The 111,707-nt window shown below is 46.2% G+C and carries 127 protein-coding genes, 1 tRNA gene and 1 pseudogene (2 of these 129 cut by a window edge); 96 read left to right on the forward strand and 33 right to left on the reverse strand.

The window, feature by feature from the left end:
• The 29 genes from rplD to dsbD form a co-directional block, all read left to right on the forward strand.
• Positions 1-339, forward strand: the 3' portion of a protein-coding gene (rplD, locus tag ICU98_RS00300) for a 50S ribosomal protein L4 (protein WP_215336686.1). The gene continues 282 nt to the left of window position 1, outside the view; only the last 339 of its 621 coding nucleotides appear in the window; its start codon lies beyond the left edge, outside the window; it ends in the stop codon at positions 337-339.
• On the forward strand, positions 336-650 hold the full coding sequence (gene rplW, locus ICU98_RS00305) for a 50S ribosomal protein L23 (protein ID WP_068947693.1): 315 nt from the start codon (positions 336-338) through the stop codon (positions 648-650). Before rplD ends, rplW begins: the two co-directional genes overlap by 4 nt.
• A gap of 2 nt (positions 651-652) precedes the next feature.
• Positions 653-1,483 (forward strand): 50S ribosomal protein L2, encoded by an 831-nt coding sequence (gene rplB, locus ICU98_RS00310; RefSeq protein WP_112202594.1) that lies wholly within the window; start codon positions 653-655, stop codon positions 1,481-1,483.
• A 19-nt stretch (positions 1,484-1,502) separates the two neighbouring features.
• Positions 1,503-1,781 (forward strand): 30S ribosomal protein S19, encoded by a 279-nt coding sequence (gene rpsS / locus ICU98_RS00315; RefSeq protein ID WP_087908800.1) that lies wholly within the window; start codon positions 1,503-1,505, stop codon positions 1,779-1,781.
• Positions 1,782-1,791: 10 nt separating this feature from the next.
• On the forward strand, positions 1,792-2,121 hold the full coding sequence (gene rplV, locus ICU98_RS00320; protein ID WP_112202596.1) for a 50S ribosomal protein L22: 330 nt from the start codon (positions 1,792-1,794) through the stop codon (positions 2,119-2,121).
• A gap of 8 nt (positions 2,122-2,129) precedes the next feature.
• Complete coding sequence (gene rpsC / locus ICU98_RS00325; protein ID WP_215336688.1) at positions 2,130-2,954, forward strand: 30S ribosomal protein S3; 825 nt, start codon at positions 2,130-2,132, stop codon at positions 2,952-2,954.
• Between the two features lie 2 nt (positions 2,955-2,956).
• Positions 2,957-3,370, forward strand: a complete 414-nt coding sequence (gene rplP / locus ICU98_RS00330) for a 50S ribosomal protein L16 (protein WP_100379479.1) — start codon at positions 2,957-2,959, stop codon at positions 3,368-3,370.
• Between the two features lie 14 nt (positions 3,371-3,384).
• A complete protein-coding gene (rpmC, locus tag ICU98_RS00335; protein WP_215336690.1) occupies positions 3,385-3,579 on the forward strand; it encodes a 50S ribosomal protein L29 in 195 nt (64 codons plus the stop codon).
• Between the two features lie 12 nt (positions 3,580-3,591).
• Positions 3,592-3,861, forward strand: coding sequence for a 30S ribosomal protein S17 (gene rpsQ, locus ICU98_RS00340; protein WP_215336692.1), 270 nt, complete (start codon positions 3,592-3,594; stop codon positions 3,859-3,861).
• Between the two features lie 189 nt (positions 3,862-4,050).
• The gene (rplN, locus tag ICU98_RS00345; RefSeq protein ID WP_112202603.1) at positions 4,051-4,419 is read left to right on the forward strand and encodes a 50S ribosomal protein L14; all 369 of its coding nucleotides are present in this window, start codon (positions 4,051-4,053) and stop codon (positions 4,417-4,419) included.
• 9 nt (positions 4,420-4,428) lie between these two features.
• Entirely contained in the window at positions 4,429-4,737 is a 309-nt protein-coding gene (gene rplX / locus ICU98_RS00350; protein ID WP_215352213.1) for a 50S ribosomal protein L24, read from the forward strand.
• 16 nt (positions 4,738-4,753) lie between these two features.
• Entirely contained in the window at positions 4,754-5,296 is a 543-nt protein-coding gene (gene rplE / locus ICU98_RS00355; RefSeq protein WP_112202607.1) for a 50S ribosomal protein L5, read from the forward strand.
• A gap of 9 nt (positions 5,297-5,305) precedes the next feature.
• Positions 5,306-5,611 (forward strand): 30S ribosomal protein S14, encoded by a 306-nt coding sequence (rpsN, locus tag ICU98_RS00360; RefSeq protein WP_071464445.1) that lies wholly within the window; start codon positions 5,306-5,308, stop codon positions 5,609-5,611.
• Positions 5,612-5,636: 25 nt separating this feature from the next.
• Complete coding sequence (gene rpsH, locus ICU98_RS00365) at positions 5,637-6,032, forward strand: 30S ribosomal protein S8 (protein ID WP_215336694.1); 396 nt, start codon at positions 5,637-5,639, stop codon at positions 6,030-6,032.
• A 10-nt stretch (positions 6,033-6,042) separates the two neighbouring features.
• Positions 6,043-6,576, forward strand: coding sequence for a 50S ribosomal protein L6 (gene rplF / locus ICU98_RS00370; protein ID WP_215336696.1), 534 nt, complete (start codon positions 6,043-6,045; stop codon positions 6,574-6,576).
• A gap of 13 nt (positions 6,577-6,589) precedes the next feature.
• Entirely contained in the window at positions 6,590-6,943 is a 354-nt protein-coding gene (rplR, locus tag ICU98_RS00375) for a 50S ribosomal protein L18 (protein ID WP_112202613.1), read from the forward strand.
• Between the two features lie 22 nt (positions 6,944-6,965).
• Positions 6,966-7,484 carry a 30S ribosomal protein S5 gene (gene rpsE / locus ICU98_RS00380; protein WP_112202615.1) on the forward strand — a complete coding sequence of 173 codons (519 nt, stop codon included), beginning with the start codon at positions 6,966-6,968 and terminating at the stop codon, positions 7,482-7,484.
• 23 nt (positions 7,485-7,507) lie between these two features.
• Entirely contained in the window at positions 7,508-7,699 is a 192-nt protein-coding gene (rpmD, locus tag ICU98_RS00385; RefSeq protein ID WP_215336698.1) for a 50S ribosomal protein L30, read from the forward strand.
• A 24-nt stretch (positions 7,700-7,723) separates the two neighbouring features.
• Positions 7,724-8,164, forward strand: a complete 441-nt coding sequence (gene rplO / locus ICU98_RS00390) for a 50S ribosomal protein L15 (RefSeq protein ID WP_215336700.1) — start codon at positions 7,724-7,726, stop codon at positions 8,162-8,164.
• A 17-nt stretch (positions 8,165-8,181) separates the two neighbouring features.
• On the forward strand, positions 8,182-9,519 hold the full coding sequence (gene secY / locus ICU98_RS00395; protein ID WP_215336702.1) for a preprotein translocase subunit SecY: 1,338 nt from the start codon (positions 8,182-8,184) through the stop codon (positions 9,517-9,519).
• A 4-nt stretch (positions 9,520-9,523) separates the two neighbouring features.
• Complete coding sequence (gene infA / locus ICU98_RS00400) at positions 9,524-9,742, forward strand: translation initiation factor IF-1 (protein ID WP_112202623.1); 219 nt, start codon at positions 9,524-9,526, stop codon at positions 9,740-9,742.
• Between the two features lie 34 nt (positions 9,743-9,776).
• Positions 9,777-9,893 carry a 50S ribosomal protein L36 gene (rpmJ, locus tag ICU98_RS00405; protein WP_012357167.1) on the forward strand — a complete coding sequence of 39 codons (117 nt, stop codon included), beginning with the start codon at positions 9,777-9,779 and terminating at the stop codon, positions 9,891-9,893.
• Positions 9,894-9,917: 24 nt separating this feature from the next.
• Positions 9,918-10,283 (forward strand): 30S ribosomal protein S13, encoded by a 366-nt coding sequence (gene rpsM, locus ICU98_RS00410; protein ID WP_215336703.1) that lies wholly within the window; start codon positions 9,918-9,920, stop codon positions 10,281-10,283.
• Positions 10,284-10,301: 18 nt separating this feature from the next.
• Positions 10,302-10,709, forward strand: coding sequence for a 30S ribosomal protein S11 (gene rpsK, locus ICU98_RS00415; RefSeq protein WP_215336705.1), 408 nt, complete (start codon positions 10,302-10,304; stop codon positions 10,707-10,709).
• 113 nt (positions 10,710-10,822) lie between these two features.
• Positions 10,823-11,446, forward strand: coding sequence for a 30S ribosomal protein S4 (rpsD, locus tag ICU98_RS00420; protein WP_215336707.1), 624 nt, complete (start codon positions 10,823-10,825; stop codon positions 11,444-11,446).
• Between the two features lie 23 nt (positions 11,447-11,469).
• Positions 11,470-12,450: a DNA-directed RNA polymerase subunit alpha gene (rpoA, locus tag ICU98_RS00425; protein ID WP_112202631.1), complete on the forward strand. Its 981-nt coding sequence runs from the start codon at positions 11,470-11,472 to the stop codon at positions 12,448-12,450.
• Positions 12,451-12,466: 16 nt separating this feature from the next.
• Positions 12,467-12,859, forward strand: coding sequence for a 50S ribosomal protein L17 (gene rplQ, locus ICU98_RS00430; protein ID WP_215336709.1), 393 nt, complete (start codon positions 12,467-12,469; stop codon positions 12,857-12,859).
• A gap of 69 nt (positions 12,860-12,928) precedes the next feature.
• A complete protein-coding gene (gene cutA / locus ICU98_RS00435; protein ID WP_215352215.1) occupies positions 12,929-13,261 on the forward strand; it encodes a divalent-cation tolerance protein CutA in 333 nt (110 codons plus the stop codon).
• On the forward strand, positions 13,258-14,913 hold the full coding sequence (gene dsbD / locus ICU98_RS00440) for a protein-disulfide reductase DsbD (RefSeq protein WP_215352216.1): 1,656 nt from the start codon (positions 13,258-13,260) through the stop codon (positions 14,911-14,913). The genes cutA and dsbD overlap by 4 nt, the downstream gene beginning before the upstream one ends.
• Here dsbD and hemB read toward each other — a convergent pair whose 3' ends face one another.
• Positions 14,914-15,939 (reverse strand): porphobilinogen synthase, encoded by a 1,026-nt coding sequence (hemB, locus tag ICU98_RS00445; RefSeq protein WP_251365347.1) that lies wholly within the window; start codon positions 15,937-15,939, stop codon positions 14,914-14,916. It abuts the gene before it with no gap.
• Positions 15,917-16,582 carry a ribosome biogenesis GTP-binding protein YihA/YsxC gene (yihA, locus tag ICU98_RS00450; RefSeq protein WP_215336715.1) on the reverse strand — a complete coding sequence of 222 codons (666 nt, stop codon included), beginning with the start codon at positions 16,580-16,582 and terminating at the stop codon, positions 15,917-15,919. The genes hemB and yihA overlap by 23 nt, the downstream gene beginning before the upstream one ends.
• Positions 16,583-16,696: 114 nt before the next feature.
• On the opposite strand from yihA, the gene ICU98_RS00455 reads away from it, so the two are divergent.
• Positions 16,697-17,392 (forward strand): cytochrome c, encoded by a 696-nt coding sequence (locus ICU98_RS00455; RefSeq protein ID WP_215352217.1) that lies wholly within the window; start codon positions 16,697-16,699, stop codon positions 17,390-17,392.
• A gap of 69 nt (positions 17,393-17,461) precedes the next feature.
• Here ICU98_RS00455 and lysA read toward each other — a convergent pair whose 3' ends face one another.
• Together lysA and ICU98_RS08955 are read right to left on the reverse strand one after the other, a co-directional pair.
• Complete coding sequence (gene lysA / locus ICU98_RS00460; protein ID WP_215352218.1) at positions 17,462-18,757, reverse strand: diaminopimelate decarboxylase; 1,296 nt, start codon at positions 18,755-18,757, stop codon at positions 17,462-17,464.
• Positions 18,754-18,945, reverse strand: a complete 192-nt coding sequence (locus tag ICU98_RS08955; RefSeq protein WP_371818425.1) for a lipoprotein — start codon at positions 18,943-18,945, stop codon at positions 18,754-18,756. The genes lysA and ICU98_RS08955 overlap by 4 nt, the downstream gene beginning before the upstream one ends.
• 47 nt (positions 18,946-18,992) lie before the next feature.
• On the opposite strand from ICU98_RS08955, the gene cyaY reads away from it, so the two are divergent.
• Complete coding sequence (gene cyaY / locus ICU98_RS00465) at positions 18,993-19,373, forward strand: iron donor protein CyaY (protein ID WP_215352219.1); 381 nt, start codon at positions 18,993-18,995, stop codon at positions 19,371-19,373.
• Position 19,374: 1 nt separating this feature from the next.
• Here cyaY and aroB read toward each other — a convergent pair whose 3' ends face one another.
• Genes aroB through ICU98_RS00485 form a run of 4 tightly spaced genes read right to left on the reverse strand, consistent with a single transcriptional unit; the run spans position 19,375 to position 22,777 of the window.
• Entirely contained in the window at positions 19,375-20,457 is a 1,083-nt protein-coding gene (gene aroB / locus ICU98_RS00470; RefSeq protein WP_215352220.1) for a 3-dehydroquinate synthase, read from the reverse strand.
• A complete protein-coding gene (locus tag ICU98_RS00475; RefSeq protein ID WP_215337027.1) occupies positions 20,457-20,939 on the reverse strand; it encodes a shikimate kinase in 483 nt (160 codons plus the stop codon). Before ICU98_RS00475 ends, aroB begins: the two co-directional genes overlap by 1 nt.
• Before the next feature lie 51 nt (positions 20,940-20,990).
• The gene (locus ICU98_RS00480) at positions 20,991-22,088 is read right to left on the reverse strand and encodes a type II and III secretion system protein (RefSeq protein ID WP_215352221.1); all 1,098 of its coding nucleotides are present in this window, start codon (positions 22,086-22,088) and stop codon (positions 20,991-20,993) included.
• A complete protein-coding gene (locus ICU98_RS00485) occupies positions 22,085-22,777 on the reverse strand; it encodes a hypothetical protein (RefSeq protein WP_215352222.1) in 693 nt (230 codons plus the stop codon). The genes ICU98_RS00480 and ICU98_RS00485 overlap by 4 nt, the downstream gene beginning before the upstream one ends.
• Positions 22,778-22,880: 103 nt before the next feature.
• Between ICU98_RS00485 and ICU98_RS00490 the strand changes: the two genes are divergently transcribed.
• From ICU98_RS00490 to hisD, 16 genes and pseudogenes are all read left to right on the forward strand, one after another.
• Positions 22,881-25,217: a penicillin-binding protein 1A gene (locus tag ICU98_RS00490; protein WP_215352223.1), complete on the forward strand. Its 2,337-nt coding sequence runs from the start codon at positions 22,881-22,883 to the stop codon at positions 25,215-25,217.
• A gap of 11 nt (positions 25,218-25,228) precedes the next feature.
• Complete coding sequence (locus ICU98_RS00495; protein WP_215352225.1) at positions 25,229-25,945, forward strand: transposase; 717 nt, start codon at positions 25,229-25,231, stop codon at positions 25,943-25,945.
• Positions 25,946-26,101: 156 nt separating this feature from the next.
• The gene (locus ICU98_RS00500) at positions 26,102-30,847 is read left to right on the forward strand and encodes a glutamate synthase-related protein (RefSeq protein ID WP_215352227.1); all 4,746 of its coding nucleotides are present in this window, start codon (positions 26,102-26,104) and stop codon (positions 30,845-30,847) included.
• Between the two features lie 38 nt (positions 30,848-30,885).
• Positions 30,886-32,349: a glutamate synthase subunit beta gene (locus tag ICU98_RS00505; protein WP_215352229.1), complete on the forward strand. Its 1,464-nt coding sequence runs from the start codon at positions 30,886-30,888 to the stop codon at positions 32,347-32,349.
• 8 nt (positions 32,350-32,357) lie between these two features.
• Positions 32,358-33,224, forward strand: a complete 867-nt coding sequence (locus ICU98_RS00510) for an ABC transporter ATP-binding protein (protein WP_251365349.1) — start codon at positions 32,358-32,360, stop codon at positions 33,222-33,224.
• Positions 33,221-34,018 carry a lipid asymmetry maintenance ABC transporter permease subunit MlaE gene (gene mlaE / locus ICU98_RS00515; protein WP_251365350.1) on the forward strand — a complete coding sequence of 266 codons (798 nt, stop codon included), beginning with the start codon at positions 33,221-33,223 and terminating at the stop codon, positions 34,016-34,018. The genes ICU98_RS00510 and mlaE overlap by 4 nt, the downstream gene beginning before the upstream one ends.
• Positions 34,019-34,038: 20 nt before the next feature.
• A complete protein-coding gene (gene mlaD / locus ICU98_RS00520; RefSeq protein ID WP_215336729.1) occupies positions 34,039-34,521 on the forward strand; it encodes an outer membrane lipid asymmetry maintenance protein MlaD in 483 nt (160 codons plus the stop codon).
• Entirely contained in the window at positions 34,521-35,267 is a 747-nt protein-coding gene (locus ICU98_RS00525) for a VacJ family lipoprotein (protein ID WP_215336731.1), read from the forward strand. Before mlaD ends, ICU98_RS00525 begins: the two co-directional genes overlap by 1 nt.
• 63 nt (positions 35,268-35,330) lie before the next feature.
• Complete coding sequence (locus ICU98_RS00530; protein ID WP_215336733.1) at positions 35,331-35,978, forward strand: phospholipid-binding protein MlaC; 648 nt, start codon at positions 35,331-35,333, stop codon at positions 35,976-35,978.
• A 10-nt stretch (positions 35,979-35,988) separates the two neighbouring features.
• Positions 35,989-36,249, forward strand: a complete 261-nt coding sequence (locus tag ICU98_RS00535; RefSeq protein WP_215352231.1) for a lipid asymmetry maintenance protein MlaB — start codon at positions 35,989-35,991, stop codon at positions 36,247-36,249.
• Between the two features lies 1 nt (position 36,250).
• A pseudogene (locus ICU98_RS00540) lies at positions 36,251-36,934 on the forward strand (ABC transporter ATP-binding protein); the annotation flags it as partial.
• Positions 36,935-36,999: 65 nt separating this feature from the next.
• On the forward strand, positions 37,000-37,788 hold the full coding sequence (locus tag ICU98_RS00545; RefSeq protein WP_215272838.1) for an ABC transporter permease: 789 nt from the start codon (positions 37,000-37,002) through the stop codon (positions 37,786-37,788).
• Between the two features lie 19 nt (positions 37,789-37,807).
• On the forward strand, positions 37,808-38,053 hold the full coding sequence (locus tag ICU98_RS00550; RefSeq protein WP_215336739.1) for a BolA family protein: 246 nt from the start codon (positions 37,808-37,810) through the stop codon (positions 38,051-38,053).
• Complete coding sequence (gene murA / locus ICU98_RS00555) at positions 38,046-39,320, forward strand: UDP-N-acetylglucosamine 1-carboxyvinyltransferase (RefSeq protein ID WP_215352235.1); 1,275 nt, start codon at positions 38,046-38,048, stop codon at positions 39,318-39,320. Before ICU98_RS00550 ends, murA begins: the two co-directional genes overlap by 8 nt.
• A 20-nt stretch (positions 39,321-39,340) precedes the next feature.
• On the forward strand, positions 39,341-39,967 hold the full coding sequence (gene hisG / locus ICU98_RS00560) for an ATP phosphoribosyltransferase (protein WP_112202681.1): 627 nt from the start codon (positions 39,341-39,343) through the stop codon (positions 39,965-39,967).
• Positions 39,968-39,971: 4 nt separating this feature from the next.
• Positions 39,972-41,294 (forward strand): histidinol dehydrogenase, encoded by a 1,323-nt coding sequence (gene hisD / locus ICU98_RS00565; protein WP_215352237.1) that lies wholly within the window; start codon positions 39,972-39,974, stop codon positions 41,292-41,294.
• A gap of 8 nt (positions 41,295-41,302) precedes the next feature.
• Here the strand turns inward: hisD and hisC are convergent, their stop codons facing one another.
• Positions 41,303-42,370 (reverse strand): histidinol-phosphate transaminase, encoded by a 1,068-nt coding sequence (hisC, locus tag ICU98_RS00570; protein ID WP_215352239.1) that lies wholly within the window; start codon positions 42,368-42,370, stop codon positions 41,303-41,305.
• Positions 42,371-42,496: 126 nt separating this feature from the next.
• Between hisC and hisB the strand changes: the two genes are divergently transcribed.
• The 10 genes from hisB to tatC are packed head-to-tail and all read left to right on the forward strand — an operon-like array spanning position 42,497 to position 48,056.
• Positions 42,497-43,084: an imidazoleglycerol-phosphate dehydratase HisB gene (gene hisB / locus ICU98_RS00575; protein ID WP_215272844.1), complete on the forward strand. Its 588-nt coding sequence runs from the start codon at positions 42,497-42,499 to the stop codon at positions 43,082-43,084.
• A 45-nt stretch (positions 43,085-43,129) separates the two neighbouring features.
• On the forward strand, positions 43,130-43,786 hold the full coding sequence (gene hisH / locus ICU98_RS00580) for an imidazole glycerol phosphate synthase subunit HisH (RefSeq protein ID WP_215352241.1): 657 nt from the start codon (positions 43,130-43,132) through the stop codon (positions 43,784-43,786).
• A gap of 9 nt (positions 43,787-43,795) precedes the next feature.
• On the forward strand, positions 43,796-44,557 hold the full coding sequence (gene hisA / locus ICU98_RS00585; protein WP_215336752.1) for a 1-(5-phosphoribosyl)-5-[(5-phosphoribosylamino)methylideneamino]imidazole-4-carboxamide isomerase: 762 nt from the start codon (positions 43,796-43,798) through the stop codon (positions 44,555-44,557).
• A gap of 5 nt (positions 44,558-44,562) precedes the next feature.
• Positions 44,563-45,321, forward strand: coding sequence for an imidazole glycerol phosphate synthase subunit HisF (gene hisF / locus ICU98_RS00590; protein ID WP_215272847.1), 759 nt, complete (start codon positions 44,563-44,565; stop codon positions 45,319-45,321).
• A gap of 15 nt (positions 45,322-45,336) precedes the next feature.
• Entirely contained in the window at positions 45,337-45,738 is a 402-nt protein-coding gene (gene hisI / locus ICU98_RS00595) for a phosphoribosyl-AMP cyclohydrolase (RefSeq protein WP_215336754.1), read from the forward strand.
• A 33-nt stretch (positions 45,739-45,771) separates the two neighbouring features.
• Complete coding sequence (locus tag ICU98_RS00600) at positions 45,772-46,173, forward strand: phosphoribosyl-ATP diphosphatase (RefSeq protein WP_215336756.1); 402 nt, start codon at positions 45,772-45,774, stop codon at positions 46,171-46,173.
• 5 nt (positions 46,174-46,178) lie between these two features.
• Positions 46,179-46,535, forward strand: coding sequence for a histidine triad nucleotide-binding protein (locus tag ICU98_RS00605; RefSeq protein ID WP_215272013.1), 357 nt, complete (start codon positions 46,179-46,181; stop codon positions 46,533-46,535).
• Positions 46,536-46,550: 15 nt separating this feature from the next.
• Entirely contained in the window at positions 46,551-46,772 is a 222-nt protein-coding gene (gene tatA / locus ICU98_RS00610; RefSeq protein ID WP_215337033.1) for a Sec-independent protein translocase subunit TatA, read from the forward strand.
• Between the two features lie 24 nt (positions 46,773-46,796).
• Complete coding sequence (gene tatB / locus ICU98_RS00615; RefSeq protein ID WP_215288768.1) at positions 46,797-47,282, forward strand: Sec-independent protein translocase protein TatB; 486 nt, start codon at positions 46,797-46,799, stop codon at positions 47,280-47,282.
• A gap of 18 nt (positions 47,283-47,300) precedes the next feature.
• On the forward strand, positions 47,301-48,056 hold the full coding sequence (gene tatC / locus ICU98_RS00620; RefSeq protein ID WP_215336759.1) for a twin-arginine translocase subunit TatC: 756 nt from the start codon (positions 47,301-47,303) through the stop codon (positions 48,054-48,056).
• Here tatC and ICU98_RS00625 read toward each other — a convergent pair.
• A complete protein-coding gene (locus tag ICU98_RS00625; RefSeq protein WP_215352243.1) occupies positions 48,053-49,519 on the reverse strand; it encodes a sel1 repeat family protein in 1,467 nt (488 codons plus the stop codon). The genes tatC and ICU98_RS00625 overlap by 4 nt on opposite strands.
• 207 nt (positions 49,520-49,726) lie before the next feature.
• Between ICU98_RS00625 and ICU98_RS00630 the strand changes: the two genes are divergently transcribed.
• From ICU98_RS00630 to ICU98_RS00650, 5 genes are all read left to right on the forward strand, one after another.
• Complete coding sequence (locus ICU98_RS00630; RefSeq protein WP_215352245.1) at positions 49,727-51,004, forward strand: porin; 1,278 nt, start codon at positions 49,727-49,729, stop codon at positions 51,002-51,004.
• 292 nt (positions 51,005-51,296) lie between these two features.
• Positions 51,297-52,169, forward strand: a complete 873-nt coding sequence (locus tag ICU98_RS00635) for an amino acid ABC transporter substrate-binding protein (protein ID WP_215337035.1) — start codon at positions 51,297-51,299, stop codon at positions 52,167-52,169.
• Positions 52,170-52,200: 31 nt separating this feature from the next.
• Positions 52,201-52,992, forward strand: a complete 792-nt coding sequence (locus ICU98_RS00640; RefSeq protein WP_215352247.1) for an amino acid ABC transporter permease — start codon at positions 52,201-52,203, stop codon at positions 52,990-52,992.
• A gap of 10 nt (positions 52,993-53,002) precedes the next feature.
• Entirely contained in the window at positions 53,003-53,671 is a 669-nt protein-coding gene (locus tag ICU98_RS00645; RefSeq protein ID WP_215336766.1) for an amino acid ABC transporter permease, read from the forward strand.
• Positions 53,672-53,699: 28 nt separating this feature from the next.
• A complete protein-coding gene (locus tag ICU98_RS00650; RefSeq protein ID WP_215352249.1) occupies positions 53,700-54,434 on the forward strand; it encodes an amino acid ABC transporter ATP-binding protein in 735 nt (244 codons plus the stop codon).
• On the opposite strand, the gene ICU98_RS00655 is transcribed toward ICU98_RS00650, so the two are convergent.
• Both ICU98_RS00655 and mscL read right to left on the reverse strand, forming a co-directional pair.
• Positions 54,435-55,598: a trypsin-like peptidase domain-containing protein gene (locus ICU98_RS00655; RefSeq protein WP_215352251.1), complete on the reverse strand. Its 1,164-nt coding sequence runs from the start codon at positions 55,596-55,598 to the stop codon at positions 54,435-54,437.
• A gap of 20 nt (positions 55,599-55,618) precedes the next feature.
• Entirely contained in the window at positions 55,619-56,041 is a 423-nt protein-coding gene (gene mscL / locus ICU98_RS00660) for a large conductance mechanosensitive channel protein MscL (RefSeq protein ID WP_215336772.1), read from the reverse strand.
• A 138-nt stretch (positions 56,042-56,179) separates the two neighbouring features.
• Between mscL and petA the strand changes: the two genes are divergently transcribed.
• The 6 genes from petA (at position 56,180) to ICU98_RS00690 (ending at position 60,193) form a co-directional block, all read left to right on the forward strand.
• Positions 56,180-56,782, forward strand: a complete 603-nt coding sequence (petA, locus tag ICU98_RS00665) for a ubiquinol-cytochrome c reductase iron-sulfur subunit (RefSeq protein ID WP_215272860.1) — start codon at positions 56,180-56,182, stop codon at positions 56,780-56,782.
• Between the two features lie 10 nt (positions 56,783-56,792).
• Positions 56,793-58,193, forward strand: a complete 1,401-nt coding sequence (locus tag ICU98_RS00670) for a cytochrome bc complex cytochrome b subunit (RefSeq protein WP_215352252.1) — start codon at positions 56,793-56,795, stop codon at positions 58,191-58,193.
• A 31-nt stretch (positions 58,194-58,224) separates the two neighbouring features.
• On the forward strand, positions 58,225-58,998 hold the full coding sequence (locus tag ICU98_RS00675; protein WP_215352253.1) for a cytochrome c1: 774 nt from the start codon (positions 58,225-58,227) through the stop codon (positions 58,996-58,998).
• Between the two features lie 55 nt (positions 58,999-59,053).
• On the forward strand, positions 59,054-59,665 hold the full coding sequence (locus ICU98_RS00680) for a glutathione S-transferase N-terminal domain-containing protein (protein ID WP_215344472.1): 612 nt from the start codon (positions 59,054-59,056) through the stop codon (positions 59,663-59,665).
• 27 nt (positions 59,666-59,692) lie between these two features.
• On the forward strand, positions 59,693-60,100 hold the full coding sequence (locus tag ICU98_RS00685) for a ClpXP protease specificity-enhancing factor (protein WP_215352254.1): 408 nt from the start codon (positions 59,693-59,695) through the stop codon (positions 60,098-60,100).
• A 17-nt stretch (positions 60,101-60,117) separates the two neighbouring features.
• Positions 60,118-60,193: transfer RNA gene (locus ICU98_RS00690), tRNA-Thr, on the forward strand.
• Between the two features lie 17 nt (positions 60,194-60,210).
• Here the strand turns inward: ICU98_RS00690 and ICU98_RS00695 are convergent.
• Positions 60,211-61,551 carry an MFS transporter gene (locus ICU98_RS00695; RefSeq protein WP_215352255.1) on the reverse strand — a complete coding sequence of 447 codons (1,341 nt, stop codon included), beginning with the start codon at positions 61,549-61,551 and terminating at the stop codon, positions 60,211-60,213.
• A gap of 163 nt (positions 61,552-61,714) precedes the next feature.
• On the opposite strand from ICU98_RS00695, the gene ICU98_RS00700 reads away from it, so the two are divergent.
• Positions 61,715-62,296: a phasin family protein gene (locus ICU98_RS00700; protein WP_215352256.1), complete on the forward strand. Its 582-nt coding sequence runs from the start codon at positions 61,715-61,717 to the stop codon at positions 62,294-62,296.
• Positions 62,297-62,367: 71 nt separating this feature from the next.
• On the opposite strand, the gene rmuC is transcribed toward ICU98_RS00700, so the two are convergent.
• The 5 genes from rmuC to hemA form a co-directional block, all read right to left on the reverse strand.
• Positions 62,368-63,609 (reverse strand): DNA recombination protein RmuC, encoded by a 1,242-nt coding sequence (gene rmuC, locus ICU98_RS00705; RefSeq protein ID WP_215352257.1) that lies wholly within the window; start codon positions 63,607-63,609, stop codon positions 62,368-62,370.
• Complete coding sequence (gene grxD, locus ICU98_RS00710; RefSeq protein WP_215336788.1) at positions 63,610-63,918, reverse strand: Grx4 family monothiol glutaredoxin; 309 nt, start codon at positions 63,916-63,918, stop codon at positions 63,610-63,612.
• 83 nt (positions 63,919-64,001) lie between these two features.
• Positions 64,002-64,844 (reverse strand): peptide chain release factor N(5)-glutamine methyltransferase, encoded by an 843-nt coding sequence (gene prmC / locus ICU98_RS00715; protein WP_215352258.1) that lies wholly within the window; start codon positions 64,842-64,844, stop codon positions 64,002-64,004.
• Between the two features lie 6 nt (positions 64,845-64,850).
• Positions 64,851-65,930 (reverse strand): peptide chain release factor 1, encoded by a 1,080-nt coding sequence (gene prfA / locus ICU98_RS00720; RefSeq protein ID WP_215336791.1) that lies wholly within the window; start codon positions 65,928-65,930, stop codon positions 64,851-64,853.
• Positions 65,931-67,247, reverse strand: coding sequence for a glutamyl-tRNA reductase (gene hemA, locus ICU98_RS00725; protein ID WP_215352259.1), 1,317 nt, complete (start codon positions 67,245-67,247; stop codon positions 65,931-65,933).
• 118 nt (positions 67,248-67,365) lie between these two features.
• On the opposite strand from hemA, the gene ICU98_RS00730 reads away from it, so the two are divergent.
• Positions 67,366-67,548, forward strand: coding sequence for a hypothetical protein (locus tag ICU98_RS00730; RefSeq protein WP_251365351.1), 183 nt, complete (start codon positions 67,366-67,368; stop codon positions 67,546-67,548).
• Here ICU98_RS00730 and ICU98_RS00735 read toward each other — a convergent pair.
• Genes ICU98_RS00735 through ICU98_RS00750 form a run of 4 tightly spaced genes read right to left on the reverse strand, consistent with a single transcriptional unit; the run spans position 67,537 to position 72,098 of the window.
• A complete protein-coding gene (locus ICU98_RS00735) occupies positions 67,537-68,304 on the reverse strand; it encodes a uracil-DNA glycosylase (RefSeq protein WP_215352260.1) in 768 nt (255 codons plus the stop codon). The two genes, ICU98_RS00730 and ICU98_RS00735, sit on opposite strands and share 12 nt — an antisense overlap.
• 9 nt (positions 68,305-68,313) lie before the next feature.
• The gene (locus ICU98_RS00740) at positions 68,314-70,101 is read right to left on the reverse strand and encodes a M61 family metallopeptidase (protein WP_251365352.1); all 1,788 of its coding nucleotides are present in this window, start codon (positions 70,099-70,101) and stop codon (positions 68,314-68,316) included.
• 10 nt (positions 70,102-70,111) lie between these two features.
• Complete coding sequence (locus ICU98_RS00745; RefSeq protein ID WP_251365353.1) at positions 70,112-70,831, reverse strand: DsbC family protein; 720 nt, start codon at positions 70,829-70,831, stop codon at positions 70,112-70,114.
• On the reverse strand, positions 70,824-72,098 hold the full coding sequence (locus ICU98_RS00750) for an FAD-dependent monooxygenase (RefSeq protein WP_215352262.1): 1,275 nt from the start codon (positions 72,096-72,098) through the stop codon (positions 70,824-70,826). The genes ICU98_RS00745 and ICU98_RS00750 overlap by 8 nt, the downstream gene beginning before the upstream one ends.
• A 40-nt stretch (positions 72,099-72,138) precedes the next feature.
• Here ICU98_RS00750 and ychF point away from each other — a divergent pair, with 40 nt between their 5' ends.
• Positions 72,139-73,233, forward strand: coding sequence for a redox-regulated ATPase YchF (gene ychF, locus ICU98_RS00755; RefSeq protein WP_215352264.1), 1,095 nt, complete (start codon positions 72,139-72,141; stop codon positions 73,231-73,233).
• A 68-nt stretch (positions 73,234-73,301) separates the two neighbouring features.
• Here the strand turns inward: ychF and ICU98_RS00760 are convergent, their stop codons facing one another.
• The 6 genes from ICU98_RS00760 to rpe form a co-directional block, all read right to left on the reverse strand.
• Positions 73,302-73,655 carry a hypothetical protein gene (locus ICU98_RS00760; RefSeq protein WP_215352265.1) on the reverse strand — a complete coding sequence of 118 codons (354 nt, stop codon included), beginning with the start codon at positions 73,653-73,655 and terminating at the stop codon, positions 73,302-73,304.
• A gap of 78 nt (positions 73,656-73,733) precedes the next feature.
• Positions 73,734-74,546, reverse strand: a complete 813-nt coding sequence (gene trpC, locus ICU98_RS00765) for an indole-3-glycerol phosphate synthase TrpC (protein WP_215352266.1) — start codon at positions 74,544-74,546, stop codon at positions 73,734-73,736.
• Between the two features lie 13 nt (positions 74,547-74,559).
• Positions 74,560-75,591 (reverse strand): anthranilate phosphoribosyltransferase, encoded by a 1,032-nt coding sequence (trpD, locus tag ICU98_RS00770; protein ID WP_215353031.1) that lies wholly within the window; start codon positions 75,589-75,591, stop codon positions 74,560-74,562.
• Positions 75,592-75,596: 5 nt separating this feature from the next.
• Positions 75,597-76,166, reverse strand: coding sequence for an aminodeoxychorismate/anthranilate synthase component II (locus ICU98_RS00775; protein WP_215336804.1), 570 nt, complete (start codon positions 76,164-76,166; stop codon positions 75,597-75,599).
• Positions 76,150-77,655, reverse strand: a complete 1,506-nt coding sequence (gene trpE, locus ICU98_RS00780) for an anthranilate synthase component I (RefSeq protein WP_215352267.1) — start codon at positions 77,653-77,655, stop codon at positions 76,150-76,152. Before trpE ends, ICU98_RS00775 begins: the two co-directional genes overlap by 17 nt.
• Positions 77,655-78,380 (reverse strand): ribulose-phosphate 3-epimerase, encoded by a 726-nt coding sequence (gene rpe, locus ICU98_RS00785; RefSeq protein ID WP_215352268.1) that lies wholly within the window; start codon positions 78,378-78,380, stop codon positions 77,655-77,657. The genes trpE and rpe overlap by 1 nt, the downstream gene beginning before the upstream one ends.
• A gap of 49 nt (positions 78,381-78,429) precedes the next feature.
• Here rpe and apaG point away from each other — a divergent pair, with 49 nt between their 5' ends.
• The 3 genes from apaG to ICU98_RS00800 all read left to right on the forward strand — a co-directional run bounded on the left by apaG (position 78,430) and on the right by ICU98_RS00800 (position 80,881).
• Positions 78,430-78,804: a Co2+/Mg2+ efflux protein ApaG gene (gene apaG / locus ICU98_RS00790; RefSeq protein ID WP_215336809.1), complete on the forward strand. Its 375-nt coding sequence runs from the start codon at positions 78,430-78,432 to the stop codon at positions 78,802-78,804.
• Between the two features lie 119 nt (positions 78,805-78,923).
• The gene (locus ICU98_RS00795) at positions 78,924-80,078 is read left to right on the forward strand and encodes a murein transglycosylase A (RefSeq protein ID WP_215352269.1); all 1,155 of its coding nucleotides are present in this window, start codon (positions 78,924-78,926) and stop codon (positions 80,076-80,078) included.
• A gap of 26 nt (positions 80,079-80,104) precedes the next feature.
• On the forward strand, positions 80,105-80,881 hold the full coding sequence (locus ICU98_RS00800) for an enoyl-CoA hydratase (RefSeq protein ID WP_215352270.1): 777 nt from the start codon (positions 80,105-80,107) through the stop codon (positions 80,879-80,881).
• Here the strand turns inward: ICU98_RS00800 and ICU98_RS00805 are convergent.
• From ICU98_RS00805 to bioA, 4 genes are read right to left on the reverse strand one after another with little or no spacing between them, the layout of a single operon-like run.
• Complete coding sequence (locus ICU98_RS00805; protein WP_215352271.1) at positions 80,878-82,068, reverse strand: M20 aminoacylase family protein; 1,191 nt, start codon at positions 82,066-82,068, stop codon at positions 80,878-80,880. The two genes, ICU98_RS00800 and ICU98_RS00805, sit on opposite strands and share 4 nt — an antisense overlap.
• A gap of 34 nt (positions 82,069-82,102) precedes the next feature.
• Positions 82,103-82,834 (reverse strand): dethiobiotin synthase, encoded by a 732-nt coding sequence (bioD, locus tag ICU98_RS00810; protein ID WP_215352272.1) that lies wholly within the window; start codon positions 82,832-82,834, stop codon positions 82,103-82,105.
• On the reverse strand, positions 82,831-84,069 hold the full coding sequence (locus tag ICU98_RS00815; protein ID WP_215352273.1) for an 8-amino-7-oxononanoate synthase: 1,239 nt from the start codon (positions 84,067-84,069) through the stop codon (positions 82,831-82,833). The genes bioD and ICU98_RS00815 overlap by 4 nt, the downstream gene beginning before the upstream one ends.
• Positions 84,066-85,427 (reverse strand): adenosylmethionine--8-amino-7-oxononanoate transaminase, encoded by a 1,362-nt coding sequence (gene bioA, locus ICU98_RS00820; protein ID WP_215352274.1) that lies wholly within the window; start codon positions 85,425-85,427, stop codon positions 84,066-84,068. The genes ICU98_RS00815 and bioA overlap by 4 nt, the downstream gene beginning before the upstream one ends.
• An 88-nt stretch (positions 85,428-85,515) precedes the next feature.
• On the opposite strand from bioA, the gene bioB reads away from it, so the two are divergent.
• From bioB to lpxC, 19 genes are all read left to right on the forward strand, one after another.
• On the forward strand, positions 85,516-86,553 hold the full coding sequence (gene bioB, locus ICU98_RS00825; RefSeq protein WP_215352275.1) for a biotin synthase BioB: 1,038 nt from the start codon (positions 85,516-85,518) through the stop codon (positions 86,551-86,553).
• Positions 86,554-86,564: 11 nt separating this feature from the next.
• On the forward strand, positions 86,565-87,194 hold the full coding sequence (gene coq7 / locus ICU98_RS00830) for a 2-polyprenyl-3-methyl-6-methoxy-1,4-benzoquinone monooxygenase (RefSeq protein WP_215352276.1): 630 nt from the start codon (positions 86,565-86,567) through the stop codon (positions 87,192-87,194).
• A gap of 271 nt (positions 87,195-87,465) precedes the next feature.
• Positions 87,466-87,894 (forward strand): division/cell wall cluster transcriptional repressor MraZ, encoded by a 429-nt coding sequence (gene mraZ / locus ICU98_RS00835; protein WP_215336826.1) that lies wholly within the window; start codon positions 87,466-87,468, stop codon positions 87,892-87,894.
• A gap of 12 nt (positions 87,895-87,906) precedes the next feature.
• Positions 87,907-88,851 carry a 16S rRNA (cytosine(1402)-N(4))-methyltransferase RsmH gene (gene rsmH / locus ICU98_RS00840; RefSeq protein WP_215352277.1) on the forward strand — a complete coding sequence of 315 codons (945 nt, stop codon included), beginning with the start codon at positions 87,907-87,909 and terminating at the stop codon, positions 88,849-88,851.
• Positions 88,848-89,114 (forward strand): cell division protein FtsL, encoded by a 267-nt coding sequence (ftsL, locus tag ICU98_RS00845; protein WP_215336830.1) that lies wholly within the window; start codon positions 88,848-88,850, stop codon positions 89,112-89,114. The genes rsmH and ftsL overlap by 4 nt, the downstream gene beginning before the upstream one ends.
• Positions 89,111-90,886: a penicillin-binding protein 2 gene (locus ICU98_RS00850; RefSeq protein WP_215336832.1), complete on the forward strand. Its 1,776-nt coding sequence runs from the start codon at positions 89,111-89,113 to the stop codon at positions 90,884-90,886. The genes ftsL and ICU98_RS00850 overlap by 4 nt, the downstream gene beginning before the upstream one ends.
• A gap of 8 nt (positions 90,887-90,894) precedes the next feature.
• The gene (locus ICU98_RS00855; RefSeq protein ID WP_251365354.1) at positions 90,895-92,421 is read left to right on the forward strand and encodes a UDP-N-acetylmuramoyl-L-alanyl-D-glutamate--2,6-diaminopimelate ligase; all 1,527 of its coding nucleotides are present in this window, start codon (positions 90,895-90,897) and stop codon (positions 92,419-92,421) included.
• A complete protein-coding gene (gene murF, locus ICU98_RS00860; protein WP_215352280.1) occupies positions 92,421-93,854 on the forward strand; it encodes a UDP-N-acetylmuramoyl-tripeptide--D-alanyl-D-alanine ligase in 1,434 nt (477 codons plus the stop codon). The genes ICU98_RS00855 and murF overlap by 1 nt, the downstream gene beginning before the upstream one ends.
• Positions 93,845-95,014: a phospho-N-acetylmuramoyl-pentapeptide-transferase gene (mraY, locus tag ICU98_RS00865; RefSeq protein ID WP_215352281.1), complete on the forward strand. Its 1,170-nt coding sequence runs from the start codon at positions 93,845-93,847 to the stop codon at positions 95,012-95,014. The genes murF and mraY overlap by 10 nt, the downstream gene beginning before the upstream one ends.
• Before the next feature lie 12 nt (positions 95,015-95,026).
• Positions 95,027-96,649, forward strand: a complete 1,623-nt coding sequence (gene murD, locus ICU98_RS00870; protein WP_215352282.1) for a UDP-N-acetylmuramoyl-L-alanine--D-glutamate ligase — start codon at positions 95,027-95,029, stop codon at positions 96,647-96,649.
• Positions 96,646-97,917, forward strand: a complete 1,272-nt coding sequence (ftsW, locus tag ICU98_RS00875; protein ID WP_215336841.1) for a putative lipid II flippase FtsW — start codon at positions 96,646-96,648, stop codon at positions 97,915-97,917. The genes murD and ftsW overlap by 4 nt, the downstream gene beginning before the upstream one ends.
• 20 nt (positions 97,918-97,937) lie before the next feature.
• Positions 97,938-98,987: an undecaprenyldiphospho-muramoylpentapeptide beta-N-acetylglucosaminyltransferase gene (murG, locus tag ICU98_RS00880; RefSeq protein ID WP_215353033.1), complete on the forward strand. Its 1,050-nt coding sequence runs from the start codon at positions 97,938-97,940 to the stop codon at positions 98,985-98,987.
• A complete protein-coding gene (murC, locus tag ICU98_RS00885; RefSeq protein WP_215352283.1) occupies positions 98,984-100,420 on the forward strand; it encodes a UDP-N-acetylmuramate--L-alanine ligase in 1,437 nt (478 codons plus the stop codon). Before murG ends, murC begins: the two co-directional genes overlap by 4 nt.
• A complete protein-coding gene (locus ICU98_RS00890) occupies positions 100,413-101,402 on the forward strand; it encodes a D-alanine--D-alanine ligase (RefSeq protein WP_215352284.1) in 990 nt (329 codons plus the stop codon). The genes murC and ICU98_RS00890 overlap by 8 nt, the downstream gene beginning before the upstream one ends.
• Positions 101,403-101,404: 2 nt before the next feature.
• Positions 101,405-102,262 (forward strand): cell division protein FtsQ/DivIB, encoded by an 858-nt coding sequence (locus ICU98_RS00895; RefSeq protein ID WP_215352285.1) that lies wholly within the window; start codon positions 101,405-101,407, stop codon positions 102,260-102,262.
• A gap of 21 nt (positions 102,263-102,283) precedes the next feature.
• Complete coding sequence (ftsA, locus tag ICU98_RS00900) at positions 102,284-103,513, forward strand: cell division protein FtsA (protein WP_112202822.1); 1,230 nt, start codon at positions 102,284-102,286, stop codon at positions 103,511-103,513.
• Between the two features lie 50 nt (positions 103,514-103,563).
• Positions 103,564-104,892 (forward strand): cell division protein FtsZ, encoded by a 1,329-nt coding sequence (gene ftsZ / locus ICU98_RS00905; RefSeq protein WP_215352287.1) that lies wholly within the window; start codon positions 103,564-103,566, stop codon positions 104,890-104,892.
• Positions 104,893-105,010: 118 nt separating this feature from the next.
• Positions 105,011-105,511 (forward strand): peroxiredoxin, encoded by a 501-nt coding sequence (locus tag ICU98_RS00910; protein ID WP_215352288.1) that lies wholly within the window; start codon positions 105,011-105,013, stop codon positions 105,509-105,511.
• Between the two features lie 24 nt (positions 105,512-105,535).
• Positions 105,536-106,450 (forward strand): UDP-3-O-acyl-N-acetylglucosamine deacetylase, encoded by a 915-nt coding sequence (gene lpxC / locus ICU98_RS00915; RefSeq protein ID WP_215336852.1) that lies wholly within the window; start codon positions 105,536-105,538, stop codon positions 106,448-106,450.
• Between the two features lie 10 nt (positions 106,451-106,460).
• Here the strand turns inward: lpxC and ICU98_RS00920 are convergent, their stop codons facing one another.
• Positions 106,461-106,952, reverse strand: a complete 492-nt coding sequence (locus ICU98_RS00920) for a hypothetical protein (protein WP_215352289.1) — start codon at positions 106,950-106,952, stop codon at positions 106,461-106,463.
• Between the two features lie 54 nt (positions 106,953-107,006).
• On the opposite strand from ICU98_RS00920, the gene secA reads away from it, so the two are divergent.
• From secA to ICU98_RS00935, 3 genes are all read left to right on the forward strand, one after another.
• Complete coding sequence (gene secA, locus ICU98_RS00925; protein WP_215352290.1) at positions 107,007-109,772, forward strand: preprotein translocase subunit SecA; 2,766 nt, start codon at positions 107,007-107,009, stop codon at positions 109,770-109,772.
• Positions 109,773-109,927: 155 nt separating this feature from the next.
• Positions 109,928-110,386: a (2Fe-2S)-binding protein gene (locus tag ICU98_RS00930; protein WP_215336858.1), complete on the forward strand. Its 459-nt coding sequence runs from the start codon at positions 109,928-109,930 to the stop codon at positions 110,384-110,386.
• Positions 110,387-110,395: 9 nt separating this feature from the next.
• On the forward strand, positions 110,396-111,707 hold the 5' portion of the coding sequence (locus ICU98_RS00935; protein ID WP_215352291.1) for a molybdopterin cofactor-binding domain-containing protein. 809 nt of this gene lie beyond the right edge of the window; only the first 1,312 of its 2,121 coding nucleotides appear in the window; the start codon lies at positions 110,396-110,398; its stop codon lies beyond the right edge, outside the window.

The following is a 111,707-nucleotide window of genomic DNA, read 5'->3' on the forward strand; positions in this document are numbered from 1 at the left end:
GAGAATTTCAGCCAAAAAGTAAACAAGAAAATGTATCGCGCTGGTATGAGATCGATTTTGTCTCAGTTAGCCCGCGAAGGTCGTTTGAACGTGGTTGATCAATTTAGCCTTGACGCACCTAAGACCAAAGAGTTGGCTGACAAAGTCAAAGCAATGGGTTTGGACTCAGTGTTAATCATCGTTGATCAAGTTAGCGAGAATTTGTACTTGGCATCACGCAACTTGCATAAGGTTGCGATTGTCGAGCCACAGCACGCTGATCCATTAGCTTTAGTTCAGTACAAAAAAGTATTGGTGAGTAAAGCTGCGATCGCAAAAATTGAGGAGTTGCTGAAATGAGCCAAGTCCGTAAAAACGATCACAATTTAATGAAGGTGCTGCTTGGCCCCGTTATCTCTGAAAAAGCCACTATGGTTGCAGAGAAAAACGAGCAAGTAGTTTTCCAAGTAGCTCGCGACGCAAATAAGAGCGATGTAAAACAAGCGGTTGAATTGCTCTTCAAAGTGCAAGTTGACTCAGTTCAAATCGTGAATCAAAAAGGTAAGCCAAAGCGCTATGGCCGTTTTGAAGGTCGTCGTGACCATACTAAGAAGGCCTATGTGAATTTAAAACCAGGTCAAGAAATTAACTTTGAAGCGGAGGCGAACTAATCATGCCTTTGATGAAAACAAAACCGACCTCACCAGGTCGTCGCTCAATGGTCAAGGTGGTCAACCCTGATCTGCATAAAGGTAAACCTTTTGCAGCATTGGTGGAGCCACAGTTCCAAAAAGCAGGCCGTAACAATAATGGCCACATTACTACTCGCCATAAGGGTGGTGGTCATAAGCACCACTATCGTATGGTTGATTTCAAGCGCAATGACAAGGATGGGATTCCAGCAAAAGTTGAGCGTTTGGAATACGATCCAAACCGCAGTGCCAATATTGCTCTGATCGTGTTTGCTGACGGCGAGCGTCGTTATATTTTGGCCGCTAAGGGAATGACTGTTGGTCAACAGATCCAAAATGGTTCTGAAGCGCCGATTAAGTCAGGAAACAATTTACCAATTCGTAATATTCCTGTTGGTAGCACCATTCACTGTGTAGAAATGTTGCCAGGTAAAGGCGCGCAGATTGCTCGCTCTGCTGGTGGTTCTGCAGTTCTATTGGCTCGCGAAGGTGTTTACGCTCAGGTGCGCTTGCGCTCCGGTGAAGTCCGTCGTGTGTTGATTGAGTGCCGTGCCACTATCGGCGAAGTTGGCAATGAAGAGCACAGCTTGCGTCAAATTGGTAAAGCTGGTGCAAATCGCTGGCGTGGTATTCGTCCAACCGTTCGCGGTGTGGCAATGAACCCAGTAGATCACCCACATGGTGGTGGTGAAGGTAAAACTGGCGAAGGCCGTGTACCTGTCTCTCCATGGGGCACACCAACCAAAGGTTATCGCACACGTCGCAATAAGCGCACAACTTCGATGATCGTTCAACGTCGTCAAAAACGTTAAGCGACAAGGATAAATAGATATGACACGTTCAGCTAAAAAAGGCCCATTCTGCGACGCCAGCTTAGTAAAAAAAGTTGAAGTTGCACAGGCTAACAAAGACAAGAAGCCGATCAAGACTTGGTCGCGCCGTTCAACAATTCTGCCAGACTTTATTGGTCTGACAATTGCTGTACATAACGGTCGCCAACACGTTCCGGTTTATGTATCAGAAAACATGGTGGGTCATAAGTTAGGCGAATTTGCCTTGACCCGTACTTTCAAAGGTCACGCTGCTGACAAGAAAGTTGTGAAGAAGTAAGGGGATGATGATGGAAGTTAAAGCAATTCACCGCGGTGCCCGCATTTCTGCGCAAAAGACACGATTGGTCGCTGACCAGATTCGTGGTTTGCCAATTGCGCGCGCTATGAACATTTTGAATTTCAGCCCCAAAAAAGCTGCTTTCATTGTGAAAAAAGTAGTTGAGTCTGCACTCGCTAACGCTGAGCACAACAAAGGCGCTGATATTGATGAACTCAAAGTGTCAGCAGTCATTGTTGACAAGGGAACATCCTTGAAGCGTTTTACCGCTCGCGCTAAAGGCCGTGGCAATCAAATTGAAAAACAAACATGTCACATTAGCGTGACCCTGAGTAAGTAAGGAAAGATATGGGCCAAAAGATAAACCCCACCGGATTCCGCCTCTCGGTAACGAAGAATTGGACATCACGTTGGTACGCAAACAATACTGATTTTGCAAAGATGCTGAAAGAGGACGTCGATGTCCGTAGCTATTTGAAAAAGAAGTTGAAAAATGCATCAGTAAGCAAAGTAGTGATTGAGCGCCCTGCAAAGAATGCACGCATCACTATTTACAGCTCGCGTCCTGGTGTTGTGATTGGCAAGAAAGGCGAAGATATTGAAGTTCTCCGCCGTGAGTTACAAAAGCGTATGGGTGTTCCAGTCCACGTGAATATCGAAGAAATTCGCAAGCCTGAAGTAGATGCGCAGTTAATTGCTGATTCCATTACTCAGCAGCTCGAGAAACGCATTATGTTCCGTCGCGCAATGAAGCGTGCCATGCAAAGTGCAATGCGCTTGGGTGCTCAAGGTATCAAGATCATGTCCTCCGGACGTTTGAATGGTGCTGAGATTGCTCGCCGCGAATGGTACCGTGAAGGTCGCGTTCCACTTCATACATTGAAGGCTGATATTGATTACGCAACTTCAGAAGCAGAAACCACATACGGCATCATCGGTGTAAAAGTATGGGTTTACAAAGGCGATACATTAGGTCGTGGTGCTGATGTTCAAGTTGCCGCACCTGCAGCCGAGCCTGCAGCTGAAGAAAAGAAAACCCGTCGTGCACCAAGCAAAACTGCAGCTCGCAAGCCTGCTGGTGAAGACAAGCCATTAGTTGCTGCTAAGCCAGCGGTCAAGCGCGTTCGTAAAGCGGTTGAACCTGCTGCTGATGCACAGAAGTCAGGAGAGTAAGCATGCTGCAACCAAAGCGTCGCAAGTATCGTAAAGAACAAAAAGGTCGTAACACCGGCGTGGCAACACGCGGTAGCTCAGTTGCATTCGGTGACTTTGGCTTAAAGGCCGTTGGTCGTGGTCGTTTGACTGCTCGCCAAATCGAATCCGCACGTCGCGCTATGACCCGTCACATTAAACGTGGTGGTCGTATCTGGATTCGTATTTTCCCAGATAAGCCAATTTCACAAAAACCTGCTGAAGTTCGTATGGGTAACGGTAAGGGCAATCCAGAGTACTACGTTGCAGAAATTCAACCAGGCAAGATTCTCTATGAGATGGATGGTGTAGATGAAACCTTGGCGCGCGAAGCGTTCAAGCTTGCTGCAGCTAAATTACCTTTACAAACCACATTCGTGATTCGTCACCTTGGTTGAGCGGGATAGATATTATGAAAAATAAAGAATTAGCTACTAAAGATCTGAATTCCTTGAATGCAGAATTGACTGAGCTTTTGAAGACCAACTTCAAGCTCCGTATGCAAAAAGGAACTCAGCAACTCACCAATACCAGTCAATTGGGTAAGACTAAACGCGATATCGCTCGCGTAAAGACTTTTATTACCCAAAAAACTGCTCAGAAATAAGGAAAAAGGGATATGACAGAATTATCTAAACCCTTGCGCCGCACCCTTGTGGGCCGTGTCGTTAGCGACAAAATGCAAAAAACCGTGACCGTTCTTGTTGAGCGCCAGGTCAAGCATCCCATCATTGGTAAATATGTTGGCCAATCCAAGAAATACCATGCTCATGATGAGGCTGGCACATACAAAATGGGTGATACCGTTGAAATTAGCGAATCTAAGCCAATTTCACGTACCAAATCTTGGGTAGTAACCCGTTTGGTAGAGTCCTCAAAGGGTATTTAAGAGAAATTATTAGGGATTTTGGCGAAATTCATTGCCAAAATCCTATTTTACGTAGTATGATAGAAGGCTTTTCGCGGTAATGCGTTAAGAAAAGCAGTGTTTTTCATTAATTCCGGGTCTTAGCTTTCGCTAGAACCCATAACGGAACCAAGACTGTTTGCCCTTTGGCTAATAAGTTGGGGATTAGAAATGATACAAACTGAAAGTAGATTGCAGGTTGCCGATAACACAGGCGCCAGTGAAGTTTTGTGCATCAAGGTATTGGGCGGCTCTAAGCGTCGTTACGCCAGTATCGGTGATGTCATCAAAGTCAGCGTGAAATCCGCTGCTCCACGTGGCCGTGTAAAAAAAGGTGACATTTATAACGCTGTAGTGGTGAGAACCGCTAAGGGTGTTCGTCGTCCAGATGGTTCATTGATTAAGTTTGATGAAAATGCTGCTGTATTGCTCAACGCTAAGTTAGAGCCGATTGGTACACGTATCTTTGGACCTGTTACGCGCGAACTGCGTACAGAGAAGTTCATGAAGATCGTTTCTCTCGCGCCCGAAGTTATTTAAGAGGCTGATATGAAAAAGATTCGTAAAGGTGATTCCGTAGTTGTTTTGACTGGCCGCGATAAAGGCAAGCAAGGAACAGTTACCGATGTACTCGAGAACAAATTGGTTGTCGAGGGCGTCAATATTTATAAAAAAGCGGTTAAGCCTAATCCTGCTGCTGGTGTTACCGGCGGAATGATTGATAAGACTATGCCCATTCATGTTTCGAATGTGGCATTGGTAGACGGTAATGGCAAAGCATCACGCGTTGGCATCAAATTAGTTGATGGCAAGAAACAGCGTTTCCTGAAAACTACTGGCGCAAGCTTGAGCGCATAAGGGATACGGAGAAATTATGAGCACACGTTTTCAAGAGCATTATCAAAAGCAAGTTGTTGCTGATTTGATGACCAAGTTTGGTTACAAGTCGATCATGGAAGTTCCACGCATCACCAAGGTAACCCTCAATATGGGCTTGGGCGAAGCTGTAAACGACAAAAAAGTTATCGAGAACGCAGTTGGTGACTTAACTAAAGTTGCAGGCCAAAAGCCAGTGGTAACTAAGGCTAAAAAAGCGATTGCTGGTTTCAAAATTCGTCAAGGCTACCCAATTGGTGCGATGGTGACATTGCGCGGTCAGCGTATGTACGAGTTTTTAGATCGCTTCGTTACTGTTGCATTGCCACGAGTTCGTGACTTCCGGGGTATCTCAGGTAAGGCATTTGATGGTCGTGGTAACTACAACATCGGCGTTAAAGAGCAAATTATTTTCCCTGAAATTGAGTACGACAAAATTGACGCACTCCGTGGTCTCAATATCAGTATTACGACAACCGCTAAATCAGACGAAGAAGCAAAAGCTTTGTTGGCGGCGTTCAAATTCCCTTTCCGCAATTAAGAGGCTAACGTGGCAAAACTATCCCTAATTGAGCGCGAAAACAAGCGCGCCAAAACTGTAGAGAAGTACGCTGCAAAGCGTGCTGAGCTCAAAGCAATCATTGCTGATCAGTCAAGAAGTGATGAAGAGCGCTATGAGGCTCGCTTGAAGTTGCAAGCGCTTCCACGCAACGCTAGCCCGATTCGTCAAAGAAATCGTTGTTCATTAACCGGTCGTCCACGTGGCACATTCCGTAAGTTTGGTTTGGCCCGTAGCAAGATTCGTGAAATCGCCTTCCGTGGCGAGATCCCTGGTTTAACCAAGGCCAGCTGGTAAGCGGCGAAAGAATTTAGGAGAACTCATGAGTATTAGCGATCCAATCGCCGACATGTTGACCCGGATCCGCAATGCGCAAGCAGTGCAGAAGCCCGTTGTCTTGATGCCGTCGTCAAAAGTTAAAGTAGCCATTGCAAAGGTTTTGCAGGATGAAGGCTATATCGATAGTTTTGAAATCAAAGGTGAGGCAGCTAAGCCAGTACTTCACATTGACCTCAAATACTACGCAGGCCGTCCTGTTATTGAGCGTATTGACCGTGTTTCTACACCAAGTCTTCGCATCTACAAGGGCCGTCACGACATTCCAGAAGTAATGAATGGTTTGGGCATTGCAATTATTTCAACCCCTCAAGGCGTAATGACTGACCGCAAAGCACGTGCAACTGGCGTGGGCGGCGAAGTTATTTGCTACGTAGCTTAAGGAGCGAAATATGTCCCGCGTAGGTAAATCACCAATTACAGTTCCTAAGGGCGCTGAAATCAGCATCAATGGTGCAAACATTACTGTTAAAGGCCCATTAGGCACTTTGACTCATAACTTGCATCCTTCAGTTGGTTTGAAACAAGAAGACGGCGTATTGACAGTTGTTTTAAATAATGACACACCAGAAGCTGGTGCACAGTCAGGTACAGCCCGTGCTTTGGTTAACAACATGGTTGTTGGCGTTACTTCTGGCTTTGAGCGCAAGCTCAGCTTAGTAGGCGTTGGTTACCGTGCTGCTGCTCAAGGTGAAACATTGAAGTTGCAGTTGGGTTTCTCACACGACATCATTTACAACCTGCCAAAAGGTGTAAAGGCCGAGACCCCATCCCAAACTGAAATCATTATTAAAGGCGCCAGCAAGCAACAAGTTGGCCAGGTCGCAGCTGAAGTTCGTGCATATCGTTCGCCAGAGCCTTACAAAGGTAAGGGTGTTCGTTATGTTGATGAAGTTGTGCATCTCAAAGAAACCAAGAAGAAGTAAGCGAGATTAGAAAATGAATAAAGACGAATCCAGACAAAGACGTGCTCGGCAGACTCGTATTCGCATTGCCGAAGCATTGGCCAATCGCTTAACAGTTATTCGTAGCAATACGCATATTTCTGCACAGGTTTACAGCCCATGTGGAACTAAAGTGCTTGCTGCTGCTTCAACGATGGAAAAAGAGCTGCGCCAAGCAATTAAGAATGGTGGCAACGCAGCCGCTGCTCAGCAAATCGGCAAATTAATTGCTGAACGTGCTGTTAAGGCGGGTGTTGTAGATGTTGCATTTGATCGTTCTGGTCACCGTTATCACGGCCGTATTAAGGCCTTAGCTGAAGCTGCGCGTGAAGCCGGCCTGAAGTTCTAATAGATTGGTTTAGGAAAAAAACATGGCAAAAATGCAAACCAAAATGCAAAACGAAGAGCGTGATGATGGTCTTCGCGAGAAGATGATCGCTGTCAATCGCGTAACTAAAGTGGTTAAAGGTGGCCGTATTCTTGGCTTCGCCGCACTCACTGTAGTTGGCGATGGCGATGGTCGCATCGGCATGGGTAAAGGCAAGTCAAAAGAAGTTCCAGTGGCTGTTCAAAAAGCGATGGATGAAGCACGTCGCAAAATGATCAAGGTTCCATTGCGTAAGGGCACCTTACAGCACTCAGTGATTGGTCAGCATGGTGCTTCACGTGTTTTGATTTCTCCTGCAAAAGACGGTACTGGCGTTATTGCTGGCGGTCCAATGCGCGCGATTTTTGATGTAATGGGCGTAACTAACGTGGTTGCTAAGTCACTCGGCTCAACCAACCCTTACAACATGGTTCGTGCAACGATTGACGGTTTAAGCAAGATGAGCACTCCTGCTGAAATCGCTGCTAAGCGCGGCAAGTCAGTAGAAGACATTCTGAGCTAAGACTCAAAGATTAGGAACTCCAAATGACAACATCAAACTCTAAAGTCAAACTGCAATTAGTGCGCAGCTTGATCGGTACACGCGAAAGCCATCGTGCAACCGTTCGTGGTTTAGGCCTCGGACGTATCAATTCAGTTTCTGAATTGGAAGATACGCCTGCTGTTCGCGGAATGATTAATAAAGTTTCTTACCTGGTCAAAGTTCTCGGTAACTGATCAGCAAGTAAATAGGCAAAGAATATGGAACTCAATACACTCAAACCCGCAGCTGGCTCCAAGAAAAACCGTCGTCGCGTAGGACGCGGCATCGGTTCAGGTCTTGGTAAAACCGCTGGTCGAGGTCATAAAGGTCAAAAATCGCGTTCAGGCGGTTTCCACAAGGTGGGCTTCGAAGGCGGTCAAATGCCAATGTATCGTCGTTTGCCAAAGCGTGGATTCGTATCCTTGACACGTCGTCACGTTGGTCAAATTACTTTGAATGACTTAGCAAGTATCAATTTGCCTGAGGTAGACCTCTTGGTTCTCAAGCAACATGGTTTTGCTGGTGAGCAGATCAATGCAGTTAAGGTAATTAAGACAGGTGAATTGAAAATTGCAGTGACTCTCAAAGGCATTACTGCAACTGCTGGCGCTAAAGCAGCTATCGAAGCAGCTGGTGGCAAGTTGGTAGAGCAGGCTTAATCGGTATCTAGTTGAATATGGCGATCTCATCTAACAATAGCACTGACACTGCACAATCCGGAGGCAAGTTTGGCGACCTACGTCGTCGCTTGGTATTCCTGATTTTGGCTTTGGTCGTCTATCGTTTGGGCGCTCATATTCCTGTACCAGGCATTGACCCTGATCAGCTAGGCCAATTATTTGCTGGCCAAAAAGATGGCATTTTGGGAATGTTTAATTTGTTCTCAGGCGGGGCCCTATCTCGCTTCACAGTTTTTGCTCTGGGAATCATGCCCTACATTTCTGCATCGATCATCATGCAGTTAATGACAATCGTTGTTCCATCTTTAGAGTCTTTGAAAAAAGAAGGCCAAGCTGGACAAAGAAAGATTACCCAGTACACCCGCTATGGGACTGTATTTTTAGCTATATTCCAAGCGATGGGAATTTCGGTTGCGCTCCAGGCTCAGCCAGGTTTGGTGATTAATCCCGGCATGATGTTTGAATTCAATACTGTAGTGACTTTAACTACTGGAACGATTTTCTTAATGTGGCTAGGTGAGCAGATTACTGAACGCGGTTTAGGTAATGGTATTTCTATCATTATTTTTGGTGGTATTGTTTCTGGCTTGCCAAATGCGCTCGCAAGCTTACTCGAGTTAGTTCGCACCGGCTCAATGAATATTCTTTCTGCTTTGATGATCGTTGTGATCGTCGCAGCGGTGACCTATTTCGTTGTATTCGTAGAGCGTGGTCAGCGTCGTATTTTGGTGAACTATGCCAAGCGTCAAGTTGGCAACAAGATCTACGGCGGCCAATCTTCTTATTTCCCATTGAAGTTAAATATGGCAGGCGTTATCCCTCCAATTTTTGCTTCATCGATTATTTTGTTCCCCGCGACCATTGCTGGCTGGTTTACTTCAGGCGAGCCAAAGAATGTCTTCAGTCGCATCATTAAAGATTTGGCTGCAACCCTTGCCCCAGGCCAGCCTGTGTACACAATTTTGTATGCTGCTGCGATCATTTTCTTCTGCTTCTTCTATACAGCTTTGGTATTTAATAGCCGCGAGACTGCAGATAACCTGAAGAAGAGTGGCGCATTTGTTCCCGGCATTCGTCCTGGCGATCAGACTGGTCGTTACATCGATAAGATCTTGGTGCGCTTAACCTTGGGCGGTGCAATTTACATGGTTTTGGTTTGCTTGTTACCAGAATTCTTGGTGTTGAAGTACAACGTGCCATTCTATTTTGGTGGTACTTCATTGTTGATTATTGTCGTTGTTGCTATGGACTTTATGGCTCAAGTGCAGTCATTCATCATGCAGCAGCAGTATGGATCTTTAATGAAAAAAGCTAACTTTAAGATGGGCGCCTAACTGAATGTCTAAAGACGATGTAATTCAGATGGCGGGTGAGATTGTTGAGAATTTGCCGAACGCAATGTTTCGCGTAAAGCTAGAAAACGGACATGTAGTTTTAGGCCACATTTCCGGAAAAATGCGGATGCATTACATCCGAATTTTGCCGGGAGATAAGGTGACGGTGGAGATGACTCCATACGACCTGACTAGGGCCAGAATTATTTTCCGGGCGAAGTAAAGATTAAGTAGTACCTATTTTTAAGAGGTGAGTTATGAAAGTTTTAGCATCCGTTAAGTGTATTTGCAGAAATTGCAAGATCATTAAGCGCAAGCGTGTTGTGCGTGTGATCTGCTCTTCAGATGCACGTCATAAGCAGCGTCAAGGCTGATCTGGTTAATTAAGAGGAAATCTCATGGCACGTATCGCTGGGGTAAACATCCCAAATCATCAACACACTGTCATCGGTTTGACAGCAATTTTCGGCATCGGTATGACCCGTGCGCGCAAGATTTGCCAAACTACTGGCGTGGCTATTGATAAAAAAGTTAAAGATCTCACCGACGGTGACTTGGAAAAGTTGCGCGATGAGGTAGGTAAGTTCATCACTGAGGGTGACCTACGTCGTGAAGTAACGATGAGCATCAAGCGTTTGATGGATTTGGGCTGCTATCGTGGCGTTCGCCATCGTAAAGGCTTGCCTGTTCGTGGACAACGTACTAAGACAAATGCGCGTACCCGCAAGGGCCCACGTAAGTCTGGTATTGCACTGAAGAAATAATCAAGAAAGTTTATCGAAATGGCTAAACAACAATCCGCATCTGCTGCATCACAACGTGTACGCAAGAAGGTTAAGAAAAACGTTGCTGATGGTATTGCACACGTTCACGCATCCTTTAATAACACCATTATTACGATCACTGATCGTCAAGGTAATGCGCTTTCATGGGCAACTTCTGGCGGCCAAGGCTTTAAAGGCTCACGTAAATCCACCCCATTTGCTGCTCAGGTAGCGGCTGAAGTGGCTGGTAAAGCTGCAGTCGAGTGTGGCATTAAGAATCTAGAAGTGCAGATCAAGGGTCCAGGCCCAGGTCGTGAATCTGCTGTTCGCGCATTGAATTCACTCGGTATCAAGATTACTGAGATTCAAGACGTAACACCAGTTCCACACAATGGTTGCCGCCCTCCAAAGCGTCGCCGTATTTAATTTGTTTTAGGTAGTCCAGTTTTATTTATTTTTTAATCAAGCCCACCGTTCATCTGAATTAAAGGGTGAACTCACCGCCGGTCGTAAGACTGCGGCAAAGAAAGGAAAGCATCGTGGCACGTTATTTAGGGCCTAAGGCCAAATTAGCACGTCGGGAAGGTACCGACTTATTTTTAAAGAGCGCACGTCGCGCCCTGTCAGACAAGTGCAAGCTAGACAGCAAGCCTGGTCAACATGGCCGTACCTCTGGTTCAAGAACATCAGACTACGGTAATCAATTGCGTGAAAAGCAAAAGGTTAAGCGTATCTACGGAGTTTTAGAGCGTCAGTTCCGTCGTTATTTCGCTGAAGCTGAGCGTCGTAAAGGCAATACTGGTGCGACATTGCTTCAGTTATTAGAGTCACGTCTTGATAACGTGGTTTATCGCATGGGCTTTGGCTCAACACGTGCTGAAGCACGTCAATTGGTGTCCCATTGCGCAGTTTTGCTCAATGGTAGCCCAGTGAATATTCCGTCTATTCAGGTTAAGCCAGGTGATGTTGTTGCAATTCGTGAAAAAGCGAAGAAGCAGACACGTATTACCGAGTCATTGAATTTGGTTCAGCAAACGACTGCAATCAGCTGGGTATCAGTTGATGCGGCAAAGCTGGAAGGGACGTTTAAGCAAGTGCCAGACCGCGAAGAAATTAGCGGTGATATTAATGAAAGTTTGATCGTCGAATTGTATTCACGTTAATTAGGCACTCTCAAGGAAAAAATATGCAAACAAATTTGCTCAAGCCAAAAATTATTTCTGTTGAAGCGCTTTCTGCCAACCAAGCAAAGGTTGTTATGGAGCCATTTGAGCGCGGCTATGGCCACACTCTAGGTAATGCATTGCGTCGTGTATTGTTGTCTTCTATGGTTGGTTATGCTCCAACTGAAGTTGCAATCGCTGGTGTTGTTCATGAGTATTCCACCTTGGACGGTGTTCAAGAAGATGTTGTTAATCTTTTATTGAATCTGAAGGGCATCGTTTTCAAATTACAGTCCCGTGATGAAGTCACTATTAATTTGCGTAAAGAAGGCCCAGGCGTTGTTACTGCAAAAGATATCGACTTGCCACATGATGTAGAAATCATTAATCCTGATCACGTAATTGCTCACTTATCCGCTGGTGGTAAGTTGGATATGCAGATCAAGGTTGAAAAAGGTCGCGGTTATGTTCCTGGCAATATGCGTCAGTATCACGATGAGGCCACCAAGATTATCGGCCGTATCGTACTAGATGCCTCTTTCAGTCCAGTAAGCCGTGTGAGCTATGCAGTAGAGTCTGCTCGTGTTGAGCAACGTACTGACTTAGATCGTTTGGTAATGACTATTGAGACAAATGGTGTTTTGTCTCCTGAAGAGGCAATTCGTCAAGCTGCAAGTATTTTGGTTGATCAATTAGTCGTATTTGCTGCCCTTGAAAGCAGTGAAGTTTCTGGCGATCTCGCACCAAGCCGCTCATCCATGGTTGATCCAATGTTGATGCGCCCAGTAGATGACCTCGAACTCACAGTGCGCTCTGCAAACTGCTTGAAGGCCGAGAATATTTACTACATCGGTGATTTGATTCAGCGTACTGAAAATGAATTGTTGAAGACTCCTAACTTAGGTCGTAAATCTTTGAATGAAATCAAAGATGTTTTAGCGGCTCGTGGTTTAAGTCTGGGCATGAAGATCGAAACCTGGCCACCAGCCAGTCTCGAGAAATAATTAGAAAGGAAGTATCATGCGTCACGGAAACGGCTTACGCAAACTCAACAGAACTTCGTCGCACCGCTTAGCGATGCTACGTAATATGTCCAACTCACTTTTGGAGCATGAAGTCATTAAAACGACTCTGCCAAAAGCAAAAGAATTGCGCATGGTTGTTGAGCCTTTAATTACTTTGGGTAAAAAAGATAATTTGGCAAACCGTCGTTTGGCATTTAATCGTACCCGCGATCGCGATATCGTTGCCAAGCTCTTTACTGAACTTGGACCACGTTATGCAACTCGTCCAGGTGGCTACCTTCGTATTCTGAAGTTTGGCTTCCGCGTTGGCGACAATGCGCCAATGGCTTTGGTTGAGTTGGTTGATCGCCCTGAAGTTGAAGAAACTGTTGTAGCCGAAGAAGCTTAAGTCCTTCGGGTATATTGAAAAGCCAGGCTCCGGTCTGGCTTTTTTCATTTTGTTATCAGTGCCAAGGCTATGACTCCAAATATTTCACTGCTCGTTGTGACAACAAGCTTTCAAACACTTGAACAAGCGCAGACTATCGCTCGACAGTTAGTCGAGAATCGCCTAGCAGCCTGTGTTCAGATCCAGCAGGGGCTTTATTCAATATATCGCTGGGATGGCAAAATTTGCGAAGAGAATGAAGTGTTGTTATCAGCTAAAACAACCGCAGCAAATTGGGAGGAGATTCGCACCTTTATCCATAATAATCATCCCTATGACTTACCTGAAATAATGGCATTTACACCAATAGATTATGAGCAGCAATATGGAAAATGGATTGAAGCTGAGCTAGAGAGTAAATGACTAAATATTTGAAATCCTTGCTGAGTAGTATTTTTATCTTAGGCTTGTTTTTGAATCAAGCCCAAGCTGGCCCCGATTTTTTACCACCCGAGCAAGCATTTTTAGTTGAGGCTTCATGGCCAGTGAATAGCAATCAAATCAAGGTTCAGTTCGCGCCAGTTAAAGGATATTACCTTTACAAAGAGTCCCTACGCTTTCAGGCGGGAAGGGATCAGAAAAAACTTTCAGTAGTCACCCCCAATCTACCTGTTGGTATTGAAAAGTTTGATCCTACTTTTAATAAAAAATTACAGATTTATAAGCAAGCTTTTGAGGTCCTTATTCCGGTTGCTAACGCTAAAAACCAGCCTATCTATCTTGAGGTCGAGCTTCAGGGTTGTGCAGAGGCAGGTATTTGTTATCCGCCGATGACGATGCATTTCTTGCTGACTGCGCCTGGAGTCAGAGTAGGGCCTCTATTAGACAATGGCGCTCGTCCGGAAGAGATAAAAAAATCGACCAACTTGATTGATCTATGGAATGACAGAGAAGACGTTCACGCTATTAGTGACTTTTTAGAGCAGACTTCAGTTGGCTATCTCTTCTTGGCATTCTTTCTGCTGGGCTTAACTTTGGCTTTTACGCCGTGCGTATTGCCCATGTTGCCAATTATGTCGAGTGTCATTTTTGGGCGACAAGCAGGAAGGGTGGTTTCTAAATCGCGCGCAAGTGTTCTGGCGCTTGCCTATATATTGGGCATGGCCTTGCTCTATTCCCTAGCGGGTGTTGCTATGGCAGCTCTGGGCGGTAGCGCTCAAAGGGCTCTTCAAAGCCCGCTGGCACTGATTTTATTTGCATGTCTTCTCTTGGGTTTATCGGGAAGCCTATTTGGTTTTTATGAACTGCGACTACCGCATTCTTGGCATCAGTTAATCGATCGAATTGCTGGTAAACAGAAGGGCGGTAGTATTGTGGGTTCGTTCGCCTTGGGCGGAATTTCAACTTTGGTTGCAAGCCCCTGCATCACTGCGCCCTTAGCTGGAGTGCTTGGTTTTATCGCGCAGACAGGATCGATGACTCTAGGGGCTGGGCTTTTGTTTGTAATGGCGCTGGGCATGGGATTGCCATTATTTTTCATTGCCATAGAAGCGCGGATTTTGATTCCAGCTACTGGCATTTGGATGGTGTGGCTACAGCGTGCCTTAGGCATGTTGTTGGTACTCACGGCAATTTGGGTTGCAAGCCCCTTATTCCTTGACTCTAGTGCCAAACAAAATGGGCAAGTGATTCGACAGCTTGGCGAGCTTCATTTCAGAATGATTGACTCCGTATCAGAATTAGACCAGCAACTGGCTTTAGCAAAACAAGCTAAGCGCCCCGTGCTATTGGATTTTTATGCGGACTGGTGTATCAGCTGTAAGGAGATGGAGCTCAATACCTTTAGCAATCCTGAAGTTGGTAAAGAAATGCATAATTTTGTCTTGCTGCAGGCAGATGTGACTAGCAATACTCCCGAGAATAAAGAACTACTCAAACGTTTTGGCCTATTTGGCCCACCTGCCATTTTATTTTTTAACGCAGAAGCAAGTGAGCTCAAGCAAAACAGAATCGTTGGCTATATGTCCCCAGAGCCTTTTGCTAAGGCGCTTGCAGAGATTGCAGTTAAAAATTAATTATGCTTTGGCTTTAAGATAGCGCGCAGCCTCTAGGGCAAAGTAGGTCAAAACACCATCTGCGCCAGCACGCCTGAACGCCATGAGTGATTCAATCATGACTGCATCATGATCAAGCCAACCATTTTGGGCAGCAGCTTTGAGCATGGCGTATTCACCGCTCACTTGATAAGCGTAAGTGGGATATTCAAAAACATCTTTTACTCGACGCACAATATCTAAGTAGGGCATACCAGGCTTAACCATCACCATATCAGCGCCCTCATTGATGTCGAGAGCAATTTCTCGCAGAGCTTCATCACTATTGCTAGGATCCATCTGGTAAGTTTTTTTATCGGCCTTACCTAAATTTTTTGCTGAGCCAACTGCATCACGAAATGGTCCATAGAAGGCGGAAGCATACTTTGCAGAGTAAGCCATGATCAAAGTATGACTTAAACCTTTTTGTTCAAGCGCTTCACGAATTTTTCCAATGCGTCCATCCATCATGTCGGATGGCGCAACAATATCGACCCCCGCCTCAGCTTGTGTGAGCGCTTGCTGCACCAAGATTGCCGTGGTCTCATCATTGAGAATGTAAGCGTCAGAATCTAATACACCGTCTTGGCCATGACTGGTATAGGGATCCAAGGCGACATCAGTCATGATTCCTAAATTAGGAAATTGTTTTTTTAGCTCCCTTACTGCTCTTGGAATCAAACCATTGGGGTTCGTTGCCTCTTTACCATCGGGAGTTTTGAGGGACGCATCAATTACTGGAAAGAGTGCCAATACCGGAATGCCGAGATCAACACACTCTTGCGCAATGGGTAGAAGCAAATCAAGTGATAGTCGATTGACTCCTGGCATTGAAGCGACTGCCTCCGATTGATTTTTACCATCTAGTAAAAAAACCGGGTAGATTAAATTATCCGCACTGAGACTATTTTCTTGCATCAGGCGGCGAGACCAATCATTGCGTCTCATACGACGGGGACGATGCGCTGGAAAATGCAGCAAAGGATTAGTTGGTAGTTTCATCTTCATGAGTTTTTGCTTCAAATAGCCATTGAATAATCAGATTATCGGCTTCTTCAAGCCCAATCCGTTTGGTGCTGGAAAATAATTGTGCCGTAAGTTGCTCGGATTCTCCCGTACCCTCGGGAAGTTTTGGGTCGTATTGCTGCAATTGTTTTCTAACGGCCTCTAAAGTATGTTTGCATTCGCTGTTATTGAGCTTGTCGCATTTGCTAAGCAGAATATGAATCGGTTTTCCGGTAGGAACAAACCACTGAATCATCTGCTCATCAAGCTCAGTAATTCCTCGCCGAGCATCCACAATTAAAACCATCCCTACCAATTGCTCTCTTTCCTGGAGGTAGTCGCTCAAAAGCGTATTCCAGTGATATTTGGTTTCATGATTTACGGCAGCAAAGCCATATCCTGGCAGGTCCACCAAATAGGCCAAAAGATCATCTTTGGCAAATAAGCCAAAATAATTGATATGCTGGGTTCTACCGGGGGTTTTACTGGCAAAAGCGAGCCGTTTTTGGTTACAAAGAACATTAATTGCGCTGGATTTACCCGCATTTGACCGACCCGCAAAGGCTACTTCACGTAAGGGCGTGCTGGGTAGGCAATGGGTGTCATTGACTGTGGTCGAGAATCGGGCTTGAAAGAGTTTAGACATGTCGAGAAGCTATTGTAAAATCACGCAAAATCATGAAATATCTCATGGTGTTGGGTAAAAAGTTGTAAATGTAGGGCCCAAACACTTTTAGGAATTTTTGCCAAGGTAAACATAATGCGTCAAAGCTCTCAAATCTCCAAATTAACTGGGTTATTAGCTATTTCCCTCATTCTAGGCTTGAGCCTTTCGATTGGTGCTAAAGCTGAAGAACCTGCGCCCGCCGCCCAAGCTGCACCAAGCAAACCAGTCGTTGATCCAGCTGCAGGCGAGGCCCTTTATAACGGCGGTGATGCCACTCGTGGCGTAGTGGCCTGTATTACTTGCCATGGCCCAAAAGGTCAAAGTGCTGTTGGGACATGGCCTAAATTAGCTGGTCAGCATGCTGCTTATATTGCTAAACAGCTACATAACTTCAAAGAGGGTACTCGCGCCAATGCGATCATGATGGGCATGGCAATGCCTTTAACTGATCAAGATATGGCTAATATTGGCGCTTACCTCGCTAAGCAGACGCCTTCCCAGGGTGTTGCTCAAAATAAAGACACCATTGAGCTTGGTCAGAGCATCTACCGTGGTGGCATTGCATCCAAGGGTGTCCCAGCCTGTGCGGCTTGTCATAGCCCCAATGGCGCTGGAATTCCAGCTCAATATCCATTGTTATCCGGTCAGTGGTCTGATTACACCAGCGCTCAGTTAACCGCTTTCCATGATGGAATTCGTTTAAATGGACCGATGATGAACACCATTGCTGGCAAGCTCTCTGAAAAAGAAATGAAAGCAGTTGCAGATTACATCGCTGGCTTACATTAATTTACGGCGACCATAAAAAATAAACCCCGCAGAAGTTGCGGGGTTTTTTATTGTCCAGAAGTTCCTGAATTATTTTGGTGCAACTTGTTCGTTTGCAAAAAGGTCTTGAACTTTTTGACGTTCTCTAACCAGATGCACATTTTTTCCATCCACTAAGATTTCAGCAGGCATGGGACGTGTGTTGTAGTTTGAGGCCATGACAAAGCCATATGCGCCCGCAGAAAGAATCGCTAATACATCACCTTCCTCAACAGCTAGCGCACGATCTCTACCAAGCCAGTCACCAGATTCACAAACAGGCCCAACAACATCATAGACAACAGCCTTGGCTGACTTTGTCTCAATTGGCACAATGCCATGATGCGCTTCATATAGGGCGGGGCGCAACAACTCGGTCATTGCTGCATCGACAATACAGAAGTTTTTTTCGGTTCCAGGCTTGAGGTATTCCACTTGCGTGAGCAGAACTCCGGCGTTACCTACTAGGGATCGACCAGGCTCTAGGATGATGTCGAGGTGGCCAAAGCCCCGCTGGGCAACACGGTTCAATAAGGCATCAGTGAACTCAGTAATATCCGGTGGCGTTTCTGAGCTGTAAGCAATTCCGAGGCCACCACCTAAATCCAGATGATGAATGATGATGCCTTCTTTTTTGAGCTGCTCAACGAGATCTAGCACTTTATCGAGTGCATCTAAGTATGGCGCGGTCATCGTAATTTGAGAGCCGATATGGCAATCAATTCCGACAATATCAATTTGGGAAAGCTGAACTGCCTCACGATAGGTTTTTAAAACTTCGTAATAGGCAATGCCAAATTTATTTCCCTTAAGTCCAGTAGAGATATAAGGATGGGTTTGTGCATCGACATCTGGATTGACGCGCAATGAAATCGGGGCGCGGCAATGAAGTTCTTTTGCAACACGATTAATTTTGTGGAGTTCTGCAATAGATTCCACGTTAATGCACTTCACACCGACTTTAAGGGCCTGAGCAATTTCTGCGGCAGACTTGCCGACGCCTGCAAATACTAGACTGGTAGGTTCCGCACCAATCGCAAGAGCGCGAGCCAGTTCACCCCCGCTGACTAAATCAAAACCAGCGCCGAGATTTTTAAAGCAATCAATTACTGCTAAGTTGCTGTTGGCTTTCATGGCGTAATGAATCCGAGCGCGCCGCTCACCCTTTGCATCAATACAGGCGCGGTCATAGGCTTGATAGGCTTCAGTCAGTGCTTTTTTGCTGTAGACATAGAGTGGGGTGCCGAACTCTTTTGCCAGATCCGCCAATGGAATTTCCTCGGCAAACCAAGCACCGTTTCGCTCTGTAAATCCATTCAAGTGGGGCAGGGGGATTGCTTTAGTCATTGTGGCGCAGGAGGAGGGTTGGGGTTGCTTGTGGCAGGAGGAGGATACAGAATTCCTTGAGGCTCAGGCGCACTCGGCGGTATTGGTTCTGGTGGCACATTTGGCAAATAAAGTGGTCCCCTAACCCCGCATCCCACTAGGGACATTAGGAGGGTAATCAGTAAGGTTCTGATAAGAATCGCTATCATGAATATCTCTAAAACGAATGATTGAATATAGCATGCAGGACTCCACGATGACACCAAATCAGCTTAATGTAGAAAAGATTGATGACAAACAGTTTCACCTGCTCGGAGGACAAGTTTTGCAATCGATCGAACTTGCTTTGGAAGCTGCCGATGAAGAACTCGATCTAGATTTAGATATTGAGCGCCAAGGTGGCAATGTCATCAATATCCGCTTTCGGGATCGCAGCGTCATTGTTGTTAATACTCAGCCCCCATTGCATGAAATTTGGGTTGCTGCAAAGTCGGGTGGTTATCACTATCGCTGGTCAGGAACACTCAGTAAGCCCTTATGGCTTGACACTAAAACAGGTCGAGAGCTGATGGGTGATTTATCTGAATTTGCTAGTACTCAGGCTGGCATTCCGGTGAAGATTACTTTACAAGCCTAGATTAGGCAGCGCCAGTCGCTAGCAAAGTTTCAAGGACTGCCTCATGAGGGGCAGTCGACATATATGCTTTACCAATTTGCTCTAGCAGTACGTAACGAATTTGTCCGCCTTCTGCTTTTTTATCTACCTGCATTAACTCGATATAGCGCTCAGCGCCAAACTTTGGAGCTGTGATTGGAAGATGCATTGCATGAATAATGCGGGTCAAGCGATCGACATCAGCTTGGGTAATTTTTTGTAGAAGGCAGGAAAGTTTGGCGCCCATCACCATGCCACAGGCAACGGCTTCACCATGTAGCCATTCTCCATAGCCCATGCCGGCTTCAATTGCATGACCAAAGGTATGGCCAAAATTGAGCGTAGCGCGAACCCCACCTTCTCTCTCATCCGCAGACACGACGGCTGACTTAATTTCACAGGAGCGCAAAACGGCATGCGACATTGCTTCGATATCACAGGCTAGTAGCGCGTTTGTATTGGCTTCAATCCAGTCTAGGAAGCTAGCATCGGCAATAGCCCCATGCTTGATCACTTCAGCGAGGCCTGCTGAGAGTTCACGAGGGGGTAAAGTTTTTAAAGTATTTAGATCAGCGACTACCGCCACAGGCTGATAAAAGGCTCCAATCATATTTTTGCCCAGCGGATGATTAATGCCAGTTTTTCCGCCAACCGAAGAATCTACTTGAGACAGCAGCGTAGTCGGTACTTGAATAAAGCGGATGCCCCGCATAAAACTCGCTGCAGCAAATCCAGTCATATCGCCAATGACTCCACCACCTAGTGCAACAAGAACAGCCTGTCGATCTGCACCATGCTTGAGAAGTTCATCAAAGATGGTTTGAAGATTTTTCCAGTCCTTAAAAGACTCTCCATCAGGGAGCGTAATGGTTCTAACTGACTTTCCAAAAGTTGCTAGCGTTTTGCTAAGACGCTCTGCATAGAGTGGCGCCACCGTGGTATTGGTAACGATATAAATAGAGCTGGCTTTTGAGCAAGCTTCAAATAGTTCTGGGCGATCAATTAAGTCAGAGCCAATATAAATCGGATAGCTTCTTTGATCGAGATCAACTGTCAGTGTTTTCATTAGGAGAGTTCAAGTTGCATCATTAAAGTATGAACCAATTGATTCACGCTAGGTTTGCCAGTTTCAATAATATGATCGGCGATTTCACGATAGAGCGGATCCCGAAAGGTGTAGAGCTCTTCCAGAATCTTGCGAGGATCACCATTTTTCAGTAAAGGGCGGGCATCACTCCCTTTAGTGCGATGCCAGAGTTCAACGGGGTTTGCATGAAGGTAGACCACCGTACCTCGTTCGCGTAAAAGTTGACGATTTTCAGGAAGCAGAACTGCGCCACCACCAGTCGCCAAAACAATCCCGGTGCCCAAGCTTGCATGATCTAGTGCTTGCGCTTCACGTTTGCGAAATCCAGCTTCACCTTCCATTTCAAAAATGAGGGGAATCTTGACACCACAACGTTCTTCAATAACATGGTCGACGTCGATAAATTGCCTACCCAATTTTTTAGCTAACAGTTTTCCGACGGTTGACTTACCGGCACCCATAAGACCAATCAGAAAGATGTTATTGCTTGAAGAGTTCACTCTCTGATTTTATTAGGGTTTATCTAAGACGGTAGGAGTTAGAAAGACCAAGAGCTCGGTTTTGTCTTGCAGCTTCGACTTATGGCGAAATAAATGACCAAGTAAGGGGATATCCCCCAATACAGGAATTTTGACCTCATCCTCACGCTCGGTAGTTTGAAAGATGCCACCAATAATGGCTGTACCGCCATTTTCAACCGTAACCTCAGAACTGAGGTTTTTGGTGTCGATCGCGTAACCCTGCTCAGTTTTCATGCCTACAGTGTCTTTATTGATTCCTACGAGCATAGAAATCTTTCCGTCGGGATGAATTTTAGGCATCACCTCCAAGCGGAGATTCGCCTTTCTAAATTGCAACTTGCTCCCACTTTGACTGCTCACTTGATAGGGTAATTCAGTACCCTGCTCAATGGTTGCTTTCACCTGATCGCCAGTCATGATTCGCGGATTGGAGAGAATTTTCCCCTGCCCATCTGACTCTAATGCGGAGAGTTCTAGTTGCAATAGTCGGCTAGCATCAGGAGAAATTAGGGTTGCAGCAAGCGAGGCCGGGTTAAAGCCATTCAATCCTGCACCAGATAAATCGATATTTCCCGAAAAGGTTTTTGTATCCTGAGGCGAGGTATTTTTCGCCTCGTAGGCTAGCTTCATGCCCAGTTCCCTGGCAAATCGCTGGTCTGCCTCTACGATACGAGCCTCAATCAATATTTGCCTTGGGCTATTGACATGATCGCCCCCAAAAGGAAGGGCAGCATCTTCTCGGCGATATTTCTGAAATGCCTGAATTTCAGAATGAGGCCCAATCCAGTAAATATCGCCATGCCGCAAAAGCCGTAGACCTCTGCTAGCGAGTATTGAATGCAGGGCAGTGTGCCAAGGGGTATTTTTCAGGTCAATCGAAATATCCCCCTGAATGGATTCACTCAGTAAAAAGTTGGTGTTCCCGATGCGCGCCAAGGTCTGTAATAAATCCCGCAGCTCGATCTGAGGAAAATCCAAACTAATCAAGGTTTGAGAAAAACTCTCTTGATATGTATTCCCCCAGATGGGCTTATTCCAAAGCCATAGAAAACTAAGGCAAATCAACCCCTTTATAAGCGCCTTTTTCATCGACTGGTTTTAGCTTTCAGGGTCAATAATTTGCCTTCAGAGTTCATTAGCAAGGCCTCATCTTTTTTAATATCCTGGAGGCGCCAAGATCCCAAAATGAAATCACCCTTGTTGATGAAAAGATTGGTTTTGCCATTATTGAAAAGGGCTTGGTGAGTGCCGCCGATTTCAGCGCTGCCCAGAAAGCGCCAGGATTGAAGCAGCAGTTCATCTGAGGCGATTTTTGCCTTAGGTAGAGCTGAGACTGAGCCCTTTGATTTATTTAATGAGTGAACACTCACTTCCATTTCATCTATTGCCAAATAGAGATCATCAATTTCATTTTCCTGATCCTTCCGGATGCCTTCAATCTCTACAGCCAAGTTTTTTAAGTCCTTCTCAAGCTTTAAAAGGACCGGATTTTCTTCTGGACTTGATATTGGGCTCAGCCACCAATAGGTCAGAAATGCGCCTGAAATGCAAAGCAAAAGACCCCCTAATAAAAGCAGAACGATGCCTGAATGGGGTGGGAGCCTATCCTGAAAAAGTGGTTTTTTGGCGTGCGGAAATGATGTGGGCCGGCTGACTTGAGGATCAATTTGAGGGGCATGGGGTTTGCGAATGGCTTGAGGATCCGGGATGGCTGGATCGTCTCCAAGCTCACTCAAAATGTCATCAAAAGATTGGGAAGAAATATGGCGTGTAGGCATGCCATATTCTTGGGCAGGTAGCCAGAAAAAACCATCGGCCTAAGCTGAGATTGACGTCAGAAAACATGGTTAGCCGAGGTGGTGACGCCTATAATTTGTACTTATGGCTCTCCCCCCAAAAGACCGGCCACCGCAGAATCAGCGGTCCAATCCTCAGCCCAATCGGCGTCCACGTGATTTTCGAGCAAATCCCCCTGCATTTGCTAAATCAGGCAGCCCCTTAATTAAGGCTTTATTCGTGATGGGGATGGCAGTCGGGCTGATGTTCGTGCTGTTGCTGGGGTATGCTTTTTTGATTGCCAAGCCAAATTTGCCCAAGATTTCTGCCCTAGTAGATTACAACCCCAAAACCCCACTACGCGTGTATACCGCTGACAAGGTTCTCATTGGTGAGTTTGGAGAGGAGCGTCGCAAGGTGATCCCCTTGGCTGATATGCCTCTGGTGATGCGGAATGCTGTCATTGCTACCGAAGACGACCGTTTCTACTCACATGGCGGCGTGGACTATATCGGCGTTTTGCGGGCAGGGGTGGCAAATATGCGCGGCCATCTTGCGCAGGGCGCCTCCACAATTACGATGCAAGTTGCTCGAAACTTCTTTCTGAGTAATGAAAAAACCTTTAGTAGAAAAATTTATGAAATTTTGCTCGCATGGGAAATTGAGTCACAACTAAGTAAGGACAAGATTCTGGAGATATATATGAACCAGATCTTTTTGGGCCAACGCGCCTTTGGTTTTTCCAGTGCTGCGCAAATCTATTTTGGAAAAGACTTGAAGGACATCAGCACTGCAGAGGCAGCAATGTTGGCAGGTCTACCTAAGGCTCCATCAGCATACAACCCGGTGACCAATTTCCGTCGAGCCAAAATGCGTCAGACCTATATTTTGGGTCGTATGCGAGATTTGGGTTACATCACGCCTGAGGAGTATCAAAAGGCAATTGGTGAAGAGCTACATATTCGTGGACTGGGTAATGAATTTAGTACGCGGGCAGATTTTCCAGCAGAGATGGTCCGTCAATTACTCTATGCCCAATATGGTGAGGCCATTTATTCGCAGGGTATCGATGTCTACACCACCTTAATTAAGGCAGATCAGGATGCTGCATATAAAGCAGTGCGCCGTGGAATCTTTGAATACGATTTGCGTCATGCATATCGCGGGCCAGAGGGATTTGTTGACTTGCCAGATGATCCTGCAAAACGCCAGCGCACAATTGATGATGCATTATTAGCCTATCCCCAGTTAGATGATTTGCAATCCGGGATAGTCTTAGATGCAAAACCGAAGGAGATGCAAGTCATTATTTCAACGGGTGACGTCATTACCTTGAAGGGCGACGCATTGAGATTGGCAAGTGCCTCCTTGACTGACAATGCGCAGCCTAAGAAGAAGCTTCGTCCTGGATCTGTAGTGCGTTTATTACAAGCAGATGATGGCGTCTGGAAACTGGCGCAGCTACCTCAAGTAGAGGCAGCATTTGTTTCTATGAATGCCCAGAATGGTGCAATTTTATCTTTGGTTGGCGGCTTTGATTTTAGGCGCAACCAGTTTAATCACGTGACACAAGCATGGCGCCAACCAGGCTCATCATTTAAACCATTCATTTATGCCGCTGCTCTGGAAAAAGGCTTCTCACCTAGCACCATGGTGAACGATGCACCTTTGTCGATTGGTAGCCTAGAGACTGGAAGTCAATCTTGGGAGCCTAAAAACTATGATGGTAAATATGACGGCATGATGCGTTTACGCAATGCTTTAGCAAAGTCAAAGAATTTAGTATCGGTCAGAATCGTACGTGCTATTGGACCTTCGTATGCACAAGAATATATAAAGCGCTTTGGCTTTGATCCCGAGAAGCACCCACCGTATCTCACGATGGCATTAGGCGCGGGCTCAGTAACGCCATTGCAAATGGCGTCTGCTTACAGCGTATTTGCAAATGGCGGCTATCAAGTAGAGCCCTACTTGATTGATAGGATGATTGATACAAAAGGTAATGTGTTATTCGAAGCAAAGCCAACACGTGCCGGTGAAGATGCAACCCGAGTGCTCGATAAGCGCACAGCTTTTGTGATGGACAGTATGTTGCAAGAAGTCACCAAAACCGGAACAGCTGCTAGCGCACGCGCTAAGCTTGGCCGTAACGATATTGCAGGAAAAACGGGTACTACCAATGAATCTCATGATGCTTGGTTTGCAGGGTACAACCCAAAGATTGTTGCGATTGCTTGGATTGGTTTTGATAAGCCAGAAAGTTTGGGCGATAAAGAAACAGGCGGCGGACTTGCATTGCCAATGTGGATCTCCTATATGGGGGTTGCCTTAAAAGGAGTTCCGCAAGAATCTCGCGAGGTACCTGATGGCGTTACTCAGTTCGATGGAGATTGGTTTATCCCTGAGTTTTCGCCTAATGGCGGTGTGCGCGAACTTCAATAAAATTTGAGCAGATGGCGCGACAAGCACGCATGGTGATTCCTGGACAGGCGATGCATGTCATGGTCAGGGGCAACAATCGCGAAACACTTTTCTTTACGGCGGAAGATCGACGAATCTATCTAGACTGGTTAAAAGAAGCCGCAAAACAATTTTCTTGTTTAGTGCATGCTTTTGTCTTGATGCCCAATCATGTGCATATATTGCTGACGCCTACGAAAGCGGATTCATTAGCCAAGACCATGCAGTCGCTAGGTCGGCGCTATGCGCAGTATTTCAATCAACGGCATCATCGCTCTGGCACGATTTGGGAAGGGCGTTTTCGTTCGTCACTGATTGATCCGAGCTATTTCTTGCGTTGTCAGCGCTATATCGAATTGAATCCAGTACGTGCAGGTTTTGAATCTAGCCCTCAAGATTCGACTTGGACTAGCTACGGATCGCATGTTGGACAAAAAGTAGAACCCTGGCTAGTGGACCATGAATCTTTTTGGAAGCTAGGCAATACCCCCTTTGAGCGTCAAATGGCTTGGGCGGGGTTTATCAAGGAGGGCGCGCCACATTGGGAGGATAGACAAATTACCGAGACTCTATTGCGTTCCAAGCCCTGGTTGAGCGACACCCTGGCTCTAAAGTTGCTTAAGGAACGACCAGATCAGCTGGCAATTCGGCATCGGGGGCGCCCTAAAAAAGATAAAACGGTGACTGAAGCTGCTCAAAGCGTTTCCTAGTAAATTATTGACTCTGTCCCTGAATAAATGACTTTCAATCAGGGCTCGGCAATTTAAATGGGACAGAGTCATTTAATTTCTATTGCATCGAGAGGGGTATTCCCCTATATTTGATCCTCCAAAAGTAATAAAGCCATTAAGGCTCACGGAAGAATCATGAAAACATCATTCGGCACCCCAATTCGTCCAATCGCACAAGGTTTGTACGATCCTCAAAATGAACACGACGCCTGCGGCGTAGGATTTGTTGCTCACATTAAGGGCAAGAAATCACATGAGATCGTTGCTCAAGGATTAAAGATTCTTGAGAACTTAGATCATCGGGGTGCGGTTGGCGCTGATCCGTTGATGGGTGACGGTGCTGGAATCCTGATTCAGATTCCTGATGCCTTATATCGAGAAGAGATGGCAAAGCAGGGCATCACTTTGCCGCCCTTAGGTGAGTACGGTGTTGGCATGATTTTTCTGCCAAAAGAAAATGCATCACGTCTCGCATGCGAACAAGAATTAGAACGCACTGTTCGATTAGAAGGTCAGGTAGTACTCGGCTGGAGAGATGTACCCATCGATGTGCAATTGCCAATGTCACCTACCGTCCGAATGACCGAGCCTTTTATCCGTCAAATATTTATTGGACGTGGTCGCGACATCATGACAACTGACGCATTAGAACGAAAGTTATACGTCATTCGAAAAACGGCAAGTCACGCCATTCAGGATTTGCATTTGAAGCACGGAAAAGAATATTTTGTTGCTTCAATGTCCGCTCGTACTATTGTTTATAAAGGCTTGCTCCTGGCAAACCAAGTGGGAGCGTATTACGAAGATTTAAAGGATGCGCGCACTATCTCGGCCCTAGCCTTAGTGCACCAACGTTTCTCAACCAATACATTCCCTGCATGGGAATTGGCTCACCCTTACCGCATGATTGCGCACAACGGAGAAATTAATACCGTTAAGGGTAACGTCAATTGGGTTAATGCTCGTGAAGGTGCTATTAGCTCGCCTGTCTTGGGCGACGACCTGAAAAAACTATGGCCACTCATTTATCCAGGTCAATCAGATACCGCTTGCTTTGATAACTGCTTAGAGTTGTTGGTCATGGCTGGCTATCCGCTGGCGCAGGCCATGATGATGATGATTCCAGAGGCATGGGAACAACATACTTTGATGGACGATAACCGTCGTGCATTCTATGAATATCACGCGTCAATGATGGAGCCATGGGATGGTCCGGCAGCGATGGCTTTTACTGATGGCCGCCAAATTGGTGCCACACTCGACAGAAATGGATTGCGTCCAGCGCGTTACTACGTCACCGATGATGATTTGGTCGTCATGGGATCAGAGGCGGGCGTACTGCCAATTCCCGATAGCAAGATCGTCCAAAAGTGGCGCTTACAACCGGGCAAAATGTTCCTCATCGATATGGAGCAAGGACGCATCATTGATGACGTTGAACTCAAAAATGCCGTCTCGAAAGCCAAGCCCTATAAGAGCTGGATCGATGCAGTGCGTATTAAGCTTGATGAAGTAGATGCAAGCCAAGCAGACCTGATCGACGAAAAAACAACGATTCGTCCTGCAGCAAAACTGTTAGACCGTCAGCAAGCATTTGGATACACCCAAGAAGATATTAAATATCTGATGGCACCAATGGCGCAAAACGGAGAAGAGGCAATTGGATCCATGGGTAACGACAGCCCATTGGCTGTGCTCTCTAACAAGAACAAACCCCTCTATAACTACTTTAAACAATTGTTTGCACAGGTGACCAATCCTCCGATTGATCCGATTCGTGAAAACATGGTGATGTCTTTAGTGTCCTTTATTGGACCTAAGCCCAATTTATTAGACACCAACAACATCAATCCTCCAATGCGCTTAGAAGTCAGTCAGCCCATTTTGGATTTTGATGACATCACGAAGATTCGTCATATTGGCCATTACACCAACGGTAAGTTCCGCTCATACGAGTTGGATATCTGTTATCCAGCAGCTTGGGGCAAGGCCGGTATCGAAGCGCGACTTGCTTCACTTTGTGCGGAAGCTGCAGATGCAGTCCGTTCGGGCTATAACATTTTGATTGTGAGCGATCGTCAAGTGGATGAGCAACACGTTGCTATTCCTGCGTTATTGGCTACCTCAGCAATTCATCAGCATCTAGTAGAAAAAGGATTGCGCACCAGCGTCGGTTTGGTGGTTGAAACCGGAAGTGCTCGCGAGACACATCATTTTGCGCTGCTAGCTGGTTATGGCGCAGAAGCTATTCATCCCTACCTTGCGATGGAAACGCTTGCTGAAATGGCAAAAGGTCTGACAGGCGATTTATCGCCTGAGAAGGCCATCAAGAACTTTGTCAAGGCTGTCGGTAAGGGATTGCAAAAAGTGATGTCCAAGATGGGCATTTCAACTTATATGTCGTATACCGGATCACAGATTTTTGAAGCTATTGGCCTCAACCATGATGTGATTAATCAATATTTCAAGGGCACGCCTTCAAATGTCGGCGGTATTGGAGTATTTGATGTTGCTGAAGAAGCTTTAAGAATGCATCAAGCCGCTTTTGGCGACGACCCTGTATTAGAAGATATGCTCGATGCCGGTGGTGAATATGCTTTCCGCGTGCGTGGTGAAAACCATATGTGGACACCTGACACGATTGCGAAATTGCAGCACTCCACTCGCATTGGTGTTGAGAAGGGCTATCAGACTTATAAAGAGTACGCCAACATCATCAATGACCAAAGCAAGCGTCAAATGACTTTGCGTGGTTTATTTGAGTTCAAGATTGATCCCATTAAAGCAATCCCCCTGGATGAGGTGGAGCCAGCTAAAGAAATTGTGAAACGCTTTGCTACCGGCGCAATGTCTTTAGGTTCCATCTCGACTGAGGCGCATGCGACTTTGGCAATTGCAATGAACCGAATTGGTGGTAAGTCGAATACCGGCGAAGGCGGTGAAGATCCGAATCGTTACATTAAAGAATTAAAAGGTATTCCGATTAAGCGGGGTGAGACTTTAGCAAGCATCTTGGGTGACGATGTTGTTGAGGTGAATATTCCCCTGCAAGATGGCGACTCATTGCGCTCCAAAATCAAGCAAGTTGCTTCCGGGCGCTTTGGGGTAACAACAGAATATTTGCGTTCTGCTGATCAAATCCAGATCAAAATGGCGCAGGGCGCTAAGCCAGGTGAGGGTGGACAACTCCCAGGCGGGAAAGTCTCAGACTATATTGGTATGTTGCGTTTCTCGGTACCAGGCGTTGGCTTGATTTCTCCTCCTCCACACCATGACATTTATTCAATCGAGGATTTGGCACAGCTGATTCATGATTTGAAAAATGTGAATCCTGCAGCAGATATTTCAGTGAAATTGGTTTCTGAAGTTGGCGTTGGTACGATTGCTGCTGGAGTTGCCAAAGCAAAAGCAGATCATGTGGTGATTGCCGGACATGATGGTGGCACAGGCGCTTCACCACTTTCTTCTATTAAGCATGCTGGTTCCCCATGGGAGCTTGGCTTGGCTGAAACCCAACAAACCTTGGTATTGAATGGTTTGCGGAGTCGTATCCGTGTTCAGGCTGATGGTCAAATGAAGACCGGGCGTGATGTGGTCATTGGCGCTTTATTGGGTGCGGATGAATTTGGTTTCGCTACAGCACCATTAGTTGTTGAGGGTTGCATCATGATGCGCAAGTGTCATTTGAATACATGCCCAGTTGGCGTTGCTACTCAAGATCCTGAATTGCGTAAAAAGTTTTCAGGCAAGCCAGAGCATGTGGTGAATTTCTTCTTCTTCATTGCTGAAGAGGCGCGTGAGATCATGGCGCAATTAGGCATTCGTAAGTTTGATGATTTAATCGGTCGAGTAGATTTATTAGATACCCGCAAGGGCATCGAGAACTGGAAAGTCCATGGCTTGGATTTCAGTAAGATTTTTTCTCAGGTCGACGTTGCTGCTGATGTACCACGCTATCAAGTGCTCACACAAGAGCATGGCCTTGGCAGTGCGTTAGACAACATTTTGATTGAGAAGAGTGAGCCTGCTTTGGAGCGAGGCGAGAAAGTCTCTTTCATTGTTCCTGTGAAGAACGTTAATCGCACAGTGGGGGCGATGTTATCGGGTGAAGTCGCTCAACGCTATGGTCACGCTGGCTTACCAGATGACACGATTCATATTCAACTCAATGGAACTGCTGGACAAAGCTTTGCTGCATTCTTAGCAAAGGGCGTTACGCTCGATTTAGTCGGCGATGGTAACGACTATGTGGGCAAAGGATTATCCGGCGGTCGTGTCATCGTGCGCGCTCCCCATGAGTTCCGTGGTGATACTGCTCGCAATATTATTGTTGGTAACACCGTTCTGTATGGTGCTATCGGCGGAGAAGCTTTCTTCAATGGTGTTGCTGGAGAGCGTTTTGCAGTGCGTAACTCTGGTGCCACTGCAGTCGTTGAGGGCACCGGCGATCATGGCTGTGAATACATGACAGGCGGAACAGTTGTGGTCTTGGGTAATACTGGCCGTAATTTTGCTGCAGGGATGAGCGGTGGTATTGCTTATGTGTATGACGAAGATGGTTTATTTGAAAAGCGCTGCAACACGAGTATGGCGAGTCTTGAAAAAGTTCTGCCATCTGCTGAGCAGATTGCCAAAATGCCTAAGTCTCAATGGCACGCACCAATCGATGTAAAAGATGGCGGCGAACGTTTAACGGATGAGCAGATTCTGAAAGAGCTCATTGAGCGTCATTTCCGTCACACCGGATCAGAGCGTGCTAAGTCTCTATTGGCTGATTGGGATAAATCGCGCACACGATTTGTGAAAGTGCTTCCAACCGAATATAAGCGGGCCTTGGGCGAGCTTTGGGAAAAATCCCAAAATGCTCCTGTTGCTGCTTAACGAATGTGAATACAAAGAATCAATACTAAGGATTAGATATGGGTAAGATCACTGGATTTATGGAGTTTGAGCGGGTAGATGAAACCTACGAGGCTCCTGTAAAGCGCCTGCATCATTACAAAGAGTTTGTTCATGCGCTAACTGATGAGCAGGCAAAGGTGCAAGGTGCGCGCTGTATGGATTGCGGCATTCCATTTTGTAACAGTGGTTGCCCAGTAAACAACATCATTCCTGATTTCAATGATTTGGTATTCCACAATGATTGGAAAAATGCCTTAGAAGTTTTGCACTCTACCAATAATTTCCCAGAGTTCACGGGGCGGATTTGCCCCGCACCATGTGAAGCTGCTTGTACATTAGGAATTAATAAAGCGCCAGTTGGCATTAAATCCATTGAGCACGCCATTATTGATAAAGGCTGGGAAAACGGTTGGGTTAAACCGCAGCCATCGAAAATCAAGACTGGTAAAAAAGTAGCCATCGTTGGTGGCGGGCCTGCTGGTATGGCTGCAGCCCAACAGTTAGCGCGTGTTGGCCACGATGTCACCGTGTTTGAAAAAAATGATCGAGTTGGCGGATTGTTGCGCTATGGCATTCCTGATTTCAAAATGGAGAAGTGGCTGATTGATCGTCGTGTTGAGCAAATGCAAGCCGAGGGCGTGAAGTTTGAAACCAGTGTCTTTATTGGAAAAGAGGCCATTGGTGCTGAGGTAAAAAACTACGCCACCAAAACCGTCTCACCAGATCAACTGATGAAAGATTTTGATGCGGTAGTTATTACTGGTGGTGCAGAACAACCCCGTGACTTACCAGTGCCTGGACGTGACTTGGCTGGTGTGCATTACGCCTTAGAGTTTTTGATTCCTCAGAACAAAGAAAATGCTGGTGATTTAAAGAATGAGATTCGTGCGACCGATAAGCATGTTGTCGTGATTGGCGGTGGCGATACTGGTTCTGATTGTGTGGGTACCTCAAACCGCCATGGTGCAAGTAAGGTGACTCAGTTTGAGTTGTTGCCTCAGCCTCCAGAGGAAGAAAACAAGTCTTTGGTATGGCCCTACTGGCCAACGAAATTGCGCACATCCTCCTCGCATGAAGAAGGTTGTGAGCGCGATTGGTCTGTGGCAACAAAACGCTTTGAAGGTAAAAATGGCAAAGTGGAGAAACTGATTGGTGTTCGCCTGGAGTGGAGAGACGGCAAAATGTCAGAAATGCCAAACTCTGAGTTCGAGATTAAAGCCGATCTGGTACTGTTAGCTATGGGCTTTGTGTCTCCAGCGCAACAAGTATTGAGTGCTTTTGGTGTTGAAAAAGATGCGCGTGGCAATGCCAAAGCAACTGTAGACGGCCAAAAAGCTTATCAAACGAATGTTTCTAAGGTATTTGCTGCGGGTGATATGCGTCGTGGTCAGTCTTTAGTGGTTTGGGCAATTCGTGAAGGTCGCCAGTGCGCGCAAGCGGTTGATGAATATTTAATGGGATCATCAGTCTTACCGCGATAATATGCGGCATGACTGACGACAACTGCTCCACTTTGCAAAGCAGCCAAGGGAAACCCGAATCCATTGCGGGTGATGTTGTTGTCTCGGTTCGGGATGTGAACTTTGCTTATGCGCCTGAAGAGCGGCAGATTCTCTCTGGGCTCAATATGGAGTTCAAGCGCGGACAAGTAGTCGCCGTCATGGGTGGGTCTGGTTGCGGTAAGACTACTATTCTCAGACTCATTGGCGGACAATACGCCGCTCAATCAGGTCAGGTTTTATTTGAAGGCCAAGATATCGGCAGAATGAATTCTGCGCAGTTGATGAATGCACGCCGTCGCATGGGAATGCTTTTTCAGTTCGGCGCGCTCTTTACAGATTTAAGTGTTTATGAAAACGTCGCATTTCCTTTGCGTGAGCATACGGATTTAACTGAAGAGCTATTGCGTTCCTTAGTGTTGATGAAGCTCAATGCCGTTGGCTTGCGTGGAGCGCGTGATTTGATGCCCGCTCAAATTTCTGGTGGAATGGCTCGGCGCGTTGCACTAGCCCGTGCTATTGCTTTAGATCCGCCGCTGATCATGTATGACGAGCCCTTTGCAGGTCTCGATCCGATTTCCTTGGGCATTACAGCGCGATTGATCCGGGATTTAAATAATGCACTTGGCGCTACCAGTTTGCTGGTAACGCACGACGTTGAAGAAACTTTTGCAATTGCAGACTATGTTTACTTCATTGCCAATGGTCGTATTGGCGCAGAAGGTACACCCGAAGAGCTAAGCCGTTCAACGGATCCTTTTGTGCGTCAATTCCTAGATGCCTCACCAGATGGCCCAGTACCCTTTAATTATCCTGGCCCAAGTTTGGCTCAAGATTTTGGATTGAGAAACACATGATGATTTTGCATACCGTGCTCGATCTTTTTGGGAGTCTTGGTTTCTTTGTTCGTCGAAACCTGACCAGCTTAGGTTTGGCAGCAAGAATGTTTACTGCTGCAATCTATCGCTCTACCTTTCTGCTAAAAAGACCACGTTTAGTGATTGATCAAATTTTATTTGTAGGCAATCATTCATTTGTGATCATTGCAGTTTCAGGATTATTTGTTGGCTTTGTTCTCGGCTTACAGGGTTACTACACGCTGAATCGCTACGGTTCTGAACAGGCTTTAGGTTTACTAGTAGCACTCTCACTTACAAGAGAGCTGGGACCAGTAATTACTGCCTTATTGTTTGCGGGCCGCGCAGGCACTTCACTTACCGCTGAAATTGGGCTGATGAAAGCTGGAGAGCAATTAAGTGCTATGGAAATGATGGCTGTAGACCCATTGGCCAGGGTGATTGCTCCTCGTCTTTGGGCCGGTATTATTGCGATGCCGATCTTGGCAACGATCTTCACTGCGGTCGGCGTGATGGGCGGTTATTTTGTAGGCGTCCCGCTCATTGGCGTGGACTCGGGTGCTTTCTGGTCACAAATGCAGGGCGGGGTAGACCTATTCTCGGATATTGGCAATGGCCTGATCAAAAGTCTTGTTTTTGGTGTTGCAGTGACTTTCATAGCGCTTTATCAGGGTTATGAGGCAAAGCCTACCCCCGAGGGCGTATCGCAAGCAACCACTCGAACGGTAGTCGTTTCTTCCTTGTCAGTCCTGGCACTGGATTTTTTATTGACCGCCATGATGTTTTCAAATTAGAAAGATAAACTAGGGCTCATATGAGAAAAAGTGCAATTGATATTTGGGTGGGAATTTTTGTTGCCTTGGGTTTATTGGCAGCACTCTTTCTTGCTTTGAAAGTGGGCAATATGAATGCTGTGTCATTCCAGCCAACTTATAAAGTATCTGCACGTTTTGACAATATTGGTGGCTTGAAACCGCGTGCGCCAGTCAAAAGTGCCGGCGTGGTTGTTGGCCGAATTGCCAATATTTCTTTTGACGATAAAACCTACCAAGCAACAGTCGTGATGACGATTGATCAGACTTATCAATTTCCTAAAGACTCATCAGCCAAGATTTTGACTTCAGGCTTATTGGGCGAACAATATATCGGCCTTGAGGCTGGCGGTTCAGATGAGATGTTGGCAGATAATGGAAAAATTACTCAGACTCAATCAGCCATTGTTTTAGAAAACTTGATTAGTCAATTCCTTTACAACAAAGCTGCCGATAGCGGTCAAGATAAAGGTGCCGCTAAGTAATGAACGCATGGCTAAGTTTTAAACGTCTTGTTGTGCTTAGTCTATTGGCCTTGATGTTTGGCTGTGCTTCCATCCCGGCTGGTGTTCCGCCTTCCCCTGATGATCCATGGGAGCCATTTAATCGTTCTGTCTTTGAGTTCAACGAAGGCTTAGATGCATATGTTTTGAAGCCCGTCGTAGCTGGCTATCGTTTTGTCTTACCTGAATTTGTTCGCGAAGGTATTTATAACTTCTTCAGCAACTACAACGATATCTACACTGCACTGAATAATTTATTGCAAGGCAAGCCCGACTATGCATTTAACGATCTGATGCGAGTTGTCGTGAATACGACGATGGGTCTTGGCGGCCTGATTGACCTTGCTACTCCTGGCGGTTTAGAAAAACACAAAGAAGATTTTGGACAAACCTTCGGGGTTTGGGGGGTTCCTTCAGGCCCTTACGTAGTTCTGCCCTTCTTTGGACCCAGTTCTGTCCGCGATACCTTCGGTACGGTGGCTGATTTAGAAACGGACTACCTCTTTAAATATATTCCCAATGTGGGATTGCGTAATAGCTTAACGGGCTTGCGCGTGGTCAATGCCCGTAATACCTACTATGAGGCAGGTGATTTATTGGATGGCGCTGCAATTGATAAATACAGCTTTTTACGTGATGCTTATATTCAGCGACGCAAGTATCAAATTAATGAAGGTCGGGACGATGAGGAACCTCAGATGCCTGTCTACGAAAATCCCTACGAATAACGATATTCCCTATTCGAGAGCTAAAATAAGGGCCTACTCTGCTTTATTCAAATCTAGGAATCTATGAAATACCCTTTCACAATTCGACAGTGGTTTACGTTCCTGTTTTGTGCTCTCGTGCTGAGCGTGAATGCATATGCACAAGCCCCTGATCAGTCGACTCCAGATGGCTTAATCAAAAGCGTGGTGTCGGATGTGATGAGCTCTGTAAAGTCTGATCCAGAAATTCAAAAAGGAAATATCCCTAAGATTGTCGATCTAGTAGAAAAAAAGATTGTTCCCTATACCGATATGCGTCGCACTACCGAAATGGCAATGGGCCCTAACTGGAAAAAAGCGACTCCTGAACAACAGGCTCAATTGATTGCTGAATTCAAGAATTTGCTGATTCGTACTTATTCTGGCGCTTTAAGTCAGCTGAGAGATCAGACTGTGCAATTTAAGCAATTGAGAGCAGCACCCGATGATCAAGAGGTTACTGTGAAAACCGTTGTATTGGGTCACGGTGATCCAGTGCCATTGGATTACCGTTTGGAAAAAACGCCAAACGGCTGGAAAGTCTACGATATGAACATCATGGGTGTATGGCTGGTTGAGGCTTACCGTAACCAGTTCTCAAATCAAATTAGTCAAAATGGCATTGATGGCTTAGTGAAGTTTTTACAAGACCGCAATAAGCAATTGGCTTCCGCTAAACCTGCGAATTCATAAGTCGATTTCAATGCCATTTTCCTTGCCTAGCAAAGTTACACAAGCAAATGTAGTTGCTCTTGAAAATGAAGGCTTACTCAATATCGCAAGCCTTCAAGCGATCGACTGTTCACAATTAGTCGATTTTGATTCCACTGTATTGACGGTGCTATTGGCATGGCAAAAAAAATTACAGGAAAAAGATCAATCCATTGCCATTCATCATGCCCCTGAAAAACTAAAGGTGCTTGCTAATGTCTATGGCGTATCTGCCCTATTAGGTCTGAGCTAATATGAGCGCTGCAATTTCGATTCAAGCTATTTCAAAAAACTATGGTGCATTGCAGGCCTTGGATCAGGTTTCGCTCAAGATAGAACAGGGTGAGTTTTTTGGTTTATTGGGTCCAAACGGCGCAGGTAAAACAACCCTGATTTCAATCTTGGCTGGCTTGGTAAAAGCTGATCATGGTCATGCAGCCATTATGGGTGCGGATGTACAAAAAGATTTTCGTCAAGCGCGCCGTATGCTTGGAGTGGTTCCCCAAGAATTGGTGTTCGATCCCTTCTTTACGGTTAGAGAGACTTTGCAGTTCCAATCTGGATATTTTGGGATTCGTAATAATGGCGCATGGATAGATGAGATCATGGCCAATTTGGATCTTACCGGCAAAGCCGATAGCAATATGCGCTCTTTATCCGGCGGCATGAAGCGTCGTGTCTTAGTTGCACAGGCTTTAGTGCATAGACCCCCCGTGATTATTTTGGATGAACCAACCGCAGGTGTTGACGTTGAATTGCGTCAATCACTTTGGCAATTTATTAGTCGCTTAAATCAAGATGGACATACCATCGTCTTGACCACTCACTATCTTGAAGAGGCGGAGGCACTTTGCCAGCGCATCGCCATGCTCAAGCACGGCAATATTGTTGCCTTAGATACGACATCGAATTTATTGAGTCGGTATGGTTCAGTGAAAAAAGATGGTGAAGGTAAAACCGATTTAGAAGAAGTGTTTATGAACATCATGTCAGGACATGCTTCATGAGTAGCGTGATGGAGAAAAACACTTTGAAGTATGGGAGCGGCTTCCCAACCCTCTTGCGTAAAGAGATTAAACGCTTTTATAAGGTTGCCTTTCAGACAGTAGCTGCTCCCGTTTTAACTGCCATTTTGTACTTAATGATTTTTGGGCATGTCTTGGAGGGGAAAGAGGTCTATGGCCATATCAGTTATACGGCCTTCTTAATCCCCGGTTTAGTCATGATGAGCCTCTTACAAAATGCCTTTGCCAACACTTCCTCCTCTTTGATTCAATCAAAGCTTACTGGCAATCTGGTGTTTATCCTGCTTACCCCGCTAAGTCATTTTGAGTTCTTTTCAGCATATGTATTGGCTGCGGTTTTTCGTGGAGTCGTGGTGGGCTTCGGCGTATTTTTGATTACCGCCTGGTATGGCTTACCTGCGCTGGAATATCCTCTGTGGATTATTATTTTTGCCTTTCTCGGTGCAGCAGTGCTGGGAAGTCTTGGACTGATTGCTGGAATTTGGGCTGATAAATTTGATCAGCTTGCAGCCTTTCAGAACTTCTTCATCATGCCGGCGACGATGTTGTCTGGAGTCTTCTATTCAATTCACTCGCTTCCCCCAATTTGGCAGGCTATCTCACGCTTTAATCCATTCTTCTACATGATTGATGGATTTCGTTATGGATTCTTCGGGGTATCAGATGTGTCTCCTTGGACCAGTTTGACTATCATTGGCAGCTTCCTCATTTGCGTATCTGCGATTGCATTGCGAATGCTGCAAACAGGCTATAAGTTAAAGCATTAATCAGTATTAGGAGATTGTGATGTTGCCCACCCCCGAGCAAATTGAAAGCTATATTCAGCAAGGTATTGCCTGCACACATATTGAGGTTGAGGGCGATGGCCAACACTTTTTTGCTACTATCGTGAGCCCCGATTTTGTCGGCAAACGTCTGGTGCAGCGCCATCAATTGGTTTATGCCGCAATGGGCGATCGTATGAAGGCAGAGGTACACGCACTTTCGATCAAAGCATTTACCCCCGAAGAGTTTGAGCAGAATCATGGATAAATTGCGTATGGTGGGTGGCACGCCCCTCAAGGGAGAGGTTGTGATAGCGGGAGCAAAAAATGCAGCCCTCCCGATTTTGTGTGCTTGCCTTCTCACAGATCAAGCCATTACTTTACGTAATGTTCCAGAATTACAAGATGTCAGAACGATGCTTAAGCTTCTGCAAGAGATTGGGGTGACTGTTGAGTATCCAGACGCCAATGACCGCACCCACTTAATTCTCAATGCTGCCAAGATCAAAAGCTCCGAAGCAACTTACGAAATGGTGAAAACTATGCGCGCTTCAATCTTGGTGCTGGGGCCATTACTTGCCCGCATGCATAGCGCTAAAGTCTCTTTGCCTGGGGGCTGCGCGATTGGTGCGCGTCCAGTCGATCAGCACATCAAGGGTTTGAAGGCGATGGGCGCAAAGATCAAGATTGAGAGCGGCTACATTCAGGCAGAAACTCAGACGCCGTTGAATCGTTTGTTGGGCGCTTCGATTGTGACCGACATGATTACGGTTACTGGCACCGAAAATCTGTTGATGGCTGCCACTTTAGCCTCAGGCACTACCGTCTTAGAAAATGCTGCTCGCGAGCCAGAGGTGAGCGATCTTGCTGAGCTGCTCGTCAAAATGGGAGCAAAGATTTCCGGAATTGGAACTGATCGCCTGATCATTGAAGGTGTTGAAAGTCTGCATGGAGCGGAACATTCTGTAATTCCCGATCGGATTGAAGCGGGCACCTTTCTGTGTGCAGTAGCAGCAGCTGGTGGAGAAATTACTTTGAAGCACTGCCGTCCAGATACATTGGATGCGGTAATTGTCAAACTCAAAGAAGCGGGCCTCAAAATAGAAGTGGGTGCCGATTGGATCAAGGCTTCGATGCATTCTCGTCCAAAGGCAGTGAGCTTTAGAACTTCCGAATATCCAGCCTTTCCAACGGATATGCAGGCACAGCTGATGGCAGTCAATGCACTTGCTTCAGGAAGTGCCAGCATTACCGAAACCATTTTTGAGAATCGCTTTATGCACGTCCAAGAACTCAATCGCTTGGGGGCAGATATTGCGATTGAGGGTAACACTGCGATAGCGCAGGGCGTTGAACAGCTTTCAGGAGCCATCGTTATGGCCACGGATTTGCGGGCCTCAGCAAGTTTGGTGATTGCTGGCTTGGCTGCTCAAGGGGAAACTCAGGTTGACCGGATCTATCATCTGGATAGGGGTTATGACCGTATGGAGCAAAAGCTGACCCTCTTGGGGGCCAACATTCAGCGCGTTAAGTAAGGCTGATGGATAATTAGTCCATGAAGTTGACTCTAGCCCTCTCAAAGGGGCGCATTTTCGAAGAAACCGCAGAGATCTTGTCCAAGGTCGGCATTCGGCCGCTGGAAGATCCTGAGAAGTCACGCAAACTCATTATTGAAACCTCTAATCCTGACGTGCGCTTGATTATTGTGCGTGCCTCAGATGTGCCAACCTATGTGCAATTTGGTGGCGCTGACTTTGGAGTGGCTGGCCTCGATATTTTGATGGAAAAAGGAGTCGATGGACTATATGTGCCATTTGATCTCAATATTGCCAAGTGTCGAATGTCAGTAGCAGTGCGCGAAGGATTTGACTATGCAGCAGCAGTCAAGCAGGGCTCACGCTTACGAGTTGCGACAAAGTATGTGAATTGCGCACGCGAACACTTTGCGAATAAAGGTGTTCACATCGATACGATTCAACTATATGGTTCGATGGAGTTGGCGCCTTTAGTTGGTTTGGCCGATGCGATCGTAGACTTAGTTTCTACTGGCAACACTTTGCGTGCAAACGGTTTGGTAGAGGTCGAACCAATCGCCGATATTAGTGCACGTTTAATTGTCAATCAAGCCTCCTATAAACGGAAGCGCGATCAACTGCAGCCCTTTTTTGAGCAATTGAAGTAAAACAATGACTGTAGCAATTTCAATTCAGCGTCTGAATAGTCTAGATGCGAACTTTAAAGAGAAATTATTGGGCAGCCTGTCTTTACCGATGGCTGACGACGCAGCGATTGATGCGGCTGTAGTCAATATTCTCAATCAAGTGAAGTCTGACGGTGACACTGCTGTCTTGGGTTTTACCAAACAATTTGATCGCCTCAATGTCAACAGTGTTGCTGAACTAGAGATTCCTAAGAGCGATCTTGAGGCCGCCTATCTGCAATTGTCATCAGAGCAAAAAAATGCCTTAGATATTGCAGCGCAGAGAGTACGGGCTTATCACGAGCAACAGAGAAAAGAAGCGGGTTGCCATTCTTGGGAATACACCGAGAAAGACGGTACTCGCTTAGGGCAAAAAGTGACACCTCTGGATCGGGTGGGAATTTATGTGCCTGGTGGTAAAGCGGCATACCCTTCATCGGTATTAATGAATGCGATACCTGCAAAAGTTGCTGGTGTTCAAGAAGTCATGATGGTGGTGCCCACTCCTGATGGAGCCCGCAACTCTCTAGTATTGGCGGCTGCATGGATCTCTGGAGTTGATCGGGTCTTCACGATTGGTGGGGCGCAAGCCGTTGCAGCTTTGGCTTATGGCACTCAAACCATTCCTTCAGTCGATAAAATTGTTGGTCCCGGTAATGCGTATGTCGCTGCAGCTAAGCGCCGCGTATTTGGTACGGTTGGCATCGATATGATTGCAGGCCCATCGGAAATTTTGATTCTGTGTGATGGCTCGATTGATCCTAATTGGATTGCGATGGATTTGTTCTCGCAAGCTGAGCATGATGAATTGGCTCAGTCAATTTTGCTGTGTCCAGATGCAGCATTTATTGAAAAAGTACAGGCCAGTATTGATCGGTTATTGCCTGAGATGCCCAGAAAGCAAGTCATTGAGACTTCGTTGAAGAATCGCGCTTTACTTATTCAGGTGAAAGATATGCATGAGGCTTGCGAGATTGCCAATGCTATTGCGGCTGAGCACTTAGAGATTTGTGCAGCTGAGCCTCGCCTATGGGCTGAGAAGATTCGCCATGCTGGCGCTATCTTTATGGGTAACTATACGAGTGAATCGCTAGGCGATTATTGCGCCGGACCCAACCACGTATTACCAACCGCTCGTACAGCACGCTTTTCTTCCCCCTTGGGCGTTTACGATTTCATCAAGCGCTCAAGCATGATTGAGGTCAGCGAAGCAGGTGCACAGACTTTAGGTCAAGTAGCCAGTACCCTGGCTCATGGTGAGGGTCTGCAAGCGCATGCACGTGCAGCAGAGATGCGTCTCAAGAAGTAAAGCAAATACTAATTCAAGATTTCTTGCAGTGCTGAGAGTAATTCTTGGGTTTGCTCATCCGTACCAATGGTGATTCTCAAGAAATCCGCAATACGTGGAGTCTTAAAGTGGCGCACGATAATGCCGCGTTCACGAAGCGCTTGATAGAGTTTTTCGCCAGCATGTTTTGGATGCTTAGTTAGAATAAAGTTGGCGCTTGAAGGTAAAGTGTCAAAACCCAAAGCGCTAAGCGCTTCAACTAATTGCTCACGTGTCTGCATCACTTTTGAACAGGTGCGCTCAAGATAGGCTTGATCTTCGACCGCGGCAACTGCCCCAGCCTGCGCGAGCCTGCCCAATGGGTAGGAGTTAAAACTATCTTTGACTCTTTCTAGTCCGGCGATCAAATCGGGATGTCCTACTGCAAAGCCAACCCGAAGACCTGCTAAAGCCCGTGATTTGGATAGGGTGTGCACCACGAGTAAATTTTCTGGGCAGTTGGGTCCACGCAAAAGTGGAATGGAAGATTCAGTTCCGTAATCCACGTAGGCTTCATCGATGACTAAAACAGAGCCTGAATTTCTTTTTAGTAGGGCTGCAATCTCTGTACGCGGAATAGATCGACCAGTAGGTGCATTGGGATTGGGAAAAATAATTCCGCCATTAGGCACTTCATAGTCAGTGGCATTGATCTCGAATTCTGGGCCCAATGGCATCGTTTGATATTCAATCCCATAGAGTTTGCAATAAACGGGGTAAAAGCTATAGGTGATATCTGGAAATAAGATGGGTTGCTTTTGCTTGAATAGCGCTAAAAAAAGATGTGCTAGAACTTCATCGGAGCCGTTACCAACAAACACTTGATTTGCTTCTAGCCCATGTAGCTTTGCAATCGCAGCCTTGAGAGCTTTGCTCTCAGGATCAGGATACAGTCGAAGATCATCAGTAGTCTGACTTTGAATCGCGGTCAATGCTTTAGGAGAGGGACCATAGGGGCTCTCATTGGTATTGAGCTTAACCAAGCGCTGCATTTGCGGCTGCTCCCCCGGAACATAGGGCGTGAGTGTAGCTACAACGGGGCTCCAAAAACGGCTCATGGGGTACTCAAGTCAATGATTAAAATTATATTTAGGGTGAAACCAGTGAATTACGCTATTTCTATATCTAGTAGGAATGATATTATGAGGCTTCATTCAACACTTCGCCTCACGGCGCTATGAAGTATGCGGCAAGCTGACGTTACCCGAAACACTTCGGAAACCAAAATCGATATTTCCATTAATTTGGATGGAACTGGTAAGGCTGAATTAGCCTCAGGCGTCCCTTTTTTGGATCACATGCTTGATCAAATTGCACGCCATGGAATGATTGATCTTAAAGTGCTTGCAAAGGGTGATACCCATATTGATGACCACCATACCGTTGAGGATGTCGGCATTACTTTGGGCCAGGCTTTTGCAAAAGCGGTTGGCGATAAAGCGGGCATTACGCGTTATGGGCACTCTTATGTCCCACTAGATGAAACCTTGTCCAGAGTCGTGATTGATTTTTCTGGCCGTCCCGGCCTGGAATTTAATGTGCCCTTTACGCGTGCCCGAGTGGGTGATTTTGATGTGGATCTGAGTATTGAGTTTTTCCGTGGCTTCGTGAATCACGCCGGGGTCACTTTGCACATCGATAATATTCGGGGCATTAACGCCCATCACCAGATTGAGACAGTCTTCAAGGCCTTTGGTCGCGCATTAAGAATGGCTTTGGCGATCGACCCCCGTGCTTCGGGTGCTGTTCCCTCAACCAAAGGCAGCCTCTAATCCAGAACTTGCTGGACCAAGACTAAACGGAAAATAGGTTAAAAGTTGGCGCAAACCATTGCGATCGTAGATTACGGAATGGGCAATCTTCGTTCTGTGTATCAAGCTTTTCATCACGTTGCCCCTGATGCCAATATTGTGTTGACTCAGCGACCTGAGGAAATTGCTCAGGCCCAGAGGGTGGTTCTCCCTGGTCAGGGCGCCATGCCGGATTGCATGAAGCAACTAACAGACTCCGGCTTGTTGGAGGCGGTTTTGGAGGCCGCCAAAAATAAGCCTTTGCTAGGTGTTTGTGTTGGCGAACAAATGCTTTTTGATCAAAGCGCTGAGGTTCGCCCTGGTTCTCGGTTCACGACTTGCTTGGGTTTAATTCCAGGAGAGGTGCGTCGTTTTGAATTGCAAGGACAAAAACAAGCTGATGGCTCGGATTACAAAGTCCCCCACATGGGCTGGAATCAAGTCCGTCAGGATATCGCTCACCCGCTTTGGGCAGGCATTCCGGATTTGACGAGCTTCTATTTTGTACATAGCTACTATGTTGTGCCAAAAGAGGTAAAAAATATTGCCGGTTCAACTGAGTATGGGAATTGGTTTACTTCTGCAGTAACGCGAGATAATATTTTTGCTACGCAGTTTCATCCAGAAAAGAGTGCAGAATATGGGCTGCGACTATATAAAAACTTTGTTTCTTGGCAACCTTAAAATTTTGACATGCTGCTGATTCCTGCAATTGACTTAAAAGATGGCCACTGCGTTCGATTAGAGCAGGGTGACATGGATAAGGCTACGGTTTTTTCTGAAGATCCAGGTGCGATGGCTAAGCATTGGATTGCAAAAGGTGCGCGTCGTCTGCATTTGGTAGATCTGAATGGCGCCTTTGCTGGCAAGTTAAAAAATGAAGCAGCGATTAAGGCCATTCTCAAAGCAGTCGGTGATGAGATCCCGGTACAGCTCGGTGGCGGCATTCGTGATTTAGAAACCATTGAGCGTTTATTGGATGATGGCATCAGTACAGTCATTATCGGTACCGCTGCCGTAAAAAATCCTGGTTTCTTGCAAGATGCTTGCACCGCTTTTCCAGGACACATCATGGTGGGCTTGGACGCACGTGATGGGAAGGTGGCAACTGATGGCTGGAGCAAGATCACTGGCCACGAAGTCATTGATCTCGGTAAAAAATTTGAGGACTACGGCGCTGAAGCCATTATCTATACCGACATTGGTCGTGATGGCATGCTCAAGGGCGTGAACCTTGAGGCAACCGTGAAGCTGGCGCAGGCTGTTCGTATACCCGTGATTGCTAGCGGTGGTTTATCCAATAACAAAGATATTGAAGCGCTCTGTGCAGTAGAAGAAGAGGGCGTCATGGGTGTGATTGCAGGGCGCTCAATTTATGCTGGCGATCTTGATCTGACTCAAGCGCAAAAATACGCTGATGAGATGACGCTCAAATACGCTAAGAAAATTAGCTAGTAACAGTGCTCACTAAAAGAATTATTCCTTGCCTAGATGTTACTGCGGGCCGCGTGGTTAAGGGTGTGAACTTTGTAGGTCTGCGCGATGCGGGTGATCCGGTTGAGATTGCGCGACGTTACGACACACAAGGCGCAGATGAGCTCACTTTCTTGGACATCACTGCGACATCCGATGGGCGCGACCTGATTCTGCACATCATTGAAGATGTTGCTTCACAGGTTTTCATTCCGCTTACGGTTGGTGGTGGTGTGAGAGCGGTAGCTGATGTACGCCGCTTACTGAATGCTGGTGCAGATAAAGTGAGTATGAATTCCTCCGCAGTGGCCAATCCCGATTTAGTTTCAGATGCTGCTGCTCATTATGGTTCTCAATGCATTGTGGTGGCAATCGATGCTAAGCAAACAGCAGGCGGTACTTGGGAAGTATTTACCCATGGTGGCAGAACAGCAACGGGTATTGATGTTGTTGCTTGGGCCAAAGAAGTGACTGAGCGTGGTGCTGGGGAAATTTTATTAACCAGTATGAATCGCGATGGCAGTAAAGATGGTTTTGATCTTGAGCTAACTGCCGCAGTTAGCAAAGCCGTGAGTGTGCCCGTAATCGCTTCTGGCGGTGTTGGCAATCTTCAGCATTTGGTGGATGGCATCACCAAAGGCCACGCCGATGCAGTCCTCGCTGCAAGTATTTTTCATTATGGGGAATTCACAGTTGGGCAAGCAAAAGAATATATGGCCAGCCAAGGAATCCCAGTGCGCATTTAGCAGTAAAGTAAGACTATGAGCACATTTACCCCTAATCAATCCTTGCAGGCAGATGGCTGGCTGGATGCCATTTCCTGGAATGAACAAAGCCTCGTGCCAGTCATTGCCCAAGAAGTGGGTAGTAAAGACGTCTTAATGATGGCCTGGATGAATCGAGACGCCTTGCTTGAAACATTGCGTTTAGGTGAGGCTGTCTATTGGAGCCGCTCAAGGCAAAAACTGTGGCACAAAGGGGAGGAATCTGGCCATACTCAAAAAGTCAGAGAAATTCGTTTAGATTGTGACGGCGATACAATTTTGCTTCTAGTAGAGCAAAAAGACGGAATTGCTTGCCATACGGGCGAGCACAGCTGTTTCTTCCTCAAATGGAATAGTGCTAAATCGGCTTGGGTAGATGAATCAAAAGCTGGCAAGTAAGCCTTAGCCTGACAAAAGACATAAAATTGAGGCATGAATAATTCTGCAAAATCGGGATCAAGCTTGGATTCGGCCTTAGCCCATTTGGCTGATGTCGTGGATCAGCGTCGAGATGCATTCAAGGCTGGCCAGATCGACCCCAAGACTTCCTATACCGCTTTGCTCTTCTCAAAGGGCGATGATGGAATCCTGAAGAAAATCGGTGAAGAGGCAACCGAGGCAGTTATGGCTGCTAAAGATGCTCGTCAGTCTCAGCTTGCTCCAGAGCAGCAAAAACTCTTGGTTGGTGAGATGGCAGATCTCTGGTTTCATTGTTTGATTGCCTTATCCCAATTTCATTTGAGGCCAGAGGATGTGATTGCTGAGCTAGATCGTCGCTTGGGAACCTCAGGTATTGAAGAAAAGGCTGCTCGCAAAGCAACTGGCCAAGAGTAAAGCTGATGAGTCACGATCCTAATTGCCTATTTTGTAAGATTGCCCAAGGTCTGATTCCTTCGCAAAAGGTCTATGAAGACGAGGAAATCTTTGCCTTTAAGGACATTAATCCTGGTGCCCCAATCCATTTCTTAATGATTCCGAAGAAACATATTCCGATGTTGGAGGCTGCACAGACTCAAGATGCGCCTTTGCTCGGTAGAATGATGGAATTAGCACCTCGTCTTGCCAAAGAGCAGGGTTGTCGTCCTGGAAAAGAAGGCGGCTTTAGGGTGATGGTCAATAATGGCGCAGATGGTGGACAAGAGGTCTATCACCTGCATTTACATGTTTTGGGCGGTCCACGCCCCTGGAAAAAATAATCCAAGGAGAAAATGATGGGTTCATTCAGTATTTGGCATTGGTTAATTGTTTTGGTGATTGTGATGTTGGTTTTTGGTACCAAAAAATTACGCAATATTGGTCAAGATCTTGGCGGTGCAGTCAAAGGTTTCAAAGACGGCATGAATAGTGCCGATACAACTAAAGAGCAAATCCCCCAAAGTGGTGCAGCTACAGATAAAACGGTTGATGTGCAAGCCAAAGATCTGAATAAGTGATCTTGTCAGCATCAATGACTACACATGATTGATCTTGGGGTTTCCAAACTTGCGCTGATTGCGGTCGTCGCTTTAATTGTGGTCGGACCAGAGCGCTTACCTAAAGTGGCGCGTGTCGCAGGGAACTTATTTGGACGCGCTCAGCGTTACATGTCTGAGGTGAAATCAGAAGTCAACCGTCAAATGGAGATGGAAGAGTTCAGAAAATTGCGGGAAGACAGTGTGGCAGCCCTTAAAGAGGTTGAGAACAGTATTCATTCCACTGCACAAGAAGTGACGACGCATTTAAGTGATCAAGCCGATATTGGTTTGGCAAGCTCAACGAACTTCTCCGAGGCTATTCCTAGCGAGCAAGATGTGATTCGGAGAACGCAACGTCAAGGTAGAAATAGTTGGGCAAATAAAAGAGCAGCAAGACCTTTGTGGTTTAAACGGTCTGCTGGAATTCGGGCGCGCGTGCAATCTGGCGCAGCTAGAATGAAGCGCTTTCACCATAGCGCCATCAAGTAAACCCATTTTTAGCTCTACATGACAGAAAACCATTCCACTGAAGATTCTGGATTGCAAGAATCCTTCCTATCGCATTTATTTGAATTGCGAGATCGGATCATCAAGGCGGGTCTAGCCATTGTGATTGTGTTTGCTGGCTTGGTGTATTGGGCGCCAGATATCTTTCATCTTTTTGCGCAGCCCTTACTCAATGCATTGCCTGCTGGCGGCAAAATGATTGTGACTGATGTGACGGGTTCTTTCTTTGTGCCCATGAAGGTCACCATGTTGGCTGCTTTTATGATTGCATTACCAGTCGTGATGTATCAACTATGGGCCTTTATTGCGCCTGGTCTCTATTTGCACGAGCGTAAATTAATTGTGCCCCTGGTGATTAGTAGCTACACCCTATTTATTGTTGGGATGGCTTTTGCTTATTTCTTGGTCTTTCCAACAGTCTTTAAATTTATGGCGAGTTACAACGCTCCACTGGGTGCGGAAATGTCGACTGACATTGATAATTATCTGAGTTTTGCCATGACCAGCTTCTTGGCATTTGGTATTACATTTGAGGTGCCAGTGGTAGTCGTAGTCCTGGTCCGCATGGGAATGGTTACCTTGGCGAAGTTGAAAGAGATTCGCCCTTATGTCATTGTGGGCGCCTTCATTATTGCTGCGGTAGTCACGCCGCCAGATGTGCTGTCTCAGCTATTGCTTGCTTTACCCATGATCGTGCTTTACGAAATTGGTCTTTTGGCTGCGCGTCTGTATGTTCCAAAAGACAACGAGAATTAAGCGAGCTCTATATCTGATTCATCCGGCTGGCGTTTATTGATCCGAGTCTTCAGCCAGTCCGTCACGCGATCAAATCGGTAGCGTCTTTGTCTGAGGTTGCCTTCTTGATCACTAGGGATGCCTGCAAAGGCTTTCCCTGCGGCCAACAAACTGCGACGTTGACTTACCGTCTCAATCTGAATGAGCCGAGGTAATATTTTTGGCAATTCCCAACGAATATCCACCACTACACAATGCTCATGTTGCATCTGACTGACTTCACAGAGGAGTAACTCCGCCTTGCTCAATTGAAACTGATTGGCAATGACCAGGCGATGACACAGCAAGATCCATTCTTCATCTAACTTGTGTTCAGCATGGTGGTTCAGCGCATGCTCTGCCAAGGTGGCAAGTTCGTGCCAATCATTCTGTTTGGGAGTGGGAACGCTCTCCAGAATTTTCTGTATCAATTCGCTTGCTTCACTAACACCTTGCTGATGCGCTTGCCATACCCAATAGGATGCTTGCAAACCGCGAACCGGCTCTTCTAACTTTTCTCGCTTGCGCCACAAGTTGGCGCCTTTCCGAAACTGAGCTTCAGGGTGTCCCAGATCAGCGGCACGATCAAAGCAACGATCACTCTCTGCAGCGCTGTAACCAGAAAATTGAGGGCGCCGATAAATTTCACCTAAAGCAAACCAGGCATCTCGATCACTATCTTTAGCAGCCAGCTCTAGCCAATGCGCTGCTTTTTTTAATGAAGCATTTGATTTAGTAGCGGATGATTTTTCTAACTCTTCCTTCTGATCAATGCGCGCGAGTCGCAAACCCAGAGCAAGCTTGGCTTTAGTGAGGCCTAGCTCAGCGCAACGATAGAGCGCTTCTTCGCTGCCATCATTTACCCAAGCATCCCACAGAGATGACAGGGCCTGATTCTTGGGCTGAAGTTGCAGTAATAATTCTTTGGCTAAATATTGGTAGGCTGATTCAGCATCTCCAAGCTCATGAAGATATTGTTTGGCTAATTCCTGAAGGCTCTCAAAGTTGTACTTCGATAATGTTGCAACTGTTGATGAAGACTTTTCATTTTTAAACCACTGCTTGAGCTCTGCTTGTAGTTCTGCATGAGCGGGGTTCATTAGTAAATTGGCGAGTTGCCACTTTGCTGGTATTGAATTTTCTTCAGCGAGCTTCCAAAAAAGATCCCATGCAAAGCCAAACGAAGGAGATTTGAAGACCTCAATCAGGGGAATTTGGGCAATCAATTCATAAAGTGATGAAAGTTGACTGAAATTTGAGGAACTAATCTCAAGTGATTGATTTGTAATGGAAAAATAGGACTTTTCCAGCCAAATCAAGGCATTTGCAGGCTGAATGGGGGTTTTGAAAGAGCCCTTGAGATAGGCTGAAGCCAGATTTTGTTGCGCAGATACATCACCTAGTCGCGCAGAACTGAGGATTTTTAAGAATTCACGGCTTGCCATGTGACAATTTTGTCATTCAAAGCAGTAAAAAGATAGAAAACAGAGCCCTTGTTGCCGAGATACAACGAAGAAAGCCAAAAAACTCCCTTTTGACAAGCAAAAAGAGTCTGTAATTGCTCTAACCCCCAGTCTCGTAGTTCAAAACCAGCAAAATTCATAGGTCCCAGCTTTATTGGGCATTACTTTCAATTTATGGAGATTTAAAGAATGAAAAAATCGCTATTCGCACTCGCAGCTGTTGGTGCACTTGCTGGCACAGCTCAAGCTCAGTCAAGCGTAACCGTATACGGCATCATCGATATGGGTTTGATCGGTGGTAATAACTACGGCACTACTGGTGGTGCTGTTAACTCTTCAGCCGGTGTAGTTAAGACTACTGGCCTTGGAGTTGTTTCAAGTGGTGAATCTACTTCACGCATCGGCTTCAAAGGTATGGAAGATTTAGGCGGCGGTTTGTCTGCTCTCTTCACCTATGAAACTGCAGTTGATCCATCTGCTACAACTTTAATTACCACAACACGTCAGGCTTTTGTTGGTTTAAAGAAAAATGGCGTTGGTTCATTCTTGGCTGGTTCACAAAACACTGTTATCTATGACGCTGTTTTGGCATCCTCACCAAACGGTGTTAACAACATGGGTGGTGACTTGGTTACCCTCGGCGTTAAGGGCCTTCAAGGTCAAGTTGCTGCATCTAACTCTGCTTCCCTCGGCGGCAACCAGTTCGGTTTGAGCAATAATGCTGCTTACGACACCCGCACTGCAAACGCTTTGCAATTCAAATCTGATGTTTTCTCAGGTTTTGACGCACGCGCTATGATCATCGCTAACAATAAGAGCAGTACACAGACAACTGCTGGTGGCGCAGGTGCTGGTGTTGGCGGTAACGCAAGCAGCAATGGCTATGCACTTGGCCTCGACTACACCTGGACTAAATTAAACTTGACAGCCAACTGGCAGCAGTTGAATGCACTCAGCAATACTGCTGCTGCTTCCACAGCTCCAATTATGTTCGGTCAAGGTACTGACTCAAATACAAGTTCAACAGTCTCTGCTGGTTCCAACGTCCGTGATGCGGGTATTTACCTTGCTGCTAACTACGACTTCGGTGTCTTGAAGGCGTTCTATCAGTACGTTAACCGTAAAGCGACTTCCGCAAGTGCTCCTTTGTACTATCAAAAGTACACAGCTAACCAAATTGGTGTGAATTCTTACGTAACTCCTGCTATTCAAGTATTTGCTTTAGCAGCGATTGGTAAGTACCAGCCTGAGGCTGCATTTAATGCCTCTAGCGCTCTTTACACACCTGGTACAACCAATCTGAGCGGTTACCAGCTTGGTGCTAACTATTGGTTGAGCAAGCGTACTAACTTGTATGCGATCTACGGTCAGATGGAGCAGTCTAACCAATCCTTTGGATCTGCTACTGCCAATCCTAGTGCCTACAACATGAATAACTATGGTGTTGGCGTACGTCACACTTTCTAATTTGACACTAGCGTAAGCTAGTCAATAATTAGTTAGGCATTAAATCAACCCACTGTGGCAACACAGTGGGTTTTTTCTTTGCTCGACAACAAATCAATGAATAAACTGAATCCTTCCTGAAAAAAGATGGAATTAAAAAAAACAAGAAGCCGACAAATTCTTTGTCATAATGAGATCGTTAGGTCTTGTGCTCTGGTGTTTATTTGAGCTGTTATGGGAAAAAATGGAGATTATCAAAATGAAAAAAATATCGTTTCAAGGCAATATAAATGCAGTATTTTGGTTTGGCTTAATGCTAGCCATAAGCTCGGTGACATCAATGGCAGCAAGTCCTACGTTGGATAAAATCAAGTCCACTGGAGCAGTCACCATGGGCGTTAGAGAGTCATCTATTCCGATGTCTTACACCACCGGGGATAGCCGGTTTGATGGGTATCACGTCGAGATCTGCCGCATGATCCTAGGCGATATTAAAGATAAGCTCGGCATTAGTACCTTAAGAATTAACTATCAGCCAGTGACTTCTCAAAACCGGGTGCCATTAGTTCAAAACGGCACAGTGGATATCGAGTGCGGCACTACCACTAACAATACTGCGCGGGGTAAAGATGTTGCATTTGCAGATACTTTGTATGTGGAAGAGGTTCGCATTGCTGTTAAGGCAAATTCCAATATCAAATCAATTGAAGATTTGAATGGTAAAAGAGTCGCCAGTACCACTGGTACCACCTCTGTTCAGTTAATTCGTAAAAATCAAAAGGCTAAGGACATTAAGTTTGAAGAAGTCTATGGCAAAGATCATGCCGATAGCTTCCTGCTCCTAGAAACAGGTCGTGCAGATGCGTTCGTGATGGACGGCTCTATTCTGGCGGGTAATATTGCAAATGCGAAAAATCCAAAAGACTTTAAGATTGTAGGCGAGCCTTTAAGCGTTGAGCCAATCGCCATTATGCTTCCAAAAAATGATCCAGAGTTTAAGGCTGCTGTCGATGCCGCCATTGCTAAGATTGTAAAAAATGGCAATATGCCAAAGCTTTGGAACAAATGGTTTTTATCACCCATTCCTCCTAAAGGCATCGTCGTTGGTTTAGAGCTTTCTCCAGCAACTAAAAATGCTTGGGCTCACTTGAACGACAAGCCTGCTGAAGATTACATTGCTAAGTAAGCACTTGTCTACTTTGACGGTGGCCTAAAGTATGGCTTTAGATTTCGGTATCTTTTGTAAAAATACCCTAGACGGAGGAGTGGTTGATCACTGCTTCTCCTCAATCTTTGGCCTAGCTGGCAATAGCGATCCAAGCTATTTGGATTGGTTAATTAGTGCCTGGGGGTGGACTCTATTGGTATCTGGCTTAGGCCTAGCCATTGCCATTGTGCTTGGTATTTTGATGGGCGCCTTACGGACTCTGCCTGATACAAAAGTAGTCTATCAATGGCTGCTGTGGCTTTCAACTTGCTGGGTTGAATTATTTCGGAACATTCCGATCATTGTTCAGGTCTTCCTTTGGTATTACGTAATACCCGCATTTATCCCACCCCTGAAAGCGGTTCCTTCGTTTTGGCTGGTGAGCATGGCACTTGGGTTTTTCACTTCCGCTCGAATTGCAGAGCAGGTGAGGGCAGGCATTGGATCCATCCCAAGTGGACAGCGCGCTGCGGCAACAGCTTTGGGACTGACAACTTTGCAAACCTATCGTTATGTGATTTTACCGATCGCTTTAAGAATTGTGATTCCACCACTGACTTCGGAGAGTATGAATCTCATAAAAAACTCTTCCGTTGCGTTTGCGGTGTCGGTCCCCGAGTTAACGCTCTTTGCTATGCAGGCGCAGGAAGAGACATCCCATGGTATCGAAGTCTATTTAGCTGTCACTGCTCTGTATGCGCTATCTGCATTTTTTGTCAATTGGGTGATGACGGTAATCGAAAAAAGAAGTCGCATTCCTGGCGTGGTTAGCATGTCTCCAGATGCTAAATTAGCGCATTAATGGTGATGAAATGTTAAGTCTTGATCTAAGTTTTTATAACTGGGAGCTGGTTACTAATTACTTGCTAAAAGGTTTTATCTTTAGCGTTCAGCTCACCATAATTGCAACTGTAGGCGGGATTGCATTTGGAACCATTCTGGCACTGATGAAACTGTCGGGGAAAGCCCTGTTCCAATACCCCGCTACCTTCTATATCAATACGATGCGATCCATTCCTTTGGTGATGGTGATTCTGTGGTTCTTTTTAATCATCCCAATGTTGATCGGTAGACCTATTGGCGCTGATTTATCAGCAATCATTACGTTCATTGCTTTCCAGGCCGCATTTTTTGCAGAGATTGTCAGGGCCGGCATTCAATCAGTTCCTTTGGGTCAGACCTACGCTGCAGAAGCTTTGGGTATGACATATGGTCAGAATATGCGCTTGATTATTCTGCCACAAGCCTTTAGAAATATGATCCCAGTCTTTATGACCCAAGTCATTATTTTGTTTCAAGATACATCTTTGGTTTATGCCATTGGCGCCTATGATCTTCTCAAAGGCTTTGAGATCGCTGGTAAAAATTATGGCCGGCCAATCGAAACCTATGCATTGGCTGCAATTACTTATTTTGTAATTTGTTTTTCGCTTTCCAGACTGGCTCGCAGAATTCAAGCCAAAGTGGCCATTATTCGTTAATTATTTTGCATAAATTACTTAATCCATCATGATCGAACTTAAAAACGTTTCCAAATGGTATGGCTCCTTTCAGGTGCTGACAGATTGCAGCGTCTCCATTACCAAAGGTGAAGTGATGGTGATTTGCGGCCCTTCCGGATCCGGAAAATCCACCTTGATTAAAACCATCAATGCTTTAGAGCCATTTCAGGCGGGAGAGATTATCGTCGATGGCATCAACTTGCATGATCCCAAAACCGATTTGCCTAAGTTAAGAGCGCGAATTGGGATGGTCTTTCAGCAGTTTGAATTATTCCCCCATTTGAGCGTCACTGAAAACCTGACGCTTGCCCAGATGAAAGTCCTCGGTCGTTCACTTGATGAGGCTAAGACTCACGGACTAAAGTATCTTGATCGTGTTGGTTTAATTACACAGAAGGATAAATTTCCAGGACAACTTTCTGGCGGTCAACAACAGCGTGTTGCAATTGCCCGTGCATTGAGCATGGACCCGATTGTGATGTTGTTCGATGAGCCAACCTCTGCACTTGATCCAGAAATGGTCGGTGAAGTTCTCGATGTGATGGTGAGTCTAGCGAATGATGGCACAACGATGTGCTGCGTCACTCATGAAATGGGGTTTGCTCGTAAAGTTAGTGATCGCGTGATCTTTATGGATCAAGGGAAGATTATTGAAAACTGTAGCAAAGATGAGTTCTTTGGCGATCCAAGGGTACGCTCACACCGCGTACAAGATTTTTTATCGAAGATTCTTGCGCACTAATTACTTTTGAGGGCTTGGGCGTTTCCCGACGCGTATTTTCAGATCCAGATCTTTATTTTTACGAATCACTTTGAGATTGATCTCATCACCGGGTTTTTCTTGGGCAATGAGATTGAGTAGGCTGCGAACATCGTAAACTTTTTCACTATTGACAGTTAGCAAGACGTCCCCAGGTTTTAAGCCGCCGCGGTCACCAGGGCCTTGATCTAGAACGCCTGAGAGCAGGACTCCACGAGTATCTTTGCTAAGTCCAAGCGACTCTGCTAGCTCAGGAGAGACATTTTGTGGTTCAACGCCAATCCATCCTCGGGTAACACTACCGCTCTGAATAATCGATTCCATTACTTGTTTCACTAGGTTGATGGGGATTGCAAATCCAATGCCCATTGAGCCACCATTATTTGAGAAGATCGCAGTATTAATGCCAATCAGATTGCCGCGTGTGTCAATTAAAGCGCCACCAGAATTTCCGGGATTAATCGCAGCGTCAGTTTGAATAAAATTTTCAAAAGTATTAATGCCAACGTGGTCTCTACCCATTGCAGACACAATTCCAGAGGTTACTGTTTCTCCAACTCCGAATGGATTGCCAATCGCCATCACAACGTCACCAACATGGACCGAATCGATTTTTCCAAGCGTGATTGGGCTTGGTAGTTGTTTGGCATCTATCTTTAAAACGGCAATATCGGTTTCGGGATCACTGCCAACGACTTTTGCTTTAAATTTTCGGTTATCAGAAAGAGCGACTTCAATTTCATCTGCGTCGCTAATGACATGATGATTGGTGATGATCACACCCTCTGGACTCACCAAGACTCCGGAGCCTAGACTAGATATGGGATCGCTATCAGGGCTGTCACCAAAGAAAAATTGATTGAAGCGATCTGATTTTTTATTCTTGTCTTTTGAGCCAGCTGGTTTATTTGAGTTTTTGCTAGTAAAAATATTGACGACTGCGGGCATCGATTTTTTTACTGCCTCATGATATGAACCTGGGCTCAGGCTAGAGCTATCTTCATTTTCTTTGAGGGTAACGCTATCGACAATGGTGGTGATATTGGTTTGCGCCAACCAATCTGGTTTCAGTGTGATGAGAATGAACCATGCTGCCAGAAGTATGGTGACAGCCTGGGCAAAAAGAAGCCATAGTCGATTGAGCATCTGCTTTATGTTGCCCCGATTTATTTTTTGAGACTGTCTCTAATTTCTCTCAGCAAGACAACATCTTCTGGAGTGGGTGGAGGTGGAGGCGCATCATTGGCGCGAATCTTATTCACTACTTTGACCATTTGGAATATCACAAAAGCGAGTAGAACAAAGTTAATTGAGATGGTGATGAAGTTTCCATAGGCAAACATGGGAACCCCAGCCTTTTTTAAGGCATCGTAAGTATGGGGGACGCCTTCGGGGGCCGTCCCAAGCAGAATGAAGAGGTTAGTAAAGTCGATATGACCGCCAAGAAGGGTCGAAATGATGGGCATGACGATGTCATTCACCAAAGAATCCACGATTTTTCCAAAAGCCCCGCCAATAATGACGCCGACAGCCAAATCGACCACGCTGCCCTTGACGGCAAAGTCCTTAAATTCCTTTAAAACGCCCATAATTCCCTCACTTTTTCGTCTGATATTGCTTTGCTGAAGATTAACCCCAGATCTTTCTTCGTTACCCCACTTTTTACTTTAAAATCCTACCTTTAAGCAATTTTCACTATTAAACGCGTCTTTTGAGGATTTTTGTAAATGAGTGACAAGCCCAGTATGGATAAGGATCGCCGCAATTGGCTGATCGCTACTTCAGCAGTGGGAGGCGTTGGTGCCGCTGCAGCCCTTTACCCCTTTATTGACAGTTTTGAGCCCTCTGAGCGCGCTAAGGCCGCTGGCGCTGCGGTTGAAATTGACATTACTGGCATGAAACCAGATGAGATGAGAACCATTGAGTGGCGCGGAAAGCCAGTTTGGGTCATTCGCCGTACCGAGGCTCAGCTGGCTGAATTACCGCAAAATGATTCAAACCTGGCAGATCCTGAGTCTAAGCGGAATCAAGATGCCTTGACCCCGCCTTATGCGCGTAACGAATGGCGCTCGATTAAGCCTGAATACCTCGTTGTGGTGGGTATTTGTACCCATTTGGGCTGCTCACCTTCTGCAAAGTTTGACTCAGGTCCACAGCCATCCCTCCCAAATAATTGGCCAGGAGGCTTCCTTTGCCCATGTCATGGCTCCACCTTTGATATGGCAGGCCGTGTCTACAAAAATAAACCAGCCCCAGATAATCTTGAAGTGCCGCCACATATGTATTTGAGCGATACCAAGATTCTGATTGGCGATGATAAGAAGGCCTAAGGAGAGATAAATGGCATTCCACGAAAAAGAAGTTCCTGCTAACGCATCTGCTGGTGAAAAAGTACTAGCATGGGTTGACTCTCGGTTTCCGTTGACGGAGACCTTTAAGAAGCATATGAGCGAGTACTACGCTCCTAAGAATCTCAATTTCTTTTACATCTTTGGCGCACTCGCTATTGTTGTTTTAGCGATTCAGATTACTACCGGTATTTTCTTGGTGATGAACTACAAACCAGATGCTGCTAAAGCATTTGAGTCTGTTGAATACATCATGCGCGAAGTGCCATGGGGCTGGGTCATTCGTTACATGCACTCCACAGGCGCGTCGATGTTCTTCGTCGTGGTTTACATGCACATGTTCCGTGGCTTAATCTACGGCTCCTATCGTAAGCCCCGTGAATTGATTTGGATCTTTGGCTGCGCTATTTTCTTGTGCTTAATGGGCGAGGCCTTCTTTGGCTACTTGCTGCCATGGGGACAAATGTCTTATTGGGGCGCTCAAGTGATTGTGAACTTGTTCTCCGCTATTCCATTAATTGGCCCAGACCTGTCTTTGTGGCTTCGAGGTGATTACGTAGTGGGTGATGCCACTTTGAATCGCTTCTTTGCATTCCACGTAGTTGCGATTCCATTGGTACTTATTGGTTTGGTTGCGGCCCACATCATTGCTTTACATGAAGTTGGCTCTAACAATCCTGATGGCGTAGAAATTAAAAATACGCTCGATGCACAAGGCCATCCAGTTGATGGAATTCCTTTCCATCCCTTCTACTCAGTACATGATGTGATGTACTTGGGTGGTTTCTTGATGATCTTTGCCCTGATCGTATTCTTTGCTCCTGAGATGGGCGGCTACTTCTTAGAAGCCAATAACTTCATCCCTGCAAATCCATTGCAAACGCCTCCACACATTGCACCAGTTTGGTATTTCACGCCGTTCTACTCAATGTTGCGTGCAACTACCAGTAACTTCCTGTTGCCATTATGGATTTTCCTGGCAGTGATTTTGGTGATGTTTGCCAGAATGGCTAAGACATGGAAGACCAAAGGGATTTGTTTGTTAATCTTAGTTGTATTGGCGGTTGGCTTTAAATTCTTAGACGCAAAGTTCTGGGGTGTAGTGATCATGGGTGGTTCAGTAGTGATCATGTTCTTCTTGCCATGGCTTGATCACTCACCAGTGAAGTCAATTCGTTATCGCCCACAATTCCACAAATACATTTATGGAATCTTCGTAGTGAGCTTTGTGATTTTGGGCTATTTGGGTATTCAGCCACCATCACCAACATTTGAAAAGATTTCTCAGGTCTGCACGATTTACTATCTGGGCTTTTTCTTGGGAATGCCGTTCTGGAGCAAGCTTGGCAAATTTAAGCCGGTTCCATCACGCGTAACTTTTGAAGCGCATTAATTCAGATACCAGAGAGATATTAGGAACGAGTATGAAACAGATTCTGCAAACCTTGAAAAGCCTCTGCCAAGTTAGTCTGCTAGTTGCAGCTTTGGGAGTAAGTGTTAATGTAAACGCAAACGAAGGTGGCTTTCCATTAGATGCTGCTCCAAATCGCGTAAGTAATAACGCTTCCCTGCAAAATGGCGCAAAACTTTTTGTGAACTATTGCTTTGGTTGCCATTCTGCAACTAGCGTGCGTTACAACCGGATGCGCGATATTGGTTTAACCGATCAGCAGATTAAAGATAACTTGATTTTGACTGATGCCAAAGTTGGCGATTTGATGACGATTGCGATGTCACCAAAAGAAGCTAAAGTGTGGTTCGGTAAAGTTCCACCTGATCTTTCTGTGGAAGCTAGGGCGCGTGGCACTGATTGGCTCTATACCTACTTGCGTACTTTCTATAAAGACGACGAGCGTCCTACTGGCTGGAATAATTTGGTTTATCCAAACGTCGGTATGCCCCATGTTTTATGGCAACTCCAGGGTCAACGTGCTGCAAAGTTTGAAGAGCATAAAGATCCCCATGACGAGTCAAGAACTGAAAAAGTATTTGTTGGCTTCGAGCAGTTGACGCCCGGAACAATGACGACTGCAGAATACGATGACAACATCGCAGACTTGGTGTCATTCATGTCCTGGATGGCTGAACCTGTTCAGCTAGAGCGTAAGCGTTTAGGAGTAATCGTTCTGTTGTTCTTGGCGATCTTTACCTTGTTTGCTTGGCGCTTAAATAAGGCTTATTGGAAAGATATCCATTAAGCTGTGAACTCAATTTAAAGTTGTACTGTGAAGTGTTGATTAAGGAAATATATTTATGATGGTGTTGTACTCGGGTACCAATTGCCCATTCTCGCAACGCTGCCGTCTAGTGCTTTTTGAAAAAGGCATGGACTTTGAAATCCGTGATGTTGACTTATTTAATAAGCCAGAAGATATCTCGGTCATGAACCCCTATGGCCAAGTTCCTATCTTGGTTGAGCGCGATCTGATTTTGTATGAATCGAACATCATCAATGAATACATTGATGAGCGTTTTCCTCATCCACAATTGATGCCGCCTGATCCAGTGGCCCGTGCTCGTGCCCGTCTCTTCCTCTTTAATTTTGAGAAAGAGTTGTTTGTGCATGTAGCTGCCTTGGAAAATGAAAAAGGTAAGGCTGCTGAAAAGGTTCACGAGAAAGCCCGTCTGGCTATTCGTGATCGCTTGACTCAGCTAGCCCCCATTTTTGTTAAGAACAAATATATGCTGGGCGAAGAGTTTTCCATGCTCGACGTAGCGATTGCGCCATTGCTATGGCGTCTTGAGCACTACGGCATTGATCTCTCCAGAAATGCTGCACCACTCTTGAAATATGCTGAGCGTATCTTTAGCAGACCTGCTTACATCGAGGCCTTAACGCCTTCAGAGAAGGTCATGCGCCGCTAAGCGGTTCATTTGTCAGATCAGATCAATATGTCTGACGTTCCAAGTAATAAGCCTTACTTAATCCGTGCACTACACCAGTGGTGTGCGGATTTTGGTTTTACCCCCTTCATAGCGGTTTTTGTGGATCAAAACGTAGAAGTGCCTATGGAGTTTGTGAAGAAGGACGAGATTGTCCTCAATCTCTCTGCGGATGCTTGCCATAATCTGCAGATTGATAATGACTGGATCAGCTTTCAGGCAAGGTTTGGTGGAGTGCCCAAGAAGATTTTGGTGCCAATAAGCCATGTTTTAGCTATCTATGCGCGGGAAAATGGCCAGGGAATGTCTTTCCCATTTGATCCCAGTCAGGCTTCACCACAAAACAAGCCAGATCACGAGGGGGGTGATGGCGAGCCCCCCAAACCCAATCGACCGGCATTAAAGATTGTGAAATAGGCTAAAATTCTATCCATGCCCCTTTAGCTCATCTGGTAGAGCAACTGATTTGTAATCAGTAGGTGGTCTGTTCGAGTCGGACAAGGGGCACCATTCCTATTGCTTAGTTCTTAGAGCAAAGTATTTCTCGAAGTTTCTGGTAAAAATTTCAATCCCAGAATTGTCGCTACAAACAAAAATACCGTTGGGTACCATAGGCCATCTAACGAGCTGTTAGTTGCTTGGTTAGCCCAAGTCACTATAAATGGCAGCGTTCCTCCAACCCAGCCCGCAGCGAGATTGTGTGGAAAGGTAGCCGCACTATTTCTAGATTTGCTATTGAATAGTTCGGCCAATATTGCTGCCTGAGGACCCCCTAGTAATCCCAGAATCAAGGATAAGCCAAGCATGATGAAGCTGATGGTAAAGGTATCGCTAGTGCTCAGCCCGTGACTATTTAATCCTATTTCTTTCATCAACCAAAAAGCAGGCAGAATGAGCAAGGCGCCCAAGAGTAGGCCGGATGTAATGACTGGCTTTCTTCCGATTCGATCTGATAACCATCCTGCAAAAATAATGGATAGCACTAAGAAAAGAGTTGATAGGACACTTAATTGATCAACAAGTTCCGCTGAAAGCTTGACAGTTGTTTTGAGGAAGATGGGTAAATAAATTTGCGTGCAGAAAAATAGTATTGCACCAGCCCCAGAAACGCAGAAAAATAGCAAAAACATTCTCTTGCGAATTTCTGAATCTTTGAAATTATTGAGTAGTTGCCCCTCCGTTTTTAAATCTTTTATTTTTAATTCCTCAAAGATTGGGGTCTCTTCCAAAGTCTTCCGGAAATAGATTGCAAGCAAGAGCAATAAGAAGGATATGAAAAATGGAATACGCCATCCCCAGGCCTGAAATTCCTCTGGGGACAGCCATCGCTGAAGAAATGTGATTTGTAAAGTCGAGGCAAGGATGCCAAATGGCCCCATCAGCTGTAAAAAGCTGGTCTTGAATCCGCGGTTCTCTTTACCTGCATGCTCAACTAAAAAGATGGCTCCGCCGCCAATTTCTCCGCCAGCTGAAAACCCCTGAAGTATGCGAAGTGTCACCAAAAGAATGGGGGCCCAAATGCCAATTTCAGAGTAAATCGGTAAAAAGCCAACTAAAAGCGTCGCTAGACCCATGATCGTGATGGTGATCATGAATACCGGCTTACGACCAATCCGGTCACCCAAAGAGCCAAAGAATGCTGCTCCAATCGGTCTGACTATCATTCCCACCCCAAAGGTTGCAAGACTGGCTAAAAGACTGGCGGAGGGGTCACTCGAGGGAAAGAATAGGGGCCCAAAAGTCACGGCTAGGGCGCCAAAGGTTAAAAAGTCGTACCACTCCAAAAAAGTCCCAAAACAAGCCGCAACAACGGTTTTAAGGTAACTTTGTGGCTTCTTATTTATATGTAAGTTGTTGTTTATATTCAATTTTTCTTAATTTAATCTATATTTGTTGCAAAGCAGCAAAAAGTTCTTGATTTGTCATTATTCTTTGGATATAGTTCTATGGTGCAGTGCAATATTTAAAGTTTTCAAACGCATTAAACGCACTTAATAGATTAGTCGTACCACTTAATTACTGGAGAAATAAATGAACCAAGAACAAATCGCAGCTCAATTGTCCCAAATTAACAGCAAAGGCCTCGAGGCTACATTTTCTTTGAGCGAAGCTGCTCTTGAGAATGCTCAAAAATTGGCTGAGTTGAACTATGCAGCATCTAAAGATGCATTAGTAAATGCACAAGACGGTATTCAGCAAGTTTTGAATGCTAAAGATCCAAAGCAAGTTACTGAGATTATCAGTGCCGATGCATTGCAAGCTGTTGGTACACAAGCTGTTGCTTACCAACGTAAAGTGACTAAAGTATTGCGTGATAGCAATAAAGAACTCGCAAGCGTAATCGAAGCCAATATTGATCAATTGCAAAATGGTTTCCAAGAGTGGGTAAACACTGTTTCCGCTAATGCTCCTGCAGGTTCTGACGCATTCTTGTCAACATTCAAGACTGTATACGGCAGCGCATTGCAAGGTTTTGAACAGTTCCGCTCTGCAAGCAAAGAAGCTTTTGCAACTGCAGAAAAAACTGCTGAGCAAGCAATCGATGCTGTTCAAGGTCAGATCACTCAAGTGAAAAAAGCTGCTCCTGCAACACGTGCACGCAAAGCTGCTTAATTGCTAAAGCAATAACTAGTATTTAGTTTTAAGAAAGCCCGCTGTAGAAATACGGCGGGCTTTTTATTTGCTTATTCAGCGTCGTCAGCGGATTCAAGCAGAGGCGAAGCAAGATTTTTGCTAGGCTTTACACCCAGTTCACGCACCTTTTCAGCGGAGCGGATTAAATTCCCTTTGCCAGACTTCAGCTTATTGAAGGCATCGTGATAGCTTGTTTGTGCTTGGTCCAAACGTTGACCGAGTTTTTCAAGATCATCTACAAAGTTCACAAACTTATCGTATAGATTGCCACATTGCTTAGCGATCTCCAGGGCGTTACGATTCTGATGATCTTGCCTCCACAGATGGGCAACAGTTCTCAGTGTGGCCATGAGCGTGCTTGGGCAGACCAGCACAATATTCTTAGCAAGCGCCTCTTGGTAGAGGTTTGGTGCTGTCTTCAGGGCCAATAAGAAAGCAGGTTCGACGGGTACAAACATCAGCACAAAATCGACAGAACCAATGCCATACAGGGAGCTATAGTTCTTTGCAGAAAGTCCCTGAATATGTTGACGCAAGGACTGAATATGGGCTGCAAGTTCTTGCTCGGCCACAATCGGATCGGTACTTTCAGCATGGCGGGCATAGGCGGTAATTGATACTTTGCTATCTACAACGAGGCTTCGACCTTCGGGAAGTTTTACGACGACGTCAGGTTGTAAGCGTGAGCCATCAGTGAGAGTATGGCTATCCTGCACTAGATACTCTTCCCCTTTGCGAAGGCCAGAAGATTCTAGGATGGACTCTAGAACGAGTTCGCCCCAGTTGCCTTGAGCCTTAGAGTCTCCCTTAAGGGCTTGCGTTAGAGAACGGGTTTCATCTGACATCTTGAGGTTCAGGTTAGCAAGACGTTCAATCTCGCTCTTTAAGGCAAAGCGTTCGCGCGCTTCATTGCCATAGGAAGTATTTACCTGCTCTTTGAATTCAGTCAACTTTGTTTGCAGTGGTTTGAGCAGGGCGTCTAAGCTAGCAGCGTTCTGTTCGGTGAAGCGCTTTGATTTATCTTCAAGAATCTCATTAGCTAAATTCTTGAACTGACTAGTTAAAGCTTCTTTAGCTTCATTGAGTGACTCAATGCGGCCAAGGCCTTGCTTGCGCTCTGAATCGAGCTCAGCCTCAAGTCGAATCGCTCTTTGAATCGCTTGATCCCGCTCTTGCTGCACACCGGTAAATTGTTGGAGTGCGCTGCGAAGATTGGCAATGTAGACGAGCAGGCCTACCAAAACCCCAAAGGCTAGGCCTAATAGCAGAAGGGTGTCGAGGCTGAAGTTCAATTAGGCTTTAACGAGTTTCTGAAGTTCGCCGCTCTGAAACATTTCTGTCAGGATGTCTGAACCACCAATAAATTCACCGTTGATGTAGAGCTGGGGAATGGTTGGCCAATTGGCATATTGCTTAATTCCTTGACGAATATTTTCATCATCAAATACGTTCACGGTATGGAGATTCTCAACTCCGGCTGCCTTTAAAATATTGATGGCGTTTCCTGAGAAACCACACTGTGGAAACTGAGCAGTGCCCTTCATAAAAAGGACAACTGGGTGAGAGGTAACAATTTCTTTAATCTTTGCTTGGGTGTCCATGATGGTCTTTCTTGAATCTATTGGGATGGGTTGATTTTAAAGCTTTATCGAAAAAGGGCGCCAAAGCCGTTTAAGTAAAAACCTTATTTTCTGGCAGTGCAGACCCTGGGATTGCCAGCTAAATCGACATGGTTCTGAATACTCCTCAATCCAGCTTCAGCCATGATCTCCATTACGGCAGCACTCTGATCAAAGCCATGTTCAACTGCAAGCAGCCCTTCAGGCCTAAGATGAGCGGGGGCGCCAAAAATAATGGCCTTTAAGCAGCTTAAGCCGTCAAAGTGATCGCTTAGGGCGGACTGAGGCTCAAAGCGTAAATCTCCTTGTTCTAGATGAATATCCCCTTTGGCGATATATGGGGGATTACTGACGATGACATCAAAGGACTCATTTCCTGCAAGCGCTTGATACCAGGACCCTGACTTGAAATCGACCTTTTTATTTAAATTGAGGTGGTGAGCATTTTTCTGAGCAATCTCTAAGGCTTCTAAAGATTGGTCTGTCGCAGTGAGCACTGCATTATTGGCTGAGAAGGCAATTGCTAAAGCAATCGCACCCGAACCCGTACCCAGATCCAGGACTTTTACAAAGTCCTGCGTTTTTTTGATTTCATCTAATGCTAAATCAACCAATAGCTCAGTTTCTGGCCTTGGAATCAAGACGCCTGAAGAAACCATAAGCTCAATATCATGAAAGCCTTTTTTGCCTACCAGGTAGGCAATCGGCTCCCCAGCAAACCGCTTACTCTCTAATGCATTCCAGTCTGCCAGTGCTGAGGGGTTCAGTACCAAGTCATCTTGAGAAAATAGCGCGCTACGGGGAAGTTGGTAATGTTTATCTAGAACATGCGCCAGGAGAATGCGGGCTTCATTGGGAGCGAGTTGACTTGCGCCTAATAAAGCGCGAATCGAGTGATCAGCGCTCATAAAAAATTAGTTATCACCTAAAGCAGCGAGAAGCTCGGCTTGATGCTCGGATGCTAATGCGTTGCAAAGATCATCGATATCACCGTCCATCATGGCATCGATTTTATAGAGCGTGAGATTGATGCGGTGGTCGGTAATCCGACCTTGCGGGAAGTTGTAGGTCCGAATACGATCACTACGATCGCCCGAGCCAATCAGAGATTTGCGGGTTTGTGCTTCGAGCTGATGCTTCTCGCGCTGCCGCGCATCCATAATGCGCGATACCAAGACCTTCATAGCCTGCTCTCTATTGCGATGCTGACTGCGATCATCCTGGCATTCAACTACTGTCCCGGTTGGTAAGTGGGTAATCCGGACTGCTGAGTCAGTCTTATTAATATGTTGACCGCCTGCACCAGATGCTCTGAAAGTATCAATCCGCAGTTCAGCAGGATTGATTTTGACGGCTTCCAATTCATCTGCCTCTGGCATCACCGCTACAGTGCAGGCTGAAGTATGTATTCGTCCCTGCGTTTCAGTTTGCGGAACTCGCTGAACGCGATGACCGCCGGATTCAAACTTCAGTCTTGAGTAGACTGACTGTCCAACCAGGCGGAGCACGACTTCTTTATAGCCACCCAAGTCTGACTCAGCTGAACTGACTACTTCGACTTTCCAGCCCTGTCTTTCGGCGAAGCGTGTGTACATTCTGAGTAGGTCTCCTGCAAAGAGGGCGCTTTCGTCACCACCAGTACCTGCTCTAATTTCTAAGAAGACATTACGCTCGTCATTTTCATCTTTGGGAAGTAAGAGTTTTTGTAAAACCGCTTCCAGCTCTGCCATCGTGGCCAAAGCTCTTTTTTGCTCTTCATCCGCAAAGTCTTTCATCTCCGGATCTTTGCGCATTTCTTCAGCCGCCTCAGAATCCGCTTCAGCTTGTTTATATAGACCAAATTGCTCAACGACAGTGGCAATATCTGCATGCTCACGAGTGAGTTTGCGATAGATGTCCATGTCTTTTGTGGACTCTTCAGTGGTTAAGAGGGAATTGAGTTCAGCTAAGCGTGTATCGAGATGGTCTAGCTTAGCCCGCATGCTGGGCTTCATTTAATGATCTTCTGGCTTAGTCTGTGAGGCAAATAATTTAGGAAGGAGCTTAATCAGGGCGTCACGCTCAGCACCATTGGAATGTTGTAAAGCATGAAGAGAGCCATGTAAAAACTTATTGGTAAGCCCTTGCGCCATGGCTTGCAGGACTTCCTGAGGATCATCACCGCGCATGAGGCGCTTCATCGCGCGCTCTAATTCCAGTTGACGCAGTTGCTCACCCTGTTGCTGAATATCTTGAATCAACGGGACAGCATTGCGACCTTGCATCCAATGCATAAAGTTGCCCACACGATCTTCAATAATCGCTTCTGCCTGACTTACTGCTGCTTGACGCAAAGAGGCGCCCGTCTGAATCATGACGCCTAAGTCATCAACGGTATAAAGATACACATCATTCAGGCGAGCAATTTCAGGTTCAAAATCTCGTGGTACTGCTAAGTCAATCATGACCATTGGCTTATGACGGCGATGCTTTAGGGCGCTCTCTACAAGACCCAATCCAATAATCGGTAAGGAGGAGGCGGTGCTTGAGACGACAATATCAAATTCGTGGAGGTGATGGGATAGCTCAGAAAGCTTAAAAGATTCTGCTTCAATATCTTGATTGGCAATCGAGTCAGCCAGTTCTTGGCCACGCTCGATCGTCCGATTTGCAATCGCAACACTTTTCGGATGATGTGCAACAAAGTGCGTGGCACATAAATTAATCATTTCTCCTGCGCCAATAAACAATACTCTTTGGTCCTGAATGCTCTCAAAGATCCGCTCAGATAATCGGACTGCGGCTGCTGCCATAGAAATCGAGTGTGCACCAATTTCAGTAGTGCCACGGACTTCTTTAGCGACTGCAAAGGTTTTCTGAAAGAGTTGATTCAGATAGGTGCCTAATACGCCAGCATCATTTGCGGTACGAACGGCATCCTTCATTTGCCCAAGGATTTGGGTTTCACCAATCACCATGGAGTCGAGTCCACAGGCTACTCTAAAAGCGTGTCTGACTGCTTCAGATTGTGGCAATGAATAAATATGGGGTTGCAAGCTACTGGGGGCTAGGCCTTGGGTTTTCGCTAACCAGTCAAAAGTGGCCTCATGTAAGACGTTGGCAGCATCAGAATCATTAGCGGCACAATAGACTTCAGTGCGATTGCAGGTTGACAGAATGGTTGCTTCTGGCAGCCCGGCCTGATTCGCGCCAACGAGATGTTGGCGAAGGTTGTGCAACGCTTCTTGAAGAAATTCAGGGTCAAAGGCAACTTTTTCCCGAATGGCGACCGGCGCTGTGTGATGATTGATGCCGAGTGTCAACAACTTCATAATGGTAATTATAGATTTGAAGACGCTAATCATGGGGGTTGCAATGGGGTTTTTGGCTTTTCTGCTAATCGGGGGTGGTTCTAGCCTAGCTAGTTGGATTTTCTATCCCCGGCGATCCTTGCGTCCAACCCCAATTTATCGCCTGCTTGGCGGTGTTTTGCTGGGCTTTCTAGCTGCCCTTGGAAGCTCCTATATCGGTCAAATTGGACAGTTTTTTCAATCTGGCCAGATGCTTGAGTGGTTTAGTGCCATTGTTGCTTCTGGTATCTCAGGGGCAGTCTGGGCTGCCTTATTCAAATAAACCTTCCTGCGTGCCAGCTGGTTTCTGATCCTCCCTAACCCAAACAATCGAAGATTGCTGATGGCTATCGAGCCATTGATTGGCTTTTGTGAAATGCCCACAGCTTGCCTGCCCACCGGGTTTTAAAAAGGGGCGATCGGTTTTATATACCCCAAGTCCAGAAGGGTGAGAAGCACACAAGATCAATTGATCTCTGCCTGGTTCAATCAGGCTCAATTTCGATTGCGCATGACCACCCCAAAGCATCCAAACTAGACCAGTCCGCTGGTTAGCTAAAGAGCGAATCAAGGCATTTACCAGCGAGCCCCATCCTAAATTAGTATGGCTGCCGGCTTCGCCCAATTTCACACTGAGTGCGGTATTGAGTAGGAGAACGCCTTGAGTGGCCCAATCTTGTAAATTCCCGTGCGGTAAATTCCCGAAGCCCTCAAGAGCCAGTGCTTTACGAATATTGCGAAGCGAGCTTGGAAACTCTCTGGAGTTTGTAGGAATATCTGCCGGGATTGAAAAAGCAAGGCCTTGGGCTAAACCAGGAGAGTGATAGGGATCCTGCCCCAAGATAATGACTTTGACTTGATCGACTGGCGTCAAACGCAATGCACTAAAAAAATTTTTGGGCTCAGGTCGGATCAATTCTGGATGAGCTTTAAGTTCTGATTGCAGACCGGTTTGTAAGTCAAACCATTCTGGCGAACTGAAATAATCCCCAAGCAATGCCCGCCAATCCTGCGGAATATCTTCTGGTGAAATCAGCATCAGACTCGATTACACGGTTGAAAGTTGATATTGCTTTGGCGTTTGATGAATGTTGAGAGGTGCCATGCGCTCATGCTCAAGATCTTGACGATAAAAACAGATAATCAGATCTTGATTCATTGTCAGGCTACCTAAGAGTTTATCCCAGCGCGAGCCCGTGACTCGCTGACCGTTGATGCTAGCAATCAGATCGCCGGGTGCTAGTCCAGCTGCTTGAGCGAGTCCACCATCAAGTACATGTGTTAATTTGAGCCAGCCCTTCTCGTCTGTATATCGAACGCCGAAGCTTAGCTTTACCATCTCAAGCTTGGTGAGTAATTTAGAGTCCACCTTAATAAAGCGCGGGTTAAACCATTTTTCTAAGGGAAGATCGGCTGTACCAAAGATGTATCGGGTCTTAAATTCAGACCAAATTTTTTGAAAGCCCATTCCCAATAAATCAGAGATAAGAGAATCGAGACCATTTTCTTCAATGCCATTCATGGTCAAACCATGCTCTTGCCAAATTAAGCGCATTAGATCATCAAGTGACTTACGACCTTTTGTGAAATTCCGAATTTGAAGATCCAGGCCCAATGCTAAGAGGGCTCCTTTACCGTAGTAACTGACAACACTATTGGGGGTATTTTCATCAGCTTGGTAATACTTAGTCCAAGCATCAAAGGAGCTGTCAGCGAGGCTTTGTTTATTTCTTCCTGGACTGCGCAAGATGGCGTTCCAGTGGTCAGCAATAATACTGAGATATGTTTTTAAATCGATTCGCTTACTGCGGAAGAGTTGCAGATCATCGTAGTAGCTAGTAAAGCCTTCGAATAACCAAAGTAATCGCGTGTGATTTCTGCGATCTAAATGATAGGGTTGAAATGCTTTAGGCTGGATGCGCTTGACTAGCCATGCATGAAAATATTCGTGACTGCACAGTCCTAAGAATTCTTGATAGGCTTTTTCCTCCAAAGCCATCTCTGTCTGGGGGATTTGGTCACGACGGCAGAGTAGAGCGGTACTATTACGATGCTCCAGTCCGCCATAACCGCTGATCACTGCATTGACTAAAAATAAATAGCGATTAAATGGAGCCCGTTTACTTTTGGGTTCAAAGAGCGCAATGGTCGATGAGCAAATCGCTTCCAGATCTTCTGCCAGTCTTTTATGTTGCACTGGATGAACACACCCCTGAATCGCCATGCTGTGTGAAATGCCCTGAGATTTCCATTCAACCACCTGAAACTGTCCCATCGCAATTGGATGATCAATCAAGTCATCAACATTTTCAGCGAGATAAAAGCCAAAACCTTGCCGATCTATTTTGACGGAGCGCAGCGTGGTTTGAACGGACCAAAATTCAGCATCTGCAGTCTTTGGCGGAACAAGCACCAAAGCGCATGGAATATTTTCCTGCCCTTGCACTATTAAACACAAACTGGTTGCATTAAAAAATGCACGTTCAGTGTCCAGATAAGCGGCGCGAACCGATGAGTCAAAGGCATAAATGGTTGTCAGGATTTCAACTGGGCCAGTAACGCGGGGCAAGCGCCATTGGTCATTGTTAATGCGCTCTAGTGCAATTGACTGCTGAGGTTTATGGCTAGAGTAGGCCGCAATGGTCTCAATATGCTTACTAAAGTCTCGAATCAAATAACTCCCCGGAATCCAGCTGGCCATTTGTAAGACTTGTCCAGCAGGATCGGGATTCTGAATGCGAAGTTTGACGTGAAAGCGGTGTCCATGCAGATCTGCTGGCCAGATCGTGTATTCAATTGCAGGGTAATCTTGAGTAATGGCTGGGTTCATATTCATGAGTGGCTAACTATTTGAGGCTAGCCAGCTTTTTCTCGATGTCAGCCAACTGCGCTGCGCCAGGGAAGCGACTGCCATCCATAAAGAAGATCGTAGGCGTGCCAGTAATCCCTAAAGTCTTTGCTAAAACAAGATTTTTCTCGATTGCTCCAGTATTGCAATCGCTTTTACCAGTGATAGGTACGCCATTGAGCATCCAATCCACATATGTTTTACTGGGATCGGCGGCGCACCAAATTTGTTTGGCTTTTTGTACTGAGTCTGCTGACAAAATCGGAATGAGATAGTTATAAATAGTGACGTTATCGAGTTGCTGTAAAGACTTTTCTAAGCGCTTGCAATAGCCACAATTGGGATCGGCAAAGATGGCTAACTGGCGGCTGCCATTACCGCGCACCACTTTGATGGCATTGGCGCTTGGTAAATCAGACCATTTAATTCGATTCAGATCACTTTGCCGTTGCTCGGTGATATTTTTACCAGTAGCAACTTCAATAATCTCTCCTTGAAGAAGATATTTACCATTGACGTCGGTATAGAACACATCATTACCTACTTGAACTTCATAAATCCCTGCAATTGGAGAAGCGGTAACAGATTTAATCTTGGCATTAGCACCTAATTTGCCTTGAAGCTCAGTTTTGATTTTTTGCTCAGACTGAGCATGGGAAAGATTTGCAAAACCGAGGCTCAAGGCAAGATATAAAAGGACTGGTAATAATTTATTCAAGATTGCTATCTCCAAGAGCCTGTTGAATCAGGCGCTGCTTCAAAAAATGACTTTTGTTTACTAGTCCTAGACCAAAGTTGCGGATGAAACGTTCTGTATTGCTTGAACCAGAAAATAATTTTTTTAATTTATCGGTAACCCAGAGCAAGGCGCTCATATCGCCTTGACGTTCACGCTCGTAGCGTCTTAGTAAATTGAAATCATTAATCGAGCGAAAGCTTTCGCGTTTCCCTAGAACATTTAGGAGCGTAGCAACATCGCGCAGTCCCAAATTGAGTCCTTGGCCGGCTAAGGGATGTATGACGTGTGCCGCGTCCCCAAGAAGAGCAACTTTAGGATCTTCTGAGGGCCCAATTAATCGTTCGGCACGCATTTTTCTTAAGGGAAAGCTAGTAGGCTGTGATCTCAGGGTTAACTCACCGAGTTGTTGAAAAATAGCCCCATTTGCGATTTCTGAAAACTGTCTACTCCACTCAGACTGGCTGAGCTTAAGTAAATGTGCGGCGTGACGATTTGATGTAGACCAGACCATCGATACTTGTTGATTGGGTAAGGGCAGCATCGCAATAATGTCACCGTCTGGCAGAAACCATTGGTAGGCAGTTTGTAAATGCGATTGGGTGCACTGCCAATTGGCTACGACTGCATTCTGCTCATAACTTTCTTCTGTGATTTCAATTCCGATGGCTGAGCGAATAAAGGAGTTGGCACCATCAGCAGCAATCACGAGCTTGGCAAAAATGGATTTTCCATTTTCAAGTTGTAAGTGAGCGCCGCCCTTGTCAACATGGATTTCAGCAATACTGGCACTTAAACGCTCTAATTTATTTTGAAAGCGTGACGCAGTATCTAAGGTATGTTCAATCACTTCAGATTCACCAATCCAGGCTAATTCGGAAACGCCTGCCTCGAAAGCCGATAAATGGAGTTGGTCTGTCCGCTCGCCCCGATCGCCATAAATACGCATATCTTTCACAACCTGAAGGCGAGCATGATCAACGGCATCCCAGACTTGTAGATGTTTTAGTAGAGAAACAGTTCCTGGCGAAAAGGCATAAATGCGCTGTCCCCACCCGGATCCGGCAGGGCTGGGAATGCTCTGGTCCAGCCCGGGAGCAATCTCTAAGGTTTGGAGCCCTAGTTGTGCGAGGCCCAGCGCCACTGCTTTGCCAACGATGCCCCCGCCAATGACAGCTACGTCAATCGACTTAGAGCCTAGGGGGTTGGTAGTGCTTACGAAAGCCTGTTTTTGATGAACTTCTGACATAACTCGATGATATCGAAACCAGCCCCTTTACAATGTAAACATGTCTTTGAAATGTGGCATCGTCGGCCTGCCTAATGTCGGCAAATCTACCCTGTTTAATGCGCTTACCAAAGCTGGTATTGCGGCTGAGAACTATCCTTTTTGCACAATCGAGCCTAATGTGGGCGTGGTCGAGGTTCCTGACCCCCGCTTAGCCGCCCTGGCTGAGATTGTTTCTCCGGAGAGGATCCTTCCTGCTGCGGTGGAATTTGTGGATATTGCCGGTTTGGTCGCAGGCGCCTCCAAAGGTGAAGGTCTAGGCAATCAATTTTTAGCGAATATTCGCGAGACCGATGCGATTACGCATGTGGTGCGCTGCTTCGAGGATCCTAATGTGATTCACGTGGCTGGCAAGATTGACCCAATTGCCGATATTGGTGTGATTGATACCGAGCTCGCTTTATCCGATTTAGCAACGGTTGAAAAGACCTTAAATCGGTCTTCTAAAGCAGCAAAGTCAGGTAATGACAAAGAGACTGCTGCATTGGTAGCGGTGCTGACTAAAGTCCAGGCTCACTTAGATTCCGCTTTACCGGTGCGCAGCCTAAAGCTCACTGATGAAGAGAAATTATTGATCAAGCCACTCTGTTTGATTACTGCCAAGCCTGCCATGTATGTGGCGAATGTGAAAGAGGACGGTTTTACCAACAATCCCCATCTTGAGGCCGTTCAGCAGCATGCGGCAAAAGAGGGTGCACCGGTTGTGGCAGTCTGCGCCGCAATTGAGGCAGAAATTGCCGATTTGGACGAGGCTGATAAGTCGGCCTTCTTGGCGGATCTGGGTATGGAAGAGCCTGGCCTAGATCGTGTTATTCGGGCCGGATATGCTTTACTAGGTTTGCATACTTATTTCACCGCTGGCGTCAAAGAAGTGCGAGCCTGGACGATTCATCAAGGAGATACTGCGCCACAAGCGGCAGGAGTGATTCATACGGACTTTGAGCGTGGCTTTATTCGTGCCCAGACCATTGCTTACGCTGATTTCATTCAATATAAGGGTGAATCGGGAGCCAAAGAAGCCGGCAAGATGCGTGCCGAGGGCAAAGAATACGTAGTCAAAGACGGAGATGTATTGAATTTCTTATTCAATGTCTAGATTGCTCAACTAAAACAACAAAGCCCGCTACATAGCGGGCTTTTTATTTGATACCAGAGAAGATTTGATCAGCTGGCTGCTTTAACGGCCTTTTCAAGACACTTCGAAAGCTCTTCATAGCGCTTAAGAGCAAGCTTAGTAGGAATAACCTCTTTCTTACGACCATCTTCATTTGCTGCCATCTTGATATATCCCATGGCACTCAAGGTCTTAAGACGACCATGCAGTGTAGCTTGCGAACCTAATGCTGAAAGTGAAATTAAATCGCCGACTAGCACTGATTTTTTCGCCTGAAAGTTCAGCACAATCGTATTGAGCAGGCTTTCTTCTGTGTGATCTAGCTTTTTGCCTGGCGCAATTCTGTCGATTGCATCAATGAGATTTAAAAATCGCAAGTAGGCGGAAGAGTTGGTATTTGACATTTTGTATTGGTGAAATGAACGTATCGTTCAGTATTAGCCTTAGAGCTAATTATATGCCTAATTGAATGCAAATACATTTCAATCCTTGCACTTGAAAAGTGCATTAAGCGCTTCACCAGGATTGGGCGCACGCATAAAAGTTTCGCCAACCAAAAAGCCATGAACATCATGATCTTGCATTAACTGGACGTTCTCGATATTTAATATCCCAGACTCAGTAATGACGATCTTCCCCTTTGGTATAAGGGGGAGTAAGGAGATAGTGGTTTGCAAACTCACTTCAAATGTTTTGAGATTGCGATTATTAATTCCGAGTAACGGCGTTTTTAATTCAAGTGCAGACTCTAATTCTTCAGCATCATGAACTTCTACTAATACATCCAAGTTTAGTTCGCTAGCGCACAGTTCAAGCTCTTTCATTTGGTTGAGATCCAGGGCTGCAGCAATGAGCAGAATGGCATCGGCACCAATGGCGCGAGCCTCGTAGACTTGATAGGGGTCAATCATGAAATCTTTTCTAAGTACCGGAATAGTGCAGGCAGCACGAGCGGCCTCTAAGTAAGCATTCGCCCCTTGGAAATAGTCGGTATCAGTTAAAACAGAGAGACAGGCCGCGCCATTAGTGGCATAGCTTTGAGCAATTTCAGCAGGATGAAAATGCTCCCGCAAAATACCTTTGCTGGGGCTGGCTTTTTTAATCTCGCTGATGACGGCAGGTTTGCCGCTGGCAATTTTCTTTTCAATCGCCGCTACAAACCCACGAGGTTTGAGTGACCCGTTTTGATTATTAGACTCTGCTTTGTTACGTTGCTGGGCAAGAGAAATCTGTTGTTGATCTCTGGCCACTTCCAGTCGCTTGGTCGCCACAATTCGGTCGAGAATATCGCTCATATATATCTAGTGCTTAGGATTGATTGCGATGACTCGCTGCGGTGAATGCATTGAGTTTTTGTAGCGCGGCACCAGATTCAATTGCTTGCTTTGCCATTGCAATGCCACTAGCAATATCTTTGGCTATATCAGCAACATAGAGCGTAGCCCCAGCATTCAGACAAACAATATCTTTGGCTGGACCTACTGCACCACTCAGGATATCTAGAATGATCTGCTTAGACTCCGAAGCATTTGCTACTTTGAAGCTAGCCGTGGGGGCGGTGGTTAGACCAAAATCTTTGGGGTGAATTTCATATTCGCGGACTGTGCCATCTTTAAGCTCACCTACTAAAGTGGCGCCCTCAAGAGAAATTTCATCAAGGCCGTCGCGACCATAGACCACTAGGGCATGTTTCATATTCAGCGCTTGTAGAACCCGCGCCTGAATCCCTACTAGATCAGCATGAAAAACGCCCATCAAAATATGCTGAGCATCTGCAGGATTGGTTAATGGCCCAAGAATATTGAAGATGGTTCGCACACCCAGCTCTTTGCGAACTGGGGCAACATTTTTCATGGCAGGGTGATGATTGGGGGCAAACATAAAGCCTGCGCCAATCTCAGCAATACATTGAGAGACTCCTGCTGGGGTCAGGTTCAAGTTGACGCCAAGAGCCTCAAGAACATCCGCACTGCCGGATTTACTACTCACGCTGCGATTGCCATGCTTAGCAATTTTTGCGCCAGCTGCCGCTGCAACGAACATGGCTGCAGTAGAGATATTGAAAGTATGGGCGCCATCACCGCCAGTACCAACTACATCCACTAAGTGCGCTTTGTCATCAACATGGACAGGGGTGGCAAACTCACGCATCACCTTAGCGGCAGCGGCAATTTCACCAACGGTCTCTTTCTTAGTACGCAAGGCGACTAATAATCCCGCAATCAAGGTAGGCGGCATTTCACCATTCATCATCATGCGCATGAGATAGGTCATCTCATCAGGAAATAACTCGCGGTGTTCGATACAGCGCTGGAGGGCTGCTTGAGGGGTAATGGACATGACGCTCATGATGAGGCCTGAAGGAAATTCTTTAAGAGAGCATGTCCATGTTCGGACAGAATTGACTCAGGATGAAACTGCACTCCTTGCACAGCAAGTTCGCGATGACGCACACCCATGATTTCTCCATCGGATGAGCTTGCGGTGATCTCTAAAGCTGCTGGTAAAGAGCTTCTTTCAATTGCCAAAGAGTGGTAACGGGTCACTGTAAATGGATCGGGCAAGTTCTTAAAAACGCCTAATCCCGTGTGATGAATTTGATCTGTTTTGCCATGCATTACTTTTTGGGCGCGCACAATCCGTCCGCCGAAGGCTTCGCCAATGGCTTGATGCCCTAAACAAACGCCCAAAATCGGAATTTGTCCTGCGTAGCGCTTGATAGTCGCTACCGAGATGCCGGCTTCTGCTGGGCTGCAAGGTCCTGGAGAGATACAAATACGACTCGGCTTAAGAGCGGCAATCTCTTCAACTGCAATTTCGTCGTTACGAACAACTTTTACTTCTTCACCCAGTTCAGCAAAGTACTGAACCAAGTTATACGTAAAAGAATCATAGTTATCAATCATGAGGAGCATCGAGTCCTCCTTGTACTAAATCTGCTGCCATTAAAACTGCACGGGCTTTCGCTTCTGTCTCTCTCCATTCGGCGGAGGGATCTGAGTCGGCTACTACGCCAGCTCCGGCTTGGGAATGTAAAACTCCATTCCGAATAACTCCTGTACGAATTGCAATCGCAACATCCATATCACCCGAGAAAGAAAGGTAGCCCACAGCGCCGCCATAGACACCGCGTTTAACGACTTCCATCTCATCAATAATTTCCATTGCCCGAATCTTGGGGGCACCCGATAGGGTGCCTGCTGGAAATGTAGCGCGCAGAACATCCATATTGCTCATATTGTCGAGTAATTGACCCTCAACTGAACTCACAATATGTTGCACATGAGAATATTTTTCAATCGACATAGAGTCAGTGACTTTGACTGAACCTGTTTTAGCAATCCGACCCACATCGTTACGAGCCAGATCAATCAACATCACATGCTCAGCAATTTCTTTGGGATCCGCCAACAGTTCTTTTGCTAGACGTTCATCCTCTTCTGGAGTGCTACCACGAGGACGTGTGCCAGCAAGCGGACGAATCGTCACCATCTTATTTCCCTCACGAAGCTCTTGTCTAACCAAAATTTCTGGCGAGGAGCCAACTACTTGAAGGTCCCCAAAGTCATAGAAGTACATATAAGGTGATGGATTAAGGGATCGTAAAGCCCTATACAGCGCCAAAGGAGAATCAGTAAACGGTTTGCTAATACGTTGGCCGATAACTACTTGCATGCAATCGCCAGCCAAAATGTATTCTTTGGTTTTGAGAACGGCGCTCTCAAAATCTGCCGCCTTAAAGTTACGCACCAATTCAGTTTTGCTACTTGGTCGAGAGGCAGGCATGCTGAAAGGTTTGCTTAAACATGCGAGTAATTCCTTCAAACGCGCTTGTGCTTTTGAAAAGCTATCGTTCTGAGAAGGATCGGCATAGACAATAAAATAAATTTTGCCAGCAACGTTATCAACTACTGCTAATTCTTCTGTGAGCATGAGTTGAATATCAGGCACACCCAGCTCGTCTGGGAGATTGTGTCTAGCGAGTTTTGCTTCGATATAGCGTACAGTGTCGTAAGCAAAATAACCTGCTAAGCCCCCACAGAAGCGGGGTAGCCCAGCTTGTAAGGCAACCTTAAAACGTTTGAAGTAAGCGTCAATAAAATCGAGCGGATTATCTTGATTGCTTTCTACAACCTTGCCATCAGTGACGATTTCAGTCAGAGGGGCAGTAGGTGTACCAGTAGTTCTTAAGATGGTTTTGGCTGGTAGGCCAATAAATGAAAAACGCCCAAAGCGCTCACCGCCCAAAACAGATTCTAATAAGTAAGTATTTTTCTTACCAAAGGCTTGAGTGAGCTTCACATAAAGTGATAGCGGTGTCTCAAGATCGGCCAATACTTCTTTTACCAAAGGAATGCGATTAAAGCCTTGCTTTGCTAAAGCATTAAATTCATCGAGCTGCATTACGCTTGTCCTGACTTCGCCAATTCTGAGCGCATCTCTTGAATAATATTTGCGTAATTGGGTTTGCCAAAAATCGCTGAGCCAGCGACAAATGTATCAGCACCAGCCTTTGCAACCTCAGCGATGTTATCGATTTTGATACCACCATCGACTTCAAGTCGTATCTTTCTACCGCTTTCCTGTTGATGGCGGTCTAAGCGAGTTCTGACTTGGGCTATCTTGCTGAGCGTGCTTGGAATAAATGACTGCCCACCAAATCCGGGATTGACTGACATGAGTAAAACCAGATCCACTAAATCCAGAATGTGATCGAGATGGTCTAAGGGGGTTGCAGGATTGAAAACTAAACCTGCTTGACAGCCGTGATCACGTATCAGATTCAGCGTGCGATTCACATGAGGGCTTGCCTCAGGATGAAAGCTAATGAGGTTGGCCCCCGCCTTGGCAAAGTCAGGAACAATTCGATCAACAGGTTCAATCATTAGATGGACATCGATGATTGCTGGCACACCATTTTTGATGGCGTGTGGTCGAATAGCTTCACAGACCAATGGTCCAATGGTGAGGTTAGGGACGTAGTGGTTATCCATCACGTCAAAGTGAATCCAGTCTGCCCCAGCAGCGAGAACCTCTGTCACTTCTTTGCCTAGACAGGCAAAGTCAGCCGACAAGATCGAGGGCGCTATGACAAAAGGCGGATTGGGGGGCAAATTTGGCTTATCCATCCCTAGATTCTAGCTTGCAGTTGTACTTTGGATGGAGCAGAATTGCGGCATGAATTCCATAGAGATCAGTATTACTGTGCACTCCCAGTACCTTCCAGAGCAATCTGACCCCGATAACCAACAATTCGCCTTCGCCTATACCGTGACCATTCGGAATTCTGGGGCGGTGAACGTTCAGTTGATCGCCCGTCATTGGTTCATTACGGATGGAGATGGAGGCGTCCAGGAGGTGCGTGGCTTGGGGGTGGTTGGTCAGCAACCGCTTTTAAGGCCAAACGAGCAATTTGAGTACACCAGCTGGGCGACTTTGCCCACTCCGGCCGGCACCATGAGAGGGGAATATTTCTGCATTACTGAGGAGGCTCAGTTCTTTCAGGCGCCTATTCCTGAGTTTGCCCTAGTGATGCCTAGAACTTTGCACTAGCAACTAGCTATTTTTTCCCTTTTCCGGTCCAAAGGACAATAAACAATAACAATCCCAGCGCAATGGCTGCCTCAAGGACAAAAAGAAGCATTGGGTATTCATCGAGTAAATTGGCAATCATGGCTTCTAAATTTCATCAATTATTGGGTTGTCTCAGTCGGCGCTACCTGAGTAGTGTATTCCTAGCGGCTATTTTGGGTTTGGTTGTGGGCTGCTCTGTGCCCCCCACACGTGGCCCGGGAACTTACTCCAGTGGTGGAGGGGCTCCCAGTTCATATGGCTCTCAGATAGCTACTTTTTCTGCAGTCTCATGGCAGGCTCTACCAGGATGGCGCGAGGATGATCTCAGCAAGGCTTGGCCTGCGTGGCTGAGGAGCTGCGAGGTCCTTCGGAAAAAAAGCGGCGAGATCAATTGGCGCGGAGTTTGTGCCCAAGCAAATACCCTTTCAGCGCGTGATACCCAAGGCATTCGTCAATACTTTGAAAGTCGTTTTCAGGTCTACGAAGTGCGTAATAGCAATAACGGTAGCGATACCGGCCTCATTACGGGCTATTACGAACCTCTCATGAATGGTTCGCTAACGAGAACAAATACATTTACCGTTCCTTTATATGCCTACCCAAGTGCCTGGAAGAAATCCAAGCCGATGCCTGCGCCAACGCGGGCGCAGCTACTGAGTTCAGGGGTTTTAAATGGCTCTGAAATCGCTTGGGTCCAAGATCCGGTTGCAGCAGCGTTTATGCAGGTTCAGGGTTCGGGAAAAATTCGTCTGCAAGATGGCCGTATTTTGCGTCTAGGTTTTGCTGGAACAAATGACCAGCCTTTTCAATCTTTTGCCCAGTGGTTAATTAGTCGCAATGCGCTTTCCAAGAGCCAGGCCTCGATGCAGGGTATCTCTGAATGGGCTAAGCGCAACCCAGGCCAAGTAGACGAAATGCTGAATGCCAATCCGCGCTTTGTTTTCTTTAAAGAGTTGCCGAGCGATGGCGGTGCTGATGTAGGTCCAGTTGGAGCCTTAGGGGTGCCACTGACTCCCGAAAGAAGTATTGCCGTTGATCTGAGGTCAATTCCTATTGGCGCGCCAGTATTTTTAGCGACCAGCAAACTATCGAATGGCGATTGGATTCAAAAGTTGGTCATGGCGCAAGATACTGGAAATGCCATTGTGGGCGGCGTTAGAGCAGATTTCTACTGGGGATCTGGTGATGCAGCGGCAGAGCTAGCGGGCCATATGAAGCAAAATGGCAAGATGTGGTTACTATTGCCTCGTTAAGACAATCTTCTTGCTGGAAGGAAATCATGAGTAATCAAAATATATTGACTGAGGTGGATGGTAAGGTTGCCATCATCACCCTGAATCGACCTCAGGTCCTCAATGCGATTGATAACGACTTGATGGATGAGCTTGTTTCTGCTTTGCAAAAATTCGATGCCGATGATCAGATTGCATGCATGATCGTGACGGGAAGCGAAAAAGCGTTTGCCGCAGGAGCGGATGTTTCTAAGATGGCAAGCCTGAGCTTTAACGAAGTCTATCGCCAAGAATTCATCACGCGCAATTGGGATCAGATTAGAAAAATTCGTAAACCGATCATTGCTGCAGTATCTGGTTATGCGCTTGGCGGTGGCTGTGAGCTAGCTATGATGTGCGACATGATCATGGCCTCAGAAACCGCTAAATTCTCCCAACCCGAAATTAAGTTAGGAATTATTCCAGGCGCTGGTGGCACCCAACGCTTGCCCCGCGCTGTCTCTAAATCGAAAGCAATGGATCTCGTATTAACCGGCCGCATGATGGATGCAGCTGAAGCTGAGCGAGCAGGCTTGGTTTCTCGAATTTTTCCACAAGCGGATTTCTTGAAACAAGTGATCGCAGTTGCGCAGGAGATTGCATCGATGCCTTTATTGACCATCATGATGGCCAAGGAAAGCATCAATACTGCTTATGAAACGACGCTCTCTGAAGGAATTCATTTGGAACGCCGTTTATTCCACAGTTGCTTTGCTACCCATGATCAAAAAGAAGGCATGGCAGCTTTTATTGAAAAACGCCCAGCGAAATTTACGAACTCTTAAGCTAGATAGCGCTGAGCGAGTTTGACCCAGTAACTCACTCCAACCGGAATGAGCGCATCATTGAAGTCATAAGACGGGTTGTGTAAGTGACATGGTCCCATGCCATGACCTGCCGAGCGATGGTCCCCGTCGCCGTTACCTAAGAAGACGTAGCATCCCGGCTTCTCTAGCAGCATAAAAGCAAAGTCTTCAGCACCCATAGTGGGATCAATATGCATATTCACCCGATCTTCGCCTACGAGTTCTTTCATCACTTCGCCAGCAAAATGAACTTCTTTTGCATGATTAATGAGTGGAGGGTAGTTGCGTGAAAAGACAATTTCGGCGTGACAGTCAAAAGCATTGGCCACATGTTCTGCAATTTCACGTAGTCTTTGCTCCATTAAATCTAAGACCTCTAAGGTAAAGGTCCGAATAGTGCCACCAATAAAGGCGCTGTCTGGTATTACATTGCTGGTCTCACCAGCATGAAACTGGGTCACAGATAAAACGGCGGCATCAACCGGACGTTTATTGCGAGTAATAATGCTTTGCAAGGATTGAACTACTTGCACTCCAGTGAGAACGGGATCTGCGCTATTGTGTGGAAGTGCGGCATGACCACCTTTGCCTTTGATCGTAATTTCAAAAGTATTACTAGAGGCCATCATGGGGCCAGTAGTAACACCAAAATTGCCTTCAGCTAAGCCTGGCCAATTGTGAAGGCCAAAGACGGCGTCACAAGGAAACTGTTTAAATAGGCCATCGTTGATCATTTCGCGGGCGCCAGCACCACCCTCTTCGGCAGGCTGAAAAATAAAGATCACACTTCCTTTGAAATCTCGATGATTGGATAAATATTCAGCAGCTCCGAGCAACATTGCGGTATGACCATCATGGCCACATGCATGCATTTTTCCAGCGTATTGAGATGAATGTGAAAAAGTGTTGTGCTCTTGCAAGGGCAGAGCATCCATATCGGCGCGCATGCCAATCATTTTTCCTGGACCGAGCTCTCCATTAATACGACCGACCACCCCAGTTTTTCCGAGGCCACGGAAGACTTCAATCCCCCAGCTCGAGAGTGCTTCAGCTACGAGTTGTGAAGTGCGATTCTCTTCAAAGCGTAATTCAGGGTGGGCATGGATATTGCGCCGAATTTCTTGAATTGCGCTTGAGGAATCAATGATCTCAGGGAGTAAACGCATCCCTTCATCTTAGCCGAAAGTGATGGAAAGTCTCTTAAAGGAGCTCTAAATTCAGGTGCTGAGCAGCAAAATCAAGCGCTTCTGTCGAATAGGGCGCATTTTGGGGTTTTACTAAGTGATTGCTGAGGCGAGGAATAAGCCCTAAAAAGGGTGCGGGAATACGAGTTTTTAGGGTTGAGACATTTTCTTCCAGCATGCTCATCGGTTCATTCAATGTATTGGCAACCCATCCTGCCAGCTTGAGTTTGCGCTTGGCAATGGCTTCGCAACTCAAGAGGGCATGATTAATGCAGCCTAAGCGCATCCCAACAACCAAGATCACAGGTAAATCAAAGTTGACAGCCAGATCGCCCATATTTTCTTCAGCATTGATGGGTACTAAAAACCCACCAACACCTTCGACAACAACAGTTGAGAATGTATTTTGTAATTTCTTAAAGGTACTCAAAATGACTTTTGGATCAATCACGATATTTTGAGCAGATGCGCCAAGGTGCGGTGCAACGGGGGCATCTAAGATATATGGACAGAGATCATTTGCGGATGGCGGGTATTGAGTTCTGGTTGCAGATGCAATTCTTAAACTTTCTAAGTCTTCATTGAGAGGTGACCCATCTGCTGCTGGATAGGTACCAGCAACAACTGGCTTGAATCCAACGGAATCAATGTTCATGGCATTGAGTTTCCATAGCAATGCTGCGCTGACGAGCGTTTTACCAACTTCAGTATCGGTGCCTGTAACGAAATAGCCCTTTGCAAGACTCATAGTGATACACCCTCTACAAGCATGCTGGACTCGATCTTTTGTAAGGTTTGAATGAGTTCTTTCACATCATCCACGGTATGGTTTGCAGAAAAAGTAATTCGCAAACGGGCCTTACCCTCAGGGACAGTTGGGGGTCGGATGGCTGGTATCCAATATCCCGCTGCATCCAGCAATTTGGCAGCTTGTAAGGCATGCGCATTGCTGCCGATGATCACAGGCTGAATAGCGCTTGAAGAAGATGCTTTCTGCCAGCATGAGAACACCATTTCCTCATTCCAAAGCTTGATTAATTCATCTAAATGTTTGCGCCTTGTCTTACCCTCAATTCCTTCAATCAGATCAAGACTTTTGGAAACAGCATGCGCAATTGCTGGAGATGTTGCAGTGGTGTAGATGTATGGCCGTCCTTTTTGAATCAGCCATTCAATGAAAGAATCCGCAGCACAAATAAATGCACCGCTGACACCAGCTGCTTTGCCTAAGGTGCCGATATAAATCAATCGCTCAGAGTGAAGATCTAAGTACTCTAGGATGCCATGACCCTTTTCACCGAGTACGCCAAAGCCATGCGCATCGTCGACCATGAGTAATGCATCATATTGGTTCGCTAGCTGCAGTAATGAGTTGAGTGGTGCGAGATCACCATCCATGCTGAAGACGCCATCGATCACGATCAGCTTTAAAGAGGAGGTATCTTTACTCAAGTCCTTCTCAAGCGAAGCAAGATCAAGATGATCAAAAATAGTCACTAAAGCTTGGTGTTGTGAGCTAGCTAAGCGAACGCCATCGATTAATGATGCGTGATTGAGCGCTGCAGAGTAGATATGAGCTTCACCCTTGTTCGCCAATCCAATGAGTCCAGTAATGGCGGTCAGATTCGCCATATAGCCAGTACTAAAAAAAAGGGCGCGTGCATTTGGGATATGTGCACTCTGAAAGCGAGCCAATTGATTTTCGAGTAACTCATGTGCGCGACTATGGCCACTAATGAGATGTGAGGCACCGCTACCAACTCCATATTTTTGGGCGCCATCAGATAATGCTGTTACCAGTGCGGGATGATTAGCGAGCCCTAGATAATCGTTGCTACAAAACGTTTTTAGCGCTCGGTCTCCCACAACAGCATCTACATCGCAGGCTTTTTCATTAATGCGAAGGCTGCGTTTTAGGAGCCCCTCTTCCAGTCGAGTAATGGCTTGATTGACGAGTGTCAGTGCCTTAAACGAATTGCTCATTGCAAAACCTGGTTCAGGGCGCGCTGTACTGCTTGACTCATATTTTGAGTTTCAGATTGAGTCAAAATATATGGAGGCATGACATAGATTGTGTTGCCGATGGGCCTAATTAATATTCCCTCTAAAAGGCTTGCTGCAAACATCTCTCGTGCGAAACGATGCGGCTTTTTTAAAGCCGAAGGTTTAACGTCAAAGGCCAGAATTATGCCTTGCTGGCGCCAATGTTCTAAACGTGGATCTACTTTGGCCCAGCTAAAAGTATTTTTTAGATCTTGTGCTCGCTCAATATTTTTTTCCAAGACCTGGTCTGTTTCAAAGATCGCAAGGGTAGCCAATGCAGCAGCGCAAGCTAGAGGGTTGCCGGTATATGAGTGCGAATGCAAAAATCCCTGAGCAGTTTGATCTTGGTAAAAGGCGCGGTAAATTTTCTCTGTTGTCATAGAAAGTGAAAGCGGTAAGTAACCTCCGCTAATGCCTTTAGACAATGTTAAAAAGTCAGGCCAAATACCAGCATGCTCACAAGCAAAAAATTTACCAGTCCGTCCGCACCCCACTGCAATTTCATCGGCTATCAGATGAATCTCATATTGCTCACATAAGGTCTTCACTCGCCGCAGATACTCTGGAGAGTGCATTGCCATTTGTCCTGCACATTGCACTAAGGGCTCTATGATCAAGGCAGCAATGTTGTGATGTTCTTTAGCAAGAATGGCTTCTAGATCATCTGCAGCTCGAATTGCAACATCTACACTGGACTCCCCTGATATTGCTTTTCGACTATCTGGTGAGGGCGCAATAAAAACCGATTGCAAGAGTGAGCCATAGGCCTCACGAAAGAGGGCAACATCAGTCACTGCTAATGCACCGAGAGTTTCCCCGTGGTAGCTATTCTCAAGGCAAACAAATTTTTTCTTTTCAGTCTTCCCTTGAAGCTGCCAATAGTGATGACTCATCTTTAAGGCAATCTCCACTGCAGAAGCGCCATCAGATGCATAAAACACATGACCCAGATGACCTTGGGTTAAGGCGCTGAGTTTTTCTGAAAGTTCGACAACTGGTGCATGGGTAAACCCAGCCAGCATCACATGCTCAATTTTTTCTAGCTGACTTGTAATGGCTTGGTTAATGCGAGTATTAGCATGGCCAAACAAATTGGTCCACCAGGAGCTGATGCTATCTAAAAATGGATTACCTTTATCGTCGAATAGCCAAGCACCCTCACCACGAGTAATGGCAATGAGTGGTAAAGACTCATGATGTTTCATCTGGGTGCAGGGGTGCCATACTGCTGCCAAACTCCGCTTAACCCAGTTTTTTGAGTCTGGCAAATTCTGCTCGTCAATCCAATGCGTATTCATGATTGATATTTGACCACTAGTTTTCCCTAATTTAAGTCTCTATCTGTTATGTTTGAGGTTTGAATAGGTCATTTCCTGGAAATTCACCATGCTGGACTCGCAAACGATTGAAAAGCCGCTGAATCACATCAAATCGCCAGATCAGCGCATCAAGGAGTTGGATATTGGGGCGACCTGGACCGTTGCCCAAATTGAGGCACTTTTTGCCCTCCCATTTAATGAGTTGATGTTTAAGGCACAAGAGACGCACCGCAGCAACTTCCCAGAGGGTGATGTGGAATTAGCCACCCTCCTGTCGATTAAGACAGGTGGTTGTCCTGAGGATTGTGGCTATTGCCCCCAAGCAGCGCGCTACCACACCGATATCAAAGCCAATAAGCTAATGGACTTGGACGAAGTCTTAGAGGCAGCTAAAGCAGCAAAAGCGGCAGGCTCCAATCGCTTTTGTATGGGTGCAGCCTGGCGTGAACCCAAGGACCGAGATATAGAAAAAGTGACTGCCATGATCAAGGGCGTGAAGGCGCTTGGTCTAGAGACCTGTGCAACCCTGGGTATGCTAGAAGCCAATCAGGCTAAGGCTTTGCAGGAAGCGGGCCTGGATTTTTATAACCACAACCTGGATACCAGCGAAGATTTTTATCGCTCTGTCATCACCACTAGAGACTACCAAGACCGCCTCGATACGTTAGATCATGTGCGCGCAGCTGGGATGTCAGTCTGTTGTGGTGGCATTGTGGGTATGGGTGAGTCACGCCAGCAAAGGGCCGCTTTTATTGCCCGCCTTGCCAACCTGAAGCCTTACCCAGAGTCTGTGCCGATTAACCATTTGGTGCCTGTTGTAGGTACACCTTTGGCCGACCAAGAACCTTTAGATCCTCTGGAGTTTGTTCGCACGATCGCAGTGGCTCGCATCACCATGCCTCGTGCCAGAGTGCGTTTATCCGCGGGTCGCCAGGAGCTGGGTAGAGCCGTTCAGGCAATGTGTTTTCAGGCTGGAGCAAACTCGATTTTCTATGGTGAGCAACTACTTACTACCGGTAATCCTGAGGCGGAACAAGACCTCGCTCTTTTGAAAGAGTTGGGTCTCAAGACCAAGTCGAGCTGCAAGGCTGAGGTTCAGGTCTAGGATTTTTGCCTATGTTTTTGTCAGATCGCCTGATTATTGAGTTTGATACTGCCCTGAAATCGATTTCAGGCGGAGCCCATTCTCGACGCTCGATTCCGAAAAATGAAGTTCAGGGTAAAACCCCTTTAAGTGAAACAGAGCGTGCACATTCTGCAGGTTTAATGCGCGTCAATCACGTGGGTGAAGTTTGTGCCCAGGCACTCTACCAATCACAAAAATTTTTAGCACGAGACCCTCAAATTCAAGAGATGCTCAAGCACTCTGCAGAAGAGGAGATGGATCATCTTGCTTGGTGTGAAACACGGTTAAAAGAGTTGGGCTCACATACAAGCTATCTCAATCCATTTTGGTATGCTGGATCCTTTGCAATTGGCTTGCTAGCTGGCTTAGCGGGTGATCAATGGAGTTTAGGTTTTGTTGCTGAAACCGAAAAACAGGTTGAGAATCACCTTCAAAGTCACTTATCGACTTTGCCTGAAAATGATCAGCAGTCTCGTGCGATTGTCGAGCAAATGCGCCTTGATGAAATCGAGCACGGCAAAGAGGCGATGGAAGCTGGTGGAGTGGTTTTGCCTCCGACAGTTCAGAAGCTAATGGAAGCAAGTTCTAAGCTGATGACGAGCAGTGCTTACAAAATCTAAATCACACGTTTTTTGAATATCGAAAAATAAATATACTGTGATTAAAAACAGTGTATTTCTGTCATATTTAGCTCTATAGCTAAGACCTACTATTAAGTATATTAGCCAAGTTATTGTTTAAAAGAGAGATTTTATTCTCAGTATTTTATGAACAGACAACGCTAAGTGTTTGTAAACACTAGAGAATTTCCTAAAAAAACCCCTTAAAACACTTGACCCTCGGTATTTGATCCTCTAAAGTGGGAGGAAGTGTGAAAAAGTGGGGTAAATCGTGTTTCAAGGTGCTTCAGCTCTCAATTTAGATGCAAAAGGTCGCATGTCTGTGCCGGCCAAGCATCGTGACGCCTTGTTGGTTCAGGGCGAAGGTAGAGTGACCCTAACCAAACACCCCGATGGCTGCTTGCTGTTATTCCCCAGGCCTGAGTGGGAAACCTTTCGTTCCCGCGTTGCTCAGTTGCCGATGGATGCGCATTGGTGGCGCAGAATATTTTTAGGAAGTGCTGCAGATGTTGAGTTAGACAGTGCAGGCAGAATTTTGGTCAGTCCAGAGTTGCGTTCAGCTGCAGGCATTGAAAAAGAAGTGATGCTTCTCGGAATGGGAAGTCACCTCGAATTGTGGGATGCGGCAAGCTATGCTGCAAAAGAGCAGGCTGCCATTGCACAAGGCATGCCTGAGGCACTCAAGCAATTTAATTTTTAATGATTGAGTGCCATGAACCATACACATCGCCCAGTACTTCTGGCCGAGGCGGTGACCGCTTTAATCGATGGGCCACTGCTTCAAGATCAAACCAAAAAGATTGTCATCATCGATGGGACGTTTGGGCGAGGCGGGCATTCACAGCGGTTACTGAGCAAGTTGAATACAAATGCACGTTTGATGGCATTCGACAAAGACTTGGATGCCATTGCAGTAGCAAAAGCAATCAAGGATCCAAGGTTTTCCATCATTCACAGCAGCTTTGCACAGATGGATCAGTACGCCGAACCAGCATCGATCGATGGAATTTTGTTGGATCTTGGAATCAGCTCACCTCAAGTAGACGAAGCGCATCGTGGATTTTCATTTCGACGGGATGGACCGCTCGATATGCGAATGAATACGGATCACGGAATCACGGCAGCGGAGTGGTTAGAGCAGGCGCCGCAGGAGGAAATCAGTAAAGTGATTAAGACCTACGGAGAAGAGCGCTTCGCATCACAAATTGCCAAAGCTATTGTTGCTAAGCGTGAGGAAGGCTTGTCTCCTAAAACGACCTTGCAGTTAGCAAATTTGGTGGCTAGCGTGGTTCGCACTCGCGAGCCAGGTCAAGATCCTGCTACACGTACTTTTCAGGCATTGCGGATTTTTATTAATCGGGAATTAGAAGACCTTGAGTTGGGTCTTAAAGCTGCTTTAAGTTTGCTTAAACCAGGCGCACGCTTAGCCGTCATTAGTTTCCACTCTCTTGAAGATCGCATCGTCAAACAATTCTTGCAAGCGCATGCCAAAGTGGAAGTGCCTCGCGGTTTGCCTCTGCGGGAAAAAGATTTGCCACAAAGCGCCCTTGAAATCATCGCTCGAATTCGTCCAGGCGAGGAAGAACTTAAAGAAAACCCTCGTGCACGCTCGGCCATTATGCGAGTGGCAGAAAAAAGAATGGGGGCGTTAGCATGAACCGCGCAACCTTTACTTTGCTCGCTCTGCTATTGATTTGTGCTTTGTCGCTCGTAGCTGCACAACAGCGGGCGCGTAAATTATTTGTTGCCATTGAGCAAGTGCAAAACGAAGAGCGTCGATTAAATCAAGATTGGCTACGCTTGGAATATGAGCAGCGTAACCTTTCAAAATCTTCACGTATTCGTGACACTGCTCGCAATCAATTGCACATGTCACCCATCTCTCCTGAACGTACTTTGTACATTAAGGAGAGCAAATGAGACCAGTTGGTTTTTCGACTACCCCGAATTTAGTGTTGCGTCTGCCAATGTGGCGGTCGCGCTTGATGTTATTCATGCTGTTCTTTGTTTTCATGCTACTTTTATTAAGAGCATTCTGGATTCAAGGTCCGGGCAATGCTTTTTATGAAGCAAAAGCAGTACGAGGAACTCAGCGCGAGCTTGAATTGCCAGCAAGTCGCGGCAAGATTTTGGATCGCAATGGCAATGTCATCGCAACCAGTCTTGAGGCGAAATCCGTGATCGCTTATAACGATACCGTGCCTGATGATTTATCGTCAGAAAAGATTCGTCAGCTAGCAAACCTCTTGCAAATGAATGAATCAGACTTGCGTAAAAAACTCAAAGAAGAGCGCAAGCAAGTTTTCTTGAAGCGACAGGTTGATCCTGCAGTAGCTCAGCAAATTAAACAATTAGAAATACCGGGTATTGGACTAAACAATGAGTACCGTCGCTTTTACCCAGAGGGTGAAGCGATGGCTCACGTTGTAGGCTTCACCAATGTGGAAGACCGCGGCCAAGAAGGCATGGAGCTCTCACATGAAAAAGAGCTGGCTGCTCGTCCTGGGCAACGGCGCGTTGTGGTCGATCGTTTAGGTCGAGTTGTTGAGGATGTTGCTATTGAGCAAGAACCACAAAATGGAAAAGATTTGCAGTTGTCCATTGATAGCAAGATTCAATATCTTGCCTATAACGCCGTCAAGAGTGCGGTTGAGCAGCATCATGCTAAAGCAGGTGGGGCAGTCGTTTTAGATACTCAAACTGGGGAGATCTTGGCTTTAGCGAATTACCCAAGCTATAACCCGAATGATCGTCGTAATTTGACTGGCGAGCAACTTCGCAATCGCGTGCTCACCGATACTTTTGAGCCTGGCTCAACGATAAAACCTTTCACAATCTCAACGGCATTAGAGAAGGGTGCCATCACTCCTAATACGAATATGGTGATTGGTGCGAGTTATTTGATTGGCCCTAAACCTATTACGGATACCCATCCCTATGGAAATCTAACGGTCTCACAAGTGATCCAAAAATCAAGCAATATTGGAACGGCCAAAATTGCGATGAATAATCTCTCGCCTGAAGAGATGTGGAATATGTATACAGCCGTTGGTTTTGGCCAGGCCCCCAAGATTGGTTTTCCTGGTTCCGTATCTGGAACATTGCATCCCTATCAAAAATGGGTTCCATCCGATCAGGCGCGCATTGCATTTGGTTATGGAATCTCTGCATCCCTATTTCAGGTTGCACGCGCTTACACCATTTTTGCGCGTGACGGAGAGCTAGTTCCTTTGACGATACAGCGCAGCTCAGAAGTTAAGCCAGGTGTAAGAGTGATTTCTGCCAAAACTGCGATTGAGATGCGCAGCATGCTTGAGACAGTAACTGAACCAGGTGGTACAGCCGTCAAAGCCCAAGCAGATGGTTATCGGGTAGGTGGCAAAACTGGTACAGCACATAAGTTGGTTGGTAAAGGTTATGGTAATTCTTATCGTGCTTATTTTGCCGGCATTGCACCGATCAGTTCGCCACGAATTGTCGTGGCCGTGATGGTTGATGAGCCCACTGGCGGGAGTCACTATGGTGGTGATGTTGCGGCCCCTGTGTTCTCAACCATTGTGAGTGAGACTTTGAGAACCTTGAATGTCTTACCCGATGCCAATATTAAGCAAATGGTATCTGATGATGTAAAGCCTCCTGTTGAGAATCAGGCAACAGGACTAAAAGCTCAACAAGTGGTTTTGAAAAGATGAGGGTGGCAGTGCATATTGAACCCAATCACTTGATTGAGCATTTACAAAAAATGGTAGCTCCCGCCGCCAAGATTAAAAGCGATAGTCGACAAATCAAATTAGGCGATATCTTTTTTGCCTATCCCGTTGGTCATGGCAAGGCACTTCGTGATGGTCGACTGTATATCGCTGCTGCTCTTGAGGGTGGTGCTAAAGCAGTGGTTTATGACCCGACTGACATGGATGATCAGTTTGAAGATCACCCACAGTGCTTTGCAGTTCAGAATCTAGCAAAATATGCAGGAGTTATCAGTGCGGAGTGGTATGGCAACCCCAGTCTCGATCTCAATGTAGTTGGGGTTACTGGTACCAATGGGAAGACGAGTATTACCCAGTGGATTGCTCAGGCTCTAGATACTCCCACTCAGCGTGCAGCTGTGATTGGCACACTAGGAGCGGGGCTGTCGGGTTCCTTAATTCAGACGGGGTATACGACCCCAGATGCGCCGACATTGCAGACGCAGTTAAGTAGCTTGCGTGATCAAGGCGCCAAACAATTGGCCATTGAAGTCTCTTCTCATGCTTTAGATCAAGAGCGTATTGCCGGACTCAATATAAATTGCGCAGTATTTAGCAATTTGAGTCAAGATCATTTGGACTATCACGCCAATATGGGAGAGTATGCCCAGGCAAAAGCAAAATTATTTACGCAGCCCGGCTTAAAAAATGTTGTTCTGAACATGGATGATCCTTTTGGAAGAGAGCTTGCAATGCAAGCACTGACTAGGAATACCGTTAATGTTTGGGGCTACGGATTAGATCAAAGCACCTTTCAGGGTTTTGAAAAATTTGGTGACCGTTTACAGCGGGTACACGCAAAAGACTTGGTCATGAGTAGCAATGGCTATGACGCCGTATTTGTTTATGGAGGTCATGGCTCACAAGCGCTTCATATTCCGGTGATCGGGGAATTTAATGTCAGCAATTGTTTGGCAGTCTTTGCTGTTTTACTCAGCCAAGGTTTGGGTATTGCAGAAGCTAGTAAGCGAATTAGTAAATTAAAACCCGTCATAGGTCGTATGGAGTTAGTGCAGCTCAATAAAGCTGGGCCATTGGTGATCGTTGATTACGCTCATACCCCAGATGCCTTAGAAAAAGTGCTCAATACCTTGCGCCCCATTGCGGATCAACGTCAGGGTAAGCTCTGGTGCGTCTTTGGTTGTGGCGGCGATCGTGATATCAACAAGCGCCCACAGATGGGGCGAGTGGTAGAGCAATTTTCTGATGAAGTAATCATCACCAGCGATAACCCCAGATCAGAAGATCCTCATGCAATTATTGACATGATTCGATCTGGAATGGGAGTGTCAGTAAGTAAAGCGCAAATTATTATCGATCGGGCTGCTGCCATTATGTCGGCTGTGCGTCATGCAAAAGAAGCGGATGTTGTGCTGGTGGCAGGTAAGGGGCATGAGTCGACCCAGGAAATTAGCGGTAAGAAATTTGACTTCTCTGATCAAGAGCACATTCTTTTAGCGGCAGGAGGGGTGATCTGATGCACGCGATGACCAATCTTGCAGAAATTCATCAAATGCTACCCGGTAGCGAATTACTGAATATTGCCCTTGAGAAATCTCATGAAGTCAGTGTTTCTGGGATCAGTAGTGATACCAGAAAAATACAGCCAGGCGAATTTTTTATTGCTTTAAGTGGTGAGCATTTTGATGCACATCAGTTTTTAGGAGAGATTGCAAAATCTGCTGCCAGTGCTGCCATGATTAGCAATCCAAGTCAGTGCCCAGAGAATTTAGCAGCGGTATGTGTCACAGACACTCGAGAAGGCCTTGGTCAACTGGCTAAAGCATGGAGAGCAAAGCATCCCATTCCTCTCGCACTAGTTACTGGTAGTAATGGTAAGACTACCGTTAAAGAAATGATTGCTGCAATATTTAGAAGTGCTGTGGGTGAGTCCGCAACCTTAGTAACCCAAGGTAATCTCAATAATGACATTGGATTGCCATTAACCCTACTACGCCTGCGTTCATCTGATCATCTGGCGGTGATTGAGTTGGGTATGAATCATCCTGGTGAAACTGCTGAGTTAGCAGCGATTGCCCAAGCGAATATTGCACTGATTAATAATGCACAACGAGAGCACCAAGAGTTTATGGCCAGTGTTGCCGCTGTAGCTCAAGAGCATTCTGATGTATTAAAAGCATTGCCATTGAATGGTGTAGCGGTCTTTCCAGCCGATTCTGAATATAGCTCCTTATGGAAAAAAGTAGCAGGTGATCGCAAAGTGATTGATTTTGCACTTTCTGCTCCAGCTGCAGTTTCGGGAGTTCTGTTGGGCAATGGGCATTTACAAATCAACACTGACAATGGATCCATTGAAGTTCAATTGAAAACTCTGGGTCTACACAATGCTTCCAATGCCCTTGCTGCAGCAGCAGTAGCTTTAGCAGCCAATCTCAGTCTAAAAAATATTCAAAACGGTTTAGAAGCCTTCTCCCCAGTGAGTGGTCGGATGCAGTCCAGTCAATTGAATGCACAGTGCACCTTAATTGACGATAGTTATAACGCGAATCCAGATTCTGTTCGTGCAGCCATCGATGCTTTAAAGCAAACGCGCGGAGCTAGTTGGCTAGTGTTGGGCGATATGGGTGAAGTGGGAGAGCAAGGCCCTGCATTTCATCATGAGGTAGGGGTCTACGCTGCACAGCAAGGCATTGATCAATTGTTTGCGATTGGGGAGCAGTCTCAATTAGCAGTCCAGGGTTTCAATGAGATTAAACAAAAGCACCAGCTGGATTCGCGTGCTATGCACTTTGCAGAGTTAGACAATTTACAAGCAGATCTAGCTCTCGCTTTAAAAACAAAATGCACTGAGTCTGCAGAAAAAATTCATATTTTGATTAAAGGTTCTCGGTTTATGCGTATGGAGCGAGTCGTAAAAGCCTTGCAAGAGGAGGCCAATACATGTTCTTAATCTTGGCGCAATGGTTACAAGACGATCTCGGTTTCTTGCGGGTCTTTAACTACATTACTTTCCGCGCTGTGATGGCTACGTTAACAGCCCTATTAATTGGTTTGATTTCAGGCCCTTGGGTGATTCGCAAATTAACAGCATTAAAAATGGGTCAATCCGTACGAAGCGACGGACCACAAAGCCACTTGGTGAAGACCGGGACACCCACGATGGGTGGGGTCCTCATTTTGTTGGGAATTTTTATCTCCTGTATTTTGTGGGCAGATTTAACGAACCGCTTTATCTGGATCGTGATGATTGTGACTTTTGGATTTGGTGTAGTGGGCTGGGTTGATGATTATCGTAAGGTTGCACGTAAAGATCCCAAGGGAATGAGTTCAAGAGAAAAATTCTTTTGGCAGACCCTGATTGGATTATTTGCAGCAATCTATCTGGCATTCTCAGTTTCAGAAATCAACAATCTCAAAGTCCTGCAATTGTTTCTAGACTGGCTCCGCAGCGGGTTTGCGCTAGATCTTCCAGCGAAGACAAACTTGTTATTGCCATTCATGAAAGAGGTGAGCTATCCCTTGGGCATGATGGGCTTCATTATCTTGAGTTATTTTGTGATCGTAGGCAGCAGTAATGCCGTCAATCTCACAGATGGTCTCGATGGGTTAGTGATCATGCCGGTGATCTTAGTTGGTGCTGCCCTGGGTGCATTTGCCTATATCATGGGTAATGCAATCTATGCAAAATATTTGCTTTTTCCATACATACCTGGCGCTGGCGAGTTAATGATCTTTTGTGGCGCAATGGGTGGCGCGGGATTGGCATTCCTTTGGTACAACACTCATCCTGCACAAGTCTTCATGGGAGATGTTGGTGCGCTTGCCCTGGGCGGTGCTCTAGGAACTATTGCTGTAATTGTCCGTCAGGAGATTGTTCTTTTCGTCATGGGCGGAATTTTTGTTGCAGAAACATTCTCAGTGATGCTCCAAGTATTTTGGTTCAAGTACACCAAGAAAAGATATGGTGAAGGGCGGCGTATTTTTCGGATGGCGCCACTACATCATCACTTTGAGTTGGGCGGCTGGAAAGAAACGCAAGTGGTAGTGCGTTTTTGGATTATTACGATCCTGTTGGTGTTAGTTGGCTTATCAAGCCTGAAATTACGGTAAGCCTAGAATCCTATGTTGAATATTCAAAACCCTTTTGCCAACCCTAAAGCGACTGTAGATTCGGTCACAAAGACCCCAAGTCATTTTTTAATCTTAGGCTTAGGTGAGTCTGGCGTAGCAATGGCGAAATGGTGCTTGCGTAATGGTGCAAAGGTTTGTTTAGCAGACACACGTAATCCTGAGAAATTTTCAGAGCAGCAAAAAGCGTGGTTAGCCGAGCTTGAGCAGGCAGGTTTGCAGGATGTCCAATACGGTCCTTTGGCTAATGACTTGCTAAAAGAAGTTGATGTTATTGGCATCAGCCCTGGTTTATCACCAATTCAAGAGCCCATTCAATCTTTCTTAGCAACAGCGCAGGAAAGTAATGTTGAAGTGTGGAGTGAGATTGAGTTTTTTGCCCGCGCGATTGCAGCAATAGCCCTCATCCAAGCAGAAGGTCTGCCTGCCTATATTCCAAAGGTGCTAGCTATAACTGGGACGAATGGCAAAACGACGACTACCGCATTAACGGGTCAACTCTGTGAGCGGGCTGGTAAGAAGGTGGCGGTGGCTGGCAACATCAGTCCTGCTGCGCTTGATAAGCTTCAACAGTGTTTAAACGAAGCAGATCAGTTCAGTGATATGCCAGACGTATGGGTGTTGGAATTGTCGAGCTTTCAGTTGCTATTTACATCTAGCTTAAATGCAACTGCAGCGACTGTTCTCAATATCACCCAGGATCATTTGGATTGGCATGGTGATATGCAGTCATATGCTAATGCAAAAGCACGAATTTTTGGCTCTGACTCTATTTGTATCTTGAATCGTGATGATTCTCTTGTGCTCGATTTGCTCTCTGAAGAAGAGAAGCTCAATAGATCGGTTGTGACCTTTGGTGCTGGACGTCCAGATGAGCAGGGTGCATTTGGTATTGAGCGAGATTTACGTGCAGGCGGAATTGATTGGTTAGTGTGGGCTGAGGTCGATGAGAATCAAGAGCCAAAACCCAAGCGCCGTCGTAAATCGGTCACTCCAGACGATGAAGAAGAATTGCGACTCAAGCGTTTAATACCAGCCGATGCACTGAAAATTCGGGGACGTCATAATGCTCTTAATGCCTTAGCTGCACTGGCTCTAGCCCGTTCCGCAGGTTTACCAATGAGTCTGCTCTTGCATGGTTTACGGGATTACGAGGGCGAGCCTCATCGTGTACAAAGTATTGGCATTGTTGCTGATGTTGAGTATGTTGATGACAGTAAAGGCACCAATGTTGGCGCCACAGTGGCAGCATTAAATGGCCTAGCGAATAACGAGTCTAGAAAAAGAATCTGGTTGATCGCCGGTGGGGATGGTAAAGGCCAAGATTTTTCGCCACTTCGCGAACCTGCACTGCGTTTTATTAAAGGTGCCTTCTTGATTGGCAAAGATGCAAACCTCATTGCAGATGCGCTCGGTAATGAGGTTTCTTGCACTATCAGTGAGACTCTAGCTAATGCAGTTCATCAAGCGGCTCATCAAGCCCAATCTGGCGATATTGTTTTGTTATCTCCCGCCTGTGCCAGCTTTGATCAGTTCAAAGATTACATCGCGCGTGCAGATGCTTTTGTATCCGAAGTGGCTGAATTAGGTATGCAGATCGATGGAGTTCATGTATGAGCTTAAAAGATAAGTTATTTCCTGATAATCGTTTAGGGCTCGATCGCTTCTGGAGTTTTTCTCGCGGTGGAATCAATAATTTCCGGAGCGGCTTAAGAGACGCTGTCTCGGGGGTTGAGCAGACCCGCTCTCGCATGATGGAGTATGACCAATTATTAGTTTGGGCAGTACTATCGCTCACGCTGATTGGTTTGGTGATGGTTTACTCGGCATCGATCACTTTAGCTGATGGGCCAAAATACTCAAGCTATAGCAGTAATCACTTTTTGATTCGGCATTTAATTTCTTTGGCAATTGCTTTAGGCGTTGGTATCTGGGCATTTAAGATTCCAAGCAAGGTTTGGGATCGTTATTCGCCGATTATTTTTGGTGTAACGCTGCTGTTATTAATAGCAGTTCTGATTCCTGGACTTGGTAAGGGTGTGAATGGAGCAAAGCGCTGGATTCCACTGGGATTAATGAACTTCCAGCCGTCTGAACTCATGAAGTTTGCTACGGTAATCTTTGCGGCAACCTATACCGTTCAACGCCAGGAGCATTTGCATACATTTATCAAGGGCATGTTACCGATGGGTATTGCAGTGGCTCTAGTTGGCGCACTGTTAATGCTTGAGCCCGATATGGGCGCGTTTATTGTGGTTGCCCTGATTGCTTTCGGCATTCTCTTCCTCGGTGGAATCAATGCCAAATTATTTGGAGGCTTGGTCTTAGTTGGGATTACGAGTGCCTCTACCATCATTGCACTATCTCCATTCCGACGTGGACGCATTCTGGCTTTTATGGATCCATGGCAGGTGGATAACGCTGCTAATAAGGGCTACCAGCTCACTCATTCTTTGATGGCTTTCGGACGTGGCGAATGGTTTGGTACTGGTTTGGGTGGCAGCGTCGAAAAACTCCATTACCTTCCTGAAGCGCACACCGATTTTATTTTGGCAGTCATTGGTGAAGAGCTCGGGTTTGTTGGTGTACTCGTGATGATCTTCTTGTTTTACTGGATAGTGCGCCGCTCGTTCATGATCGGCCGTACCGCACTGCAATTGGATCGCAGCTTTGCAGGTTTAGCTGCGAAGGGAGTAGGCATTTGGATTGGTTGGCAAGCCTTCATCAATATGGGCGTGAATTTAGGACTCCTGCCAACTAAAGGTTTGACTCTCCCTTTGGTGAGCTATGGTGGCTCAGGAATATTGATGAATGCCATTGCGATCGCTATGCTGTTACGCATCGATTATGAAAATCGAGTCCTGATGCGGGGAGGAAAGCTGTGACCCAACCCTCAATCTTGGTGATGGCTGGTGGTACGGGAGGACATATCTTCCCTGGCCTAGCTGTTGCTCAATACCTGAGAGCCCATGGTTGGCAAGTTTCTTGGTTAGGTAACCAAAACGGTATGGAATACCGCCTTGTGAATGCTGCAAAGATATCTTTCGAGTCAGTAGATTTTGGTGGCTTGCGCGGTAAGGGACTAAAAGCTAAATTGATGTTGCCGATTAATTTGGTGCGAGCCAGTTTGCAGAGTTTCCAGATTATGCGTCGTCTCAAACCAAGCGTGGTCTTGGGTATGGGCGGCTATATTACTTTCCCAGGCGGTTTAGTTTCGGTACTCTTGAGACGACCATTAGTCTTGCATGAATCCAACTCCATCCCTGGCAGCGCTAATCATGCCCTCGCAAAGATCGCGAGAAAAACCTTGACCGGTTTTCCAAATACGATGTCAGATGCTGAGTGGGTGGGAAATCCCATACGTCAAGATTTTGATCAGCTAGCTTCTCCTGTAGAACGCTACAGCGTACGGCAAGGCCCTTTATCTATCCTGGTAGTAGGCGGCAGCTTGGGTGCTGCAGCTCTAAATCAAGCAGTGCCAGCAGCCCTGGCTTTAATACCCGCAAGCTCTCGACCAAAGGTAATTCATCAGGCGGGTGAGAAGCATCTTCAAGATCTTGAGCATTTATATTCAAGCCTGGGAGTGCAGGCAGATATCCGCAGTTTTATTGACGACATGCCTACTGCTTATGCGAATGCAGATCTTGTGATCTGTCGCTCAGGTGCAATGACAATTTCAGAATTGGCAGCAGCAGGAGTAGCCTCTTGTTTGGTTCCGTTTCCATTTGCCATTGATGATCATCAAACTGCTAATGCCCGTTTCTTAGCAGATGCTCATGCAGCAATCTTGTTGCCACAAACCCAACTGAATCCAGATGACTTGGCTCGAATGATTCAGGGAGTGAGTCGTGATGCTTTATTGAAGATGGCAGAGCACGCTCATGCCTTAGCTAAACCACAAGCTACAGTTCGGGTTGCTCAAGTATGTGCAGAAGCTGCGGGGGTAGCGCTATGAAGCATATCGTTCAACAAATTCACTTTATTGGTATCGGCGGCGCTGGTATGAGCGGTATTGCTGAGGTACTTCTCAATTTAGGTTATCAAGTATCAGGTTCTGACTTAGCCGAGAGTGTATCTACTCAGCGCTTGAAGGCATTGGGCGCAGTCATTCACATTGGACATGATCCAAAAAATATTGGTACAGCAGAAGCAGTTGTTATTTCAACTGCAGTTGCTGGCAATAACCCCGAAGTGCTTGCAGCACGTGCAGCCAAAATTCCAGTGATTCAGCGCGCAGTGATGCTAGGTGAATTAATGCGTCTCAAGCAGGGTATTGCGATCGCTGGAACGCACGGTAAAACAACTACCACCAGCTTGGTGGCCTCCGTTCTAGCAGAGGGTGGCTTAGATCCGACTTTTGTGATTGGTGGGAAATTAAATTCTGCTGGTGCAAATGCGCGCTTAGGACAGGGTGACTTTATTGTGGTTGAAGCAGATGAGTCTGATGCTTCCTTTTTACAGCTTTTTCCTGCAATGGAAGTGGTCACCAATATTGATGCTGACCACATGGATACTTATCAACATGATATGGCTCGCCTCAAACAGGCGTTTGTGCAATTTATTCAGCGCATGCCATTCTATGGAGTAGCAGTACTCTGTATTGATGATGTCAATGTTCGCGACATTATTCCATTTGTTTCCCAGCCTGTTTTACGCTACGGCTTATCAGATGATGCGGATATTCGTGCAACTGATGTGCGTGCAGAGGGAACATCAATGCGCTTTACAGTGGAGCGCCGGACAGTCAGAAGACACGGTAATAAGCCCGGCCCACTCCAGATTTCTTTAAATCTACCGGGTCTACACAATGTCAGAAATGCCTTGGCAGCGATTGGTATTGCAACTGAACTTGGCGTAAGTGACCAAGCCATTGTCAAAGCCCTATCCGAATTTAGTGGTGTAGGCCGTCGATTCCAACGCTATGGCGAAATCCCACTTGCCAGTGGCGGTAGCTTTACCTTGATTGATGACTATGGTCATCACCCCGTTGAAATGGCTGCGACTTTATCAGCAGCAAGAGGGGCTTATCCTGATCGTCGTTTAGTGTTGGCTTTCCAGCCACATCGATTTACTAGAACCCGTGATTGCTTCGGTGAGTTTGTCCAAGTCCTGAAAAATTTTGACGCACTCGTATTGACTGAAGTCTATCCAGCAGGAGAGGCTAAGATTCCTGGGGCAGATGGTAAGAGCCTATTAAAGGCAGTAGTAGCTGAAGCGGGCACTCAAACTGCTGATCTAGATCCTAAACAGACGGCTTTTGCGAGCACCATTCTTGAGATGCCAGAAAAAATTACTGGTCTTCTGCGTGATGGTGATGTCTTAATTACGATGGGGGCAGGCTCCATTTCCAATCTGTCGCATGTCTTAGCGGAGGCTAAGCATGCATAGTCAATGGGGTCAACGCGTTCATCGTGAGCTAGCCAAGCTCGATATCCAATCTTTAGGTCGAGTTGGCGTATTGCTTGGTGGGCGTTCTGGTGAGCGAGAAATTTCATTGATGTCAGGCAATGGTGTTTTAGAAGCCCTGCATCTAAAAGGTGTGGATGCACATCCTTTTGATCCGGGACTTCGATCTCCTGCTGAACTGGCGCAAGAAAAATTTGATCGAATCTTTATCTCATTACATGGACGATATGGCGAAGATGGAACTATTCAAGGTTTACTTGAGCTCTTAAATATCCCATATACGGGAAGCGGCGTCCTTGCCTCTGCATTATCGATCGACAAAATTGTCACCAAACAAGTGTGGCTCAGTAATGGCCTATCGACACCAGTGTTTGTTGAGTTGACTGCCAATAGCGACTGGGATGCGGTAGCAGAAAAATTAGGCTTACCTCTGATTGTGAAGCCTGCACATGAGGGCTCATCTTTAGGGTTAACGAAGGTGAAGAGTGTCAGCGATTTACCGGCAGCTTACGAGTTAGCAGCAAAGATTGATACGAAGATCATTGCCGAAACTTGCATCATCGGAGATGAGCTAACCTGTCCATTAGTGGGAGAGGGCGCTAGTGCTGAAGCTCTACCAGTAATCAAAATTGTTCCGCCGGATGCTAACTATGATTTTCATCATAAGTACTTTTCGGACGAAACAAAATATTTATGCCCAACAGGCCTGCCCGAAGAGATCAATCTTGCTGTTCAGAATTTGGCTCTTGCTGCTTATAAAGCCCTCGGTTGCCGGACTTGGGGTCGGGCAGATGTGATGATCGATCAGAAGACTGACAAGCCCTACTTGCTGGAAATGAATACTTCCCCTGGGATGACTTCCCATTCATTGGTCCCGATGGCTGCCAAAGCTGCTGGTATCGAGTATGCAGATTTAGTGCTTTGGATATTGAGCCAGACTCTAAAACAAGAGGGGGTTGCATAAGCATGAGTCACTTCCTACAACAGTTTGGCAATTTCTTTGCTTTTGTAATGTCTCCGATCTGGAATCACCCAGAGAGAATGCAAAAGTTAAGCCGTCTCTTGACTCGTTGTTTTGTAGTGATGCTAGTGATTGGTATTTTGGTTTGGCTAAGTCAGCGTCCAGTTTTTGTGCTTAAACAAGTTCAAATTGAGCCTGTGACAGGTCAAACCTTGCAACACATTAATAAAGCGACTGTGAAGCAAGAAGTGCTAGAGACCGTTCAAGGAAATTTCTTCAGCGTCAAACTGGAAGATGTGAAGAAGGGCTTTGAGTCTATGCCATGGGTTCGCCACGCCAATGTACGTCGTATTTGGCCTAATGGCCTAGTTGTCAGTATTGAAGAACAGAAAGCCTTTGGTACATGGGGTGGAGCCGATAGCCATCAGCTGATCAATACTCATGGAGAAATATTTAGCGGACGTACTTCAGAGCTTCCAGAAGATACCCAGTTGATTGATTTCCGTGGGCCGAGCGATGCTGGCCAAGAGGTGATGCGTTTATATGAGAAAGCCAATGCCTGGTTTAAGCCATGGAATACAGAAATTAGCTCGCTAACCTTATCGGATCGATATGCATGGCATGTCAAGCTATCCAACGGGATGAAAGTGGAATTTGGACGCGATGAAGAAAGTTCAGACAAAAACTTAACGGAGGAACGAGTTGCGCGACTCTTTAAATATTGGCCTCAGGTCCAAGATAAGTGGGCTAATCGAGTAGATGCAATCGACCTACGCTACGCCAATGGTTTTGCAGTTCACTTAGCTTCTGTCAATATCAAAACGAATGACCCAAATGGAAAAAAAAGTGAGCTTAAGCAATGAATATATTCATGAGGAATTGGAATGAGTAAGGACAATCGCGATTTATTGGTCGGGTTAGATATTGGCACCTCCAAGGTAGTTGCCTTGGTTGCTGAGTTAGCGCCTGATGGACAGTTCAATGTAGTCGGAGTTGGTCAAACCGTTTCAAAAGGGTTGAAAAAAGGCGTTGTGGTGAACATTGAGGCAACCGTGCAGTCGATTCAGAAGGCACTGGAAGAAGCCGAGGTCATGGCTGATCGTCAAATTGCACAAGTCTTCACTGGCATCGCTGGAAATCACATCATTAGCTTTAATTCGAGTGGCATGGTGGCTATTCGTGATAAAGAGGTGAGCGAAGGTGATGTAGAGCGGGTTCTCGAAACTGCTAAGGCGATCAATATTCCGACAGATCAACAAATTCTGCACATCCTAGTTCAGGAATTCATCATCGATGGTCAAGAGGATGTGCGTGAGCCAATCGGAATGAGCGGTCTACGTCTCGAGGTCAAGGTACATATCGTGACAGGCGCCGTTAGTGCTGCCCAAAACATTGTGAAGTGTGTACGTCGCTGTGGTTTAGAAGTGAATGATTTAATTTTGCAACCCTTGGCTTCTAGTTTGGCGGTGCTCACTGAAGACGAAAAAGAGTTAGGCGTTGTTTTGGTAGATATTGGCGGCGGCACTACGGATATCGCTATTTATTGCCAAGGATCCATTCGCCATACTGCAGTGATTCCAATTGCTGGCGACCAAATTACCAACGACATTGCGATGGCTCTGCGCACGCCAACGATCGATGCGGAAGACTTGAAGATTCAATATGGTATTGCTCGTCAAGATATGGCAGATCCAGCGGCAATGATTGATGTGCCAGGTGTTGGTGATAGAGATCCACGTCCCATGTCTAAGCAGGCATTAGCAGCGGTTATTGAGCCTCGAGTTGAGGAGTTGTTCACATTAGTCCGTGGTGTCGTTCGCGAATCTGGCTATGAGGATATGGTTTCTTCTGGAATTGTTTTGACTGGTGGCACAGCTTTGATGCCAGGCATGGTTGAGCTTGCAGAGCAAGTATTTTTACGCCCCGCTCGAGTAGGGACTCCTGAATATCGCGGCCATCTTCATGAAGTTCTAAGAAGCCCTCGTTTTGCTACCAGCATTGGTTTGCTGATGGAAGGCCAGGCTCAGTTATTACGCGGTCGTCGCGTCTCTCAATCTGGCGCATTACAGAGTGTGGTGTCGCGGATGAAGGAATGGTTTGCAGGAAATTTTTAAGTTGTTTTTCGTCGTCGTCAATGTAGTACGTTTTTTACCTAGGAGGGTATATGGAATTTGAAATGTTAGATCAAGAAACAGCCGGGAAAACTATCATTAAGGTAGTTGGAGTCGGTGGGGCTGGTGGCAATGCTGTCCAGCATATGATTCGTCGCGGTGTAGACGGCGTAGAGTTTATTTGCATGAACACCGATGCTGGCGCGTTACAGCGTTCTGAGGCATCTGTGAATTTGCAACTAGGCTCTAGCGGTCTGGGAGCTGGGGCTAAACCAGAAATTGGTGCAGCCTCTGCTGAAGAAGCCCGTGCTCGCATTGCTGATGTATTGCAAGGCGCCCACATGGTATTCATCACCGCGGGTATGGGTGGTGGTACCGGGACTGGCGCTGCTCCGGTGGTTGCCCAAGTTGCAAAAGAGATGGGTATTTTGACAGTTGGTGTCATTAGTAAGCCATTCGATTTTGAGGGTGTTAAGCGTTTGAAGGTTGCTGAGAATGGTGCAAGCGAACTAGAGAATCATGTGGACTCACTCATTGTGGTTCTGAATGAAAAGCTATTTGAAGTGATGGGTGAAGATGCAGAGTTTGATAAAGCTTTTGCTTGTGCGGACGATGTATTGCATAACGCGGTGTCTGGTATTGCCGAGATCATCAATGTTCAAGGCTTAATTAACGTTGACTTTGAGGACGTCAAGACCGTGATGGGTGAGCAAGGCAAAGCCATGATGGGAACTGCAACTGTTTCTGGTATGGATCGTGCACGTTTGGCTGCTGAAGCGGCAGTTGCTTCACCATTACTTGAGGGTGTTGATTTATCCGGTGCCCGCGGCGTCCTAGTCAATATTACTGCTAGCCGTTCATTGAAGTTGTCAGAGACACGCGAAGTGATGGCTGCGATTCGTGGCTATGCTGCAGATGACGCTACTGTGATTTTTGGTACGGTATACGACGATAGCTTAGGTGATGCACTGCGTGTAACGGTCGTTGCGACTGGTTTGAATAATCCCCTAGCACGTCAAAATAGCCAGCCTGAAGTAGTTTGGAGACAAGCTACGGGTACGCATGATGCTATGCCAACTATGGCCGATTTAAATAGTTTTGCTCCTGCCAGTCCTTCTGCGGCAATGAGTAAGGTAGGTTTAGATTCCGCTATGAATGTCTCAGCTTCGATGCCAATGACCGGGTCTGCGCCTGCAATTCAGCCTGCTTCTGCAGGGGTTGATTACAGTCAATATGATCTGCCACGGGTTTTCAGAAACTCGCGTGAGACTGCTCCAGCACCGACTTTGGGTGCTGATAGCTCACCTCAAGCAAAAACCATGTTGGATAAAGGCACGGATTACTATGAGATTCCAGCCTTTTTACGTAAACAAGCAGACTAATTAACTGCTCAATACAATAGATAGTGCGCAATGCCAGCGCGGCGCCCCTCCGGACGACGAATCCCGCGCTAGCGCTGGCATACTCATTTACCACTACTTCTATTGATTTGGAGATCTCATGATTGCAGTCGGACAAAAATTACCAAACGCCACTCTCTATGAGTTCATTGAAGAGGCTACCGAAGGTTGTGCTTTGGGTCCAAATGCTTTCGAAGTTGAAAAGCTTACCGCTGGCAAGAAGATTGTGATCTTTGCCTTACCAGGCGCATTTACTCCCACCTGTTCTGCTCAACATGTACCAGGATATTTGGAGTACTACGATGCTCTCAAGGCCAAGGGCGTTGATGAAATTTGGTGTGTTTCGGTCAATGATCCATTTGTGATGGGTGCTTGGGGCCGCGATCTAAAAGTAGGTAAAAAAATTCGTATGTTTGGTGATGGTAGTGCTGAGTTCACCAAAAAGTTAGGTATGGAATTTGATTTAATCTCACGTGGTTTGGGAGTGCGTTCTCAACGTTATGCCATGATTGTGGACAATGGCGTAGTCAAAACATTAGACCTAGAGGCTCCAGGTAAGTTTGTAGTGAGTGATGCTGCCTCTGTCTTGAAACAGCTGTAATTCAAATCTAATCTCAATCAAATAATGTTGAAGCAGCGTACGATTGCCTCCCCAGTAAAAACCGTTGGAATTGGTTTGCACTCGGGGCGTAAAGCAACTCTGACCATCAAGCCTGCGCCGGTGAATACGGGTATTCAGTTTGTTCGTATCGACACTCCAGGGCAAGCGCTTGTGCCAGCAACTGCTCTGGCAGTATGTGATACCAGGCTTGCTTCAGTTATTCAAAAGGATGGCGTCAAAGTTTCCACGGTTGAGCATTTACTTTCTGCATGCGCTGGTTTGGGATTAGATAATTTATTGATTGAAATTGATGGTGAAGAAGTGCCCATCATGGATGGCAGCGCCGCCTCTTTTTTATTTTTGATTGAGTCTGCCGGTATTGCTGAGCAAGAAGCACCCCGGCAGTTCTTGGTGATCAAAAAAAGCATTGAAGTTCGGGAGGGCGACAAACTGGCACGCCTTGAGCCTTTCTTTGGTTTTAAGTTGGATTTCACAATCGACTTTAAGCATCCTGCAGTTGATAAAACAGGTCAGCGATTTGTAGTCGATTTTGCTGAGCATGCCTATCGGAGTGAAATAGGGCGTGCACGAACTTTTGGATTTGCCCACGAAGTGGAAGCTTTAAGAGAGATGGGCTTAGCGCGTGGCGGCAGCTTAGATAATGCGATTGTTTTGGATGAGCATCGCATCTTAAATAATGAAGAATTACGCTACGACGATGAGTTCGTGCGCCATAAGATTTTGGATGCGATTGGCGATCTCTACTTAATTGGTCACCCAATTGTGGGAGCTTATCTCGCTCAGAAATCGGGCCATGCGCTCAATAACGCGCTCTTGCGAAAATTGCTGGAGGATCCGAGTGCCTACGAAATTCGCTCTTTTGCAGAAAATAACGCTCCTGCAGCCTATTCCCAAGAAAATCAGCCCCTCTTTTTCTGATCTGGCGGAATTATTTTCCGCTCAGTAAATGCTCAACCGCCTTACGCAACTCTGAATCCAGAGGCAATTTTTCCAATAGATTCTGCCAAGATGCTCTGGCGACTGGATTAAAGCCTCGAGCACGAGCTGGTTGAGCTTCCCGAGGTTTCACCTCCCAGCCGCTTGTGGCAGGTTTCAGCCGGACTTTGATACTGGTACAGGGGTAACCTCTTTTGGCTAAGCCATTGATTAGGCTCGGTAAAATCTGTTGCAAACGACTAGCAATACTCGCACTACCAACTAGTAAAAAAAGTTCATTTTGACCCCCAGAGCGCCAGCCAGCCTCGATTTTTGAGCTTAAATTAGATAAATCTGCTTCGGCTAAGCACTGCCCCAATGCCGATTTGAGTTTGACTATATCTTCGGTTTTGGCCAGGATCCCTCCAAGACCGTGGGAGTCTTTTAGATAGTCCTGCCACTCAAGAGCCTGCTTCTTCAAGTGGGATTTAGGGGGCTGGTTCATGAAATCAGTGTATTCGGGTGATAAACTCAAGAGCTTAATTTTCTTCAATATCCCATGGTAATCGGTCTTCTTAAAACCCTGGTCGGCAGTCGTAACGACCGCCTCTTAAAGCAGTATCGCAAAGTCGTTGCTAAGGTTGGTGCATTCGAGCCAGCGATGCAGTCTTTGGATGATGCTGCACTTCAGGCTAAAACTGCTGAATTCAAAGCGCGCTTAAGTGCTGGCGAGTCAATTGACGATATCGCAGCTGAGGCTTTTGCAGTCGTTCGCGAAGCCAGCGCACGCATTATGAAAATGCGTCACTTTGATTCTCAATTGATGGGTGGTCTTGCTTTACATCAAGGCAAGATCGCGGAGATGGGAACTGGTGAGGGTAAGACTCTTACTGCAACTCTGCCAGTCTATCTCAATGCATTAACGGGTAAGGGCGTACATGTCGTGACCGTGAATGATTACTTAGCACAACGTGATGCTGAGTGGATGTCGAAGCTTTATAGCTTCCTGGGTATGACAGTTGGCGTGAACTTATCTCAGATGGATCATGAGTCTAAGAAAAAAGCGTATGCATCCGACATTACCTACGGCACTAATAATGAGTTTGGCTTTGACTATCTGCGCGATAACATGGTTCAAGACTTGGACCAAAAGGTACAGCGTGGCTTAGCTTATGCGATCGTGGACGAAGTCGATTCGATCTTAATTGATGAGGCGAGAACGCCTTTGATCATTTCTGGGCAGGCGGAAGACCATACTGATTTATATATCAAGATCAATGCACTGCCAGCCCGCTTAGAGCGCCAGATTGGTGAAGAAAAGGCAGACGGTACTGGTGTGGAAGTACCCGGCGATTACTGGGTTGATGAAAAGTCGCATCAGGTATATCTCACTGAGCAGGGTCACGATAAAGCTGAAGTTATCTTGGTCGAGCTAGGAGCGCTCACAGACGGTGACTCCTTATATGCACCACAAAATATTAGCTTGATGCATCACGTCTATGCGGCATTACGGGCGCACTCTCTTTATCATCGAGATCAACAGTACGTTGTCCAAAATAATGAAGTCATCATCGTTGATGAATTTACGGGTCGACTCATGCAGGGTCGACGTTGGGGTGAGGGCTTGCATCAAGCAGTTGAGGCTAAAGAAGGCGTTCAGATTCAGAATGAGAATCAAACTCTAGCTACCATTACTTTCCAAAATTATTTCCGAATGTACGGCAAGTTAGCAGGTATGACAGGAACCGCTGACACTGAAGCCTACGAGTTCAAAGAAATCTACAACTTAGAAACTGTTGTGATTCCGCCCAATCGGATTAGTCAACGTAAAGATCGTCAAGATCAGATCTTTAAATCTTCACGCGAGCGCTACGATGCCGTGGTGAAAGATATTCTGGATTGCTATGAGCGTCAACAGCCGGTATTAGTTGGTACTACCTCAATTGAGAACTCTGAACTCATTGCGCAATTGCTGACTCAGAAGAAGTTACCGCATCAAGTCTTGAATGCGAAGCAACACGCTCGAGAGGCTGAAATTATCGCGCAAGCTGGTAGGCCAAAGATGATTACGATTGCGACCAATATGGCTGGTCGAGGTACCGACATCGTCTTGGGTGGCAATGTCGAGAAACAATCTGCTCTCATCAATGAAGACACCTCACTATCTGCCCAAGAAAAAGCGAGCAAGATTCAGAAGCTCCAAGACGAGTGGCAAAGTCTGCACGACTTAGTCCTGAATGCCGGTGGCTTGCATATCATTGGTACAGAGCGTCATGAAAGTCGCCGCATTGATAATCAACTGCGTGGACGTTCAGGACGTCAGGGTGATCCAGGTTCATCCCGTTTTTATCTATCTTTAGATGATCCATTGCTCCGTATTTTTGCAGGTGACCGTCTCCGTGCAGTGATGGAGCGTCTCAAGATGCCTGATGGCGAACCGATTGAAGCTGGCATGGTCACGCGTTCGATTGAATCTGCTCAGCGTAAGGTAGAGGGTCGTAACTTTGATATTCGTAAGCAACTGCTTGAATATGATGATGTGGCAAATGATCAGCGTAAAGAAACTTACCGTCTGCGCAATGAAGTACTTGAGAGTGGTGATATTGGTGAGCTCATTGCCAATTTACGTGAAGATGTGGTTCGTGAGATCTGTGCCACCTATGTTCCACCACAATCGATGGAAGAGCAGTGGGATTTGCCTGCCCTTGAGAATGTTTTAGCAAGTGAATGGGGTTTAAGTCTCGATTTGCAAAAATGGGTTGAAGCGGCCGATACAGTCGAAGAGGAAGAAATTGTTGAGCGGGTGCTACAAGCTGCTCAAGAAGCCTACGACGCTAAGGTTGCCCTATCTGGCCGCCCTTCTTTTGCGGGTTTTGAGCGCTCAGTTCTGCTCTATAGTTTAGATACCCACTGGCGTGAACATTTGGCTGCATTAGATCATTTGCGCCAAGGCATTAATCTTCGCGGATACGCTCAAAAAGATCCTAAACAAGAATATCGTCGCGAAGCCTTTGAGCTCTATGGCGAGTTGCTTAACGTGATTAAGAGTGACGTCGTCAAAAATATTATGACGGTGGAAATACGAAGCGCTAGCGAGTTAGATAAAGCTTCTGAATCTATGAATGATGATTTGGCTAAGCTTTCAGATTTACAGTATCAGCATGCTGATCCCGATTTGGAGGTGGCTGGCTCTACTGGTGATCGGGGCGCTGCAATTGAAATCATTCCTGCCCCCATTCGAACTGGACCCAAGATTGGCCGCAATGATCCCTGTAGTTGCGGTAGTGGGAAGAAATATAAGAATTGTCACGGTGCATTAAGTTAAGCCCCAATGAATTTTTGTCATATTGAAAGCCTAGACTGAGTCTGGGCTTTTTTCTTGGTGAAATCCCTAGTCGAGTCCTTTGGCGACTATGGCATGATTTGATCTGATAACAATGCTATTTGTAATATAAATTCAATATTCATCGAGGAATAACAATGGGCACTACTTTTAATCTCAACGGCAAATCAGTCAATTTTGAGGGTGATCCTGAAACTCCAATTTTGTGGGTCTTAAGAGATCATTTGGATGTGACTAGCCCCAAATTTGGCTGTGGTGCAGCTTTATGTGGGGCTTGTACGGTGCATTTGGATGGCAGCGCGATTCGCTCTTGTTCTATGCCCGTTTCTGCGGCAGCTGGAAAAAATATCACCACTCTAGAAGGCCTTGCGCCCAAAATGGGCAGCGCCTTGCATGAGGCATGGGTTGAGTTTGATGTGCCCCAGTGTGGATATTGCCAAACAGGACAAATGATGTCGGCCGCAGATTTACTGACTCGAAATAAACACCCCAGTTCTGGTGATATCAAAAATGCCCTCAGTGGCAATATTTGCCGTTGCGGTACTTATGCTCGAATTGAAAAAGCAGTTAAACGTGCTGCTGATAAATTGGCTTAAGGAAAAAATATGAAAATGAATTCGGTAAAAAGCCCCTCACGTCGTCAATTTATTCAGCAGAGTGCAGCTACAACAGGCGCCTTTGTATTGGGCATGTACTTGCCTCTGACAAGCGATGCCGCAACCAATCCCGCAAGTCCTACCGTAGTAAATGCTTGGGTACAAATAACGCCTGATAATCAGATCACACTCATTTGCGCTCGCTCGGAAATGGGTCAAGACGTGTATACCTCCATGCCAGCCTTGCTTGCTGAAGAATTAAATATTCCTTTATCCATGGTCAAGGTACAAATTGCTGGAGTCGCGCCGGTCTATATCAATGCCCTGTTGGGTGGCCAAATTACCGGTGGATCTTCATCCGTTCGCGAGGCCTTTGATAAATTGCGCACAGCTGGTGCCGCAACTCGAAGTGTATTAGTACAAGCTGCCGCGAATCGTTGGAGTGTTCCTGTATCTGAATGTAAGGCAATGAACGGTAAGGTAACTCACGCTGGCGGAAAATCAGCCACTTATGGAGCACTGGCAGCTGAAGCGGCAACATTGCCCCTTCCTGAGAAACCAGCCCTCAAGTCGCCAGCAAACTTTATGGTGATTGGTAAGGAGAGTATGCGCCGCTTAGATACCCCTGCCAAAGTATCTGGTACCGCTGTCTTCGGTATTGACGTGAAGATTCCAGGGATGGCAATTGCGTCACTTGCTCAGTGTCCGGTGATTGGAGGCACTCCAACTAGTGTAGATAGTGCCGAAGCTATGAAAGTCTCGGGAGTAATTAAGGTAGTCCAAATCTCTGATGGTGTGGCAGTGTTAGCTAAAAACTTCTATGCTGCTCGCAAAGGTAGGGATGCGTTAAAGATCACCTGGAACGAGGGCGCAGGTGCTTCCATCAGTAATGCTGGGATGCGCAAACAGCTAGAGTCGGGACTGACAAAGTCTGGGGCTGTGATTCAGGCAAAAGGCGATGCCAATACTGCACTAGTCAATGGCAAACAGCTGAGCGCCCAATACTTCATGCCTTACCTGGCGCACTCCACCATGGAGCCTGTGAATTGTTCTGCAGTAGTTGCCGACGGTAAGTGCAGAATCATTGGTCCGATTCAGTTTCAACAAGGCGCTCAAGCAGTTGCGGCTGTCGCAACCGGTCTGAAGCCTGAGGATGTCACGGTAGAGACTACTTTCCTGGGCGGTGGTTTCGGGCGCAAGCTCGAGCTAGATTTTATTCGTCAAGCTGCTGAGATCGCCAAAGTATCGGGTATGCCGGTGAAGATGCTTTGGACCAAAGAAGACGACATTACACATGATTTTTACCGTCCAATGAGCATTC

Source organism: Polynucleobacter sp. MWH-P3-07-1 (genome assembly GCF_018687555.1).
Classification (GTDB): Bacteria; Pseudomonadota; Gammaproteobacteria; order Burkholderiales; family Burkholderiaceae; genus Polynucleobacter.

Bases quoted from the DNA above. Each gene is read 5' to 3' on its own strand.
- rpe (WP_215352268.1), bottom strand. From the start codon at position 78,380: ATGGATAAGCCAAATTTGCCCCCCAATCCGCCTTTTGTCATAGCGCCC.
- ICU98_RS00650 (WP_215352249.1), top strand. From the start codon at position 53,700: ATGATCGAACTTAAAAACGTTTCCAAATGGTATGGCTCCTTTCAGGTG.
- ICU98_RS00850 (WP_215336832.1), top strand. From the start codon at position 89,111: ATGAGACCAGTTGGTTTTTCGACTACCCCGAATTTAGTGTTGCGTCTG.
- ICU98_RS00500 (WP_215352227.1), top strand. From the start codon at position 26,102: ATGAAAACATCATTCGGCACCCCAATTCGTCCAATCGCACAAGGTTTG.
- ICU98_RS00750 (WP_215352262.1), bottom strand. From the start codon at position 72,098: ATGTCAGAAGTTCATCAAAAACAGGCTTTCGTAAGCACTACCAACCCC.
- ICU98_RS00480 (WP_215352221.1), bottom strand. From the start codon at position 22,088: ATGAAAAAGGCGCTTATAAAGGGGTTGATTTGCCTTAGTTTTCTATGG.
- apaG (WP_215336809.1), top strand. From the start codon at position 78,430: ATGAATTCCATAGAGATCAGTATTACTGTGCACTCCCAGTACCTTCCA.
- ICU98_RS00655 (WP_215352251.1), bottom strand. From the start codon at position 55,598: ATGCTCAATCGACTATGGCTTCTTTTTGCCCAGGCTGTCACCATACTT.
- rplV (WP_112202596.1), top strand. From the start codon at position 1,792: ATGGAAGTTAAAGCAATTCACCGCGGTGCCCGCATTTCTGCGCAAAAG.
- ICU98_RS00510 (WP_251365349.1), top strand. From the start codon at position 32,358: ATGACTGACGACAACTGCTCCACTTTGCAAAGCAGCCAAGGGAAACCC.
- rpmD (WP_215336698.1), top strand. From the start codon at position 7,508: ATGACAACATCAAACTCTAAAGTCAAACTGCAATTAGTGCGCAGCTTG.
- ICU98_RS00735 (WP_215352260.1), bottom strand. From the start codon at position 68,304: ATGCTGATTTCACCAGAAGATATTCCGCAGGATTGGCGGGCATTGCTT.
- murD (WP_215352282.1), top strand. From the start codon at position 95,027: ATGTTGAATATTCAAAACCCTTTTGCCAACCCTAAAGCGACTGTAGAT.
- ICU98_RS00630 (WP_215352245.1), top strand. From the start codon at position 49,727: ATGAAAAAATCGCTATTCGCACTCGCAGCTGTTGGTGCACTTGCTGGC.
- mscL (WP_215336772.1), bottom strand. From the start codon at position 56,041: ATGGGCGTTTTAAAGGAATTTAAGGACTTTGCCGTCAAGGGCAGCGTG.
- hemA (WP_215352259.1), bottom strand. From the start codon at position 67,247: ATGAAGTTGTTGACACTCGGCATCAATCATCACACAGCGCCGGTCGCC.
- murG (WP_215353033.1), top strand. From the start codon at position 97,938: ATGGCTGGTGGTACGGGAGGACATATCTTCCCTGGCCTAGCTGTTGCT.
- ICU98_RS00605 (WP_215272013.1), top strand. From the start codon at position 46,179: ATGAGTCACGATCCTAATTGCCTATTTTGTAAGATTGCCCAAGGTCTG.
- ICU98_RS00760 (WP_215352265.1), bottom strand. From the start codon at position 73,655: ATGTCAAATACCAACTCTTCCGCCTACTTGCGATTTTTAAATCTCATT.
- ICU98_RS00535 (WP_215352231.1), top strand. From the start codon at position 35,989: ATGCCATTTTCCTTGCCTAGCAAAGTTACACAAGCAAATGTAGTTGCT.
- tatA (WP_215337033.1), top strand. From the start codon at position 46,551: ATGGGTTCATTCAGTATTTGGCATTGGTTAATTGTTTTGGTGATTGTG.
- mlaD (WP_215336729.1), top strand. From the start codon at position 34,039: ATGAGAAAAAGTGCAATTGATATTTGGGTGGGAATTTTTGTTGCCTTG.
- lpxC (WP_215336852.1), top strand. From the start codon at position 105,536: ATGTTGAAGCAGCGTACGATTGCCTCCCCAGTAAAAACCGTTGGAATT.
- coq7 (WP_215352276.1), top strand. From the start codon at position 86,565: ATGTTTTTGTCAGATCGCCTGATTATTGAGTTTGATACTGCCCTGAAA.
- ftsA (WP_112202822.1), top strand. From the start codon at position 102,284: ATGAGTAAGGACAATCGCGATTTATTGGTCGGGTTAGATATTGGCACC.
- hisI (WP_215336754.1), top strand. From the start codon at position 45,337: ATGAGCACATTTACCCCTAATCAATCCTTGCAGGCAGATGGCTGGCTG.
- ICU98_RS00635 (WP_215337035.1), top strand. From the start codon at position 51,297: ATGCTAGCCATAAGCTCGGTGACATCAATGGCAGCAAGTCCTACGTTG.
- ICU98_RS00625 (WP_215352243.1), bottom strand. From the start codon at position 49,519: ATGGCAAGCCGTGAATTCTTAAAAATCCTCAGTTCTGCGCGACTAGGT.
- rpmC (WP_215336690.1), top strand. From the start codon at position 3,385: ATGAAAAATAAAGAATTAGCTACTAAAGATCTGAATTCCTTGAATGCA.
- rpsQ (WP_215336692.1), top strand. From the start codon at position 3,592: ATGACAGAATTATCTAAACCCTTGCGCCGCACCCTTGTGGGCCGTGTC.
- ICU98_RS00455 (WP_215352217.1), top strand. From the start codon at position 16,697: ATGCGTCAAAGCTCTCAAATCTCCAAATTAACTGGGTTATTAGCTATT.
- ICU98_RS00775 (WP_215336804.1), bottom strand. From the start codon at position 76,166: ATGCTCCTCATGATTGATAACTATGATTCTTTTACGTATAACTTGGTT.
- rpsS (WP_087908800.1), top strand. From the start codon at position 1,503: ATGACACGTTCAGCTAAAAAAGGCCCATTCTGCGACGCCAGCTTAGTA.
- dsbD (WP_215352216.1), top strand. From the start codon at position 13,258: ATGACTAAATATTTGAAATCCTTGCTGAGTAGTATTTTTATCTTAGGC.
- aroB (WP_215352220.1), bottom strand. From the start codon at position 20,457: ATGAAAACACTGACAGTTGATCTCGATCAAAGAAGCTATCCGATTTAT.
- murF (WP_215352280.1), top strand. From the start codon at position 92,421: ATGCACGCGATGACCAATCTTGCAGAAATTCATCAAATGCTACCCGGT.
- mraY (WP_215352281.1), top strand. From the start codon at position 93,845: ATGTTCTTAATCTTGGCGCAATGGTTACAAGACGATCTCGGTTTCTTG.
- rplE (WP_112202607.1), top strand. From the start codon at position 4,754: ATGAGCACACGTTTTCAAGAGCATTATCAAAAGCAAGTTGTTGCTGAT.
- rplN (WP_112202603.1), top strand. From the start codon at position 4,051: ATGATACAAACTGAAAGTAGATTGCAGGTTGCCGATAACACAGGCGCC.
- ICU98_RS00475 (WP_215337027.1), bottom strand. From the start codon at position 20,939: ATGGGTGCCGGTAAGTCAACCGTCGGAAAACTGTTAGCTAAAAAATTG.
- ICU98_RS00805 (WP_215352271.1), bottom strand. From the start codon at position 82,068: ATGCGTTTACTCCCTGAGATCATTGATTCCTCAAGCGCAATTCAAGAA.
- ICU98_RS00485 (WP_215352222.1), bottom strand. From the start codon at position 22,777: ATGCCTACACGCCATATTTCTTCCCAATCTTTTGATGACATTTTGAGT.
- infA (WP_112202623.1), top strand. From the start codon at position 9,524: ATGTCTAAAGACGATGTAATTCAGATGGCGGGTGAGATTGTTGAGAAT.
- ICU98_RS00930 (WP_215336858.1), top strand. From the start codon at position 109,928: ATGGGCACTACTTTTAATCTCAACGGCAAATCAGTCAATTTTGAGGGT.
- rpsM (WP_215336703.1), top strand. From the start codon at position 9,918: ATGGCACGTATCGCTGGGGTAAACATCCCAAATCATCAACACACTGTC.
- ICU98_RS00700 (WP_215352256.1), top strand. From the start codon at position 61,715: ATGAACCAAGAACAAATCGCAGCTCAATTGTCCCAAATTAACAGCAAA.
- ICU98_RS00640 (WP_215352247.1), top strand. From the start codon at position 52,201: ATGGCTTTAGATTTCGGTATCTTTTGTAAAAATACCCTAGACGGAGGA.
- rplX (WP_215352213.1), top strand. From the start codon at position 4,429: ATGAAAAAGATTCGTAAAGGTGATTCCGTAGTTGTTTTGACTGGCCGC.
- rpoA (WP_112202631.1), top strand. From the start codon at position 11,470: ATGCAAACAAATTTGCTCAAGCCAAAAATTATTTCTGTTGAAGCGCTT.
- ICU98_RS00740 (WP_251365352.1), bottom strand. From the start codon at position 70,101: ATGAATATGAACCCAGCCATTACTCAAGATTACCCTGCAATTGAATAC.
- ICU98_RS00530 (WP_215336733.1), top strand. From the start codon at position 35,331: ATGAAATACCCTTTCACAATTCGACAGTGGTTTACGTTCCTGTTTTGT.
- lysA (WP_215352218.1), bottom strand. From the start codon at position 18,757: ATGACTAAAGCAATCCCCCTGCCCCACTTGAATGGATTTACAGAGCGA.
- prfA (WP_215336791.1), bottom strand. From the start codon at position 65,930: ATGAAGCCCAGCATGCGGGCTAAGCTAGACCATCTCGATACACGCTTA.
- rpsC (WP_215336688.1), top strand. From the start codon at position 2,130: ATGGGCCAAAAGATAAACCCCACCGGATTCCGCCTCTCGGTAACGAAG.
- ICU98_RS00505 (WP_215352229.1), top strand. From the start codon at position 30,886: ATGGGTAAGATCACTGGATTTATGGAGTTTGAGCGGGTAGATGAAACC.
- ICU98_RS00685 (WP_215352254.1), top strand. From the start codon at position 59,693: ATGTCTGACGTTCCAAGTAATAAGCCTTACTTAATCCGTGCACTACAC.
- rpsH (WP_215336694.1), top strand. From the start codon at position 5,637: ATGAGTATTAGCGATCCAATCGCCGACATGTTGACCCGGATCCGCAAT.
- bioD (WP_215352272.1), bottom strand. From the start codon at position 82,834: ATGAGTCTTGCAAAGGGCTATTTCGTTACAGGCACCGATACTGAAGTT.
- ftsW (WP_215336841.1), top strand. From the start codon at position 96,646: ATGAGCTTAAAAGATAAGTTATTTCCTGATAATCGTTTAGGGCTCGAT.
- ICU98_RS00815 (WP_215352273.1), bottom strand. From the start codon at position 84,069: ATGAGCAATTCGTTTAAGGCACTGACACTCGTCAATCAAGCCATTACT.
- hisD (WP_215352237.1), top strand. From the start codon at position 39,972: ATGACTGTAGCAATTTCAATTCAGCGTCTGAATAGTCTAGATGCGAAC.
- rplB (WP_112202594.1), top strand. From the start codon at position 653: ATGCCTTTGATGAAAACAAAACCGACCTCACCAGGTCGTCGCTCAATG.
- tatC (WP_215336759.1), top strand. From the start codon at position 47,301: ATGACAGAAAACCATTCCACTGAAGATTCTGGATTGCAAGAATCCTTC.
- ICU98_RS00600 (WP_215336756.1), top strand. From the start codon at position 45,772: ATGAATAATTCTGCAAAATCGGGATCAAGCTTGGATTCGGCCTTAGCC.
- hisB (WP_215272844.1), top strand. From the start codon at position 42,497: ATGCGGCAAGCTGACGTTACCCGAAACACTTCGGAAACCAAAATCGAT.
- cyaY (WP_215352219.1), top strand. From the start codon at position 18,993: ATGACACCAAATCAGCTTAATGTAGAAAAGATTGATGACAAACAGTTT.
- petA (WP_215272860.1), top strand. From the start codon at position 56,180: ATGAGTGACAAGCCCAGTATGGATAAGGATCGCCGCAATTGGCTGATC.
- ICU98_RS00890 (WP_215352284.1), top strand. From the start codon at position 100,413: ATGCATAGTCAATGGGGTCAACGCGTTCATCGTGAGCTAGCCAAGCTC.
- ICU98_RS00920 (WP_215352289.1), bottom strand. From the start codon at position 106,952: ATGAACCAGCCCCCTAAATCCCACTTGAAGAAGCAGGCTCTTGAGTGG.
- ICU98_RS00645 (WP_215336766.1), top strand. From the start codon at position 53,003: ATGTTAAGTCTTGATCTAAGTTTTTATAACTGGGAGCTGGTTACTAAT.
- hisC (WP_215352239.1), bottom strand. From the start codon at position 42,370: ATGAGCCGTTTTTGGAGCCCCGTTGTAGCTACACTCACGCCCTATGTT.
- cutA (WP_215352215.1), top strand. From the start codon at position 12,929: ATGACTCCAAATATTTCACTGCTCGTTGTGACAACAAGCTTTCAAACA.
- ftsL (WP_215336830.1), top strand. From the start codon at position 88,848: ATGAACCGCGCAACCTTTACTTTGCTCGCTCTGCTATTGATTTGTGCT.
- secY (WP_215336702.1), top strand. From the start codon at position 8,182: ATGGCGATCTCATCTAACAATAGCACTGACACTGCACAATCCGGAGGC.
- trpD (WP_215353031.1), bottom strand. From the start codon at position 75,591: ATGTCCATTACCCCTCAAGCAGCCCTCCAGCGCTGTATCGAACACCGC.
- bioA (WP_215352274.1), bottom strand. From the start codon at position 85,427: ATGAATACGCATTGGATTGACGAGCAGAATTTGCCAGACTCAAAAAAC.
- ICU98_RS00495 (WP_215352225.1), top strand. From the start codon at position 25,229: ATGGCGCGACAAGCACGCATGGTGATTCCTGGACAGGCGATGCATGTC.
- ICU98_RS00670 (WP_215352252.1), top strand. From the start codon at position 56,793: ATGGCATTCCACGAAAAAGAAGTTCCTGCTAACGCATCTGCTGGTGAA.
- prmC (WP_215352258.1), bottom strand. From the start codon at position 64,844: ATGAGCGCTGATCACTCGATTCGCGCTTTATTAGGCGCAAGTCAACTC.
- rplP (WP_100379479.1), top strand. From the start codon at position 2,957: ATGCTGCAACCAAAGCGTCGCAAGTATCGTAAAGAACAAAAAGGTCGT.
- ftsZ (WP_215352287.1), top strand. From the start codon at position 103,564: ATGGAATTTGAAATGTTAGATCAAGAAACAGCCGGGAAAACTATCATT.
- hemB (WP_251365347.1), bottom strand. From the start codon at position 15,939: ATGAAGATGAAACTACCAACTAATCCTTTGCTGCATTTTCCAGCGCAT.
- murA (WP_215352235.1), top strand. From the start codon at position 38,046: ATGGATAAATTGCGTATGGTGGGTGGCACGCCCCTCAAGGGAGAGGTT.
- rplQ (WP_215336709.1), top strand. From the start codon at position 12,467: ATGCGTCACGGAAACGGCTTACGCAAACTCAACAGAACTTCGTCGCAC.
- ychF (WP_215352264.1), top strand. From the start codon at position 72,139: ATGTCTTTGAAATGTGGCATCGTCGGCCTGCCTAATGTCGGCAAATCT.
- tatB (WP_215288768.1), top strand. From the start codon at position 46,797: ATGATTGATCTTGGGGTTTCCAAACTTGCGCTGATTGCGGTCGTCGCT.
- ICU98_RS00525 (WP_215336731.1), top strand. From the start codon at position 34,521: ATGAACGCATGGCTAAGTTTTAAACGTCTTGTTGTGCTTAGTCTATTG.
- murC (WP_215352283.1), top strand. From the start codon at position 98,984: ATGAAGCATATCGTTCAACAAATTCACTTTATTGGTATCGGCGGCGCT.
- ICU98_RS00550 (WP_215336739.1), top strand. From the start codon at position 37,808: ATGTTGCCCACCCCCGAGCAAATTGAAAGCTATATTCAGCAAGGTATT.
- ICU98_RS00895 (WP_215352285.1), top strand. From the start codon at position 101,405: ATGAGTCACTTCCTACAACAGTTTGGCAATTTCTTTGCTTTTGTAATG.
- rpsK (WP_215336705.1), top strand. From the start codon at position 10,302: ATGGCTAAACAACAATCCGCATCTGCTGCATCACAACGTGTACGCAAG.
- rpmJ (WP_012357167.1), top strand. From the start codon at position 9,777: ATGAAAGTTTTAGCATCCGTTAAGTGTATTTGCAGAAATTGCAAGATC.
- rpsE (WP_112202615.1), top strand. From the start codon at position 6,966: ATGGCAAAAATGCAAACCAAAATGCAAAACGAAGAGCGTGATGATGGT.
- hisG (WP_112202681.1), top strand. From the start codon at position 39,341: ATGAAGTTGACTCTAGCCCTCTCAAAGGGGCGCATTTTCGAAGAAACC.
- rplF (WP_215336696.1), top strand. From the start codon at position 6,043: ATGTCCCGCGTAGGTAAATCACCAATTACAGTTCCTAAGGGCGCTGAA.
- ICU98_RS00680 (WP_215344472.1), top strand. From the start codon at position 59,054: ATGATGGTGTTGTACTCGGGTACCAATTGCCCATTCTCGCAACGCTGC.
- trpC (WP_215352266.1), bottom strand. From the start codon at position 74,546: ATGAGCGATATTCTCGACCGAATTGTGGCGACCAAGCGACTGGAAGTG.
- rplR (WP_112202613.1), top strand. From the start codon at position 6,590: ATGAATAAAGACGAATCCAGACAAAGACGTGCTCGGCAGACTCGTATT.
- rplO (WP_215336700.1), top strand. From the start codon at position 7,724: ATGGAACTCAATACACTCAAACCCGCAGCTGGCTCCAAGAAAAACCGT.
- ICU98_RS00675 (WP_215352253.1), top strand. From the start codon at position 58,225: ATGAAACAGATTCTGCAAACCTTGAAAAGCCTCTGCCAAGTTAGTCTG.
- grxD (WP_215336788.1), bottom strand. From the start codon at position 63,918: ATGGACACCCAAGCAAAGATTAAAGAAATTGTTACCTCTCACCCAGTT.
- ICU98_RS00490 (WP_215352223.1), top strand. From the start codon at position 22,881: ATGGCTCTCCCCCCAAAAGACCGGCCACCGCAGAATCAGCGGTCCAAT.
- ICU98_RS00795 (WP_215352269.1), top strand. From the start codon at position 78,924: ATGGCTTCTAAATTTCATCAATTATTGGGTTGTCTCAGTCGGCGCTAC.
- hisA (WP_215336752.1), top strand. From the start codon at position 43,796: ATGCTGCTGATTCCTGCAATTGACTTAAAAGATGGCCACTGCGTTCGA.
- rplW (WP_068947693.1), top strand. From the start codon at position 336: ATGAGCCAAGTCCGTAAAAACGATCACAATTTAATGAAGGTGCTGCTT.
- ICU98_RS00800 (WP_215352270.1), top strand. From the start codon at position 80,105: ATGAGTAATCAAAATATATTGACTGAGGTGGATGGTAAGGTTGCCATC.
- trpE (WP_215352267.1), bottom strand. From the start codon at position 77,655: ATGCAGCTCGATGAATTTAATGCTTTAGCAAAGCAAGGCTTTAATCGC.
- bioB (WP_215352275.1), top strand. From the start codon at position 85,516: ATGCTGGACTCGCAAACGATTGAAAAGCCGCTGAATCACATCAAATCG.
- ICU98_RS00545 (WP_215272838.1), top strand. From the start codon at position 37,000: ATGAGTAGCGTGATGGAGAAAAACACTTTGAAGTATGGGAGCGGCTTC.
- secA (WP_215352290.1), top strand. From the start codon at position 107,007: ATGGTAATCGGTCTTCTTAAAACCCTGGTCGGCAGTCGTAACGACCGC.
- rsmH (WP_215352277.1), top strand. From the start codon at position 87,907: ATGAACCATACACATCGCCCAGTACTTCTGGCCGAGGCGGTGACCGCT.
- ICU98_RS00910 (WP_215352288.1), top strand. From the start codon at position 105,011: ATGATTGCAGTCGGACAAAAATTACCAAACGCCACTCTCTATGAGTTC.
- yihA (WP_215336715.1), bottom strand. From the start codon at position 16,582: ATGTCTAAACTCTTTCAAGCCCGATTCTCGACCACAGTCAATGACACC.
- ICU98_RS08955 (WP_371818425.1), bottom strand. From the start codon at position 18,945: ATGATAGCGATTCTTATCAGAACCTTACTGATTACCCTCCTAATGTCC.
- mlaE (WP_251365350.1), top strand. From the start codon at position 33,221: ATGATGATTTTGCATACCGTGCTCGATCTTTTTGGGAGTCTTGGTTTC.